At 72.6% G+C, this 111,901-nt stretch carries 105 protein-coding genes, 2 pseudogenes and 1 riboswitch (2 of these 108 only partly in view); of the genes and pseudogenes, 55 read left to right on the forward strand and 52 right to left on the reverse strand.

Annotated features, from left to right (window positions below):
- Positions 1–793: the 3' portion of a trehalose-phosphatase gene (otsB, locus tag ACZ51I_RS22210; protein ID WP_468878521.1), read on the forward strand. The gene continues 86 nt to the left of window position 1, outside the view; only the last 793 of its 879 coding nucleotides appear in the window; its start codon lies beyond the left edge, outside the window; it ends in the stop codon at positions 791–793.
- Positions 794–869: 76 nt separating this feature from the next.
- Here the strand turns inward: otsB and ACZ51I_RS22215 are convergent, their stop codons facing one another.
- The 4 genes from ACZ51I_RS22215 to ACZ51I_RS22230 all read right to left on the reverse strand — a co-directional run bounded on the left by ACZ51I_RS22215 (position 870) and on the right by ACZ51I_RS22230 (position 7,661).
- On the reverse strand, positions 870–3,176 hold the full coding sequence (locus ACZ51I_RS22215; RefSeq protein WP_468878523.1) for an immune inhibitor A domain-containing protein: 2,307 nt from the start codon (positions 3,174–3,176) through the stop codon (positions 870–872).
- A 226-nt stretch (positions 3,177–3,402) separates the two neighbouring features.
- Positions 3,403–4,758, reverse strand: a complete 1,356-nt coding sequence (locus tag ACZ51I_RS22220; protein ID WP_468878526.1) for an alpha,alpha-trehalose-phosphate synthase (UDP-forming) — start codon at positions 4,756–4,758, stop codon at positions 3,403–3,405.
- A 108-nt stretch (positions 4,759–4,866) separates the two neighbouring features.
- A complete protein-coding gene (locus tag ACZ51I_RS22225) occupies positions 4,867–6,681 on the reverse strand; it encodes a DUF7927 domain-containing protein (RefSeq protein WP_468878528.1) in 1,815 nt (604 codons plus the stop codon).
- Between the two features lie 38 nt (positions 6,682–6,719).
- Entirely contained in the window at positions 6,720–7,661 is a 942-nt protein-coding gene (locus ACZ51I_RS22230) for a glucosyl-3-phosphoglycerate synthase (RefSeq protein ID WP_468878531.1), read from the reverse strand.
- 149 nt (positions 7,662–7,810) lie between these two features.
- Positions 7,811–7,969, forward strand: a riboswitch (SAM riboswitch).
- A 17-nt stretch (positions 7,970–7,986) separates the two neighbouring features.
- Between ACZ51I_RS22230 and thrC the strand changes: the two genes are divergently transcribed.
- The 4 genes from thrC to groL all read left to right on the forward strand — a co-directional run bounded on the left by thrC (position 7,987) and on the right by groL (position 12,101).
- A complete protein-coding gene (gene thrC, locus ACZ51I_RS22235) occupies positions 7,987–9,273 on the forward strand; it encodes a threonine synthase (RefSeq protein ID WP_468878534.1) in 1,287 nt (428 codons plus the stop codon).
- 14 nt (positions 9,274–9,287) lie between these two features.
- Entirely contained in the window at positions 9,288–9,563 is a 276-nt protein-coding gene (locus ACZ51I_RS22240; RefSeq protein WP_468878537.1) for a MoaD/ThiS family protein, read from the forward strand.
- Between the two features lie 395 nt (positions 9,564–9,958).
- Complete coding sequence (locus ACZ51I_RS22245; RefSeq protein ID WP_015035246.1) at positions 9,959–10,162, forward strand: cold-shock protein; 204 nt, start codon at positions 9,959–9,961, stop codon at positions 10,160–10,162.
- Positions 10,163–10,472: 310 nt separating this feature from the next.
- A complete protein-coding gene (gene groL / locus ACZ51I_RS22250; protein WP_266967782.1) occupies positions 10,473–12,101 on the forward strand; it encodes a chaperonin GroEL in 1,629 nt (542 codons plus the stop codon).
- Between the two features lie 93 nt (positions 12,102–12,194).
- Here the strand turns inward: groL and ACZ51I_RS22255 are convergent, their stop codons facing one another.
- Both ACZ51I_RS22255 and ACZ51I_RS22260 read right to left on the reverse strand, forming a co-directional pair.
- Positions 12,195–13,877 carry a hypothetical protein gene (locus ACZ51I_RS22255; RefSeq protein ID WP_468878541.1) on the reverse strand — a complete coding sequence of 561 codons (1,683 nt, stop codon included), beginning with the start codon at positions 13,875–13,877 and terminating at the stop codon, positions 12,195–12,197.
- Entirely contained in the window at positions 13,867–15,531 is a 1,665-nt protein-coding gene (locus tag ACZ51I_RS22260; RefSeq protein ID WP_468878544.1) for a hypothetical protein, read from the reverse strand. The genes ACZ51I_RS22255 and ACZ51I_RS22260 overlap by 11 nt, the downstream gene beginning before the upstream one ends.
- Before the next feature lie 154 nt (positions 15,532–15,685).
- On the opposite strand from ACZ51I_RS22260, the gene ACZ51I_RS22265 reads away from it, so the two are divergent.
- Complete coding sequence (locus ACZ51I_RS22265; protein WP_468878547.1) at positions 15,686–16,156, forward strand: SRPBCC domain-containing protein; 471 nt, start codon at positions 15,686–15,688, stop codon at positions 16,154–16,156.
- A gap of 39 nt (positions 16,157–16,195) precedes the next feature.
- On the opposite strand, the gene ACZ51I_RS22270 is transcribed toward ACZ51I_RS22265, so the two are convergent.
- Positions 16,196–16,951, reverse strand: coding sequence for a class I SAM-dependent methyltransferase (locus ACZ51I_RS22270; RefSeq protein ID WP_468878549.1), 756 nt, complete (start codon positions 16,949–16,951; stop codon positions 16,196–16,198).
- A 362-nt stretch (positions 16,952–17,313) separates the two neighbouring features.
- On the opposite strand from ACZ51I_RS22270, the gene ACZ51I_RS22275 reads away from it, so the two are divergent.
- A complete protein-coding gene (locus tag ACZ51I_RS22275) occupies positions 17,314–20,409 on the forward strand; it encodes an FG-GAP repeat domain-containing protein (RefSeq protein WP_468878551.1) in 3,096 nt (1,031 codons plus the stop codon).
- A 63-nt stretch (positions 20,410–20,472) separates the two neighbouring features.
- Here the strand turns inward: ACZ51I_RS22275 and ACZ51I_RS22280 are convergent, their stop codons facing one another.
- Positions 20,473–21,423, reverse strand: coding sequence for an aldo/keto reductase (locus ACZ51I_RS22280; RefSeq protein WP_468878553.1), 951 nt, complete (start codon positions 21,421–21,423; stop codon positions 20,473–20,475).
- Positions 21,424–21,672: 249 nt separating this feature from the next.
- Here ACZ51I_RS22280 and ACZ51I_RS22285 point away from each other — a divergent pair, with 249 nt between their 5' ends.
- Positions 21,673–23,169, forward strand: coding sequence for an alpha/beta hydrolase (locus ACZ51I_RS22285; protein WP_468878556.1), 1,497 nt, complete (start codon positions 21,673–21,675; stop codon positions 23,167–23,169).
- A gap of 13 nt (positions 23,170–23,182) precedes the next feature.
- Here ACZ51I_RS22285 and murQ read toward each other — a convergent pair whose 3' ends face one another.
- Complete coding sequence (gene murQ / locus ACZ51I_RS22290; RefSeq protein ID WP_468878559.1) at positions 23,183–24,112, reverse strand: N-acetylmuramic acid 6-phosphate etherase; 930 nt, start codon at positions 24,110–24,112, stop codon at positions 23,183–23,185.
- 53 nt (positions 24,113–24,165) lie between these two features.
- Positions 24,166–25,083 (reverse strand): MurR/RpiR family transcriptional regulator, encoded by a 918-nt coding sequence (locus ACZ51I_RS22295; RefSeq protein WP_468878561.1) that lies wholly within the window; start codon positions 25,081–25,083, stop codon positions 24,166–24,168.
- Between the two features lie 134 nt (positions 25,084–25,217).
- On the opposite strand from ACZ51I_RS22295, the gene ACZ51I_RS22300 reads away from it, so the two are divergent.
- Positions 25,218–25,574: a hypothetical protein gene (locus tag ACZ51I_RS22300; protein WP_468878564.1), complete on the forward strand. Its 357-nt coding sequence runs from the start codon at positions 25,218–25,220 to the stop codon at positions 25,572–25,574.
- Between the two features lie 13 nt (positions 25,575–25,587).
- Complete coding sequence (locus tag ACZ51I_RS22305) at positions 25,588–25,857, forward strand: DUF4031 domain-containing protein (RefSeq protein ID WP_468878566.1); 270 nt, start codon at positions 25,588–25,590, stop codon at positions 25,855–25,857.
- A 118-nt stretch (positions 25,858–25,975) separates the two neighbouring features.
- On the opposite strand, the gene cpt is transcribed toward ACZ51I_RS22305, so the two are convergent.
- The 4 genes from cpt to ACZ51I_RS22325 form a co-directional block, all read right to left on the reverse strand.
- Complete coding sequence (gene cpt / locus ACZ51I_RS22310) at positions 25,976–26,497, reverse strand: chloramphenicol phosphotransferase CPT (RefSeq protein WP_468879622.1); 522 nt, start codon at positions 26,495–26,497, stop codon at positions 25,976–25,978.
- Positions 26,498–26,528: 31 nt separating this feature from the next.
- Positions 26,529–27,101, reverse strand: a complete 573-nt coding sequence (locus tag ACZ51I_RS22315) for a dihydrofolate reductase family protein (protein WP_468878568.1) — start codon at positions 27,099–27,101, stop codon at positions 26,529–26,531.
- 92 nt (positions 27,102–27,193) lie between these two features.
- The gene (locus ACZ51I_RS22320; RefSeq protein ID WP_468879624.1) at positions 27,194–28,411 is read right to left on the reverse strand and encodes a Cmx/CmrA family chloramphenicol efflux MFS transporter; all 1,218 of its coding nucleotides are present in this window, start codon (positions 28,409–28,411) and stop codon (positions 27,194–27,196) included.
- A gap of 205 nt (positions 28,412–28,616) precedes the next feature.
- Complete coding sequence (locus ACZ51I_RS22325) at positions 28,617–29,309, reverse strand: HD domain-containing protein (protein WP_468878571.1); 693 nt, start codon at positions 29,307–29,309, stop codon at positions 28,617–28,619.
- Between the two features lie 179 nt (positions 29,310–29,488).
- On the opposite strand from ACZ51I_RS22325, the gene ACZ51I_RS22330 reads away from it, so the two are divergent.
- From ACZ51I_RS22330 to ACZ51I_RS22405, 16 genes are all read left to right on the forward strand, one after another.
- Positions 29,489–30,925 carry an MFS transporter gene (locus ACZ51I_RS22330; protein ID WP_468878573.1) on the forward strand — a complete coding sequence of 479 codons (1,437 nt, stop codon included), beginning with the start codon at positions 29,489–29,491 and terminating at the stop codon, positions 30,923–30,925.
- An 85-nt stretch (positions 30,926–31,010) separates the two neighbouring features.
- The gene (locus tag ACZ51I_RS22335) at positions 31,011–32,180 is read left to right on the forward strand and encodes a trans-sulfuration enzyme family protein (protein ID WP_468878576.1); all 1,170 of its coding nucleotides are present in this window, start codon (positions 31,011–31,013) and stop codon (positions 32,178–32,180) included.
- Positions 32,181–32,269: 89 nt separating this feature from the next.
- Entirely contained in the window at positions 32,270–32,809 is a 540-nt protein-coding gene (locus ACZ51I_RS22340) for a MaoC family dehydratase (RefSeq protein WP_468878578.1), read from the forward strand.
- A gap of 72 nt (positions 32,810–32,881) precedes the next feature.
- Positions 32,882–33,724 (forward strand): class I SAM-dependent methyltransferase, encoded by an 843-nt coding sequence (locus ACZ51I_RS22345; protein ID WP_468878581.1) that lies wholly within the window; start codon positions 32,882–32,884, stop codon positions 33,722–33,724.
- Entirely contained in the window at positions 33,721–34,764 is a 1,044-nt protein-coding gene (locus tag ACZ51I_RS22350; RefSeq protein WP_468878584.1) for a methyltransferase domain-containing protein, read from the forward strand. The genes ACZ51I_RS22345 and ACZ51I_RS22350 overlap by 4 nt, the downstream gene beginning before the upstream one ends.
- 24 nt (positions 34,765–34,788) lie before the next feature.
- Positions 34,789–35,682 carry a diiron oxygenase gene (locus ACZ51I_RS22355; protein ID WP_468878586.1) on the forward strand — a complete coding sequence of 298 codons (894 nt, stop codon included), beginning with the start codon at positions 34,789–34,791 and terminating at the stop codon, positions 35,680–35,682.
- Between the two features lie 38 nt (positions 35,683–35,720).
- Positions 35,721–36,593 (forward strand): class-II aminoacyl-tRNA synthetase family protein, encoded by an 873-nt coding sequence (locus ACZ51I_RS22360; protein ID WP_468878589.1) that lies wholly within the window; start codon positions 35,721–35,723, stop codon positions 36,591–36,593.
- Between the two features lies 1 nt (position 36,594).
- Positions 36,595–37,038, forward strand: coding sequence for a holo-ACP synthase (gene acpS / locus ACZ51I_RS22365; protein WP_468878592.1), 444 nt, complete (start codon positions 36,595–36,597; stop codon positions 37,036–37,038).
- Positions 37,039–37,061: 23 nt separating this feature from the next.
- Positions 37,062–37,313 (forward strand): phosphopantetheine-binding protein, encoded by a 252-nt coding sequence (locus ACZ51I_RS22370; RefSeq protein WP_468878594.1) that lies wholly within the window; start codon positions 37,062–37,064, stop codon positions 37,311–37,313.
- Entirely contained in the window at positions 37,310–38,518 is a 1,209-nt protein-coding gene (metK, locus tag ACZ51I_RS22375; protein WP_468878596.1) for a methionine adenosyltransferase, read from the forward strand. Before ACZ51I_RS22370 ends, metK begins: the two co-directional genes overlap by 4 nt.
- A gap of 3 nt (positions 38,519–38,521) precedes the next feature.
- Positions 38,522–39,505, forward strand: a complete 984-nt coding sequence (locus ACZ51I_RS22380) for a carbohydrate kinase family protein (RefSeq protein ID WP_468878599.1) — start codon at positions 38,522–38,524, stop codon at positions 39,503–39,505.
- Complete coding sequence (metH, locus tag ACZ51I_RS22385) at positions 39,502–42,966, forward strand: methionine synthase (RefSeq protein WP_468878601.1); 3,465 nt, start codon at positions 39,502–39,504, stop codon at positions 42,964–42,966. Before ACZ51I_RS22380 ends, metH begins: the two co-directional genes overlap by 4 nt.
- A complete protein-coding gene (gene metF / locus ACZ51I_RS22390) occupies positions 42,963–43,826 on the forward strand; it encodes a methylenetetrahydrofolate reductase [NAD(P)H] (RefSeq protein WP_468878603.1) in 864 nt (287 codons plus the stop codon). The genes metH and metF overlap by 4 nt, the downstream gene beginning before the upstream one ends.
- Complete coding sequence (gene ahcY, locus ACZ51I_RS22395) at positions 43,819–45,213, forward strand: adenosylhomocysteinase (RefSeq protein WP_468878606.1); 1,395 nt, start codon at positions 43,819–43,821, stop codon at positions 45,211–45,213. Before metF ends, ahcY begins: the two co-directional genes overlap by 8 nt.
- A gap of 7 nt (positions 45,214–45,220) precedes the next feature.
- Positions 45,221–45,889: a maleylpyruvate isomerase family mycothiol-dependent enzyme gene (locus ACZ51I_RS22400; protein WP_468878609.1), complete on the forward strand. Its 669-nt coding sequence runs from the start codon at positions 45,221–45,223 to the stop codon at positions 45,887–45,889.
- A gap of 327 nt (positions 45,890–46,216) precedes the next feature.
- Positions 46,217–49,888 (forward strand): non-ribosomal peptide synthetase family protein, encoded by a 3,672-nt coding sequence (locus ACZ51I_RS22405; RefSeq protein WP_468878612.1) that lies wholly within the window; start codon positions 46,217–46,219, stop codon positions 49,886–49,888.
- Here ACZ51I_RS22405 and ACZ51I_RS22410 read toward each other — a convergent pair.
- On the reverse strand, positions 49,857–50,615 hold the full coding sequence (locus tag ACZ51I_RS22410) for a GbsR/MarR family transcriptional regulator (RefSeq protein ID WP_468878614.1): 759 nt from the start codon (positions 50,613–50,615) through the stop codon (positions 49,857–49,859). The genes ACZ51I_RS22405 and ACZ51I_RS22410 overlap by 32 nt on opposite strands.
- A gap of 243 nt (positions 50,616–50,858) precedes the next feature.
- On the opposite strand from ACZ51I_RS22410, the gene ACZ51I_RS22415 reads away from it, so the two are divergent.
- Positions 50,859–51,524, forward strand: a complete 666-nt coding sequence (locus ACZ51I_RS22415; protein WP_468878617.1) for a DUF4097 family beta strand repeat-containing protein — start codon at positions 50,859–50,861, stop codon at positions 51,522–51,524.
- A gap of 97 nt (positions 51,525–51,621) precedes the next feature.
- Here ACZ51I_RS22415 and ACZ51I_RS22420 read toward each other — a convergent pair whose 3' ends face one another.
- Both ACZ51I_RS22420 and ACZ51I_RS22425 read right to left on the reverse strand, forming a co-directional pair.
- The gene (locus ACZ51I_RS22420) at positions 51,622–52,068 is read right to left on the reverse strand and encodes a DUF6086 family protein (protein WP_468878620.1); all 447 of its coding nucleotides are present in this window, start codon (positions 52,066–52,068) and stop codon (positions 51,622–51,624) included.
- 53 nt (positions 52,069–52,121) lie between these two features.
- Positions 52,122–52,973, reverse strand: coding sequence for a hypothetical protein (locus ACZ51I_RS22425; protein WP_468878623.1), 852 nt, complete (start codon positions 52,971–52,973; stop codon positions 52,122–52,124).
- Positions 52,974–53,292: 319 nt separating this feature from the next.
- Here ACZ51I_RS22425 and ACZ51I_RS22430 point away from each other — a divergent pair, with 319 nt between their 5' ends.
- Together ACZ51I_RS22430 and ACZ51I_RS22435 are read left to right on the forward strand one after the other, a co-directional pair.
- The gene (locus ACZ51I_RS22430; protein ID WP_468878626.1) at positions 53,293–53,619 is read left to right on the forward strand and encodes a DUF2087 domain-containing protein; all 327 of its coding nucleotides are present in this window, start codon (positions 53,293–53,295) and stop codon (positions 53,617–53,619) included.
- The gene (locus ACZ51I_RS22435) at positions 53,616–54,245 is read left to right on the forward strand and encodes a LysE/ArgO family amino acid transporter (protein WP_468878629.1); all 630 of its coding nucleotides are present in this window, start codon (positions 53,616–53,618) and stop codon (positions 54,243–54,245) included. Before ACZ51I_RS22430 ends, ACZ51I_RS22435 begins: the two co-directional genes overlap by 4 nt.
- Before the next feature lie 30 nt (positions 54,246–54,275).
- Here ACZ51I_RS22435 and ACZ51I_RS22440 read toward each other — a convergent pair whose 3' ends face one another.
- The 3 genes from ACZ51I_RS22440 to ACZ51I_RS22450 form a co-directional block, all read right to left on the reverse strand.
- On the reverse strand, positions 54,276–54,404 hold the full coding sequence (locus ACZ51I_RS22440; RefSeq protein WP_468878630.1) for a hypothetical protein: 129 nt from the start codon (positions 54,402–54,404) through the stop codon (positions 54,276–54,278).
- A 92-nt stretch (positions 54,405–54,496) separates the two neighbouring features.
- A complete protein-coding gene (locus ACZ51I_RS22445) occupies positions 54,497–55,174 on the reverse strand; it encodes a TetR/AcrR family transcriptional regulator (protein ID WP_468878632.1) in 678 nt (225 codons plus the stop codon).
- Positions 55,175–55,428: 254 nt separating this feature from the next.
- Positions 55,429–55,722: a hypothetical protein gene (locus ACZ51I_RS22450; protein ID WP_468878635.1), complete on the reverse strand. Its 294-nt coding sequence runs from the start codon at positions 55,720–55,722 to the stop codon at positions 55,429–55,431.
- Positions 55,723–55,847: 125 nt separating this feature from the next.
- On the opposite strand from ACZ51I_RS22450, the gene ACZ51I_RS22455 reads away from it, so the two are divergent.
- Together ACZ51I_RS22455 and ACZ51I_RS22460 are read left to right on the forward strand one after the other, a co-directional pair.
- Positions 55,848–56,321 (forward strand): carboxymuconolactone decarboxylase family protein, encoded by a 474-nt coding sequence (locus ACZ51I_RS22455; RefSeq protein ID WP_468878637.1) that lies wholly within the window; start codon positions 55,848–55,850, stop codon positions 56,319–56,321.
- A 12-nt stretch (positions 56,322–56,333) separates the two neighbouring features.
- Positions 56,334–57,251, forward strand: coding sequence for an RNA polymerase sigma-70 factor (locus tag ACZ51I_RS22460; protein ID WP_468878639.1), 918 nt, complete (start codon positions 56,334–56,336; stop codon positions 57,249–57,251).
- A gap of 3 nt (positions 57,252–57,254) precedes the next feature.
- Here the strand turns inward: ACZ51I_RS22460 and ACZ51I_RS22465 are convergent, their stop codons facing one another.
- Both ACZ51I_RS22465 and ACZ51I_RS22470 read right to left on the reverse strand, forming a co-directional pair.
- On the reverse strand, positions 57,255–57,527 hold the full coding sequence (locus ACZ51I_RS22465) for a DUF397 domain-containing protein (protein ID WP_468878641.1): 273 nt from the start codon (positions 57,525–57,527) through the stop codon (positions 57,255–57,257).
- Positions 57,484–58,362 carry a helix-turn-helix domain-containing protein gene (locus tag ACZ51I_RS22470; protein WP_468878643.1) on the reverse strand — a complete coding sequence of 293 codons (879 nt, stop codon included), beginning with the start codon at positions 58,360–58,362 and terminating at the stop codon, positions 57,484–57,486. Before ACZ51I_RS22470 ends, ACZ51I_RS22465 begins: the two co-directional genes overlap by 44 nt.
- Positions 58,363–58,477: 115 nt before the next feature.
- On the opposite strand from ACZ51I_RS22470, the gene ACZ51I_RS22475 reads away from it, so the two are divergent.
- Entirely contained in the window at positions 58,478–58,678 is a 201-nt protein-coding gene (locus ACZ51I_RS22475) for a hypothetical protein (protein WP_468878645.1), read from the forward strand.
- Positions 58,678–59,037: an ATP-binding protein gene (locus ACZ51I_RS22480; protein WP_468878647.1), complete on the forward strand. Its 360-nt coding sequence runs from the start codon at positions 58,678–58,680 to the stop codon at positions 59,035–59,037. The genes ACZ51I_RS22475 and ACZ51I_RS22480 overlap by 1 nt, the downstream gene beginning before the upstream one ends.
- 130 nt (positions 59,038–59,167) lie before the next feature.
- On the opposite strand, the gene ACZ51I_RS22485 is transcribed toward ACZ51I_RS22480, so the two are convergent.
- From ACZ51I_RS22485 to ACZ51I_RS22500, 4 genes are all read right to left on the reverse strand, one after another.
- Positions 59,168–60,184 (reverse strand): NADPH:quinone oxidoreductase family protein, encoded by a 1,017-nt coding sequence (locus tag ACZ51I_RS22485; RefSeq protein ID WP_468878649.1) that lies wholly within the window; start codon positions 60,182–60,184, stop codon positions 59,168–59,170.
- A gap of 45 nt (positions 60,185–60,229) precedes the next feature.
- Positions 60,230–60,595 (reverse strand): MerR family transcriptional regulator, encoded by a 366-nt coding sequence (locus ACZ51I_RS22490; RefSeq protein ID WP_468878651.1) that lies wholly within the window; start codon positions 60,593–60,595, stop codon positions 60,230–60,232.
- Between the two features lie 172 nt (positions 60,596–60,767).
- Positions 60,768–60,926, reverse strand: a complete 159-nt coding sequence (locus ACZ51I_RS22495) for a hypothetical protein (protein WP_468878653.1) — start codon at positions 60,924–60,926, stop codon at positions 60,768–60,770.
- A complete protein-coding gene (locus tag ACZ51I_RS22500; protein WP_468878655.1) occupies positions 60,923–61,162 on the reverse strand; it encodes a hypothetical protein in 240 nt (79 codons plus the stop codon). Before ACZ51I_RS22500 ends, ACZ51I_RS22495 begins: the two co-directional genes overlap by 4 nt.
- A gap of 71 nt (positions 61,163–61,233) precedes the next feature.
- Here ACZ51I_RS22500 and ACZ51I_RS22505 point away from each other — a divergent pair, with 71 nt between their 5' ends.
- The 4 genes and pseudogenes from ACZ51I_RS22505 (at position 61,234) to ACZ51I_RS22520 (ending at position 64,072) form a co-directional block, all read left to right on the forward strand.
- Positions 61,234–61,878: a TetR/AcrR family transcriptional regulator gene (locus ACZ51I_RS22505; protein WP_468878658.1), complete on the forward strand. Its 645-nt coding sequence runs from the start codon at positions 61,234–61,236 to the stop codon at positions 61,876–61,878.
- A 144-nt stretch (positions 61,879–62,022) separates the two neighbouring features.
- Complete coding sequence (locus ACZ51I_RS22510; protein WP_468878660.1) at positions 62,023–62,961, forward strand: MerR family transcriptional regulator; 939 nt, start codon at positions 62,023–62,025, stop codon at positions 62,959–62,961.
- 12 nt (positions 62,962–62,973) lie between these two features.
- Positions 62,974–63,282 (forward strand): annotated as a pseudogene (locus tag ACZ51I_RS22515) (GNAT family N-acetyltransferase); the annotation flags it as partial.
- 193 nt (positions 63,283–63,475) lie between these two features.
- Positions 63,476–64,072, forward strand: coding sequence for a GNAT family N-acetyltransferase (locus tag ACZ51I_RS22520; RefSeq protein ID WP_468878663.1), 597 nt, complete (start codon positions 63,476–63,478; stop codon positions 64,070–64,072).
- Positions 64,073–64,077: 5 nt separating this feature from the next.
- Here the strand turns inward: ACZ51I_RS22520 and ACZ51I_RS22525 are convergent, their stop codons facing one another.
- Entirely contained in the window at positions 64,078–65,904 is a 1,827-nt protein-coding gene (locus ACZ51I_RS22525) for a serine/threonine-protein kinase (protein ID WP_468878666.1), read from the reverse strand.
- A 408-nt stretch (positions 65,905–66,312) separates the two neighbouring features.
- Here ACZ51I_RS22525 and ACZ51I_RS22530 point away from each other — a divergent pair, with 408 nt between their 5' ends.
- A complete protein-coding gene (locus ACZ51I_RS22530) occupies positions 66,313–67,836 on the forward strand; it encodes a chitinase (RefSeq protein ID WP_468878669.1) in 1,524 nt (507 codons plus the stop codon).
- Positions 67,837–67,858: 22 nt separating this feature from the next.
- On the opposite strand, the gene ACZ51I_RS22535 is transcribed toward ACZ51I_RS22530, so the two are convergent.
- Positions 67,859–68,584, reverse strand: coding sequence for a PIG-L deacetylase family protein (locus tag ACZ51I_RS22535; protein ID WP_468878671.1), 726 nt, complete (start codon positions 68,582–68,584; stop codon positions 67,859–67,861).
- 167 nt (positions 68,585–68,751) lie between these two features.
- Here ACZ51I_RS22535 and asnB point away from each other — a divergent pair, with 167 nt between their 5' ends.
- From asnB to ACZ51I_RS22565, 6 genes are all read left to right on the forward strand, one after another.
- A complete protein-coding gene (asnB, locus tag ACZ51I_RS22540; RefSeq protein WP_468878674.1) occupies positions 68,752–70,551 on the forward strand; it encodes an asparagine synthase (glutamine-hydrolyzing) in 1,800 nt (599 codons plus the stop codon).
- A 322-nt stretch (positions 70,552–70,873) separates the two neighbouring features.
- Positions 70,874–71,701, forward strand: coding sequence for a hypothetical protein (locus ACZ51I_RS22545; protein ID WP_468878676.1), 828 nt, complete (start codon positions 70,874–70,876; stop codon positions 71,699–71,701).
- A 99-nt stretch (positions 71,702–71,800) separates the two neighbouring features.
- The gene (locus tag ACZ51I_RS22550) at positions 71,801–72,547 is read left to right on the forward strand and encodes an SDR family oxidoreductase (protein WP_468878679.1); all 747 of its coding nucleotides are present in this window, start codon (positions 71,801–71,803) and stop codon (positions 72,545–72,547) included.
- 26 nt (positions 72,548–72,573) lie between these two features.
- Positions 72,574–74,139: a class I tRNA ligase family protein gene (locus ACZ51I_RS22555; protein WP_468878682.1), complete on the forward strand. Its 1,566-nt coding sequence runs from the start codon at positions 72,574–72,576 to the stop codon at positions 74,137–74,139.
- A gap of 143 nt (positions 74,140–74,282) precedes the next feature.
- Positions 74,283–75,563 carry a D-inositol-3-phosphate glycosyltransferase gene (mshA, locus tag ACZ51I_RS22560; protein WP_468879626.1) on the forward strand — a complete coding sequence of 427 codons (1,281 nt, stop codon included), beginning with the start codon at positions 74,283–74,285 and terminating at the stop codon, positions 75,561–75,563.
- Between the two features lie 217 nt (positions 75,564–75,780).
- Positions 75,781–75,987, forward strand: a complete 207-nt coding sequence (locus ACZ51I_RS22565; protein WP_468878684.1) for a hypothetical protein — start codon at positions 75,781–75,783, stop codon at positions 75,985–75,987.
- A 108-nt stretch (positions 75,988–76,095) separates the two neighbouring features.
- On the opposite strand, the gene ACZ51I_RS22570 is transcribed toward ACZ51I_RS22565, so the two are convergent.
- The 7 genes from ACZ51I_RS22570 to ACZ51I_RS22600 form a co-directional block, all read right to left on the reverse strand.
- The gene (locus tag ACZ51I_RS22570) at positions 76,096–77,148 is read right to left on the reverse strand and encodes a helix-turn-helix transcriptional regulator (protein ID WP_468878687.1); all 1,053 of its coding nucleotides are present in this window, start codon (positions 77,146–77,148) and stop codon (positions 76,096–76,098) included.
- 145 nt (positions 77,149–77,293) lie between these two features.
- A complete protein-coding gene (locus ACZ51I_RS22575) occupies positions 77,294–78,298 on the reverse strand; it encodes a LuxR C-terminal-related transcriptional regulator (protein ID WP_468878690.1) in 1,005 nt (334 codons plus the stop codon).
- Between the two features lie 170 nt (positions 78,299–78,468).
- Positions 78,469–78,909 carry a Fur family transcriptional regulator gene (locus ACZ51I_RS22580; RefSeq protein WP_468878692.1) on the reverse strand — a complete coding sequence of 147 codons (441 nt, stop codon included), beginning with the start codon at positions 78,907–78,909 and terminating at the stop codon, positions 78,469–78,471.
- Between the two features lie 102 nt (positions 78,910–79,011).
- The gene (locus ACZ51I_RS22585) at positions 79,012–79,905 is read right to left on the reverse strand and encodes an SAM-dependent methyltransferase (RefSeq protein ID WP_468878695.1); all 894 of its coding nucleotides are present in this window, start codon (positions 79,903–79,905) and stop codon (positions 79,012–79,014) included.
- A gap of 170 nt (positions 79,906–80,075) precedes the next feature.
- Entirely contained in the window at positions 80,076–80,444 is a 369-nt protein-coding gene (locus ACZ51I_RS22590; protein ID WP_468878698.1) for a GNAT family N-acetyltransferase, read from the reverse strand.
- A gap of 234 nt (positions 80,445–80,678) precedes the next feature.
- A complete protein-coding gene (locus ACZ51I_RS22595; protein WP_468878700.1) occupies positions 80,679–81,590 on the reverse strand; it encodes a M56 family metallopeptidase in 912 nt (303 codons plus the stop codon).
- On the reverse strand, positions 81,587–81,979 hold the full coding sequence (locus tag ACZ51I_RS22600) for a BlaI/MecI/CopY family transcriptional regulator (protein ID WP_468878703.1): 393 nt from the start codon (positions 81,977–81,979) through the stop codon (positions 81,587–81,589). Before ACZ51I_RS22600 ends, ACZ51I_RS22595 begins: the two co-directional genes overlap by 4 nt.
- Before the next feature lie 83 nt (positions 81,980–82,062).
- On the opposite strand from ACZ51I_RS22600, the gene ACZ51I_RS22605 reads away from it, so the two are divergent.
- Entirely contained in the window at positions 82,063–82,218 is a 156-nt protein-coding gene (locus ACZ51I_RS22605; RefSeq protein ID WP_468878705.1) for a hypothetical protein, read from the forward strand.
- A 19-nt stretch (positions 82,219–82,237) separates the two neighbouring features.
- Here the strand turns inward: ACZ51I_RS22605 and ACZ51I_RS22610 are convergent, their stop codons facing one another.
- The 3 genes from ACZ51I_RS22610 to ACZ51I_RS22620 all read right to left on the reverse strand — a co-directional run bounded on the left by ACZ51I_RS22610 (position 82,238) and on the right by ACZ51I_RS22620 (position 85,266).
- Positions 82,238–82,519: a metal-sensitive transcriptional regulator gene (locus ACZ51I_RS22610; protein WP_015035316.1), complete on the reverse strand. Its 282-nt coding sequence runs from the start codon at positions 82,517–82,519 to the stop codon at positions 82,238–82,240.
- Positions 82,520–82,556: 37 nt separating this feature from the next.
- Positions 82,557–84,818, reverse strand: a complete 2,262-nt coding sequence (locus ACZ51I_RS22615) for a heavy metal translocating P-type ATPase (RefSeq protein WP_468878709.1) — start codon at positions 84,816–84,818, stop codon at positions 82,557–82,559.
- A gap of 160 nt (positions 84,819–84,978) precedes the next feature.
- The gene (locus ACZ51I_RS22620) at positions 84,979–85,266 is read right to left on the reverse strand and encodes a heavy-metal-associated domain-containing protein (protein WP_468878711.1); all 288 of its coding nucleotides are present in this window, start codon (positions 85,264–85,266) and stop codon (positions 84,979–84,981) included.
- A 183-nt stretch (positions 85,267–85,449) separates the two neighbouring features.
- Between ACZ51I_RS22620 and ACZ51I_RS22625 the strand changes: the two genes are divergently transcribed.
- On the forward strand, positions 85,450–86,439 hold the full coding sequence (locus ACZ51I_RS22625; RefSeq protein ID WP_468878713.1) for a hypothetical protein: 990 nt from the start codon (positions 85,450–85,452) through the stop codon (positions 86,437–86,439).
- Between the two features lie 51 nt (positions 86,440–86,490).
- Positions 86,491–87,177: pseudogene (locus tag ACZ51I_RS22630) on the forward strand (copper homeostasis protein CutC); the annotation flags it as partial.
- A gap of 61 nt (positions 87,178–87,238) precedes the next feature.
- Here the strand turns inward: ACZ51I_RS22630 and ACZ51I_RS22635 are convergent.
- Positions 87,239–87,835, reverse strand: a complete 597-nt coding sequence (locus ACZ51I_RS22635) for a DUF2867 domain-containing protein (RefSeq protein WP_468878715.1) — start codon at positions 87,833–87,835, stop codon at positions 87,239–87,241.
- 102 nt (positions 87,836–87,937) lie between these two features.
- Between ACZ51I_RS22635 and ACZ51I_RS22640 the strand changes: the two genes are divergently transcribed.
- Positions 87,938–88,534 carry a TetR/AcrR family transcriptional regulator gene (locus ACZ51I_RS22640; protein ID WP_468878717.1) on the forward strand — a complete coding sequence of 199 codons (597 nt, stop codon included), beginning with the start codon at positions 87,938–87,940 and terminating at the stop codon, positions 88,532–88,534.
- A gap of 17 nt (positions 88,535–88,551) precedes the next feature.
- Positions 88,552–89,433 carry an aminoglycoside phosphotransferase family protein gene (locus tag ACZ51I_RS22645; protein WP_468878720.1) on the forward strand — a complete coding sequence of 294 codons (882 nt, stop codon included), beginning with the start codon at positions 88,552–88,554 and terminating at the stop codon, positions 89,431–89,433.
- Here ACZ51I_RS22645 and ACZ51I_RS22650 read toward each other — a convergent pair.
- On the reverse strand, positions 89,430–89,825 hold the full coding sequence (locus ACZ51I_RS22650; protein WP_468878723.1) for a VOC family protein: 396 nt from the start codon (positions 89,823–89,825) through the stop codon (positions 89,430–89,432). The two genes, ACZ51I_RS22645 and ACZ51I_RS22650, sit on opposite strands and share 4 nt — an antisense overlap.
- Positions 89,822–91,843: a HelD family protein gene (locus ACZ51I_RS22655; protein WP_468878726.1), complete on the reverse strand. Its 2,022-nt coding sequence runs from the start codon at positions 91,841–91,843 to the stop codon at positions 89,822–89,824. The genes ACZ51I_RS22650 and ACZ51I_RS22655 overlap by 4 nt, the downstream gene beginning before the upstream one ends.
- Before the next feature lie 391 nt (positions 91,844–92,234).
- Here ACZ51I_RS22655 and ACZ51I_RS22660 point away from each other — a divergent pair, with 391 nt between their 5' ends.
- Positions 92,235–92,414 (forward strand): hypothetical protein, encoded by a 180-nt coding sequence (locus ACZ51I_RS22660; protein ID WP_468878729.1) that lies wholly within the window; start codon positions 92,235–92,237, stop codon positions 92,412–92,414.
- On the opposite strand, the gene ACZ51I_RS22665 is transcribed toward ACZ51I_RS22660, so the two are convergent.
- Complete coding sequence (locus ACZ51I_RS22665; RefSeq protein WP_468878732.1) at positions 92,411–94,051, reverse strand: DNA repair helicase XPB; 1,641 nt, start codon at positions 94,049–94,051, stop codon at positions 92,411–92,413. The two genes, ACZ51I_RS22660 and ACZ51I_RS22665, sit on opposite strands and share 4 nt — an antisense overlap.
- Before the next feature lie 88 nt (positions 94,052–94,139).
- The gene (locus tag ACZ51I_RS22670; protein WP_468878734.1) at positions 94,140–96,797 is read right to left on the reverse strand and encodes a helicase-associated domain-containing protein; all 2,658 of its coding nucleotides are present in this window, start codon (positions 96,795–96,797) and stop codon (positions 94,140–94,142) included.
- A 72-nt stretch (positions 96,798–96,869) separates the two neighbouring features.
- Between ACZ51I_RS22670 and ACZ51I_RS22675 the strand changes: the two genes are divergently transcribed.
- Positions 96,870–97,892, forward strand: a complete 1,023-nt coding sequence (locus ACZ51I_RS22675; RefSeq protein ID WP_468878737.1) for a hypothetical protein — start codon at positions 96,870–96,872, stop codon at positions 97,890–97,892.
- A gap of 66 nt (positions 97,893–97,958) precedes the next feature.
- Here ACZ51I_RS22675 and ACZ51I_RS22680 read toward each other — a convergent pair whose 3' ends face one another.
- The 3 genes from ACZ51I_RS22680 to ACZ51I_RS22690 all read right to left on the reverse strand — a co-directional run bounded on the left by ACZ51I_RS22680 (position 97,959) and on the right by ACZ51I_RS22690 (position 100,889).
- Complete coding sequence (locus ACZ51I_RS22680; protein WP_468878739.1) at positions 97,959–98,765, reverse strand: ABC transporter ATP-binding protein; 807 nt, start codon at positions 98,763–98,765, stop codon at positions 97,959–97,961.
- Positions 98,762–99,823, reverse strand: a complete 1,062-nt coding sequence (locus ACZ51I_RS22685; protein WP_468878741.1) for a FecCD family ABC transporter permease — start codon at positions 99,821–99,823, stop codon at positions 98,762–98,764. Before ACZ51I_RS22685 ends, ACZ51I_RS22680 begins: the two co-directional genes overlap by 4 nt.
- A gap of 61 nt (positions 99,824–99,884) precedes the next feature.
- Positions 99,885–100,889 (reverse strand): FecCD family ABC transporter permease, encoded by a 1,005-nt coding sequence (locus tag ACZ51I_RS22690; protein WP_468878744.1) that lies wholly within the window; start codon positions 100,887–100,889, stop codon positions 99,885–99,887.
- A gap of 100 nt (positions 100,890–100,989) precedes the next feature.
- Between ACZ51I_RS22690 and ACZ51I_RS22695 the strand changes: the two genes are divergently transcribed.
- Positions 100,990–101,622: an HAD family hydrolase gene (locus ACZ51I_RS22695; protein WP_468878746.1), complete on the forward strand. Its 633-nt coding sequence runs from the start codon at positions 100,990–100,992 to the stop codon at positions 101,620–101,622.
- A 3-nt stretch (positions 101,623–101,625) separates the two neighbouring features.
- On the opposite strand, the gene ACZ51I_RS22700 is transcribed toward ACZ51I_RS22695, so the two are convergent.
- Positions 101,626–101,889 (reverse strand): hypothetical protein, encoded by a 264-nt coding sequence (locus tag ACZ51I_RS22700; protein WP_468878749.1) that lies wholly within the window; start codon positions 101,887–101,889, stop codon positions 101,626–101,628.
- Positions 101,890–102,032: 143 nt separating this feature from the next.
- Between ACZ51I_RS22700 and ACZ51I_RS22705 the strand changes: the two genes are divergently transcribed.
- Entirely contained in the window at positions 102,033–102,416 is a 384-nt protein-coding gene (locus ACZ51I_RS22705; protein WP_468878752.1) for a cold-shock protein, read from the forward strand.
- A 10-nt stretch (positions 102,417–102,426) separates the two neighbouring features.
- Here the strand turns inward: ACZ51I_RS22705 and ACZ51I_RS22710 are convergent, their stop codons facing one another.
- From ACZ51I_RS22710 to ACZ51I_RS22725, 4 genes are all read right to left on the reverse strand, one after another.
- Positions 102,427–103,278 (reverse strand): 1,4-dihydroxy-6-naphthoate synthase, encoded by an 852-nt coding sequence (locus ACZ51I_RS22710; RefSeq protein WP_468878754.1) that lies wholly within the window; start codon positions 103,276–103,278, stop codon positions 102,427–102,429.
- Positions 103,275–104,006: a futalosine hydrolase gene (locus ACZ51I_RS22715; RefSeq protein ID WP_468878757.1), complete on the reverse strand. Its 732-nt coding sequence runs from the start codon at positions 104,004–104,006 to the stop codon at positions 103,275–103,277. The genes ACZ51I_RS22710 and ACZ51I_RS22715 overlap by 4 nt, the downstream gene beginning before the upstream one ends.
- Before the next feature lie 7 nt (positions 104,007–104,013).
- The gene (locus tag ACZ51I_RS22720; RefSeq protein ID WP_468878760.1) at positions 104,014–104,493 is read right to left on the reverse strand and encodes a DUF2771 domain-containing protein; all 480 of its coding nucleotides are present in this window, start codon (positions 104,491–104,493) and stop codon (positions 104,014–104,016) included.
- 162 nt (positions 104,494–104,655) lie between these two features.
- Positions 104,656–106,029, reverse strand: coding sequence for an MFS transporter (locus tag ACZ51I_RS22725; protein ID WP_468878763.1), 1,374 nt, complete (start codon positions 106,027–106,029; stop codon positions 104,656–104,658).
- Positions 106,030–106,533: 504 nt separating this feature from the next.
- Between ACZ51I_RS22725 and ACZ51I_RS22730 the strand changes: the two genes are divergently transcribed.
- Both ACZ51I_RS22730 and ACZ51I_RS22735 read left to right on the forward strand, forming a co-directional pair.
- Positions 106,534–107,463 carry a DUF3027 domain-containing protein gene (locus ACZ51I_RS22730; protein WP_468878765.1) on the forward strand — a complete coding sequence of 310 codons (930 nt, stop codon included), beginning with the start codon at positions 106,534–106,536 and terminating at the stop codon, positions 107,461–107,463.
- Between the two features lie 665 nt (positions 107,464–108,128).
- Positions 108,129–111,272, forward strand: coding sequence for a sacsin N-terminal ATP-binding-like domain-containing protein (locus ACZ51I_RS22735; protein WP_468878767.1), 3,144 nt, complete (start codon positions 108,129–108,131; stop codon positions 111,270–111,272).
- A 149-nt stretch (positions 111,273–111,421) separates the two neighbouring features.
- Here the strand turns inward: ACZ51I_RS22735 and ACZ51I_RS22740 are convergent, their stop codons facing one another.
- Positions 111,422–111,901 carry the 3' portion of an HAD-IC family P-type ATPase gene (locus ACZ51I_RS22740; RefSeq protein WP_468878769.1) on the reverse strand. Its footprint extends 1,941 nt past the window's final position, so the window shows 480 of its 2,421 coding nt (coding positions 1,942–2,421); its start codon lies beyond the right edge, outside the window; it ends in the stop codon at positions 111,422–111,424.

Below are 111,901 nucleotides of genomic sequence, written 5' to 3' on the forward strand. Positions count from 1 at the left end.
GGCCGCGCTCCTCGCGCGCCCGGCTGACGCCGTCGTCGCCCTCGACTTCGACGGCACCCTCGCCGAGATCGTCCCCGACCCCGAATCGGCCCGCGCCCACGCCGGCGCCGTGGCCGCCCTCTCCGCCCTCGCCCCCCACGTCGGCTCGATCGCCGTCGTGACCGGCCGCCCCGCCGGGGTCGCCGTCCGCTACGGCGGATTCGCCGGGGTCCCGGGCCTGGAGCACCTCGTCGTCCTCGGCCACTACGGCGCCGAACGCTGGGACGCCGTCACCGGCACCGTCCAGGCCGCCGCCCCGCACCCGGGCGTGGCCTCCGTCCGCTCCGAGCTCCCCGGCTTCCTGGACCGGGCCGGTGCCTGGCCGGGTGTCTGGATCGAGGAGAAGGGCCGCGCGGTCGCCGTCCACACCCGCCGCGCCCAGGACCCGGAGGGCGCCTTCGAGGCCCTCAAGGGACCGCTGGGCGACCTGGCCGTCGCCCACGGCCTCGTCCTGGAGCCGGGCCGCATGGTCCTGGAGCTGCGGCCCCCGGGCATGGACAAGGGCGTGGCGCTGTCGGAGTACGTACGGGAGGTGGGCGCCGGGTCCGTGCTCTACGCGGGCGACGACCTGGGCGACCTGCCGGCCTTCGCCGCGGTCGAGAAGCTCCGCTCCGGCGGCACCCCGGGCGTCCTGGTGTGCAGCGGCTCCACCGAGGTCCCGGAACTGGCCGGCCGCGCCGACCTCGCCGTGCAGGGCCCGGCGGGTGTGGTCGAGTTCCTGACGGAACTGGCGAGAGCGGTACGGGAGGGCTGAGCCCCCGTGATGCCGCGAGGGCGGTGCGGAGAAGCTACGGCCCCTCCGCACCGCCCTCGCGCTCTTCCCGTACGGATCAGTGCGCGGCCGGGTTGGCGACGCTGATCGTCAGGTCGTCGCCGGCGTCACCGGTGACCGTGACGCGCACGCCGTGGCCCGCGACCTTCACGCTGGCCTGCGGGGCCGTCGTGTCGTAGTACGCGTTCGGGTCGGTGTCGTCGAAGACCGGGATGCCCGGGACGGAGGGGGCGCAGGCCGCCAGCGTCTGGACGGTCTGGTTCGGTCCCTTGCCGGCCAGGACCTCCTTGTGGAGGCAGGTGGCGTCCGTGGCCTCCAGGCCGAAGGTCGCGTCGAAGGGCTGGCGCCGGTTGCTGGGCGCGGTCCCGTCGGCGTACCGGAAGGGGGCCGGGCGGGCGTCGACCGCCATCGCCGAGCCGCCGCCGGGGTGGTTGCTGACGTTGTTGTCGTCGAAGGAGCGGTCGACGTACCAGACCAGCATGCCGTTCTGGAACGTGAACCACTCGACCCAGTCCGGGGCGGTGATGTTCTTGCTGAACTGGTAGGGGCCCTCGGCGAGGAGCGCGTCGGAGCCGACGTACTCGCGGTTCTCCAGGAGGTAGTACCGGGGGGAGGTCGCCGTCTCGGTGCCGGTCGAGATCTTCCAGCGGCCCTGCGCGGTCCAGCCGCCCGCGCCCTGCTCGACGTCGTCCGACGCCAGGGTCGTCCCGCCGGAGGTCAGCGAGACGTCGTCCAGGAACGCGCCGGCGAAGTGCACGCCGCCGTCGCTCTGGTAGCGGAAGCGGAAGAGGGACGGCTTGTCGGCGGAGTCGTACGAGTAGCGCAGCGTCGTCCACTTGCCACCCGAGGAGCCGGAGACGGACGCGCCCGCGCGGGCCCAGGTCGCCCCGCCGTCGAGGGAGTACTCGGCGAAGAGGTAGTCGAAGTCGGCCTCGATCTCGTACCAGGCGCTCGCCTTGACCGTCACGCGAGGGGCGGCCGGGACGGAGCGGGTGAGCGACTGGTTGAGGCCGTCGGCGGAGCCGGTCCACCAGGCGTGCGTGCCCGAGGTGGGCGTGGCGTAGGTGGTGCTGCTCGTCTTGTCGGGGAGCGCGACGCGGACGGCCTGTTCCTTGCCGGTGACCTGGAGCGCGGCCGGGTTCAGGGTGTACGTGCCGGTGGCGCCGAGCGGCGCGTCGGCGTGGTCCAGCCAGCCGAGGAAGAGCTTCTCCTCGGCGCCCATGAGGCCCGGGTGGGTGCCGATGCCCTCGTCGGCGGCGGCGCCGTGGCCGAGCCAGGAGCCGGAGCTCATCAGGGTCCAGAAGGCGGTGGAGTTCTCGCCGCCGTCGGTGTCGTAGTAGTCCGGCAGGCCGAGGTCGTGGCCGAACTCGTGGCAGAAGACGCCGAGTCCGCCGTTCTCGCCCTCGGTGGTGTAGTCGCCGAGCCAGTACCTGGACTGGCCGATGCGGGCGCCACCGGCCTTGTTCTGGGTGCCGGACACGTCGGGTCCGGTCAGCCCGTAGTCGTCCCCGTTGACGTACCAGCGGTGGGACCAGATGGCGTCCTCGCCCTGCGCGCCGCCGCCCGCGTCCTCACCCATGCCGGCGTGCACGGCCTGGAAGTGGTCGATGTAGCCGTCGGCCTCGTCGAAGTTGCCGTCGTGGTCCCAGTCGTTGCGGTCCCAGACGTCGAACTGGGCGAGGTACGCGTCGATCTCGGCCGGCGTCTTGCCGGCGGCGATCCGGGCGTTCCACCAGGCGTCGCCGGTGTCCTGGATGAAGGCCCAGGAGCCGCCGGTGTCCTCGACGGAGTTGTCGCCGTAGGTGGAGGCGTTGCCGGGGACCTTGACCCAGTCCTCGACGGTGTTGGAGACCGAGTAGCGGCCGCTGGACAGCTTCTCGTAGAAGGTCTTCATGGACTCGCCGGAGCCGTTGAAGTGGTTCTCGTAGTAGGCCTTCGAGAAGTCGGCGGTCCAGGCGTTGGAGTTGTCCTTGGTCCGGTCGGGCTGCGGTATCCGGTTGTGCAGCGGGCCGGGGACGGTTCCGAGCTTGCCGGAGCCCTGGTCGCCGAACTCGGAGAGGATCGTGAAGATCTTCTCCTGGCGGGTGGCGGTGGTGGTCTCGGTCTCGGCGAACTTGCCGGGCGCGACCTCGACGACGCCCTTGGCGTTCGCCGTGGCCTTGCCCTTGGCGATCAGGTCGATCGCCTGTTCGCGCAGCCTGGTGCGCTGCTTCGTGAGGGGGCCGGGGCGGTTGTCGGGCCGGTGCGCGTTCGCGCCCGCCGGTGCGGCGTCCCGGGCTTCCTGCGCGGCGGCGGGGGTGAGCCCCGCGGCGAGGAGTGCGGTGAGCGCCGACCCGATGGTCATGCCCACGACAATCTTCTTCACGTTTCTTGCGATCCTTCCGCTTGCCTCATGCGTCTCATGGGGAAAAACGGATCGCCTGGGGGAACGATCGCGGCGAGTGTGACACGGGACGACCCTCCAGGAGGAGGGGTCGTCACCGATTACCGGCAACGAGTTCTCGCTCACCGAGGCAACAGGTCCACCACGAGGCGTGGCTGCCCCGGCCCCTCCGCCGCGCGCCCTCGTCGGCCAGGAACGGGAGCAGTGCTCACCGCTCCCGCAACGCCTCCAGCTGGTCCAGGAACCAGCGCTGCGGGGGGAGGGACGTGGCCGCGGACGCCAGGCGTTTGGTGCGGTCCGCGCGGTCGGCCGGGGACATCGTGAGTGCCGTGTGGAGGGCCTCGGCCGTTTCCGAGACGTCGAAGGGGTTCACCGTCAGCGCGTCCTCGTGGAGTTCCTCGTACGCTCCGGCCTCGCGGGAGAGGACCAGGGCGCAGCCCGCCTCCGAGACGACCGGTATCTCCTTCGCGACCAGGTTCATGCCGTCGCGCACCGGGTTCACCAGGGCCACGTCCGCGAGGCGGTACGCGGCCAGGGAGCGGGTGAAGTCGTCCTTCACCGAGACCAGGACCGGCTGCCAGTCCGCCGTGCCGAACTCGGCGTTGATCTCGTCCGCCAGGGTCCTCACCGCGGCCGTGTACGTGCGGTACGACTCCAGGTCCTGGCGCGAGGGGTACGCGGAGGCCAGGTGGACCACCCGGTCGTGCCACTCGGGGTGGGCGGTGAGGAACTCGCGGTAGGCGAGGAGGCCGCGGAGGATGTTCTTCGAGAGCTCCGTGCGGTCCACCCGGACGATGGTCTTCCGGTCGCCGACCTCCGCGCGGAGTCCCGCCAGACGCTCCTCCACCTGTGGTCGGTGCGCCAGCGCCCGCAGCTCCTCGCCGTCCACGCCCAGGGGGTGCACGGCGAGCCGGGTGCGGCCGAGGTCGCCCGCGCCGTCCTCGAACGCCGAGGCCCAGGCCCGGGTGTGGAAGCCCAGCCGGTCCGCCCCGAGCATGCCTCTCAGGAGTTCCTCGCGGACGTCGTCCGGGAGCATCCTGAGGTAGGCGGGGGACGCCCACGGGGTGTGGGTGAAGTGGCCGATGCGCAGGTCCGGGCGGAGCTCGCGGAGCTGACCGGGGACGAGGGCCAGGTGGTAGTCCTGCACCAGGACCGCCGCGCCCTCCGCCGCCTCCGCCGCCAGCGTCTCGGCGAACGCGCGGTTGTAGGCGCGGTAGGCCTCCCAGCGCCGGCGGAACTCCGCGTCGAAGACCGGTTCGCGCGGGATGTCGTACAGATGGTGGTGGAGGAACCACAGCACCGAGTTCGCGATGCCGTTGTACGCGTCGGCGTACACCTCCGGGTCGATGTCCAGCATGCGGACGCCCGGCTCGCCGGTCCCGCGCCGGACCGCCTCCCGGTCTCCCGCGCCGAGCGCCGCGCACACCCAGAGGCTCTCCTGGGAGTCGATGGCGCTCAGGCCGGAGACCAGGCCGCCGCCGCCCCTCCGGGCGTCGAGTGAGCCGTCGTCGCCGAGCACGTACGAGACCGGTCCCCGGTTGGATGCCACGAGCACTGTTGCCATGTGGCGAACCTAGCCCGTCCCGTAAACGCTCAAACGTACGTATACGAGACGGGCTGATTCGGCCACGCTCCGTCGCGGCGGCTCACGCGGCCGGCCGGTGGGCGCCGGTCAGTCGCGTCGGCCGCGCATCGCCGCCTTCGCCACCACGCCCGTCCCCGCCAGGGCGATCGCGAGTGCCCCGAGCAGCCAGAGGCGTTCGCCGTTGCCGCCGGTCGCCGCCATGGAGCCGTGACCGGAGCCGGGGTCGCTGTCAGACCCGGGGCCGGGGCCGTGGCCGCCCTGCGGGCCCGGGGCCGGAGCCGGGGCCGGGGCGGCCGAGGCCGTGGCGGGCGGGGTCCGGGAGGGCTCGGCCGGCGGCGGTTCGGGCTGTGTCCGGCTCGGCGAGGGGGCCACCGGCGTCGGCCTCGGCTTCTCGATCTTCGGGGTCACCGTGCAGGACGGGTCTGCGCTGCCGGCTCCGCAGGTGGAGCGGGGGCTCTCCACCGTCACGCCGGTGCGGAGCCTGCCGTCGCCGGTCGCCGGGTCCTTGATCGTCACCGAGTAGGTGACGGTCGCCGTCTTCCCGGCCGGGATGGTCCCGGCGTACCCGATCCTCCCCTTCTCGTACGACACCTTCCCGAGGTCCGTCCGCACGTCCCCGTTGTAGTAGGCGTCGTCCAGGTTCCCGGTCAGGTCGTCGCCGAACGCGGCGTTCGGGTAGTCGACGCCGCTCACGTTCCGCGCGGTGATTTTGTACGTGAGGGTGTCGCCCGGCTTCACCGTGCGCGGGCTCGCCGTCTTGGTGACCTCCAGGTCGGGGACCGGCACCGAGAAGGCCAGCCCGGACGGCAGGTACGTGTCGCCGTTCGTGGAGAAGGTCAGATCGGCCGAGGTGGCGCCCGGCGGGACGGCGCCGGCCGGGACGTCGAAGGCCTTGGCGTCGATGCTCAGGTCGTCGGCCGGCGCGGGGGCGACCGCGCCGTCGCCCTCACCGACGAAGAAGTTGCCGGTGTTGCCCGTGTGGGGCTCGGTGACGTTCCTGCCGTCCACGAGGAACCTGTCGCCCGGCGTGTTCCGGTCGCCCTCGTACGCCGTCACACTCGCGCGCACCGTGCCGGGGCCCCGGTGGAAGCCGTCCACGGTGATCGTCGTGGCGGGAGAGGCCGGGCGCTGGTGGACATGGCCGCCGTAGACGTACACATGGCGTCGCTCGGGGGCCTTCACCGGGTCCGGGGCCGGGAACCTGTGGACGACCGTGAGGGACCAGCCCGCCACGCAGCCCTTGCCCTCCGGCGCCCAGAGGTTCCCCACCGCCACCCGCGCGTCCGTCCCCGAGACGCCCGCGAAGGCGGCGGTCACGTCGGACTCGCCCGTGTAGTAGTGCGGGCCGCCGGTGTCGGCCGGGTCGGCGACCATGCTGTCGATCGAGACCGGCGTCGCGGGACCCGCCCCCACCTTGATCAGCGGGCTCGTCGTGGCCGGGTCGCCGGGGGAGGGCCCGATGTCCGCGCCCGAGATGTCGCAGCGCTTCAGCTGCGCGCCGCCCGGGCTCTTGTGCGTGCCGTCGTTGCCGCCCCAGAAGAGGCGGGCGTACGCGACCTCGGCGCCGGCGGGGATCTTCACGTGGCCGGTGCTCGAGCCGAAGCCGTCGTCCCCGATGCCGCCCGCGTCGAGCCGCCGCATCACGAAGGTGTTGTTGTCGTCCGAGCCCTGCCCGGACGCCGCCGTCGCGCAGCGGGCGGCCAGGTCCGCCGGGGCGGTCGGGCAGCCCGTCACCGTGTTGCCGATCGTGGTGAAGTCGCCGTACAGCGACTCGTCGTACCGCTTGCCGAAGGGCTCGACCACGTCCGCGGCGGCCGGTCCCGCCGCCGTGAAGGCGAGCGAGCCGGCCGTGAGCCCGACGGCCGCGAGCACTCTGCCCAGGTGAGATGTTCTGAAGCGCATAAAAGGGCAATGTAGGCAAAACCGATCATCACGGGGCGTTACGCCACGCGGCGCCGCGCGTACTCCGCGATCTCGGCCATCGGCGGCCGCTCCTCCGTGTCCACCGCGTACGTCCGCGGCTCGAAGCCCCTCTCGCCCCGCTCGAACTGCGTCAGCCACGGCCGCACCAGATGGCCCCGCGAGAGCCGCAGCTGCGCCGTCCGGTAGATCGCCGCCGCCATCCGGCCGAGCGCCTGCCCGTCCTGGTGCCGGTGCTTGCGTACCCCCACGTCCACCTGTGCGAGCGCGTCCAGGCCCACCGTGTGCAGGGAGTCCACGAGCAGGCCCAGCTCCACCCCGTACCCGACGGGGAAGGGGAGGCGTTCGAGGAGTGAGCGCCGCGCCGCGTACTCGCCGCCCAGCGGCTGAACGAAGCCCGCCAGCCGCGGCCAGTGCAGGTTGAGCAGGGGGCGCGCCACCAGCTCCGTGACCCGGCCGCCCTGGCCGGGGGTGTCCCCGAAGGGGCGGTCGTACATGGCCTTCACGAAGTCCACGTCCGGGTCCGTGAGCAGCGGGCCCACGATCCCCGTCACGAAGTCCGCCGAGAAGTCCCGCAGATCCGCGTCCACGAAGCACACGACGTCCCCGCTCGTCACCATCAGCGAGCGCCAGAGGACCTCGCCCTTGCCGGGTACGGCCGGTATCCGGGGCAGTATCGCGTCCCGCGCGACCACCCGCGCGCCGGCCGCCGCCGCCACCTCCGCCGTGCGGTCCGTGGAACCCGAGTCGATCACTACCAGCTCGTCGACGAGCGGCACCGCCTCCGTCATCAGCTCGCGGCGGATCACGGCGACGATGTCCCCGACCGTCGCCTCCTCGTTCAGCGCCGGCAGGACGACGCTGACCTTCGTGTTCCGCTTGGCGGCGAGGATCCGCTCCAGCGGCCGGTCCGCCACGGACCAGGACCGCCGGCCCAGCCAGCGCTCCACCTCTTCCAGCACCTGATCTCCATCTCGCGGTTCGGACGGCCGGTCCAAGGGCCCGGGCCTTCGGTTACAGTCTTGAACAACGCGGATGCCCGATGCACGTCGGGGTGCCGCCCGCGCCGGAGCGCAGGAACGAAAGTCCACCGCGCTTCACAATCGAATACCGCTCATCCAGAGGGGCAGAGGGAAACGGCCCGTTGAAGCCCCGGCAACCCTCCAGTCGGTCTCGTCCGCAGTCGTCGCACTGCGCCCGCGAGGCTCCCGGCTAGGGAAGGTGCCAAATCCGTCTCATGGCGAAAAATTCGTCATGGGAAAGATGAGGAGAAAGGGCCTCGCCTCCATGGCTGTACAGACCGTCGCTTCCGCCACCACCGTCGACCTCGGTCCCGCGTCCGGGCTTTCCTGTCGTGAATGCGGTGAAATCTTCCCGCTCGGCCCGATCTTCGCCTGCGAACTCTGTTTCGGACCGCTCGAAGTCGCGTACGACCTCCCCACCGGTGACCCCGAGGCGCTGCGCAAGCAGATCGAGGCCGGCCCCGCCAACATCTGGCGTTACGCCCCGCTGCTGCCCGTCCCCGCCGACGTCGCCGAGAAGCCGAACCTGAACCCCGGCTGGACCAAGCTCGTCCAGGCCGACAACCTCGCCCGCGAGATCGGCGTCGCCCCCGGCAAGCTCTTCGTCAAGGACGACTCCGGCAACCCGACCCACTCCTTCAAGGACCGGGTCGTCGCCCAGGCGCTCGAAGCCGCCCGCGCCTTCGGCTTCACCACCCTCTCCTGCTCCTCCACCGGCAACCTGGCCGGTGCCGTCGGCGCCGCCGCCGCCCGCGCCGGCTTCCGCTCCTGCGTGTTCATCCCGCACGACCTGGAGCAGGGCAAGGTCGTCATGGCCGGTGTCTACGGCGGTGACCTCGTCGCCATCGAGGGCAACTACGACGACGTCAACCGCTTCTGCTCGGAGCTCATCGGCGACCCGCTCGGCGAGGGCTGGGGCTTCGTGAACGTCAACCTCCGTCCGTACTACGGCGAGGGCTCCAAGACGCTCGCGTACGAGATCTGCGAGCAGCTCGGCTGGGTCATCCCCGACCAGCTCGTCATCCCGATCGCCTCCGGCTCCCAGCTCACGAAGATCGACAAGGGCCTCCAGGAGCTCATCAAGCTGGGCCTCGTCGAGGACAAGCCGTACAAGATCTTCGGCGCGCAGGCCGAGGGCTGCTCCCCGGTCTCCGCCGCCTTCAAGGCAGGCCACGACGTCGTACGGCCCCAGAAGCCGAACACGATCGCCAAGTCGCTCGCCATCGGCAACCCGGCCGACGGCCCGTACGTCCTCGACATCGCCCGCCGGACCGGTGGCGCCGTGGAGGACGTGAACGACGAGCAGGTCGTGGACGCCATCAAGCTCCTCGCGCAGACCGAGGGCATCTTCGCCGAGACGGCGGGCGGCGTGACCGTCGGCGTGACGAGGAAGCTCGTCGAGGCCGGTGTCATCGACCCGGAGCTCACCACCGTCGTCCTCAACACCGGCGACGGACTCAAGACCCTGGACGCGGTGGCCGACACCTCTCAGGCGACCGTCACCATCCGCCCGAGCCTGGACGCGTTCCGCGACGCCGGCCTGGCGCTCTGAAAGGTTACGAAGACATGGCCGTGAACGTCCGCATCCCCACCATCCTCCGCACCTACACGGGCGGCCGGTCCGAGGTCCAGGCCGAGGGCGCGACCCTCGCCGAGGTCATCGCGGACCTGGAGAAGAACCACACGGGCATCGCCGCCCGGGTCCTGGACGACCAGGGCAGGCTCCGCCGCTTCGTCAACGTCTACGTCAACGACGACGACGTGCGCTTCGAGCAGGGCCTGGAGACGGCCACCCCGGCCGGCGCGGGCGTCTCGATCATCCCGGCCGTCGCCGGCGGCTGAGCCGTACAGCCTTACCAGTCAGTACGAATTGCCCCTTCCGCGCGATAAGCGGAGGGGGCAATTCTGCATGGTTGAGCGCGGTAGAGTTGGGGAAGTCCCCTCCGCTGCTCATGCCGGGCGCATATGAGAATGCGTCCCCGCGCGACAAGAAGCAGCCAAAGTGCCTGCGCGTTGTGTACGTTCTGCGCGCTTTGCCGGGCCCGACTTGCCCCGTCATCCAGGGGATCATCCCCAATTCCCCTTTCCGGGACGCCCAGAATTCTCGGTCGAATGACCTGTTGCAGAGGGCAGTTGGGCAGATACATTCAGCGGCGGTCGACGCGTTCCGGCGCAGGGTCTGACCCGGGTCCGCGAAGTGCGGTCCCGCGCAAGGGCCAGTAATAGGGGAGTTAGGCATGGCTCAGGGCACCGTCAAGTGGTTCAACGCGGAGAAGGGCTACGGCTTCATCGCGGTCGACGGTGGTGCGGATGTTTTCGTCCACTACAGCGCGATCCAGATGGATGGTTACCGCAGCCTCGAAGAGGGACAGCGAGTCGAGTTCGAGATCTCGCAGGGCCAGAAGGGTCCGCAGGCGGACATGGTCAAGCTCGCCGTCTGAGCGCGGCGCGATCGGCCACCGACGCAACGCCGTCGAGGGGCCCGCATCCCTGAGGGATGCGGGCCCCTCGTGCGTTCCCCCGCACCCCTCGTCCGACGTCCCGATCATCGAGAGTCGCTTGCACTCTCCTATGCCGAGTGCTAATCATTGGCGTTAGCACTCGGAAGGTGAGAGTGCTACGAGGATCGGGCAGACGAGGTCGCCGTCCGGGTGGGGCAAGGAACCACACGGAGTCGCGGAGGCCGTCCGTCGCGGGCGTCGGCGCGGTCCTGGAGCGTTATCCACCCCATGTCCGGGAGGACCACTTCACATGGCCAAGATCATCGCGTTCGACGAGGAGGCCCGGCGCGGTCTCGAGCGCGGCATGAACCAGCTCGCTGACGCCGTCAAGGTCACCCTTGGCCCCAAGGGCCGCAACGTCGTCCTCGAGAAGAAGTGGGGCGCCCCCACGATCACCAACGATGGTGTCTCCATCGCCAAGGAGATCGAGCTCGAGGACCCGTACGAGAAGATCGGCGCCGAGCTGGTCAAGGAAGTCGCCAAGAAGACGGACGACGTCGCCGGCGACGGTACGACCACCGCCACCGTCCTCGCCCAGGCGCTCGTCCGCGAGGGCCTCCGCAACGTCGCCGCCGGCGCCAACCCCATGGCCCTCAAGCGCGGCATCGAGAAGGCCGTCGAGGCCGTCTCCGGCGCCCTCCTCGAGCAGGCGAAGGATGTCGAGACCAAGGAGCAGATCGCTTCCACGGCCTCCATCTCCGCCGCCGACACCCAGATCGGCGAGCTCATCGCCGAGGCGATGGACAAGGTCGGCAAGGAAGGCGTCATCACCGTCGAGGAGTCCCAGACCTTCGGTCTGGAGCTGGAGCTCACCGAGGGTATGCGCTTCGACAAGGGCTACATCTCGGCGTACTTCGCCACCGACATGGAGCGCATGGAGGCGTCGCTCGACGACCCCTACCTCCTGATCGTCAACTCCAAGATCTCCTCCGTGAAGGACCTCCTTCCGCTCCTGGAGAAGGTCATGCAGTCGGGCAAGCCGCTGCTGATCATCGCCGAGGACGTCGAGGGCGAGGCCCTGTCGACCCTGGTCGTCAACAAGATCCGCGGCACCTTCAAGTCCGTCGCGGTCAAGGCCCCGGGCTTCGGCGACCGCCGCAAGGCCATGCTGAACGACATCGCCATCCTCACGGGCGGCACGGTCATCTCCGAGGAGGTCGGCCTCAAGCTCGAGAACGCGGGCCTCGACCTGCTGGGCCGCGCCCGCAAGGTCGTCATCACCAAGGACGAGACCACCATCGTCGACGGTGCCGGTGACAGCGAGCAGGTCGCCGGTCGTGTGAACCAGATCCGCGCCGAGATCGAGAACTCCGACTCGGACTACGACCGTGAGAAGCTCCAGGAGCGCCTCGCGAAGCTGGCCGGCGGCGTGGCCGTCATCAAGGCCGGTGCCGCGACCGAGGTCGAGCTCAAGGAGCGCAAGCACCGCATCGAGGACGCCGTTCGCAACGCGAAGGCGGCCGTCGAGGAGGGCATCGTCGCCGGCGGCGGCGTGGCCCTGCTCCAGGCGTCGAGCGTCTTCGAGAAGCTCGAGGCCGACCTGTCGGGCGACGAGGCCACGGGCGCGAACATCGTGAAGCTGGCCCTCGAGGCCCCGCTGAAGCAGATCGCGGTCAACGCCGGCCTCGAAGGCGGCGTCGTGGCGGAGAAGGTCCGCAACCTGCCCGTCGGCCACGGCCTGAACGCCGCGACCAACGAGTACGTCGACCTCATCGCCGAGGGCATCATCGACCCGGCGAAGGTCACGCGCTCCGCGCTGCAGAACGCCGCGTCGATCGCCGCGCTGTTCCTCACCACCGAGGCCGTCATCGCCGACAAGCCGGAGAAGGCGTCCGCGCCGGCCGGCGGCGGCATGCCGGGCGGTGACATGGACTTCTGATCCTCACGGATCGGCAGTTCATCGCTGAACGCGAACGAGGGCGGCACCCCCACCAGGGGGTGCCGCCCTCGGGCGTTTCGTCGGCAGTGGTGATCAGCGCACGTCGACGTAGTCCCCGCCGGCCGCCGCCGGGGAGTTGAAGTGCCGGTAGTCGCCGAAGCAGTGGATCCGCCAGGAGCCGTCGGCGCCCGCCTTCGCCCTCAGGGAGACCTTGCCGGTGGAGCCGGCGCGGCCGGAGGCCACGGTCTTCCAGGTCCTGGAGCCCTTCGGCTGGAACTGCAGGACCACGGGAGCGTTCCCGTACGCCCGCCAGGCCCCGTCCCAGTAGTGCTGGAGCCCGCCGGTGACGGTCACGTACCCGCCCTTGGCGACCGGCTCGGGACCGGCGTTCAGGGAGACGATCCGGGTGTCGTTGCGGACGAGCCGGAAGGACCCGCTGCCGGACTCGGCGAACTGGTCGGTGGTCAGGTGCCGGACGCGGTACCAGCCGCCGCGGCTCGCGGCGGAGAGCGTGAACGTGTTGTAGTACGCGGAGTTCACGCTCGCCGTGGCGATCTTCTTCCAGCCGCCGTCGACGGACTGCTCCAGCTGGAGGTACTGCGCCGTCGGGAAGGACGGTTCCCGCTCGTACGTGGCGCGGAAGGTGCCGGAGACCGTGACCTGGCCGTCGGCGGAGAGGCCGATGGACGTGAGGTCGGTGCGGGACTCCAGGGGGATGGCCAGCGCCCCGTAGATCGGGTCGAAGCTCAGGTACCGGTCCGGGGAGTCGACGGTCCAGCCGCCCGACTCCTTGCCCGAGGCGGCGACGAGCCGTGCGCTGAAGCGGCCGTCCGCCCCCGTGAAGACGGTCGCGGGCGTACCGATCCCGTACTGGGGGGCGCCGAGGCGCACGCGGACCGGCTCGTTCGCGACCGGCGCGTTCCCGGCCGCGGGGTCGGTCATCCGGCCGCTGATGGTGACGGTCGTGCCGTTGAGCGCCCGCTTCTTGTCGGAGGTGGCCGTGACGGTCACCTTGCGCGGCGTCCATTCGTAGACGCTGTGGTACGTCTCGACGGAGCCGTGGACCTCGGTGCTGTCCTCCGAGAAGGTCGCCCGGACGTGACTGTAGCCGTCGATGTCCGCGGTGGTGATCGGGTACGCCTCGCCGGTGAACCCGCCGGTCGCGTCGGTGACGGCCTGGGCCGTGGGGGCCTCCCTCGGGAACAGCCGGTAGGAGACCGAGCGGCCCGCCAGCGGCACCGCGTCCCCGGATCCGGGCTGGATCCCGACGAGGGTGCCGGCGGGGCGGGTGTTGCGGTCGGCGTAGGAGGGCTTGCTGAGGGTGAAGGCGGGTATCGCCGGGCGCAGCCGGAAGTCGAGCTGTCCGGCGTCGGTGCGGGTGAGCTTGTTGCCGAGCGAGTCGGTGGCGGTGACGTCGATGGCGTACGTCCCGAGGGACGGGATGGTGCCTCCGTCCTCGGTGAGCTTCAGGGTGGCCTCGGCCGGCAGCCGGAAGGTGTTGGCGTATCTCGGGTCCCAGGCGTAGTCCGCGGTGAGCGCCGGGATGGTGGCGACGACGGTGTCGCCCTGCCGGATCCGGGCCGAGACGGCGGTGATCTTGGCCTGCGGGGCGTCGGACCAGGCGGTCACCATGAAGGTGCCGCGCTGGGTCTCGTCGGTGACCGCCCGGCCGATGCCGACGGCCGGGGTGTCCTCGGCGAGGGCGGGGGCGGTCGACGCGGCCAGGGCCACGGCGGCGACGGCTGCCGTCAGGGTGAGGCGGAGGTCAGCGCGCATCGATGTACTTCGCATTCGTCTCGCTGTAGAAGTAGCTGCCCGTGGTGTTGAGGTAGAGCGCCCAGGAGCCGTCGCCGTAGGCGGTGGCGCGGTAGCTGAAGTTGCCGCTGGTGTTGGTGGTGATGCTCTTGGTCACCCAGTACCACTGGTTCTCGCCCTTGGGCTTGTAGACCAGGGTCAGCTTGGCCCCGCTGAGCGGCTTCCAGACGCCGCCGACCTTGCGCTGGACGGTGCCGGAGACGGTCATCTTGGCGTTCACCGCGGGCCGGGTGGGGCTGATGGTGAAGGCGGAGAAGCGGCTGAAGGTGCGGGCCCGCTTCAGGGCGGTGCCGGACTTGGCGACCAGCTCGTTCGTCTCCGGGTGGTGGACGCGGTACAGCGCGCTCTCGTAGCCCTGGGCGGCGAGGGTGTAGCCGCAGTAGTCGTCGGCTCCGCCGGACCGGAGGGTGCGCCAGGTGCGTCCGCCGTCCAGGGAGGCCTGGAGCTGCACGGGCTGGCCGTAGGAGCAGTAGCCGGTGCCGATCCTGCCCTTGGCGGTGACGGTCCGGTGCTCGTCGAGGGTGATCGTGTAGGAGGTGTACGAGAACTGCTGCGGGACGGCGATGTCGGCCTTGTCGTACACGTGGTTGGTGCCCTGGAAGTACACCGAGGGTCGCAGGGTCGTGTAGACGAAGTCGGTGCTGTACTGGGCCCGCGCGGCGAAGGTGAAGGTGCCGGTCGCGGAGGAGGCGACGCCGCCGAGCACGTTCACGGCCGACCGGTCGTAGTACCCCGGTTCCTTGCCGGTCGCGACGACCGGAGCGGCCGCGAAGGGCTTCCAGGTGCCGCCGGTGTACCGCTCCACGCGACCGGTGACCTGCACGTTCGTACCGGCGAGGACGCGGTACCGGTTCAGGTCGGAGCTGATGCGGTAGACGAGCTGCTCGATGCCCAGGTGCGGGACGGAGACCTGGTCGTCCGGGTCGTTTCCGGTGCCGGTGGTGACCACGGTCGCGGTGCCGCCGTTGACCTCGGCGTTCGGGGTCAACGGCAGGGAGAAGGTGCCGTCCGCGAGCGTCGTGGCCGTGGCGGTCGTGGTGCGGCTGGCGCCGTCGTACAGGTTCAGCGTGACCTGCACCTTGGTGCCCTCGGGGGCGGTGGTGCGGGCTCCTGTGGCCGGGTTCCAGAGGGTGGTCCTGCCGGAGAGCACGGCCTGTCGCCGGTCGTAGTCGGTGGTGTCGCGGTCCCAGGAGAGGCCGGTGACGCCGACGTGCGGACGGTAGGCGTAGGTGCCGCCGGTCCACTGCTTGGTGGTCTCGCCGGGCAGCCGGTACTCGACGCGGACCGGGTAGTCCCCGAGGGCCGTGCCCTCGGGGAGGACGACCGGCGCGTCGGTGGTCCAGCCGGAGGACTGCGAGGTGAGCGCCTCCGTGGAGGCGAGGACGGCGGCGTCCGGAGCGGTGGAGTCCAGCACGCTGACCTTGACCCAGAGTGCGTTGGAGGGCAGCACCAGGCGGTAGCGCCCGTCGTCCAGCGTGCTGCCGGTGGTGCCCGTCCAGTCCGCGTGCGCGGCCGGGGCGTGGACGACGGCGGGCGTGATGACGCCCGCCGAGAGAGCGAAGACGGCGGCCGCACGGACAAAGGCGTGCGGAAGCCTGCGCGTTGAGCGCGGCAAGGGGACCCCCCACAGGTCTGAGATCGCGGCCCTCGCCCTCAATCCGGGCGGGCGCGTGGCAGCACTTTAGCGCTCACCTGTTGAACAAGTTCATTCGCTTTACGGGAGTGCCGGGGTGATCCTGGAATGGGCCCTTCGTGAAGGGAACGGAGCCATGGTCACCCTGCTCACGACGCCGGCCGACCGCGAACTGGTCGTCACCCGCACCTTCGACGCCCCGCCGGCCCGCGTCTGGGAGGCGTGGACGCGGCCCGAGCACGTGCGGGAGTGGTACGGCGCGGCGGGGCTGACCACGTCCGTCGTCGACATCGACCTGCGGGCGGGCGGTGCCTGGCGCTGGGGCCAGACCGGGCCGGACGGCCAGGAGATCGTCTTCTCCGGCACGTACGAGGACGTCGTCCCGGCGGAGCGGCTTGACTACACGGAGGTCTTCGAGCAGATGCCGGACGCCGAGCCGGTCCGCGTGACCCTCACCTTCGACGCGACCCCCGACGGCGGCACGGCCCTGACCAGCACCTCCTTCTGGCCGTCGAACGAGGTCAGGGACCAGGCGCTGGCGGCGGGCATGGAGGCGGGGGTGAGGGAGCAGTACGACCGGCTGGCGGAGCACCTGGAGACGATGTGAGGTCTGGAGCCTGTCCCGCCTTGATCCGCCGGACAGGCCCTACGGGCGGCGGAAGAGGCCCGTCCAGAGGAAGGACTCGCCGAAGGCCGGGGAGTCGGCGGACCGGGCCCGCATGCGGCGGAGCTCGATCTCTGTCAGGTCGCCGAAGATCGCGCGGAGCGAGGTGTCCGTGTACGCGAGTCCGCCCTCGAGGCGACCCTTCCGGTAGAAGTCGGCGTCCGGGAGTTCGGAGCCCATGCCGCCCTCGCCGGCGGCGAACGCGGTGAGCGCGAAGTGGCCGCCGGGGGCGAGGGCGCGGTCGAGGAGGGCGAGGTGGCTGATCCGGTGGTGCGGGGGCAGGTGGTGGAAGCAGCCGGAGTCGTAGATCAGGTCGTACGGCCCGTCGAGGAGCGCGGTGAAGGCGTCACCGCACAGGAACCGGACGTTCTCGGCACCCGTCGCGGCGGCCCGCTCCTCCGCCCAGGCGACGGCGGTGGGCGAGAGGTCGACGGCGGTGACGTCGAAGCCGGCGGACGCGAGGTACAGGGCGTTCCGGCCGGGCCCGCAACCGAGGTCGAGGGCCTTGCCGCCGGCCGGGAGCAGGCCCTGCTCGACGTACGACACGAGGTTCTCGTCGGGCTTGGCGACGAAGAACGGCACGGGCTTGTCCCGGTCCGCGTAGAACCCGTCCCACCACCCGGCCCCGCTCTCCGTCCACCGGTCGGCACCGGGCAGGAACAGGCCGTCGAGCAGGGCGAGGACGTCGTCGACGGTGCGGACGGTGCGGGCGGGCGGGCTCGTGTCGGTCTGGCTCATGCGGATCTCCCCTCCGAGTCCCCCAAGAATACGGGGAGTTGGGGTGAAAGCCCAGTTCAGAGTGGGTGCGTTGACCTTCTGTGCGGGCCCGTGCGGGCCGCCGTCGAGGCCCCGGTCCTGAGATCCCCGGGGGTGCCTCAGGGCCCGTGAGGTCGCCTCCAGGGCCCGGGACGGGAGCTTTCAGAGGTCCTCCGAGCGGGGTTTCTGGCGCCTTCGATTCGCCTGAATGTACGATCCGGCTGCCGACAGGGGGGTCCCGCCGGCCCCCGGCCGTGCGGCCCGCACTGCGTCTGCCGCCCTGCCCGTCGCGCCCGCCCTCCCTCGTCGTACCCGTCTACACACCCGTACGAGGGGACACGTACTTGTCCGTCCGAAGAGCCGTCGCGCTCGCACTGAGCGCGGCCCTGGGCATCACCGGCCTGACGGCCACCGCACCTTCCGCACAGGCGGCCAGCGCCTCCGACGCGCCGTACGACGTGACGATCGCCGCGCCGGTGGACTCCGGCGGAACGGCCGACATGGTCCTCGTCGCGGCCGGAACCGGCGTCCAGATGATGCGTGGGGGAGAGGCGGCGTCCCCCATCTGGCAGAGCCTGACGGACGGGCGGGTCGACCACGGTCCACTCTGCGACACGGGGGACTCGTTCTCCCGCGGTGACAGGGTCGCCTGCGTCGGGTACGAAGAGGTTACCGTCCACGACTTCGCGACCGGCGCCGACTTCACCCGGCCCTTCGCCCACGAGCAGTGGTTCCCCGTCCTCGCGCCGGACCGACTGCTCGCCGCCGACGCCGGGGCCGACGGAACCGTCCTGCACCTCCTCGGCTACGGCCCGGACGCCCGCGAGGACCTGGAGGTGTCCCTGCCGGGGGACACGATGCCCTCTGTCCTGGGCTATGACGACGCCGGCGCGCTCATCCGCTACGGCGCCACCACCGCGCTCGTCAACTTCGCCACGGGCGCACTCACGCCGGTCCCCACCCTGCCGTTCGGCACGAACTCCCCTCGTGCCGTCCTCAGCGCCGACTGGATCGTCCAGTACGGCGAGTCGAACCCGGACAGGGCCTTCATCGTGTCCCGCACAGACCACGGCGACCCGGGCCGGACGGTGGAGCTGCCGAACGACGTCGCCGACGCCGACGGACAGATCGGCGTCGTCGGCGACTGGATCGTGGGGTGGTACGTCCGGTCGTCCGACGCCGAGAGCCCGTCGGCCGTCGCCACGCCGATCGGCGGGGGCGAGACGCGCGATCTGGGCTTCCTGGCGTACGGCGGGATCGAGACCGGTGCGGACGGCGCCCTCTACATGGTGGGCGGCACCGACGCCGCCCACTCGGGCGTGCGGCGGATCGCGCCGGGCGCCGACGGGGCCCCGGCGACCACCCGGGTCCTGGCCCTTCCCCCCACGCTTCCGTACACCGGCCTGACCATGTCCAACGGCCGGATCGTGACGGAGACGCGGTCGACCACCCACACGCTCCGGGGCTTCGACGTGTCCCTCTCCGGCGCGCGCAAGGCCGTGCCGACCTGGACCTGCGACGCGCTGGAAGCCCTCGGCCCGAACTGCCCGTCGCTCCTCGCGTCGGACGACGGGGGCATCGCGACGTGGTGGCGTGACACCGGGGACGGCCGTCTGGTCACCCTGGAGAACGGGCACCGCCCGGCGTCCGGCGGCCAGCCGGCGTGCTACGACTGCGCCGTGAAGGCGCGGGTCACCACGCCCGGAGCCGCGGGGACCACGCGCACGGTCACGCTCGCCTACCCGGGAACGCTCCAGGTGGCGCTGGTCCACGGCGTCTCCGGCCGGTACGTGCACTTCCGCGGCACCACGGCCGCGGGGAAGCGCTCCGTCGTCGCGGACATCGAGACGGGGAAGATCCTCCGGGACACCCCCGTGGCCGGGTACGCGCTGCAGGGCGGCCGGCTGTGGACCGCGTCCGCCACGGACGACACCGTCTCCGCGATCGACCTGCGGACGGGCGCGACCGTCGAGACGCACGACCTCGGGACCAACTGTGTCATGTACACAATCGAGGCGGTCGGCACGTGGCTCTACGGGAAGTGTCCGGGCGCGACGTCCGCGACCGTGTACGACCGTGAGAAGAAGGTGTCGACCAAGGTCACGGTCGACCGCGACACCGAGCCGCACCTGGGCGACGGCTTCCTCGTCTCCAGTGATGACGGCTCCATGGGCTACTCGCTGACGGTGAGCGACGTCCGGTCCGGTGCGCGGGTGGACCGGCTCTTCGGCCCCCTCGGGTACGACCAGATCGAGGAACCCCAGGCCTGGACGGTCGACCGCTTCGGCGGGGGCTTCGCGTACATCGACTCCTGGCGGGCGGTCCACGTTGTCGGTCTCGGCGGTGCCACGAGCCCGCTGACCGCCCTCGACTCCGACGCTCCCCCGTCCGCCGGCCTCAAGTCCGCTCCCTGGAAGCCCCGCTGGTGGCTCTCCAAGCCGGCCGCCTCCTGGTCCCTGACGCTCCGGCACAAGCTCACCGGCAAGGTCGTCCGTAGCCTCGCCGGCGGCGAGGCCCGTGGCATCGTCGCTCCCTCGTGGGACGGGAAGGACGCGGCCGGGCGGTTCGTCGCGAACGGCGCCTACACGTGGGCGCTGACCGTGAAGGCCGCCGACGGGCAGGGCGCCGATCTGGCCCTCTCCGGGGCCGTCTCCGTGACCGGCGGGGCCGCCGTGTGGCGGGACCTCGCCGGGGACGACGGTTTCGGGGATCTGCTGGTGATGGACAGCGCCGGGCTCGTGTCCATGTACCGGGGGACCGGGACGGGCGCGCTGTCCGCGCGGATCGCCGGTACGGGGACCACGTTCGCCACGACCTCCGTGTTCGTGCCGACGGGTGACCTGAACGGCGACCGGTGTGCGGACGTCTACGCCCGCGTGGGCGACCAGCTGCGCGCCTACCGCCCCGGGTGCGGGAAGGTCGTCTCGGCCTCCTCGCCGTACACGCTGGTCGGGTCCGGCTGGGGACAGTACGACGTGATCACGTCCTCCGGCGACGTGAACGGCGACGGGTACGCCGATCTGATCGCCCGGCAGGCGTCCACCGGTGACGTGTACTTCTACGGCGGCACCGCCGACCACCGGGTCAAGGCCCGCGTCCGGATCGGCGCCGACTGGAAGCTGTACAAGAAGCTGGTCGGCGCCGGGGACCTCAACGGCGACGGGCGCGGCGACCTGCTCGGCGTGGACGCCTCCGGGGTGCTCTGGCGGTACTACGGCACCGCGACCGGCGGCGTCAGCGCGCGCGTGAAGGTCGGCAGCGGCTGGGGCGGCTACTCCTCGCTCGTCGGCGTCGGCGACCTGTCCGGCGACGGGCGCGCCGACCTTGTGGCCCGCGACACCGCCGGAAAGCTGTGGCGCTACAGCGGCACCGGGACCGGCGTGTACGGCGCCCGGGTGGCCATCGGCAGCGGGTGGAGCACCTTCAAGAGCCTCTCCTGACCCGCACCCGAATCCGAGGGCCCGGCCGCACCGCGCGGCCGGGCCCTCGGGCTTTTCCCCCGGTCAGGCTTCCTGGGGCTCGGTGTCCCGGTGGACGCGGTCGAGGAGTTCCAGCTCCTCCGGGGTGAGACGCAGGGCGCCGGCGGCGACGTTCGCGGCGAGGTGGTCGGGGTTGCCGGTACCGGGGATGGCGAGGAGGTGGGGGCCCTGGTGGAGGGTCCAGGCGATGCGGATCTGGGCGGGGGTGGCGTCGTGGGCCGCCGCGACGGCGAGGAGCTCCTCGCGCTCCGGGGCGGTCGCCCCGCCCTCGCGTCCGGCCGCGGCGATCGCGTAGAAGGGGACGAAGGCGACGCCCTGTTCGCCGCAGTGGCGGACGAACTCGTCGTACTCGGCGCGGACCCCGATCCCGTACATGTTCTGCACGCAGACGACGGGGGCGATCTCCTGTGCCTCGGCGAGGTGCTCCGGGGTGATGTTGGAGAGGCCGAGGTGACGGATGAGACCCGCCTCGCGGAGCTCGGCGAGGGCGCCGAAGCGCTCGGCGACCGAATCGTGGCCGACGACACGGAGGTTGACGACGTCGAGGTGGTCGCGGCCGAGCTGCCGCAGGTTCTCCTCGACCTGCGCGCGCAGCGCGGCGGGGGTGCGGGCGTGCTCGCTCCAGGCGCCGGAGGCGTCACGGGCGGGGCCGACCTTGGTGGTGATGACCAGGTCGTCGGGGTAGGGGCCGCCGAGGGCGCTGTTGATCAGCTCGTTCGCGGAGCGGAGCGGCGAGAAGTAGAAGGCGGCGGTGTCGATGTGGTTCACGCCGAGCTCGACCGCCTTGCGCAGGACGGATATCGCGCGGTCGCGGTCCATCGGTACGGCGTTCGCGACGAGCGCCTCGCCGTGCTGGGGGAGCCGCATGGCGCCGAAGCCGACACGGTTGACGGCGAGATCCCCGCCGAGGGTCCAGGTGCCGGAGTGGGAGGCGTGAGGGGCGCGGGTCGGGGCGGTCGAGCCTGTGGTGGTCATGGCGGGGATGATCTCCCGCGGGCCGGGACGACGCCAGCGGATCGCCCTTCCGGGCGATGGCGCTGCGAGGGGGCGTGACCCGCGGCGGGCGGTGGTCCGCGGCCCGGCCCGACGGCGGGCCGCGATCCGGCGCGGGTCCGCGACGAGTCGCGCTCCCCAACCCGATTCTTCCGTCGGGGGGTTGGCCCCACCCCGGGGTCGCCAGCCTGCCGGATGGGGGCCCCGGCGCCCGTCCGCGAGGCTGTGCGCATGACAACGACTCGTGGACGCAAGGCCCTGCTGCTCGCTCTCTCCGCCGCCGTCGTGGCCGGGGCCGGAATCGTCGGTGGTGGGGTCGCCCCCGCCGCCGCTGCCGGGCTGGCCTGGGGTGACTGCGACCCCGGCGTGAAGCCGCTGCCCGGCCAGCAGTGCGCCACCCTCTCCGTCCCCCTCGACTACGCCCATCCCGACGGCGAGCAGATCGGTCTCGCCGTGGCCCGGCTGCCCAGCACCCGGCCCGAGGCGCGGCGCGGGACGCTCATGGTGATCCCCGGCGGCCCCGGGAGCTCCGGTGTGCAGCGGCTCGGGCAGAAGGGGGCCGCTCTGGCGAAGGAGATGAACGGCGCGTACGACCTGGTGGCCTTCGACCCGCGCGGGGTCGGCGGCTCCGCGAAGGCCCGGTGCGGCTTCGCCGAGGACGACCGGCGCCTGGTGACCCTGCGGTCCTGGCCCGCCGCCGACGGCGGCATCGGCGAGAACGTGGCCCGCTCGCGCCGGATGGCGGAGGCGTGTGCCCGGAACGGCGGTGCGATGCTGCGCGGGCTGACGACGGCGAACCAGGTGCGGGATCTGGACCGGCTGCGGCAGGCGCTCGGCGAGCGGAAGCTGTCGGCGTGGAGCGTGTCGTACGGGACGTACGTCGCCGCCGTGTACGCACAGAAGTTCCCGGAGCGCACCGACCGCTGGGTCCTCGACAGCAGCGCCGACCCCGACCCGAAGCGCGTGGCCCGGGGCTGGCTCGCGAGCATGGCGCGCGGCGCCGAGGACCGTTTCCCGGACTTCGCGGCCTGGGCCGCCCACCCGGACCGGGCGAAGGAGGGCCTGCGCCTCGCCGAACGCCCGGAGGACGTACGGCCCTTGTTCCTCGGCCTCGCCGCCCGGCTCGACCGCGCGCCGCGCGCCTCGGCGACCCCCGGCGTACCGCTGACGGGCACGGTGCTGCGGCAGGCGCTCCAGCAGGCGCTGTACTCCGACGCGGCCTTCCCGGCCTTCGCCCGATTGATGTCCCGGGCTCTCGACCCGGCGGGCGTGCCGGTGCTGCCGCCCGAGCTGGCCGGGCCGATGCCGGACGAGGCGGCGACGGTGAGCGTGGGCGTGATCTGCAACGACGTGGACTGGCCCCGTTCCGTACCGGCGTACGAGCGGGCCGTCGCGGCGGACCGCGAGCGGTACCCGCTGACGGCCGGGATGCCGGCGAACGTGACGCCGTGCGCCTTCTGGAAGGGCGGCGCGGTGGAGAAGCCGACCCGGATCACCGACCGGGGCCCGTCGAACGTACTCATGATCCAGAGCCTGCGCGACCCGGCGACCCCGCACTCCGTGGGGCTGCGGATGCGGGAGGCCTTCGGCGACCGGGCGCGCCTGGTCTCGGTGGACACGGGCGGCCACGCGGTCTACCTGGGTACCGGGAACGCGTGCGGCGACGCGGCGGTGACCCGGTTCCTCACGGAGGGCGTACGGCCCGACGCGGACGTTCTCTGCCGGTGACGCGGCGGAGGGATCACGCGGTGGGCGGGTGCAGTGCCGCGCGCAGGTGGCCCTGGGAGGCGGTCAGCCGCGCGGCGGCCGTGGGGGCGTCGATGTCGGCGAGGATCATGAGGATGGCGTTCTTCACCTCGCCGTCGGCGGCGGCGAGCGCGGTCTCGATCTGCTCGTCCGGGGCGCCGGTGGCCAGGGCGACGATCCGCCGCGAGCGGGCCTGGAGCTTGTCGTTGGAGGCGCGGACGTCGACCATCAGGTTTCCGTAGGTCTTGCCGAGGCGGATCATCGTGATGGTCGAGATCATGTTGAGGACCAGCTTCTGGGCGGTGCCGGCCTTGAGGCGGGTGGAGCCGGTGAGCAGCTCGGGCCCGGGGACGACCTCGATGCCGTGCTCGGCGGCGGCGGCGAGCGCGCTGTCCTCGTTGCAGGAGAGGCCGATGGTCAGCGCGCCGCGGGCGCGGGCGTGCTCGACGGCGCCGATGGCGTACGGGGTGCGGCCGGAGGCGGAGATGCCGACGACGGTGTCGTCGGCGGTGAGCCCGAGGGCGTCCAGGTCCTCGGCGGCGAGTTCACGCGAGTCCTCGGCGCCCTCGACGGCCGTGACCATGGCCGGCGGGCCGCCCGCGATGAGGCCCACGACCCGCGACGGGTCGGTGTTGAAGGTGGGCGGGCACTCGCTGGCGTCGAGGACGCCGAGGCGGCCGGCGGTGCCCGCGCCCATGTAGACGAGGCGTCCGCCGCGGGCCATCCGTTCGGCGGTGGCGTCGATGGCGGCGGCGATCGCGGGGAGCTGCCGGGCGACGGCCTCGGGGACGGTCCGGTCCTCGCCGTTCATGGTGCGGGCGATCTCCAGCGTCGGGAGCCGGTCGATCTCGGCGAGTTCGGGGCGGAAGGCCTCGGTGGTGAGGGTGGCGAGCTGGGCGCGGAGTGCGGAGTACGAGGTGGACACGGGAGCTCTTTCGGTACGGCGGCGGCGTCGGCGCCGGTTCTGGGCGGGTCCGGTCAGCGGCTGCGGGGGGAGTGGCGGTGGGCGAGGGCCTCGTAGGAGGCGGCGAGGGCGGGGGCGGCCGTCTCGTACGTGCGCTGGGTGACACAGGTGAACAGGCAGTCCACGACCAGGAGTTGACTGGTGCGGGAGGACATGGCGGCGGGGCGCAGTTCGCTCTCGCGGGCCGTGGAGGTGGTCAGGACGTGGTCGGCGTACTGGGTGACGGGGCCGTCCGGGCGGCCGGTGACGGCGACCGTGGTGGCGCCGTGGTCGAAGGCCGCCCGCAGCGGTTCTATGACGTCGCCGGTGGAGCCGGAATGTGTGATGGCGATGGCGACGTCCCCGGAGCGGAGCTGCACGGCGTTGGTGACGGCGAGGTGCGGGTCGCTGTGGGCGTGTGCGATCAGGCCGATCCGGAGCAGCTTCTGTTCGAGGTCCTGGGCGACGAGGCCGGAGGCGCCGATGCCGTAGATGTCGATGCGGCGGGCGGTGGCGAGGGCGGCGACGGCGGCGCCGAGCTGGACGGTGTCGAGTCCGGCGGCGGTGTCGGCGAGGGTCTGCTGCTCGTCGTAGGCCAGCTTGGCGACGACGTCGGCGATCGGGTCGTCGACGGCGATGTCGGCGGTGACGGCGGGGGCGCGGCCGGACTGCTGCTGGGCGGCGAGGCCGGCGAGGGCGAGGCGCAGGTCGCGGTAGCCGGGGTAGCCGAGGAGCCGGGCGGTGCGGACGACGGTCGCCTCGCTGGTGCCGGTGAGCTCGGCGAGGCCGGTGACCGTGAGGGCGGCGCAGCCGGCCGGGTCCCCGGCGACGGCCTCGGCGACCCGCTGCATGGAGCGCGTCATGGACGGGCCGAGGGTCCGCACCTTGGCCGCGAGCGCCGCGGGGGCGGGGGGCGCGTCGCTGGTGAAACTTTCCTTCACGTCATTGGTCACACCTGAAAGATACTTTCGGGCGGGGTGGGGCGACAAGACCCCGTCACCGGGCTCCGCCCGGCCTCGCCGGTCCTCCTGGCCCCGGACCCGGAGGGGACCTTCGTCCTTTCCCTCCGTCGGGGGACAATGAGCCCATGGACGACATCGACCCCGTGGAGCAGGCGCTGCACGCCGCTCGCGCGCTGGTTCTGGCCGACCTGGTGGCCCGGAAGGTGGCCGCCGCCGAGGTCGTGTCGATGGTGGAGGACGCGGTGACCCACCGGCGCTGGTGGGTCGAGCAGTGGCCCGAGGGGGTCTCGTACGTCGCCGGGCTCGTCGCCCAGGACGTGCAGGACGCCCTGCTGGAACGGTACGGACGCTGGCCGCTCTGCCCGGTCTGCGCCTCGGGCGACCCGCACGCCCTCGACGTGGAGCCCGAGCTCGGCCCCGACCCGCACTGGGTCTGCGGCAAGCAGGGCGTGGTGGTGGCCCCGGTGGGCGGCCTGACGTGACGGGAGCTCGCGCGTGACCCTCTACATCGACCCGCCGACCTGGCCGGGCCACGGCCGCATGTGGTCGCACCTGGTCAGCGACGTCTCCTTCGAGGAGCTGCACGCCTTCGCCGCCTCGATCGGCGCCCCGCCGCGCGCCTTCGAGCGGGACCACTACGACATCCCCTCCGACCGGTACGCGGACGCGGTGGCGGCGGGCGCGATCGAGGTCGGCTCGAAGGAACTGCTCCGGCACCTCACACGGGCGGGGCTGCGGCGGCCCAAGGGGCGGCCGGTCGCCTGACGCTCGTCCCGGGCTCCAGCGGCCGACGGGGCCGCTCGGTCGCTTGACCCCCGTCCCCGGTCTCCGCCGGCCGAGGGGCCGCCGCTCCGGCCGCCTGACGTTCCTCCCGGGCTCCGCGTCAGCCGAGCGCGGCGGCGATGGCGCGGGCGCACTCCAGGGACTCCGTGTGGGTCGTGTCGACCTCGATGTCGTACTCCACGCCCTCGTGCACGATCCGGGCCTGCTGTGCGGCCATTCCGGCGGTCCGGTCCCCGCGGGCGATCTCGCGCCCCTCGGCGACGGCGCTGTCGCACCGGACGCCGACCCACAGCACGGGCAGGTCGCCGAGGGCCTCGCGCCACCGTCGCTGGGAGGCGGCCCCGCCGAGGAAGACGTCGTCGACGACGATCCGGGCACCGGCCCGCGCCATCGCCACGAGCCCGCCCGCCCAGGCGGCCTCCAGGGCCCGGAAGTCGGCACCGACACTGACCCCGCCGTCGGCGTCGAAGACGATCCCCTCGTCGGATGCCCGCATCTTCGCGGGCAGGGCGTCGACGAACGAGTCGACGCCGAACGCCAGCCACGGGTCCGGCAGTACGGCCTGGAGGCATCGCACGATGCCGGTCTTCCCGGAGCTGGACCCGCCGTTGAGGATGATCATCCGTGTCGTCACCGGGTCACCCTAGGGGCGCTCAGCGGACGACGTCGAACACGTTTTTCTGCAGGCCGTTCGCGTAGACCTCGTGCTCGACCAGCTTCAGCTTCTGGGTGTCCTTGTCCGTGGTGCTGAAGAGCCGCTTGCCCGCGCCGAGCAGGAGCGGGAAGACGAGCAGGTGATACCGGTCGATCAGGCCGGCGTCCGACAGGGCCCGGTTCAGGGAGGCGCTGCCGTGGACGATGATCGGCCCGCCCTCGGTCTCCTTCAGGGCGGCGACCTCGTCGAGCGAGCGCAGGATCGTCGTCTCGCCCCAGTTCGGCACCAGGTCGTCCTCGGTGAGGGTGGTGGAGACGACGTACTTCGGCATCACCTTGTAGTCGGCGAAGTCCGCCATGTCGGGCCACACGGGGCTGAACGCCTCGTAGCTGGTCCGGCCGAGCAGCATCGCGGTGGCCTCCTTCTGCTCCCGGCCCTTGATCTCGAACGCCTCGGGGAGGAACTCGACGTCCTTGAACGTCCAGCCGGAGTTCCGGTAGCCGGGCTCGCCGCCCGGTGCCTCCACGACGCCGTCGAGCGAGACGAAAGCGGTGCTGATCAGGGTGCGCATCTGGGGTCCTCGGTGGCTCGTGTCGGGTGGGTGCTCATCATCTTCGACCGGCGGCCACGGGGAAACTCATCGCTCGGCGCGCGCCTTTTCCCTCAGCAGGGCGCCTCGGCCTCCTGCTTTTGCTCCCGCTTCTGCGGGGAGGCGCCCGAGGTCACCACGCGTGACGGGGACTTGTTGAGTCTGAGGGCGACCGCCGCCGTCGCCAGACCCAGGGCCGTCATCGCCGCGCCCGCCCAGGCGGTGGAGGCGTAGCCGAGGCCGGCGTCGATGACGGTGCCGCCGAGCCAGGGGCCGCCGGTGTTGCCGAGGTTGAACGCCGCGGTGGTGGTGGCGCCCGCGAGGGTGGGGGCGGCGCCGGCGACGTTGAACATACGGGCGTTGAGGGCGGGGGCGGTGTAGAAGGCGGAGACGCCGAGGAGGAAGGCGAGCAGGACCGTGGCGACGGGGCTGGACGCGAAGACGGCGAGGGCGACCAGGAAGACGGTCGAGGCGGCGATGCCGGTGAGCAGTACGCCGAAGAGGTGGGCGTCGGCGACACGGCCGCCGATCGTCGTACCGACCAGGGCGCCGATGCCGAAGAGTCCGAGGACGGCCGACACCCAGCCCGCGTCGAGCCCGGAGACGTCGGTGAGGAGCGGGGCGAGGTAGGAGAAGGCGCAGAAGACGCCGCCCGCCGCGAGCGCGGTGGTCGTGACGGCGAGGAGGACCTGGCGGTCGCGGTAGATGGCCAGTTCCCGCCTGAGGCGGGGCCTGGTCCGGGGGAGCGGGAGGTGCGGGATGCGGGTGACGACGCCGACGAGGGCGATCGCGGAGGCCGCGCCGACCGCCCAGAACGCCGAGCGCCAGCCCAGGTGCTCGCCGAGGAACGCGCCGGCCGGGACGCCGAGGACGTTGGCGATGGACAGGCCGCCGATCATGACCGCCATCGCCTTGGCGCGTGAGCCGACCGGGACCATCGCGATGGCGACGGCCGCGCCGACCGCCCAGAAGCCGGCGCAGGCGAGCGCGCTCACGACCCGGGAGGCGAAGAGGACGGCGTAGTTCGGGGCCAGCGCGCCGGCGACCTGCCCGAGGCCGAAGGCGGTGATGAGGGCGATCAGGGTGGTCTTGCGGGGCAGCCGGAGCGTCGCGACGGCGAGCAGCGGCGCCCCGACGACCATGCCGATCGCGAACGCGGAGATGAGCAGTCCGGCACGGGGGATGGAGACGTCCATGTCCTCGGCGATGGGCGGAAGGAGCCCGGAGAGCATGAACTCGCTGGTGCCGAGCGCGAAGACGGACAGGCCGAGGACGTAGACGGCCAGGGGCATACGGGCCGGGGGTATGTGGGGCGGGGCGGGCGCGGCGGTCGGGGAGTGCTCGGCTGAGGAAGACGGCATGACATGCGTCAACCTGCGGTTCGTGCCTGCCATTCCTCAACCGCTGGACGTCTCACGACGCGGGACCGCCTCAGGCCGGCCGTCGGAGGACCGGGAGCCTGGGGTCCGTCCGGCGGTGCCCGTCCGCCCGTTCCGTTCAGCCCTGGCCGGACATGTCCGTCAGCTCCGCCAGTTCCCGTTTCAGGTTCTCCCTGGCCCTGCCCTCCCAGGCCGCCGCCCCGTACGGGGTGCGGAAGAGGCGGGGGAGGTCGAGGAGCTGGCGGAGGATGGCGGCGCGGCCTTCGCGGAAGGCCGGTTCCGGGACGAAGGCGTACTCCTCGCGGACCGCCGCCGTATACCCCCCGTACGTATCGGGGTCGGTGGCCAGGATCGCCAGATCGGCGTCGCAGAGGGTCTCGCCGTTGAGGTCGCCCGGGGCCGGGTCGTGGGTGGTGGTGAGGCGGACCAGGCGGGCCACCTCGGCCACCTCGTGCGGGGTGAGACCGGCTTCGGCGAGGGCCTTCTCGGCGAGGATCGCCGAGCGTTCCTCGTTCTCCGAGCGGTCCGGTCGGTAGACGGCGTCGTGGAACCACGCGGCGAGGCGTACGAGCTCCAGCTCGCCCCCTTCCCCGCCCTGGTCGGCGAGCTCGTCGATGCGGTCGAGGACCGCCCGGAGGTGGTCGACCGTGTGGTAGCGGCGCTGCGGTTCGGCCCAGCGGGACAGCAGGTTCCGGCCGTACGGGGCGGGGTCGGGGCCCTCGTGGCCGGCGCGGGCGGCGAGCAGGGTGGAGTTCCAGCGCTGCAGTAGGTCCGGATCGGGATCCCGGCGGTGCTCTTCCTCGGCGGTCATGGGGGCATTCTGCCCGTCCGTGGGTGCGGAGGGAGTGCTTCCCGCGCGCGGAGGGAGTCCTTCCCCCGCACCCCGGTCCGCGCCCTCATCTCACCCTTACATACCCCCCATGGGTATGCTACGGTGCTGCCCACGGGTACCCCCTAGGGGTATGCAGCAGCGAGTGAAGGGTCAGGGCAATGTCAACCGTCAATCCCCGGCGCTGGTGGGCACTTGTCGTGCTCGCCGCCGCTCAGTTCATGGTCATCATGGACACCTCGATCATCGGGGTCGCGCTCCCCGAGATGCAGAAGGACCTGGGCTTCACGCAGGGCGAGCTCCAGTGGGTCTTCAACGCCTACGTGATCGTCTTCGGCGGTCTGCTGCTCCTGGGCGGACGCCTCTCCGACCTGGTCGGCGCCCGCAGGATCTTCGTCACCGGCTGGGCCGTCATGATCGCCGGCTCGGTCCTCGCCGCGGCCGCCCAGACCGCCTGGGTGGAGATCGCCGGCCGCGCCGTGCAGGGCGTCGGCGGCGCGCTCATCGCACCCTCCGCCATGACCCTGCTGATGATGCTCTTCATGCACGACCCGAAGGAGCTCGGCAAGGCGATGGCGCTCTACGGCGCCGCCGCCCCCGCAGGCGGCACCGCGGGCGTCTTCCTCGGCGGCGTCTTCACCGAGTGGGCCGCCTGGCAGTGGGTCTTCATCATCTACATCCCGATCGGCCTCGCGACCCTGGCCGCGGCCAAGCTCCTCCCGAACGTCGAGTCCCGCCGCGGCTCCGTCGACGTCCTCGGCGCCGTCGCCGTCACCGCCGGCCTGGCGCTCGCCGTCTTCGCCGTCGTCCGTGCCCCCGAGGTCGGCTGGGGCGCCACCGCCACCGTCCTGGAGCTGGCCGGCGCCGCGGTGCTCCTGGTCCTGTTCTTCGTGATCCAGAAGAGCATCCGCGAGCCGCTCATGCCGCTCAGCGTCTGGCGGGTCCCGCGCCTCGGCTCGGCCAACCTGGCGATGGCGCTGCTCGGCGCCGCGTGGATCCCGATGTGGTACTTCCTCAACCTGTACCTCCAGCAGGTCCTGGGCTACGGGGCCTTCGCCTCCGGAGCCGCGCTGCTCCCGATGACCGTGCTCCTCATGATCTTCATGACGGCCATCACCGCCCGGCTCATGATGAAGGTCGGCGCCAAGCCGCTCATCGGCACCGGTCTGCTGCTCCTCGCGGCCGGTCTGGTCTGGCTCTCCGCCGTCGAGCCCACCGGCTCCTTCGTCGTCGACGTCCTGCCGGCCTCGCTGGTCGCCGCGCTCGGCATGTCCCTCGCCTACATCCCGGCGATGATCGCGGCCATGTCCGGCGCCCCGCAGGAGCAGGCCGGTCTCGCCTCCGGCATCGTCAACACCACCTACAACGTCGGCTCCGCGCTCGGCCTCGCCGCGCTGACCGCCGTCGCCATGTCCCAGGGCGCCGACCAGCTCGGCAACCTGCCGAAGCTGACCGAGGGCTTCTCCTCCGCCTTCATCGGCGCCGCGATCGTCGCGGCCGTCGGCGGTGTCGTCACCCTCCTCGTCATGAAGGGCGACAAGGCGGTCGCGGCCGAGGCCGCCACCCCCGCCCCGGAGGCCGAGAAGGTCTCCGCCTGACCGAGAACAGCAGGGGCCGCCCGATGTCCGCCCGGACGTCGGGCGGCCCCTTTCCCGTCCCAGGAAAGCAGCAGGAAGGAACACCGTGGAGCTGAACACCCGTGCCGTGCACGTCGTCAACGAGCCTTTCACGAGCGGCAGCCGGCCTCTCTCCGTGCCCCTCGTGCAGTCCTCCGCCTTCGCCTTCGACTCCGCCGCCGAGCTCGCCGACGCGATGGCCGACCCCGACGGGCGGTACGTCTACAGCCGCCGCGGCAATCCGACCGTACGGGCCCTGGAGCAGACCCTCGCCGGGCTCGAAGGAGGAGAGGGAGCCCTCGCCTTCGCCTCCGGCATGGGCGCCCTCAGCGGCGTCCTGCTCGCCCTCCTGCGCCCCGGCGACCGGGTGGTCGCCCAGCGCTGCCTGTACGGCGGGACGCACGCCGTCCTGGCGGACCTCGCCGAGCGGTACGGGATCGAGGTCGTACGGATATCCGGCGACGACCCGGCCGAGCTGGAGGCCGCCGCCGTCCACCCCGCCACCCGGCTCCTCGTCCTGGAGACGATCGCCAACCCCACCGGGCAGGTCCCGGACCTGCCCGGACTGCTCGCCGCCGCCCGCGCCCTCGGGGTGACGAGCCTGGTCGACAACTCGCTCGCCTCGCCCGTGCTGTGCCGCCCCCTGGAGCTCGGCGCCGACATCGTCGTGCACTCCACCACCAAGTACCTCTCCGGCCACTCGGACGTCCTCGGCGGCGCCGCCGTCTTCGCGGACGACGCGTTGCGCCACCGCATATGGCCCCGCACGGTCGAACTCGGCGCCTGTGCCGATCCGTTCGCGGCCTGGCTCACCCTGCGCGGGATCCCCACCCTGCCGCTGCGGATGCGCGAGCACTGCGCCAACGCCGCCGCCCTCGCCGAGCTCCTCGCGGCCCGCGCCGGCGTCGCGGCCGTCCACTACCCGTGGCGCGCCGGCCACCCCTCGTACGACACCGCCCGGAAGGTCCTCGCCGCCGGCGGCGGGCTGCTCTCCTTCGAGCTGGCCGGGGGCCGGGAGGCGGGCCGTGCCTTCATCGAGCGCGTGCGGCTCGCGAAGCTCGCGCTCTCGCTCGGCGGGGTGGAGACGCTCGTGGCCCATCCGGCGTCCACGTCCCACCGCGAGCTGGACGAGGGCGAGCTGGCGGCCGCGGGGATCGCTCCCGGGCTCGTGCGGATGTCCGTCGGCATCGAGGACGTCGAGGACCTCTGGTCCGACGTCGAACAAGCCCTCGCCTGAGCCTTCTTTTGGGTTGACAAAATAAATGACTGATTCGTAGATTGGGGTGTGCCAGGGAAATCTCACTCCTAGGTCAAGGGGGGCGCGCGATGCGCTACTTCGAGGACTTCCGGCCCGGCGACGTCCACGAGCTGGGCACCGTCACCGTCACGGCGGAGGAGGTGCTGGAGTTCGGCAGGCGCTTCGACCCGCAGCCCTTCCACACGGACCCCGAGCTCGCGAAGGACTCCCCGTTCGGGGGGCTGATCGCGAGCGGGTTCCACACCCAGTCGATGTTCATGCGGCGCTACGTCGACGGACTGCTCGCCTACAGCGCCTGCACGGGCTCGCCCGGCATCGACGAGGTCCGCTATCTGCGGCCCGTCCGGCCGGGCGACGTCCTCACCGCGCGCGTCGAGATCCTCGGCGCCACCCCGTCGCCGTTCAACCCCGCCACCGGCACCGTCAAACCGCGGTGCACGCTCGTGGCCCCCGACGGGACGGCCGTGTTCAGCATGATCCTGCACAGCATCTTCCGCCGGCGCCCCGCCGGCTCCGAGGCCGGACATCTGTCGTCGATGCCCTCGGCCGAGGACCCCGTCGCCTGCGCGCGACCGGCCAAGACCTGCGCCCCGGCCATGACCGCCTGACGAACCGTCCTTCGTCGGGCCCCTGAACACGGCCGTCCGTACTTCCCGAACCCAACCGAAGGGGGACCTCCTGTGGAGGCCGTATCCCGCACCGCCCAGTGGACCGCCGCCGCGCGCGCCCTGGAGACCGAGCGCGAGGACCGGCTGTTCGCCGATCCCTACGCGCGCACCGTCGCCGACGAGATCGGCTTCGAGCTGCTGGAGCGCTACGCCGGGGGCGGCACCGTGCCGTTCCTCGCCATCCGCACCACCTACCTCGACCGGGCCGTCGTGAAGGCGGTGGAGGAGCGCGGCATCCGCCAGGTCGTCTTCCTCGCCGCCGGCATGGACACCCGCTTCTTCCGGCTGCCCTGGCCCGACGGCGTCACCGTCTACGAGCTCGACCGCCCGGCCCTCCTGGAGGCCAAGGCCGAGATGCTCAAGGACGAGCCGCTCCCCGCCGGCCGCACCCGGATCACCGTTCCCGTCGACCTCACCCAGGACTGGACCGGCCCCCTCAAGGAGGCCGGCTGGAAGAGCGAGGAGCCGGTCCTGTGGGTGGTCGAGGGCCTGCTGTTCTTCCTGCCCGAGCAGGCCGTGCGGACCCTCATCTCGACCCTCTCGGCGCACGCCGCGCCCGGCTCCGTGCTGCTCGGCGACGTGATCTCGAAGTCCGCCCTGGAGAACCCGCTCGCCCGTGGCTTCATGAAGGCCCTGGACGAGGACGGCAACCCGTGGCTCTTCGGCACCGAGGAGCCCGAGGCGCTGCTCGCCGACTGCGGCTGGGCCGTGCGCGAGGTCAAGCAGCCCGGTGAGGAGGGCGCCTCCTTCGACCGCTGGCCCTACCCGGTCCCGGCCCGCTCCGTCCCGCGCGTCCCCCGCTCCTTCCTCTTCACCTGTGACCTGCCGGCGTACGAGGAGGAGAAGGCCGCATGAGCGCCCACGACTTCCACCAGCGCGTCATCACCGACGCCGGCGCGGCCGTCCGCGGCCTGACCGTCGCCCTCGGCGAGCGCCTCGGCCTCTACAAGGCGCTGGCCGCCCACGGCCCGCTCACCGCCGCCGAGCTGGCCGCGCGGACCGGGACGAACGAGCGGTACGTCGAGGAGTGGCTGCACGCCCAGCTCTCCGCCGGGTACGTCGAGCGGCACCCCAGCTCCCGCACGTACACCCTCCCCGCCGACCACGTCGAGGTCCTCGCCGACCCGAAGGCCGTCACCTACGCCGCCGGGTTCTTCACCGCCCTCAAGGCGCTGTACGCCACCGAGGACCTGCTCGTCGAGGCGTACCGCACCGGTGACGGCGTCGGCTGGGCCGAGCACGACGCGGCCCTGGACACCGGCATGGGCTCCTTCTTCCAGCCCACGTACGAGCACAAGCTCGTCCCGGACTGGCTGCCCGCGCTTGACGCGGTCACCGACAAGCTGGCCGCCGGCGGCACCGTCGCCGACGTCGGCTGCGGCGTCGGCCACACCACCCTGCTCATCGCGAAGGCCTTCCCGAACGCCACCGTCCACGGCTTCGACTACTCCGAGGAGGCCATCTCGATCGCGCGGGAGCTCGCCGAGGAGGCGGGCCTCTCCGACCGGGTCGTCTTCGAGGTCGCCTCCGCCGACGACTACCCCGGCACCGGCTACGACCTGGTGTGCTTCTTCAACGCCCTGCACGACATGGGCGACCCCGTCGCCGCCGCCCAGCACGTCCACAAGTCGCTGGACGCGGACGGCACCTGGATGCTGGTCGAGTCCAACGTCTCCCCGCAGGACATCGACACCCAGACCCCCGCCGCCCGCATGTTCATGGCCCTGTCCGCCGTGATGTGCCTGCCGGTCGCGGTCGCGCAGCGCGGCCCGCACGCCCTCGGCAACCACTCCGGCGAGAAGGCCTTCCGGGCCATCGCCGAGGAGGCCGGCTTCACCCGCTGGCGGCGCGCCACCGAGACCCCGGTCAACGCGGTCTACGAAGTCCGCCCGTAGCCCCCTTTCCCAAGGAGTCGCATCATGGGCGTCACCGCCCCCCTGCCCGTCACCGACCGGTTCATGGAGGTCCTGGAGCGGCTCAGCGAGCGCTCGGTCGAGGACTACTACAACCCGTACCAGACCTTCCAGTGGCCCGAGACGCTGGAGGAGAACCGTTTCTGGATGACGCCGGAACTGCTCACCGTCTACGGCACCGAGCACTACGACACCCTCGGCGAGGAAACGCTTCAGCGCCTGTCGAAGTGGGAGTCCATCAACTTCTACAGCCTCAATGTGCACGGCATCCGCGAGCTCCTCATCGAGGTCGTCGGCCGCATCCACATGCCCGGCTTCGAGGTCCCCTCGGACTTCTTCCACCACTTCATCGGCGAGGAGAACGAACACATGTGGTTCTTCTCCGAGTTCTGCCGGCGCTACGGCCACAAGATCTACGGCTCCACGGCCATGCGCGCCGACGCGGCCTGGGAGCCGGAGGTCGAGAACTTCCTCGTCTTCACCCGCATCCTCTTCTTCGAGGAGCTCGTCGACCACTACAACTCCCGGATGGCGAAGGACACCTCGCTCTGCCACACCATCCGCGAGGTCAACCGCATCCACCACCAGGACGAGTCGCGCCACATCGCCTTCGGACGCGAGCTGGTCTCCCTGCTGCACCAGCGGATGTGCCAGGCCGTGAGCGCCGAGCGGGTCCGCGAGGTCGAGGCGTACCTCAAGCGGTACGTCGTCTACAGCATCAACTCCCTCTACAACCCGCACGTCTACCGCGACGCCGGCATCCCCGACCCGCTGGCCCTGCGCAACGCCCTGGTCGCCGACGAGAGCCGCCGCCCCCACGAGCGCAAGGCGATCCGCAAGCCGCTCTCCTTCTTCCTGAAGACGGGGATCTTCTCCGACGACACCCTGCCCGTCGTCTGAGTCCCCGAGGGACCTCCCAGCCGAGAGGTGCACCGATCATGACCACGACCACCCCCGAGCAGAACGCCGGGGCGACCAGGGGCCTGCCCACCCTGGGACCGGAGGGGACCCGCCTGCTGCGGATCCTCGACGAGACCTTCGAGGGCTGGGGAGTGGCGGCGGGCGCCCGCCCGATGACCATGCCCCCGCTGCTCCCGGCCGCCGACCTGGCCCGGCTCGACTACTACGACAACTTCCCGCACCAGGCCGTCGTCGCCGCCTCGCTCGACCTGGAGCAGCGCGCGACCACGCCCTTCGACACCGGCACCGGCCGTTTCCCGACCGCCGCGCTCGAACCCGCCGCACTCGGACTGCCCTCGGCGTCCTGCTACGCCGTCTACCTCACCCACCAGGGGACCCAGGTGGCCGACGACACCCTGGTGACCGTCTGCTCCTGGTGCTTCCGCAAGGAGACGCACTACGAGGGCATGCGCCGCCAGCTCGGCTTCCGCATGCGGGAGGTCGTCGCCATCGGCGGCCGCGCGCACGCCGAGAACCACCTCGCCGAGTTCACCACCCGCATCCAGTCCTTCGCCGCCGCCCTCGACCTGCCGCTGCGCAGGGAGGCCGCCTGCGACCCGTTCTTCGACAAGGGCAGTTCCAAGGCGGTCCTCCAGCGGCTCACGCCGGTGAAGTACGAGTTCCTGTACGAGGACCTGGCGATCGCCTCGGTCAACACGCACCGGAACTTCTTCGGCGACCGCTGCGACATCACCCTGGCGTCGACCGGCGGCCCGGCCTTCACCAGCTGTGTCGCCTTCGGTCTGGAGCGCTGGCTGTCGGCGCTGACCCGCCGCTACGGCGACTGGGAGTCCGCCACCCGCGCGGTCCTCGACGCCGGTGCGAGTCTCGCGGCCGGGCCGGTGATCTGACGTGCCGGCCCGTCCCGACGCCCCGCCGGCGGGCGGCCTGGGGTGGGCGAACCTCGGCATGGACATCGTGTCCGTCAACCGTGTCCGCCGGCTTCTCACCCAGTACGGGGAGAAGTTCTTCGAGCGGATGCTCACCCCCGGCGAACTCGCCGACTGCCGCACCTCGTCCGGGCTCGACGTACTGAGCCTGTGCGGACGGATCGCGGCCAAGGAGGCGGCCTTCAAGACGCTGCGCGTCCGCGGCAGGTTCCTGCCCTGGCCCGACATCGTCGTGAGGCGCTCCGAGGGCGGCTGGCCGCTCGTGGAGCTGCACGGTCCCGCGGCCGAGATGGCCGCCGAGTCCGGCATCACCGAGATCACGGTGTCCATCAGCCACGACGTCGACTACGCCGTCGCGGTCGCCGCGCCCATCATCGCCACCCCCCACGTGTCCAGCAGTAGCTAAGCAGCAGCTAAAGGAGAGCAACCATGGCCGACGGCCTGCAGACGGTGAAGAACTGGATCCTCGAGCGTCACCCCGAGCGCGACGACATCGCGTCCGACCTCGACCTGATCGAGAACCGGCTCATCGACTCGCTGTCCTTCGTCGAGTTCGTCTTCCTCCTGGAGCAGGAGAGCGGCACCGCCATCCAGATGGAGACCCTGGAGGTCGACTCCATCCGCACCCTCGCCGCCATCGAGCAGCACTTCTTCAAGGCCCCGGCGGAGGTCCAGGCATGAGCCGCCGCCTCTTCACCTCGGAGTCCGTGACCGAGGGCCACCCCGACAAGATCGCCGACCGGATCAGCGACACCATCCTCGACGCGCTCCTCGCCGAGGACCCGTCCTCGCGCGTGGCGGTGGAGACCCTCATCACCACCGGCCTCGTGCACATCGCCGGCGAGGTCACCACCACGGCGTACGCGCCGATAGCGAAGCTGGTGCGCGAGGCGGTCCTCGACATCGGTTACGACTCCTCCGCGAAGGGCTTCGACGGCGCCTCCTGCGGCGTGTCGGTGTCCATCGGCGCGCAGTCCCCGGACATCGCGCAGGGCGTCGACACGGCCCACGAGGTCCGGGTCGAGGGCGAGGCCGACGAGCTGGCCTCCCAGGGCGCCGGCGACCAGGGCCTGATGTTCGGCTACGCCTGCGACGACACGGCCGAGCTGATGCCGCTGCCGATCGCGCTCGCCCACCGCCTGTCGCGGCGGCTCACCGAGGTCCGCAAGGACGGCACCGTGCCGTACCTGCGGCCGGACGGCAAGACGCAGGTCACCATCGAGTACGACGGGGACCGCCCGGTCCGTCTCGACACGGTCGTCGTCTCCTCGCAGCACGCGGCGGACATCTCCGTCGAGGGCCTGCTCACCCCGGACGTCCGCGAGCACGTCGTCGAGCACGTCCTGAAGCAGCTCGTCGAGGAGGGCGTCAGCCTGGAGTCCGACGGCTACCGGCTCCTGGTCAACCCGACCGGGCGCTTCGAGGTCGGTGGCCCGATGGGCGACGCCGGACTCACCGGCCGGAAGATCATCATCGACACGTACGGCGGGATGGCCCGGCACGGCGGCGGCGCCTTCTCCGGCAAGGACCCGTCGAAGGTGGACCGCTCGGCGGCCTACGCGATGCGCTGGGTCGCGAAGAACGTCGTCGCGGCCGGTCTCGCCCGCCGCTGCGAGGTGCAGGTCGCGTACGCCATCGGCAAGGCGGAGCCGGTCGGCCTCTTCGTGGAGACCTTCGGCACCGGAACCCTGCCGGACGAGAGGATCCAGGAAGCCGTGTCGAGCGTCTTCGACCTGCGGCCGGCGGCGATCATCCGCGACCTGGACCTCAAGCGCCCCATCTACGCGGCGACGTCCGCCTACGGCCACTTCGGCCGCGAGCTCCCCGAGTTCACCTGGGAGCGCACCGACCGCGTGGAGGCCCTGAAGAAGGCAGCGGGGGCCTGAGACATGCGTATCGCTGTCACGGGATCCATCGCGACCGACCATCTGATGACCTTCCCCGGCCGGTTCAGCGAGCAGTTGCTCGCCGACCGGCTGGACCGGGTCTCCCTGTCGTTCCTCGCCGACAACCTGGAGGTCAGGCGCGGCGGAGTGGCAGCGAACATCGCCTTCGGACTCGGTGTCCTCGGCCTGCGGCCCGCCCTCGTCGGCGCGGTCGGCGCCGACTTCGAGCCGTACCGGGTCTGGCTCAAGGACCACGGTGTGGACACCGACTCGGTGCGCGTCAGCGCGTCGCTCCACACCGCCCGCTTCGTCTGTACCACCGACCGGGCGCAGAACCAGATCGCCACCTTCTACGCGGGGGCGATGGCCGAGGCGCGCGAGATCGACCTCCGCGAGGTGGTCGCGCGCACCGGCCGCCTGGAACTGGTCCTGGTCTCCCCGGACGACCCCGAGGCCATGCTCCGGCACACCCGCGCCTGCCGTGAGCTGGGGATCCCCTTCGCCGCCGACCCCTCGCAGCAGCTGGCGCGGCTCGACGGCGGGCAGGTGCGGGAGCTGGTGGACGGGGCGCGGTTCCTGTTCACCAACGAGTACGAGACGGCTCTCCTGCTGGAGAAGTCCGGCTGGCCGGAGGAGGAGGTGCTGCGCCGCGTCGGCACCTGGGTCACCACCCACGGCGAGGCCGGCGTCCGCATCCGCGGCGAGGGCCGGGAGCCCCTCTCCGTGCCGGCGGTGGAGGTCCCCGCCGTCGTCGACCCGACCGGCGTCGGGGACGCCTTCCGGTCCGGGTTCCTCGCCGGGTGGCTGTGGGGCGTGCCGGAGCGGTGCGCGGCGCAGCTGGGCTGCGCGGTCGCGGCGACCGTCCTCGACTACGTGGGGACGCAGGAGTACCGGCTGCACCGGGAATCCCTCCTGGACCGGATCAGGACGACGTACGGCGTGGGCTGCACGGCGACGCTCGTCACCCATCTGCGGGGGCTGTCGTGACCGGCGCACGGCGCTCGCTGCGCGAGGAGTTCGCGACGCGGGTCGTCGTCGCCGACGGGGCGATGGGCACGATGCTCCAGGCCGCCGACCCGTCGATGGACGACTTCACCGGTCTCGAAGGCTGCAACGAGATCCTCAACCTCACGCGCCCCGACATCGTCGCCTCCGTCCACGACGCCTACTTCTCGGTGGGTGTGGACTGCGTCGAGACGAACACCTTCGGGGCGAACCTGGCCGCGCTCGCCGAGTACGGCATCGAGCACCAGGTGTACGAGCTGTCCGAGGCCGGCGCCCGGATCGCCCGCGCCTCCGCCGACGCGCACACCGCCGCCGACGGCCGCCCCCGCTGGGTCCTCGGCTCCATGGGGCCCGGTACGAAACTGCCGACCCTCGGCCACGTCACGTACGAGCCCCTCCGGGACGCCTTCCAGCAGAACGCCGAGGGCCTGATCCGGGGCGGCGCCGACGCCCTGCTCATCGAGACCTCGCAGGACCTGCTCCAGACGAAGGCGGCCGTCATCGGCGCCCGCCGCGCCCTGGACTGGGTCGGCGTGGACCTGCCCGTGATCGTGCAGGTCACGGTGGAGACGACCGGCACGATGCTGCTCGGCTCGGAGATCGGGGCCGCGCTGACGGCCCTGGAGCCGCTCGGCATCGACATGATCGGCCTGAACTGCGCCACGGGCCCCGTGGAGATGGCCGAGCACCTGCGGCACCTCTCCCGGCACGCCCGCATCCCGATCTCGGTCATGCCGAACGCCGGCCTGCCGGTACTGACCTCCGACGGCGCCCATTACCCGCTGTCACCGGCTGAACTGGCCGACGCCCAGATGCAGTTCGTGCGCGAGTACGGGCCGGCGCTGGTCGGCGGCTGCTGCGGGACGACCCCGGAGCACCTGCGACGGATCGTGGAGCGGGTCCGGGGCGCGGCCGTGCCCGACCGGCAGCCGGTCGCGGAGCCGGGCGCGTCCTCCCTGTACAGCCATGTGCCGTTCCGGCAGGACACCTCGTACCTGGCGATCGGCGAGCGGACCAACGCCAACGGTTCGAAGAAGTTCCGCGAGGCCATGCTCGAAGGCCGCTGGGACGACTGCGTCGAGATGGCCCGCGACCAGATCCGCGAGGGCGCGCACATGCTCGACCTGTGCGTGGACTACGTGGGCCGCGACGGCGCCGCGGACATGGCGGAGCTCGCGGGCCGCTTCGCGACCGCCTCCACCCTGCCGATCGTGCTCGACTCCACCGAGGTCGACGTCCTGCGGGCCGGCCTGGAGAAGCTCGGTGGCCGGGCCGTCGTCAACTCGGTCAACTACGAGGACGGCGACGGACCCGAGTCGCGGTTCGCGAAGGTCACGGCCCTCGCGAAGGAGCACGGAGCGGCGCTGATGGCACTGACGATCGACGAGGAGGGCCAGGCCAGGACGGTCGAGGCGAAGCTCGCGATCGCCGAGCGGCTCATCGGCGACCTCACGGAGAACTGGGGGATCAGGGAGTCGGACATCCTCATCGACACCCTGACCTTCACGATCTGCACGGGCCAGGAGGAGTCGCGCAAGGACGGCATCGCCACCATCGAGGCGATCCGCGAGCTGAAGCGCCGCCACCCGGACGTCCAGACCACGCTGGGCCTCTCCAACATCTCCTTCGGGCTCAATCCGGCCGCCCGGATCGTCCTCAACTCGGTCTTCCTCGACGAGTGCGTGAAGGCGGGTCTGGACTCGGCGATCGTCCACGCGTCGAAGATCCTGCCCATCGCCCGCCTGGAACCGGAGCAGGTCGAGGTCGCCCTCGACCTGATCCACGACCGGCGCCGTGAGGGCTACGACCCGCTGCAGCGGCTCCTGGAGCTCTTCGAGGGCGCGACGGCGAAGTCCCTCAAGGCCGGAAAGACCGAGGAACTGCTCGCCCTGCCGCTCGACGAGCGCCTCAAGCGGCGGATCGTCGACGGCGAGAAGAACGGCCTGGAGGCCGATCTCGACGCCGCCCTCTCCGTACGCCCGGCCCTGGAGATCGTCAACGACGTCCTTCTCGACGGCATGAAGACGGTCGGCGAACTGTTCGGCTCCGGCCAGATGCAGCTGCCGTTCGTGCTCCAGTCCGCCGAGGTCATGAAGACGGCGGTGGCCTATCTGGAGCCGCACATGGAGAAGTCGGCCGACACGGAGGGCAAGGGCACGATCGTGCTCGCCACTGTCCGCGGCGACGTCCACGACATCGGCAAGAACCTCGTCGACATCATCCTCTCCAACAACGGCTACACCGTCGTCAACATCGGCATCAAGCAGCCGGTCTCCGCGATCCTGGAAGCAGCCGAGGAGCACGACGCCGACGTCATCGGCATGTCCGGCCTCCTCGTGAAGTCGACGGTCATCATGAAGGAGAACCTGGAGGAACTGAACGGCCGGGGACTGGCCGCCAAGTACCCCGTGATCCTCGGCGGAGCCGCCCTGACCAGGGCCTACGTCGAACAGGACCTCCACGAGATCTACCAGGGCGAGGTCCGCTACGCCCGCGACGCCTTCGAGGGCCTGCGCCTCATGGACGCGCTCATGGGCATCAAGCGCGGCGTCCCCGGAGCCGTACTGCCCCCGCTCAAGCAGCGCCGCGTGCCGCGGCGGCAGCCGGTCGTGGAGATACGGGAGCCGGAGCCGGCCGGCCGTTCCGACGTCGCCGCCGACAACCCCGTACCCGAGCCCCCCTTCCTCGGGACGAAGGTCGTCACCGGCATCCCGCTCGCGGAGTACGCCCCCTGGCTCGACGAGACCGCCCTCTTCAAGGGCCAGTGGGGCCTGAAGGACGCCGGCACCATCGAGACGGAGGGCAGGCCGCGCCTGCGGGCCCTGCTCGACCGTCTGGAGCGCGGCGACCTCCTCGAAGCAGCCGTCGTCTACGGCTGGTTCCCCTGTGTGTCCAAGGGCGACGACCTGATCGTCCTGGACGACGACGGAGGCGAGCGGACCCGCTTCTCCTTCCCCCGCCAGCAGCGGGGCCGCCGCCTCTGCCTGGCCGACTTCCACCGCGCCGAGGAATCCGGCGAGGTGGACGCGGTCGCCCTCCAGGTCGTCACCGTCGGATCGCGGATCGGGGAGGAGACGGCCCGGCTCTTCGCCGCCGACGCCTACCGCGACTACCTCGAACTCCACGGCCTCTCCGTCCAGTTGGCCGAGACCCTCGCCGAGTACTGGCACGCCCGGGTGCGCGCGGAGTGGGGCATCGGCGGGGAGGACCCGGAGTCGATGGCCGGCATGTTCCGTACGGAGTACCAGGGCTGCCGCTACTCCCTCGGCTACCCCGCCTGCCCCGACCTGGAGGACCGGGCGAAGATCGCCGCGCTGCTCCGGCCGGAGCGGATCGGGGTCGAGCTGTCGGAGGAGTACCAGCTGCACCCCGAGCAGTCGACGGACGCGATCATCGTCCACCACCCGGAGGCGAGCTACTTCAACGCGGGAGGCCGCAGGTGAGCCCCACGTACTCCTTCGAGTTCTTCCCGCCGAAGACCGACAGGGGCGAGCAGACCCTCTGGGACGCGATCCGGCGCGTGGAGGCCCTCAAGCCGGACTTCGTCTCCGTGACGTACGGGGCGGGCGGCTCGTCCCGGGACCGGACCGTCGACGTCACGAAACGGATCGTCTCCGGAACCACCCTGCGGCCCGTCGCCCACCTCACGGCCGTCGGGCACTCGGTCGCCGAGCTGCGCGCCATCATCGGCGCCTACGCGGACGCCGGCGTCCGGGACGTGCTCGTCCTGCGCGGCGACCCGCCGGGCGACCCGCGCGGCCCGTGGACCCGGCACCCGCAGGGCTTCACGTACGCGCGGGAGCTCGTCGAGCTGGTGCGCTCGCTGGGCGACTTCCGGATCGGTGTGGCGGCCTTCCCGGAGGGCCACCCGCGATCCGTCGACCCGTCCGCCGATCTCGCGCACTTCGTCGCCAAGTGCCGGGCGGGCGCGGACTACGCCATCACGCAGATGTTCTTCGACCCCGAGGACTACCTGCGGCTGCGGGACCGGGTCGCCGCCGCCGGCTGCGACATCCCGATCATCCCGGAGATCATGCCCGCCACCGACGTGCGCCAGATCCGGCGCTTCGCCGAGCTCAGCGACGCCGCCTTCCCCGAGGACCTGGCGCACCGCCTGGAGGCGGCGAAGGGCGACCCGGCGGCCGCCTACCGGATCGGGGTCGAGCACGCCACCGCGATGGGCCTGCGGCTGCTCGACGAGGGTGCGCCGGGCCTGCACTACATCACGCTCAACAAGTCGACGGCGGCCCTGGAAATCCACCGAACCATCCTGAGTGCAAGGAGAGTTGCAGCCCATGTCTGAGTTCACCGACTACAAGGTCGCGGACATCTCACTGGCGGAGTTCGGCCGCAAGGAGATCACGCTTGCCGAGCACGAGATGCCGGGCCTGATGGCGATCCGCCGCGAGTACGCGGCCACCCGGCCGCTGGCGGGGGCCCGGATCACCGGCTCCCTGCACATGACCGTGCAGACCGCCGTCCTCATCGAGACCCTGGTCGCGCTCGGCGCCGAGGTCCGCTGGGTGTCCTGCAACATCTACTCGACGCAGGACCACGCGGCCGCCGCGGTCGCCGCCGCCGGGATCCCGGTCTTCGCCTGGAAGGGCGAGACCCTGGAGGAGTACTGGTGGTGCACGGAACAGGCCCTGACCTGGCCGGACGCCGACGGCCCCAACATGATCCTCGACGACGGCGGTGACGCCACCCTCCTCGTCCACAAGGGTGTGGAGTACCAGAAGACGGGGGCTCTGCCGGAGGCGTCCAACGAGGAGATGGCGGTCGTCCGCACCCTCCTGGAGACCACCGCCCTGGACTGGTCGACGATCGCCGCGGGCATCCGCGGCGTGACGGAGGAGACCACCACGGGCGTCCACCGTCTGTACGAGATGCACCGCGAGGGGGAGCTGCTCTTCCCCGCGATCAACGTGAACGACGCCGTGACGAAGTCGAAGTTCGACAACAAGTACGGCTGCCGGCACTCCCTCATCGACGGCATCAACCGGGCGACGGACGTCCTCATCGGCGGCAAGACGGCCGTCGTCTGCGGCTACGGCGACGTCGGCAAGGGCTCGGCGGAGTCGCTGCGCGGCCAGGGCGCCCGCGTCATCGTCACCGAGATCGACCCGATCTGCGCGCTCCAGGCGGCGATGGACGGCTACCAGGTGGCCACCCTGGAGGACGTCGTCGAGACGGCCGACATCTTCATCACGACCACGGGCAACAAGGACATCATCATGGCGTCCGACATCGCCCGCATGAAGCACCAGGCGATCGTCGGCAACATCGGCCACTTCGACAACGAGATCGACATGGCCGGTCTCGCGCGGATCCCCGGCATCGTGAAGGACGAGGTCAAGCCGCAGGTCCACACCTGGACGTTCCCCGACGGCAAGGTCGTCATCGTCCTCTCCGAGGGCCGGCTCCTGAACCTCGGCAACGCGACGGGTCACCCGTCCTTCGTGATGTCGAACTCGTTCGCGGACCAGACGCTCGCGCAGATCGAGCTCTTCACGAAGGCGTCCGAGTACCCCGTGGGCGTCCACACCCTCCCCAAGCACCTGGACGAGAAGGTCGCCCGCCTCCACCTCGACGCGCTGGGCGTCCGCCTGACGACCCTCCGCCCGGAGCAGGCGTCGTACATCGGGGTCCCGGTGGAGGGCCCGTACAAGCCGGACCACTACCGCTACTGAGCCCGGAATGTGTACCGACGACACCCGCGACCCCTGGCTCCCCGACCGGCTCCTCCGCACCGAACGGGACCTGCTGATGCCGCTCCTGCGGCGCACACCGGAGGAGGCGTACGAGCTCCGCACCGCCTGCCCCGGCTGGACCGCGCGGCAGGTCCTCGCCCACTGCGGGGCGGCGCTCGTACGGATCGTCGAGGACCGCCTGGAGGAAGGCGTCTTCCTGCCGGAGGCCAACGCCTGCGACGTGGCCGAGCGGGAGGACTGGCCCATCGGCCGGATCCTCGACGAGCTGGAACGCGGCCTGACGGAGGCGGGCCCGGTCATCGCGGGCCGGGAGGACGGCAGGCTCGACGCGGTCGCGCTGGGCGAGTGGGTCCACGCCGGAGACGTACGGGAGGCCTTCGGCGAACCCGGCGCGTACTGCGGCGCGGCGCTCGACCTGGCGCTCCCCCTGCTCTCGGTCACCAGCCGCCGCCGGGACACCCCGAGGCTCGTCGGTGTCCTCGCGGACCGCGACGGCCGCGCGGTGGCCCTCGGCAACGAGATCGAGGGCCGGCCGGCGGCGCGCTTCCGGGGGGACGCGGCGACGCTGATCCGCATCTACTCGGGCCGCCCGCTGGTGAGGACGCGCTACGAACTGACGGGCGCGACGGAACGCGAACTCCTCATCTACCGCTGACCGGCGCCCGGGCGCGCCTGCGGGGGGCGGCGGCCGCGCCCGCGCCGGATGGTGCCGCGCCCGTGCGGGCCCGCGCCCCGCGCCGTACTGGGCGGTGCCCCCCGGGGGCACCGCCCACCGGAACGGCCGCCCGCAACGCTCACCGGAACGGCCGGGGCGGGGACGGGCGTCCACAACGGGCGGGGGCACCGCCCACCGGAACGGCTGCCCGCAACGGCGTGGGCCGGGGCGCCGCCCACCGCAACGGCCGCCCGCGCCGCCCGGCGGGCGCGCGGCCACAACGGGGGTCGCGGCTCGGCCGGGTGCCCCTCGACCGAAGGGACCCGCATGACCACGCTCGACCGGCTGCTCCACGCACACGTAGCCACACGCCCCGACACTCCCGCCGTGGTCTTCGGCAAGGAGACGCTCACCTACCGGGAGTTGTACGACGCGGCGGCGGCGACCGCCGCCCACCTCCATGCCCGAGGCGTCCGCCCCGAGACCCGCGTCGGCGTGTACGTCGAGCCGTCGCTCGACCTGATGACCGGCGTCTGGGGCGTCGTCCTGTCCGGCGGCGCCTACGTCCCGCTCTCCCCGGAGTACCCCGAGGAGCGCGTCCGGTACATGATCGAGGACAGCGGGGCCGGCATCGTCCTCACCCAGGACCGTTTCCGGGACCGCGTCGCCGAACTCGCCCCGCCCGGGACGGCGGTCGTCGCCCTCGGGGACGTAACGAGGAAGGCGGCGGCCCGACCCCCGGCCCCCGCCGCCCACCACCTCGCCTACGTCATCTACACCTCCGGCTCCACCGGCAGACCGAAGGGCGTCATGGTCGAGCACCGCTCGATCGTGTCCCAGATGCGGTGGATGGCGGCGGAGCACCGCCTCGGCCCGGACGCCGTCGTCCTCCAGAAGACCCCCATGAGTTTCGACGCCGCGCAGTGGGAGATCCTCGCGCCCGCGGTCGGCGCCCGGGTCGCCGTCGGCCCGCCCGGGGTCCACCGCGACCCCGAGGTCCTGATCGACACGGTCCGCGCGCACGGGGCGACCATGCTCCAGGGCGTGCCGACGCTGCTCCAGGCCCTCGTCGACACCGAGCGCCTGGGCACCTGCACCAGCCTCCAGCGGGTGTACTCGGGCGGCGAGATCCTCTCCCGCAACCTCGCCGCGCAGCTCCTCGCCGAGCTTCCGGCCGCCGAGCTGATCAACCTCTACGGCCCCACCGAGTGCACCATCAACGCGTCCTCGCACACCGTCGACCGGTCCACGCTCGCCGACGGCCCGGCCGCGATACCGATCGGCAGACCGGCCCACGGCACGACCTTCCACATACGCGACGGCGAGCTGTGCATCGGCGGGATCCAGGTGGCGCGGGGGTACCTGGACCGTCCCGAGCTCACCGCCGAGAAGTTCCTCACCACCGACACCGGCGAACGCCTCTACCGCACGGGCGATCTGGCCCACTGGAACGAGGACGGCACGGTCCAGTTCGCGGGCCGGGCGGACAACCAGATCAAGCTGCGCGGTTTCCGCGTCGAACTGGACGAGATCGCGCTCGCCGTCGAGAACCACGACTGGGTCAAGAACGCGGCGGTCATCGTCAAGGACGAACCCCGCACCGGCTTCCAGAACCTCGTCGCCTGCGTGGAGCTGTCGCCGAAGGAGGCGGCCCTGATGGACCAGGGCGACCACGGCGCCCACCATCAGTCGAAGGAGTCGAAGCTCCAGGTCAAGGCCCAGCTCTCCAACGCCGGCACCCGCGAGGACGCCGAGCTCGCGGGCTGCCCGGTGGTCCAGCTGCCGGGGGCGACGCCGACCGGCCGGATGCGCCGTACGGTCTTCGCCCGCAAGACGTACCGCTTCTACGAGGGCGGCGAGGTCACCCGCGCCGACGTCCTCGCGGCCCTGGCCCGCCGTCCCGAGGGCGTCGGCTCGAGGCCGGTGGGCAGCCTCACCACGGCCGACCTGGGTGAACTGCTGCGATGGTTTGGCCAGTTCACGAGCGAGGAGCGGCTCCTCCCGAAGTACGGCTACGCCTCACCGGGCGCGCTGTACGCGACGCAGCTGTACGTCGAGGCGCGCGGCGTCGCGGGCCTGGAACCGGGCACGTACTACTACCACCCGGTCCGCCACCGCCTGTATCTGACAGAGGCGCTCCCGGCGGTGGGCGAACCACGGCTCCGCTTCCGCTTCCGGGGGAAGCGGTCCGCGATCGAGCCGGTGTACCGGAACAACATCCAGGAGGTCCTGGAGATCGAGACGGGCCACATGGTGGGCCTCTTCGAGGAGGTCCTGCCGGGGTACGGCCTGGACGTCAGGCCGTGCGCGGGCGGGGCGTGGGAGGTCGTCCCGTACGACGCGGGGACGAGGACGGACCCGGAGGTGGACGTCTACGTCCAGGCGCACGAGGGCGGGGTACGGGATCTCCCACCGGCCCAGTACGCCTACGCGGACGGCGCCCTGACGCCGGTCTCCGCCTCCCTCGTCGAGAAGAAGCACGTCGTCGCCATCAACCAGGCGGTGTACGAGCGGGCGGCGCTCGGCGTCACCGTGGTGAGCCGGACGGCGGAGCCGGAGCGCGCGTACGTCGACCTCGGCCGGGCCCTCCAGCGCCTCCAACTGGGCTGTCACGGACTCGGTTTCATGTCGTCCGGCTACAGCTCCAAGTCCGGCCACCCCCTGCCGGCGGCCCGCCGCGTGGACGAGATCCTGGCGGCGGCGGGGCGGCCGACCGGCCCCTCGTACTTCTTCGTCGGCGGCCGGGTCAGCGAGGAGCAGCGGCTGAGCGAGGGGATGTACGAGGACACGGTCCACATGAAGGGCCCGGCGGAGATGATCCGCGACGACCTCGCGCACCACCTGCCGGACTACATGATCCCGAACCGGGTCGTGGTCCTGGACCGGCTGCCCCTGTCGGCGAACGGCAAGGTGGACACGAAGGCCCTCGCCGACCTCGCCGTGGTCAACGCGGGTCTGCACGGCCGCCCGCACGTCCCGCCCCGTACGCGTACGGAGAGCAGGCTCGCGGAGATCTGGGCGGCTGCCCTGAAGTACGAGGAGGTCGGTGCGGTCTCCGTCCTGGACGACTTCTTCGAGTCCGGCGGCAACTCACTGATCGCGGTCGCCCTGGTCACGCGCGTCAACCGGGAGTTCGGCGCGGGGCTCCCCCTCCAGGTCCTCTTCGAGCGCCCGACGATCGAGAAGCTCGCCCACCGGATGGACGGCGCGGCCGCGACCCCCGCCTCGCGTCTCGTACGGCTCCACGCGGCGGGTGCGCAGTCGCCCGTGTACTGCTGGCCGGGCCTCGGCGGCTACACGATGAACCTGCGGCACCTGGCCCAGGAGACCGGCATCGACCGGCCCTTCTACGGGGTGCAGGCGCACGGGATCAACCGGGGTGAGGAGCCGTACGCCACGATCCGTGAGATGGCCGCCGCCGACGTGGCCGCGATCCGCCGCCGCCAGCCCACCGGCCCGTACACCCTGTGGGGTTACTCCTTCGGCGCCCGCGTCGCCTTCGAGTCGGCGCACCTCCTGGAGACGGCGGGGGAGCAGGTGGAGCACCTGTTCCTGATCGCGCCGGGCTCCCCGAAGGTCCGCTCCTCAAAGACGGGCGGGGCGACGTACGACAACCCGGCGTTCGTGACGATCCTGTACTCGGTCTTCGCGGGCGCGATCGACCCGGCCGTGCGGGCCGGCGACCGGCGGAGCTTCGTCGCGTACGTGGCGGAGAGGTTCCCCGCCCTGGACCCGGAGCTGATCTCCCGGATCGTGGCGATCGTCGAGGAGACCTTCGAGTTCACGTACAGCTTCCGGGAGTTGACGGAGCGGCGGGTGAGCTGCCCGGTGACGCTCTTCAAGGCCGAGGGGGACGACTACTCGTTCCTGGAGAACGCCACGGGCTGGTCCACGCGCCCTCCGACGGTCTTGGAGCTCGACGCGGACCACTACAGCCTGCTCCGGCAGCCGGACCTGACGGAGCTGGTCAAGAAGATCCGCTACCGCCTGGGGCTGTAGGGGAGTCCCCCGTGGTGGGGGGGTTCGTGTGGAGGACGGCCCGGGCCTGTTCGGCGGCCCGGGCGATGCTCTCGGCGACGAAGTCGAGGAATCGGGCGACGTTCTCCAGACGGTTCCCGGCGGGGGTGCCGGAGCCGAGGACGGAGACGCCCTGTCGCGCGGTCTCGACGATCTGCGCGGTGGAGCGGGCCGAGGCCATCATCGACTGGTACCAGACGTCGTCGTCGACGCTGTAGCGCTCGCGGCGGCGGTCGTCGCGCTCCCGGCGGATGAGGTCCTGGCTGTCGAGGAACGCGACCGCCTTGGAGATGGACGCCGGGCTGACCTGGAGGTGGTCGGCGAGTTCGGCCGCGGTGAGGCTGCCCGCGTCGGCGAGGGTGAGACTGGCCATGACACGGGCCATCATCTTGGGCATGCCCGACGCCATCATCACGGTGGTGAAGGTCTCCTCGTACGCGCGCACCGCCTCGGCGTCCCGCCCATGGGCCTGCGGGGCGGCCGCCGTTCCTCGGGGGGCGGCCGGCTTGCGGCGGTGGGCGCGGTGCTCGGAGGCGCGGTGGGCGAGGTCGGCGCGGTAGCCGGCGGGGCCGCCGTTGCGCATGACCTCGCGGGTGACGGTCGAGGTCGGGCGGTCGAGGCGCCGGGCGATCTCCGCGTACGCGAGGCCGTCGGCCAGTCCCAGCGCGATCTGCTGACGTTCGGGCTGGGTGAGTCTGCCTCCCGGCATCGCGGTCTCCTTCGTGTCCGTGGTGCCGTGAGCATAGCGTTCGCTCTCATTCCATTGCAACGCAATGGAGAGGTGATGTTGCGTTAGCTTCAGGATCATTGCAATGAAATTCCGCAACTGACCTGCAATGAAAGGACTTTTGCGCAACGCAGTGCTTGCCGGAACTGCGAACGCAACGTAGCTTTTCCTTTATCGGAAACAGCGCGGCGAACAAGCGCCCGCTACGGACGAAGGAGCAGCACCATGCAGAAGTTCGACACCACCGCCCCGATCGCCGCCGTCCTCGCCGTCCCCGCGGGACGCGTCCGGCTCATCGCCGCCGACCGGGCCGACACCGTCGTCGAGATCCTGCCCGCCGACCCCTCCAAGAGCCGCGACGTGAAGACGGCCGAGCGGACCGAGGTCGCCTACGCCGACGGCATCCTGCGGATCGAGGTCCCGAAGGCGAAGAACGGGATCCTCGGCACCACCGGATCGATCGAGGTGACGATCCAGCTGCCCACCGGCTCCCGCGTGGAGGCCGAGGCGGCCGCCACCGAACTCCGCGGTGTCGGACGGCTCGGCGACATCACCTTCGACGGCGCGTACGGCCAGATCAAGATCGACGAGGCCGCGAGCGTCCGCCTCACCGCGACCGACGGGGACGTCGAGGTCGGCCGCCTCGCCGGTTCCGCCGAGATCAGCACCGCGAGGGGCGACATCCGCATCGCCGAGGCGCTGGGCGGCACGGTCACGCTGAGCGCCCAGAAGGGCGACATCTCGGTGGGCGCCGCCGCCGGTGTCTCCGCCTCCCTGGACGCCGGCACCGCCTACGGCCGGGTGAGCAACTCCCTCCGGAACGACGGCACTCCGGGCCTGGCCATCAAGGCCACCACCGCGTACGGCGACATCGCCGCCCGCAGCCTCTGACCCTCCCGCAGCCCTCGACCCGCAGCCCACGCCCCCCAGCAAGGCCCGTCGCGACTGCGACGGGCCTTCGCTGCTGGGTGGTGCGGCGGCCTCCGGCTCAGCGGGCCATCCAGCGGTCCATCTCCCGTGCCCGTGCGTCCAGCGCGGTGACGACCGCGGCTGACGTGGAGCGGGGGCTGCCGGGAACCTGCACGTCGTACTGGACGCCGCCCCAACCGTCACCGGACCCCGGCTCGGGAAGGTCCACGCCGATCCCGACGCGCCGCGCGAGCACGACCACCGTCGCCACGAACCCCTCGGAGAGCGCGAGGATCACGGAGTGCCCCGTCCGGCAGTGCCAGGCGACCAGTCCGCGGGTGAACTCCGCGTACGTGGTCGGATCGACCTCCAGCGTGTCCGGGTCGAACCGGTACCTGCCCTGGCCGATTCCCGAGGGCAGGTTGAGCTCCGCCTCGAAGACCTCGACCTGCCGCATGAAGAGGCGGCCGGCGCCGTTCGACGGGTTCCACAGCGTCTCGCCGCCGCTCTCGAAGTACATGCTCATCGCTGATTTCCCCTGCTCAACGGCCCCGGCCCAGGGTAGGAGCGTAAATGGCCCTATGGGGCGGGCGGTACGCAGGTGGCGCAGTGCGTCTCGTCCGCGACGGGCCGGAAGAGCGTCGTCTGCGTGTGGTGGCCGGAGCACTCGCGGGTTCCCCGGAGTCGTGGGGAGATCGACTCGCCGGGTGCGCGCGGGGACGGCAGCTCCCGGGGCGGTACGTCACGCAGCAGGTACCGGACGAGGCCACCGGGCCGCTGGACGGGCGTCCCGGCTCCGGGGAGACCGCGCAGGATGTGTTCGTGGACGTCGGTGGAGGTGTGCCCGGCGTCGAGCCAGCGGGCGGCGAGGCGGGCGAGCTCGTCGCGCATTCCGGGCGGGACGTGCCGGAGGGCGGGGGAGAGGACCGGCAGCGCGCCGACGAGCGCGCGAGCTTCATCGAGCCGAGGGGAGTCCTCGGCGGGAAGGTTGGAGGTGTTCTCCTCACGGTCTTTCTCTGGATGACCGTCGGTCGACGGGGCCGTCGGCCGGCCGACGGCCGGTTTCCGATGACCCGGTGCGACCTGCGAAGACACCACGGGCTCCCGCGCGAGGAGCTTGGCGGCCTGATCGGCCGTCAACGGCGCGCTGGAGACGAGCTGTTGGGTGGACCAGTGACCCCCGGCGCCCTGTACCCGCCGCTCGTGCAGGAACCCCTCTTCTTTGAGCTGTCGCTTGGCCCGCCCGAAGGCGCATGCCCCGATCCGGGCACGTTCGGCGGTACGGGAGAGCGTCTCGTGCGCGCCTCGGGGGAGGGAGAGCTGCCAGGTCAGAAGTCGAACGGCATCGGAGTTGAGGCGGGGATGCCGAATGATGTCGTGCGAGAACTGGCTGAAGCCGCGCGAGGGCGCGTTAAAGTGCCGATAGATCACGGTGGAGCTTGTGCCTTCCACGGGTGGTTGAGGCCCTCGTCGATGGCTTGCACCCCATCGACGGGGGCCGTTTTGCGTGAACGTACCGCCCAAACCCTGTCCAGACCGACACACCGTACGAAGACCCCCCGTACGAGTGACACTCAGTTACCGGGTTGTTCCCACCACCCGATACGCCGGGCGCAGGCCCGCGACCCGGCTCGCTCGAACGGGCCCCGTCGCCGTGCGGTCCGTGAACGTCTTGGTGCGGCCCGGGCCCAAGGAGGCCGTCGGGAAAACCCTTTGCGGGCTGACGGCGCCGGACGCCACGCTGACGGGCATGACCAGTCACCCCGCCCGCTCCGTCGCGGAGCCCCGCCCCCTCGCGGACCTGTTCTCCGCCGACGGGCGTCTCAAGGCGATCCCGCGCAAGCCCGCCCGCCGTGAGGCGCTTCTCGCGCATCTCGCGGCGACGCTCTTCGCGACGGACCGCACCTACCGTGAGCCCGAGGTCAACGAGGCGCTGCGTGCCGTGCACGACGACTTCCCGGCGCTCCGCCGCTTCCTCGTGACCGGCGGCTTCCTCTCCCGTACGAAGGACGGCGCGGCCTACCGCCGACAGCAGCAGCCCGGCTCCCCCGGAGGCGCGATCCCCGCCGTCGCGTGACGGCCGCGGTGGTGGCCGGCCTGCTGGCCGGCTACGGCATCGCGATCCCGGTCGGCGCCGTCGGCGCCTACCTCGTGGCCGTCACGGCCCGGACCGACTGGCGTACCGGAGCCGGCGCGGCCCTCGGCGTCGCCACGGCCGACGGGGTCTACGCCCTCCTCGCCGTGGCCGGCGGCTCCGCGCTCGTTCCCGTACTGGCTCCCGTGATGACCCCGCTGCGGTGGGCGTCCGCCTTCGTGCTCGCGGTGCTGGCCGTACGGGCCGGCAGGCTGGCGCTCGCCACCCACCGGTCGGGCGGGCTCGCCTCCAGGGACGACGGGACCGACCTCACTCCCGCCCGCGCGTACTTCACCTTCCTGGGGATCACGGTCCTCAACCCCATGACGGTGATCTACTTCGCCGCGCTCGTCCTCGCCACGGGCCCCTCGGCGCCCGCCACCCCGGCCGACCGTGGGGCCTTCGTCCTCGGCGCGCTCGTCGCCTCGGCCAGCTGGCAGCTCCTGCTCGCCCTGGGCGGCACCCTCCTCGGCCGGACCCTGACGAGCTCACGAGGCCGGCTGGCCACGGCCCTCGCGTCGAGCACCCTGATCGTCGTCCTCGCGGTCCGCCTCGTCGCCCAGGGCTGACACCCGGCCGCCCCCGCCAGGGGGCGGCCCTCAGGTGTCGGGCAGCAGCCGGACCATGACGATGCCGGGACGCACCTTCGCGATGGCCGCGTGGTCGTCGTCGACGTGCGGCAGGGTCAGGCCGTGCTGCTCGGCCGTGAGCGCGATCAGGATGTCCATCGCCGTATCGCTCCCTTCTGCAGGGCCCGGAAGCCGTACCCGGCTCCTCATCACCGGGGGCCGGGCCGTCGCCCTGCTGGTCGTCGCCCGGGTCAGGAGCGCGCGTACCGGGCCAGGAACAGATCCACTCCCGAGCTGATCACCCGCGTCAGCTCGGCGTCGTCGATCTCGGCGTCGGGGGAGAAGGTACGGACGAGCTGCGGCACGCCCACCGTCGCCGCCACCAGCTGCTGCACGGCGAGCACCGGGTCGGGCGCGTCGAGGGCGCCGCGCGCGTTCAGCTCGGAGAAGGCCTGGATCAGCGGGCCGTTGTTCATGTCGTAGCTGACCCGGTACCAGAGCCGGCCGAGCTGCGGAAAGCGGTCGATCTCGCCGATGACCAGGCGCCGCAGCGCCATGATGTCGGGGCGCAGCAGGATCCGGGCCCAGTCGGTGGTGAGCCGGACGAGCGCGGCCCGCAGGTCGGGGGCGTCGGCGATCGTGGAGTTGGATGGCTCCAGATCGGCGTACGTCTTCGGCAGGATGCCGCCGATGACGGCGAGGAACAGACGTTCCTTGCTGCCGAAGTGCTTGTAGATCGTCGCCTTCGAGACGCCGGAACCCCGGGTGATCGCGTCCATGGAGGCTGCCGAGTACCCCTCCGCGAGGAACTCCGCGAGGGCCGCCTCGATGATCGCCTGACGCTTGCGCGAGGCGGCGTCGGCGGGGTCCGGGATGATCGGGATGCCGTACTCGTCGATCGCGTCGGCGTCCCGGGTGTCGGCTCCCATGGGCGGTGTCCTTACGGCAGGGGCGAGCGGCGGAGTGGGTCAGTATATGAACTGAACGGTTTGGTCTGCAAAGGTCGCGGGAGCGGCCGGGCAGGCCGCCACCTGACACATTTCTCGGCGCACGATCCCGAGATCCGCGCCGTCAGCAGCCGCCTCGGCCTCTTCCTCCAGCTCGGCTGGGACTGGCCGCAGGCCCACCGAACCGTACGGTGGGGGCCGGCGCGACCAGCCCCGGCCGAGTCCCCGTACCGGCCTCAGCGCCCCCGGCGCGCCCCGGCCGTCATGGCGACGGCCCCCGCGACCGCGAGCAGCGCTCCCGCCGTCATGACGCCCCGCCCGGAGCGGTACGAGAGCACCGACCAGCACGATCGCGCCGACAACAGGGAGCCGACGCTCGCCCAGGACCCGACGGAGAGCGCCGAGGCGGCGGAGCCGACCGATCCGACCGACAGGAACGACCCGACCGAGCCGATCGACAGGGTCGAACCGACGGAACCGATGGACAGGAACGAGTCCCGGGACCAGAGCGAGAGGCGCGAGGAGGTCATGACCTGATCGTAGGCGCGTCCCGCCCGCCTGAGACCTGGATCACACGCGGGGTCGTGTCACAGGCCGGGGCGCTGTCTCGTCTCGGGGACGGAAGCACACCGACTCGCACCGAGGAGACACGACGATGGACGCGCGACTCGACTTCTTCGCCGCCCCCACCGCAGGCAAGGCCCTCAAGCACCTCATGGCCGCCGGCAGGATCCTCAAGGACTCCACCCTCCCGGCCGCCGTCCAGGAGCTCGTCTCCCTGCGCATCAGCCAGATCAACGGCTGCGGCGTCTGCCTCGACATGCACACCAAGGAGGCCATCGCGGCGGGCGAGAGCCCCGTCCGCCTCGGCCTCGTCGCCGGCTGGCGCGAGGCCACCGTCTACACCGAGGCCGAGCGCGCCGCCCTCGCCCTCGCCGAGCAGGGCACCCGCGTCGCCGACGCCGGCGAAGGCGTCAGCGACGAGGTCTGGGAGCGGGCCGCCCGGCACTTCGACCAGGAGCAGCTCACCGCCCTCGTCCTTCTGGTCTCCTTCATGAATGCCGCCACCCGCATGAACATCATCAGCAAGCAGCCGGCCGGCGGCTACGAGGTCGGCCAGTTCCACTGAACGGGGAGTGACATGGGCAAGGTCGAGGAGTTCGAGGATCTGCGAGCCCTGCTGTTCTCGATCGCGTACCGGATACTCGGCAGCGTCAGCGAGGCGGAGGACGCCGTCCAGGAGACCTGGCTGCGGTACGACGCCTCCCCGACCACGCCCACGTCCCCCAAGGCGTTCCTGTCCGCCACGGTCACCCGCGTCGCCATCGACGTACTCCGCTCCGCGCGCGTCCGCCGCGAGGAGTACGTCGGACCGTGGTTCCCCGAGCCGCTCCTGGACGATCCGTACGAGGACCCCGAGCGCGCGGCCGAACTCGCCGACTCCGTGTCCATGGCCGCGCTGCTGCTCCTCGAACGCCTCAGCCCCCTCGAACGCTCCGTGTTCGTGCTGCGCGAGGTCTTCGGCTTCGGCTTCGACGAGATCGCCTCCGCCGTCGGCCGTACGGAGGCGGCCTGCCGTCAACTCCTCGTACGGGCCCGCCGGCACATGCACGACGGCAGGCCCCGCTTCGAGGCGGACCGCGCCGAACGCCAGGAGCTGGCCGCCCGCTTCTTCGACGCCCTCAAGGGCGGCGACGTCGACGGCCTGCGGAGCGTCCTCGCCGCCGACGTCCAGATGGCCGGCGACGGCGGGGGCAAGGCTCCGCAGCTCGCCCGCGCGATCGTCGGCGCGGACAACGTGGCCAAGCTGCTCGCCGTGGTCTTCCCCCGGATGTCCCAGGTCGGCATCACCTTCGAGCCGCACGACGTCAACGGCCAGCCCGGCGCGGTCTTCCGCGACCGGGACGGCAAGGTCCTGCACACGCTGACCCTGGACATCGCCGACGGCCGCGTCCGGACGATCCGCTCGGTCATCAACCCCGACAAGCTCGCCCACCTGGGCCCGGTCGCCGACGCCTGGGCCCTCAACCGCGAGGTCAGAAAGGGCCTCCGGGGCTGACCCTCAGCCCGCCTTGACGGCCTCGACGAACGGCGCCCACGCGGCGGCGGGGACGAGGAGGACGGGGCCGTCGGGACGCTTGGAGTCGCGGACGGGGACGAGACCGGGGAGGCCGTCGGCCACTTCGACGCACTCGCCGCCGCTGCCGTTGCTGTGGCTGCTCTTACGCCAGTGGGCGAAGCCTTCGGCCACTTCGACGCAATTGCCGCCGGACGAGTTGCTGTAGCTGCTCTTACGCCAGGTCGCGGCGCTCAAGTCGATCCGGTTGCGTGCCATTTCGGTAGCCCTCTGCCGCATCCTCGATCAGTGCGAGGGACGCCTCCAGCGGCAAAGCGGCGGCCCTCAAGAGATCGTACGACCTCCGATACTGCTTCACGAGGGACGGATCGTCGACGGTATTTCCGTGGTGCTGCCCCTCTGTGTAGACGAGCGGCGGCGCGTCGGCGAAAGACAGAAACATGGCGTTGCCCTGCATGAAGGCGTGCGCGCCGGCGTTCCACGGAAGGATCTGCGTAAGGACCCGACCACGCCTGATGAGGGCGGTGACGTGGTCGAGCTGCTCCGCCATCTCGGTGGGCGGGAGGATCGGCAACCGTAGCAGGGACTCGTGCAGCACCACCCAGTACTCAGGCTTCTTCTGATCCTGCTCGAAGAGCTGGGCCCGCTTGAGACGGCCGGTGATCCTCTCCTCGACCTCCTCCGGCAGCTCCAACATGCGCTCGGCCCTGATCACCGCCCGCATGTACGGGGCTGTCTGCAACAGGCCCGGAATGACGGTGGGGGACCACTCTTCGATCACCGTCGCGCGCTTCTCCGCCTCCAGCACGCGCTCGAAGTAAGGCGCATGCCCCTTCCGCCGCGCTTTGCGAACGTCCTCGCAGCCGCGCTGGAAGAACCCGTCCGTCCCCAGCACACGGTCCACGTGCTGAGCCAAGTCCAGCGGCATCGTCCGCTTACCCCGCTCGATCTCGCTCAGATACGTCACTCCGTAGAAACTGCCCTCCACCAGCCCCTCCAGCGTCAGCCCCGCCTCCTCCCTCTTGAAGCGGAGCTCCTTCCCGTAGAACTGCGGGACGCTCGCCGAGCCGTCGATGTCCTTGCGCGCAGCCACCGTTGACCGCCTTTCGCACCTTGCTCCGTGGAGCGGGAAACGCTTCCCACGGTAGGGCGCGGGGCGGCAGCGTGTGAGGGGTTCGTCACGGCACGCAACGAAAGGTGGACGCTCCATGGACGACGACATCAGGCCCGACGTCGACGCACTCCGCACCGCTCTCGCAGCTCACGGCATCACGCTGCCCTCGCTCGGGGTGGACGTGGTGACGCTCGCGGGGTCCGGCATCCGGCCGCCGCTCGTCGCGCTCGGCGACTGCAACGTGGCGACGGCACGCCGACTGACCGACGTACTGCGGAAGGCGGCCGGCGGCTGATGCTCCCGCTCACCGTGGAGCTGCTCGCGCTGCCCAAGGAGGTCGCGCAGGTGCGGCGGATGGTGGAGGGGGACGACGTACGGCTCTGCGTGAGCGAACTCCTTACGAACGTCATCCGGCACGTGGGGGAGGGGACGCCGGTGACCGTGCGGGTCGTCGCCGCGCGGGGCGGGCGGACGCGGGTCGCCGTGACCGATCCCGACCCGCGCGTGTGGCCGGTCCTGCGGCACGCGGCGGAGGACGCCGAGTCGGGGCGCGGGCTGGCGCTGCTGGAGGCGGTGGCGGCGCGGTGGGGGGTGGACCAGGGGCCGTACGGGAAGACGGTCTGGTGCGAACTGGCGCCGGACGCCGAAGGCTGACGGCCTGGTGGAGTCGGCTCACCGGGCCGTCGAGGTGACTGCACCGTGGGGTGGGTGGCTGCGGGTGCAGGCAACCAGCCGCAGCCGCCCTCGGAGACAGCGGAGCAGGGCGATGAAGCACGGCCGATTCCTAGCGCCACGGATCGAGGGCGAGCTTCCCCCGCGTCCGGCCCGCTTCGAGTTGCCGCAGCACGGCCGGCCCCTCGGCCAGAGGACGAAGCCGGGGGGTGCCGGGCGGGTACACGCCGTGGGCGATGAGCGCCTCGATCTCGACGAGCAACGACTGGTAGAGAGCCGGGGCTTTGGTCGCCAGCGCACCGATGTGCAGACCCTTGACCTGGACCTGGTGGGTGAAGACCAGATCGTGTGTGGTCAGCGTGGCGTCGCCGGAAGCGGCACCGTACACGACGACGCGTCCGGTGAAGGGTTTCGTGGCCGACAGGCTCGCCTCGAACGTGGCCCGTCCCACCGATTCCAGGACCAGGTCGACCCCGCCGGTCAGGCGCGTGATCTCCTCGGCGAGATCGGGGCGTCGGCTGTCCAGGACCTCGTCGGCGCCGAGTGCTTTGACGGTGTCGTGCTTGGCCGGTGACGCCGTGGCGATCACGCGCGCACCGTAGTGGCGAGCGAGGCGGACCGCGGCCTGCCCCACACCTCCGGCCGCGGCATGGACGAGCACCACCTCACCCGTCTTGATCTCGCCCAACGGCTTCAGTGCCGCCAGCGCGGTGGCCCAGTTCAAGACGAGTCCGAGGGCCTGGGCGTCGCTCCATCCGGAAGGCACGGGAAGCACCCCCGCGGCCGGCATCGTCATGTACTGCGCGAAAGCGCCCGGACCGGCTCCGACGACGCGGGTGCCGAGCCGCAAGGGGCTCTCGACCTCCGGGCCGACAGCCACGATCTCGCCGGCGGCTTCGAAGCCCGCCACATAGGGCGCCTGCGGCCCGCCTCCGTACGTTCCATGGGTCTGCATGACGTCAGCGAAGTTGACGCCGGCGGCGCCCACGCGGATGAGGTACTCGCCGGGTCCCGGGGTGGGGCGGCGGTGGTCGGTCGCGAGATCCAGATCCTTCGGTCCTCTGCGCGACCGCTGGACCAGCGCTCGCATCGTCTGCTCGGCGGTGTCGTGCTGCTCTTTGATCTCCATGCGCTGAACGTAGGAGCCTGACACTTACGTCAAGGTCAAGTGGTGTCAGCGCTCCGTGCGACGGGCCTCGCGAAGGTAGGCGTCGAGTGCGGCCTGCTGATCACTGAGAATCGCGATGCGTGCAGCGAGCCGATCTCGATGGCTCTGCACCTCGTCCAGGAACTCCGCGCACACCACATCCGTGCCGATCCCGGCCTCCCCGGTGAGGCCGGGCAGAAACTCCCTGATCAACCGCACCGGCAACCCGGACTGCAGCAGCGAGCGGATGACGAACACCCGGTCGATGGTGGACTGGCAGTAGTCGCGGAACCCGTTGCCGAACCGGCCAGGGACGATCAAGCCCTCGTCCTCGTAGTGCCGCAACGACCTCGCACTCACACCGCTGACTCTGGAGGCTTCGCTGATCTTCATGCCCGGAGGCAACGCTCAGGAGCACCTTGGTCTTCCGCCGCTCCCCGCCACGACGGAGGGAAGACCTGCTCAGGCGTCTACCACCTCATGTCGAGGAATCGTCAGGACCTGTGGATCAGGAGTGGTTGCCGACGAATGGTCAATGGTCGTGGAACGGTTGGGCGCCATCAGCTCAATCGAGACGGCCCTTTGCACGCCCCGCCCTCCGCCAGAGCGCCGTCATCCCAAGCGTCAGGATGCCCAGGGCCGCGACCACGATGGCGACCTTGATCGCGCGGTCCAGCAACAGGTGGTGAAGGAGGTTGGACGACTCCGCCGCAAGGCTGGTCATCGCCCACCACCACCCTGTCGCCGCGACCAGGACGCACCGCTCCGCCTGTCCTCGAACCGTCGGGCGGCGGCACGCAGTCCGGCCCTCACCACGGGGTCCGCATAGCGGCGCACTTCGTCGAGTCTGCCCCTGCGCTTGAGGGTCAGGGCAATGGCGAAGACCAGCAGTGCCAGCACCGCGAGGCCGCCCGCGATCAGGCCGAACCTGATGAGCATGAGATTGAGGTACGTCTCCACGAAGAATCCTCCACCCGTTCTATCACGCCTGTGATACATCCTTTGTATCACAGGCGTGATAGAACGAGTGCATGCCCAAGTACGTAGACCCGGATGCTCGCCGCCGCCTCGTCGTCGACGCGTTGTTCCGAGTCGTCGTCCGCGATGGCCTGCAGCGCACCTCGCTGCGGGCCGTCGCCGACGAGGCCCAGCTCAACATCGGCTCCCTGCGCCACTACTTCGCCGGCCAGCAGGACCTGATGCGGTTCGCCATGCAGTCGATGCTCGACCGGGTCGGCGGTCGACTGCTCGCACACGTCGAGAACATCGGCGATCTGGGCAGCTACCCCCGCCCGGAACAGCTCCGGCTCGCAGCCGGCCTCCTGGCCGAGCTCCTGCCCCTCGACGAACGCCGCCGCGCCGAGGTCACCGTCTTCCTGGACTTCAACACGACCGCCCGCACCAACCCGGCCTTCGGTGACCTGTCCCGCCAGGCCGCCGAAGGCACGAGAAGTCTGGTGCGCCGCGTGCTCACCCGGCTCGACACGGCGGGCACCCTGCGCCCCGGCCTCGACGTCGACATCGAGACCGAGCGGTTGACCGCGCTCCTGGACGGACTCGGCCTCAACGCCGTCCTGCAGCCCCAGATCCTGAACCCGCGAACATGCATCGATGCGCTGCTCACACACCTGGACGATCTGTCACTGCCTGGTGAGACTCCCAGCCCGGCGCACTGACCTCGCGGGCGCCGGCCCGGACCACAGCGACGAGGTGGGGGGTGGTGCGTTCACGGCCCTCGCGCAGGTGAACGCCACCAGCCCAGACGTAGACGTAGTCCGTGGGCTTGCGTCTCCCGTAGGGGGAGACGCAAAGGTGGGGGCATGGACGGCGACACGCTCTACTCGATCGGCGAACTCGCGCGACGGACCGGCCTCACGGTCAAGACCGTCCGGTTCTACTCCGATCGCGGAATCGTGCCGCCGACGGACCGCAGCCCGGCCGGCTACCGCCTCTACGACATCGACGCCGTCGCGCGCCTGGACCTCGTGCGGACCCTGCGCGAGCTGGGACTGGACCTTCCCACGATCCGCAAGGTCGTGGACCGCGAGCTCTCGCTTCCCGAGGTCGCCGCGGCGCACGCCGAAGCACTGGCAGTGCAGATCGACGTCCTGCGCCTGCGGCGCGCGGTGCTGATGGCGGTGGCCGAGCGCGGGTCCACACCTGAGGAGACGGAACTCATGCACCGGCTGGCCCAGCTCTCCGAGGACGAACGCCGACGTCTGATCGGCGATTTCCTCAACGCCGTCTTCGGCGGTCTTGACGCCGCCCCCGCATTCGCGGGGGTCATGCGCTCGATGACCCCCGAACTGCCCGACAACCCTGAGGCGGAGCAGGTCCAGGCGTGGGTGGAGTTGGCCGAAATGTCCCTGGACCCGGATTTCCGCACCTTGGTGCGGCGGATGGTCGAGGACCTGGCGGCCGAGCAGACCCGAAGCGACACGGTGGGCCCGCGCCGCGACATCGCCGCAGTCGTCCGTGACCACGCAGGTCCGGCCCTGACCGCCGGCATCGACCCGGCCTCTCCCCGGGCCGATCCGATCGTCGCGGCGTTCACGGCGCACTACGCGCACCTCCTCGGCCGCCCCGACGACGCCGCGCTTCGCCGCCGGCTGGCGACTCGGCTGGAGCGCGTGAACGACCCCCGCAGGGAGCGGTACCTCCAGTTGCTCGCAGCGGTCAACGGCTGGCCACCCCCGGAGAGCCTGGCTCCAGCGCTCGACTGGTCCGTCCAGGCTCTGCACGTCCGGACTCGGCAATGAAGGGGCGGTCGCAGGGCGGCATGGCGGGGCTGGACAGCGGGGAACCGGTTCGGCTTCGCCGTGCTTGAGGCCCAACCCGGCTCAATGCGCTGCCAGTTGGTGGGCAACGTGGTCCTCAAGGAAGTCGCCACCGCCGAACCGGCGGCCGAAGTGGGCCACTGGACCGCGGCGCACGCTCGCGGGCGCGGAGTGGCCTCCCGCTCTCTGGAGGCACTCACCAGCTGGGCCTTCGACACCTTCGAAGCCGACGGGCTGGAGCGTCCCGAACTCCTGCACCAGCTGGACAACCTGGCATCGCGCCGGGTCGCACAGAAGAGCCGCGTACCTCCATCCGTCCGGGGTCCGGTACGGGACGAGGGCGCGCGCGTACGGCCGCCGTTTGGTCGCCGTGCCGGGGCGGTACTGCGGACTCACCGCCCATGCGGCGCGTCCGGCGTCACCGGGGACGTCTGCGCCCCGACCGTCCGGACAAACGGATGGTCGGGGGCGAGCGCGAGGCGGCAGGATGCTCCGCATGACATTGCCCACCCCCGAGCTGCACACCGCCCGCCTGCGACTGAGGCCGTTCACCGACGCCGACGCGGCGCCGCTCTACGCGCTGCACAGCAGCGCCGACGTGATGCGCTACTGGGACTCCCCGCCCTGGACCGAACCGGCCCGCGCCCAGCGCTTCATCGCGACCTGCCGGACGATCGAGGAGGAAGGCACGGGAGCGCGGGTGGCCGTCGACCGCGTCTCCGACGGCGCGTTCATCGGCTGGTGCGGCCTGACCGGCTGGAACCCGGACTTCCGCAGCGCGTCCCTGGGATACGTCTTCGACGCCGCCGCCTGGGGCCACGGCTACGCCACGGAGACGGCCCGCGCCGTCCTGCGGTGGGCGTTCGACGCCCTGGACCTGAACCGCGTCCAGGCCGAGACCGACACCCGCAACGTGGCGTCCGCCCAGGTCCTGGAGAAGCTCGGCTTCGTCCGCGAAGGCACCCTCCGCGAGGACTGCGTCGTCAACGGCGACGTCTCCGACTCCTGGGTCTTCGGCCTCCTCCGCCGCGAGTGGCACCCGACGGCCGGCGGGCGCGAGGACCGAGACCTGCCCGGACACGGCCTTCCGTAACTCGCTCAGTCCTGCTGCGCGTCCTCCGCATTGCGCCAGATCGTGAGGTCAAGCTTGATGTACGTGGTCGAATCCTTGTCGCCGGACTCGCCCCGGTAGGTCGCCACCGAGATGTGGCCGGCCTTGCTCAGCACGCAGATCTGCGAGCCGTCCGTGAGCTGGTCGAGCCCGATCTTCTCGGTGAACCGGGTCACCTCGCGACAGGTCTTGAGCGAACCCTTCTCCGAGTTCTTCAGCAGCACCAGCTTCCCGTTCGCGGAGCCCAGCTTCTCGTCCCCGAAGAGGGTGTCCCGGTAGTAGTAGAGGTCCGCGTGTCCGTACATCACGCCCGCGCCGGTCGGCTCCTCGGCCGGGCGCGGCGGGTTGTCGGCCAACTGCAGCTGGTGGTTCTGCGGCACGTCGATACCCCGGTAGGAAACCGGCTTCGGGTCGGCTTGGGTCTGGCTCGAGCCCGGTGAAGCGCTGCCGCCCGTCGCGCTGCTGCCGGAAGCCTTGGAGCCGTCGGCCTTGTCCTTGCTGCCATCCGGCAACAGGGAGCCGATGACCGCGAGTCCGATCACCGCGGCCACGATGGATCCGGCGACGATCAGCCCTGTCCGCTTGCGACGGGGCGGCTGGGGCGGCGCGAATCCCGGGGCGTAGAAGGCCGGCGGCGTCCTGTGGCCCGGCGCGTACGCGGGCTGCGGGTACGCATGCTGGGGGTGCGTGGGGTGCGCGTACGGCGGCGGCGTCGGGTAGGCGGGCGGCGGCGTCCCCCCACCGTGCCGCGACGGAGCGGCCTGCGTCGGCGCGGCGGCCAAGCCGGTCGGCGTGTACGCGGGCGCGGCTGCGGACGCCGGAGGCGTGCTCGGGGCCGGCGACTGCGGGGAGACCTCGGTCGGCGTCGGAGTCGCCGGGGCAGTCGGCGCCGGGGTGGGCGCCGGGGCGGGCAGCCTGAGCCGCTCGGTGATGGAACCCGCCACGGCCTGCGGCAGCCAGTCCTCGCCCTGGCGCAGCGGTTCGGCCGCGGCCTCGTGGCACAGCTCGATGATCTCGGTCAGGGAGGGGCGGTCGGCCGGGTCACGGCTGAGGCAGCGGGTCACCACGGGCCGCAGTTCCCCGGGCAGCCCGCTGAGGTCGGGGTCCTCGTGGACGATCCGGTAGAGCACGGCGTGCGAGGACCCGTCGCCGTACGCGGAGGCCCCGATGGCGGCGAAGGCCGCGATCTGGCCGAGGGCGAAGACGTCGGTGGCCGGCGTGACCGTACCGGCCGAGGCCTGCTCGGGCGCCATGAAGGCCGGGGTGCCGACGCTGACGCCGGTGTTGGTCAAGGCGGTGCTGTCGGCCGCCCGGGCGATGCCGAAGTCGATGACGCGCGGGCCGTCGGAGGCGAGGAGGACGTTGGCGGGCTTCAGGTCGCGGTGGACGATGCCCGCGCCGTGGATCACGTGGAGGGCCTCGGCGACACCGACCATCAGCAACAGCACGCTGCGTGTGGGCAGCCCGCCGTGCAGGGACACGGCGTGGGCGAGCGAGGGACCGGGCACGTACGCCGTGGCCAGCCAGGGCTGGGCGGCCTCCGTGTCCGAGTCGATGACCGGCGCCGTGTAAAGGCCCTGGACCCGCTGCGCGGCTCGCACTTCCTGCTGGAAGCGGCGCCGGAACTCGGGGTCCTCGCTGAACTCGGCCCGGATCACCTTGATGGCGATGGGCCGGCCGCCCGGCGTGTACGAGAGGTACACCTTGCCCATGCCGCCCGCGCCCAGGACGGCCGCCAGGCGGTAGCCGCCCACGACGGCCGGGTCGTCGGCCTTGAGCGGTTGGAAGAAGTCGGCCGAAGGTGCACTGCCCATAAGGAACCATCCCCCTGCTAACGGCGATTCAGCTCCTGCCGACGCCCGAAGTCACCCGCGAGGGTATCCAATCTCCGGCCCGCCTGGTGCGTCGTAGTCGGTGCGGCGCCCGGAGCCCGGTCCCTCCGGCACCGACGAGGCGGGGCCTGGTCGTCTGCGCGGTCGACGGCGGACGGTGGTCCCTGCCCTGGCTCCCTGGACCCATCGGGCCGCCCGGGCGCATCGGCCCAGGACCCGCCCGCACCGGCTGGACGCACCACGGAGCGAACGGGGGAATTGGTCTAGTCCAGGTTTGGTCCAGGCCATTGACGCGCCCATGGTCGGGGGGTTTCCTCGTGACCCGACAGCCGTGCGCGACAAGGACGTTGGCGCACCCCCGTACCCCCCCCCCACAGACATGGGACTGCCATGAGACGACGCGTACGCTCGCTCCGCTCGGCCCTCACCGCCGCCGTGACCGCCGTGGCCGGCCTCGGCCTCGCCACCGTCGCCACCGTCCCCGCGCAGGCGGCGACCCCGCTGCCCGCCCGGGTCTTCGCCCCCTACTTCGAGGCCTGGACCGGGGAGAGCCCGGCCGCCCTCAGCGCGCAGTCGGGGGCCAAGCACCTGACGATGGCCTTCCTGCAGACCGCGACGAAGGGCTCCTGCACCGCGTACTGGAACGGCGACACCGGCCTGCCGATCGCCCCCGCCTCCTTCGGTGCCGACATCAAGACGATCCAGTCCCGCGGCGGCGACGTCATCCCCTCCTTCGGCGGCTACACGGCCGACACCACCGGCACCGAGATCGCCGACAGCTGCACCGACGTCAACCAGATCGCCGCCGTGTACGAGAAGGTCGTCACGACCTACGACCTCACCCGGCTCGACATGGACATCGAGGTCGACTCCCTCGACAACGCCGCCGGAATCGACCGCCGCAACAAGGCCATCAAACTCGTCCAGGACCGCGCCGCCGCCAACGGCCGCCCGCTCCAGATCTCGTACACCCTGCCGACGACCACCCGCGGCCTCGGCGCGAGCGGGCTCGCGGTGCTCAGGAACGCCGTGGCCAACGGCGCGCGCGTCGACGTCGTCAACCTGATGACCTTCGACTACTACGACAACGCCGCCCACGACATGGCCGCGGACACCAAGACGGCCGCCCAGGGCCTCTACGACCAGCTCGCCGCGCTCTACCCGGCGAAGACGCCCGCCCAGCTCTGGGGCATGATCGGCATCACCGAGATGATCGGCGTCGACGACTTCGGCCCGGCCGAGACCTTCACCCTCGCCAACGCCCGCACGGTCTACGACTGGGCCGTCTCCAAGGGCATCAACACGCTGTCCTTCTGGGCGCTCCAGCGCGACAACGGCGGCTGCCCCGGCGGCGCGGCCGCCGACCACTGCTCGGGCATCCAGCAGAGCACCTGGGACTTCTCGCACGTCTTCGCGCCCTTCACCAGCGGCACGACCACCCCGGCCGACGACTTCTCGGTGACCGCCACCCCGGCCGCCGCCACCGTCACCGCCGGCGCGTCCACCTCCACCACGGTGAAGACCGCCGTCACCGCCGGCACGGCGCGGACGGTGGACCTCACGGTCAGCGGCCTGCCCGCGGGCGTCACCGCCTCCCTCAGCCCCTCCTCGGTGACCGCCGGCGGCTCCTCGACCCTCACCCTGCGCACCACGGCGGCCACGGTCTCCGGCACGTACCGGATCGTGGTCGACGCGGCGAGCCCCTCGGCCGGACACTCCGCGGTCTTCTCCCTGACCGTCACCGGCGGAACCACCGCGTGCACGGCGGAGCCGTGGGTCTCCTCCGCCGTGTACACCGGCGGCCGCCAGGTCTCGCACAAGGGCCACACCTGGAAGGCCAAGTGGTGGACGACCGGCGAGGAGCCCGGCACCACCGGCGAGTGGGGCGTCTGGCAGGACCTCGGCGCCTGCTGACCCCGCGAACAGCGGGGCGTGCTCAGTCGATGTGGACGATCTGGAAGGCCTCGGCCATGCGCCCCGGCGGAAGGCCGCCGGCCGTCGCGTGCTCGCCGAGCCAGTCGCGCAGGAGGCCGGCCAGGTCGTCGAAGTGGGCCGTCTGCGAGGTGTGGATGCGCAGGGCCTCGACCTTGCGGTCGAAGACGGAGGTGACGTCGACGTACTGGTTCGGGGTGGGGCCCGTCATCAGCCACAGCTCGTGGACGATCCACGGCTCCAGGCCCTCCTCCTTGAAGAGTTCCGGGTGGGCGAAGGGGTTGCGGGCCTCGGGGTAGACGGCGCGCAGACAGGCGTCGCCGACCGCGCGGTGGTCGGGGTGGAGGTCGGCGACGCGGGCCCAGTTGATCTCGGGGGAGGGGACGATGGCGCGCTGCGGCCGTACCTCCCGGATGACCCGGCACAGATCGCGGCGGAGCTCCACGGAGGCCTCCACGAAGCTGTCGGGGTAACCGAGGAAGCGCACGTCGGCGACGCCGCTGAGCTTGGCCGAGTGGACCTGTTCGGCGCGGCGCAGGTCCGCCATGGCCTGGCGGGGGAGCGCTTCGTCGTAACCGCCCGCGCCGCCGTCCGTGACGATGCAGTACGTGACGCGGGTGCCGCGCGCGACCCACTGCATGACGGTGCCGCTGACGCAGAACTCGATGTCGTCCGGGTGTGCGGCCACGACCAGCAGGGACTCGGGGGCCGTCCGGTTGAAGTCCTCCATGGGGCCAGCCTGTTGGGGCGGCGGGGGCGTCGCAAGGCCATGTCGTGGCGTGAACAGGACATGGCACTTACGCGCCATTCAAAAAGTTGGTAGATTCAAATCATTGGGTACGACCAGTACGTCGTCGGCGTACGGGGACGGAGCACGTCGATTCGGAGGCGACCGGTATGTGCAGGATCCTCGGCTCCTTCGCCGCCGGGGCGGACCGCCCCGAGCCGGCCCAGCTCGCGGCGGTCTCCGCCCGCCAGCGGCACGGCGGCCCCGACGAGCACCAGGTGCTCAGCGGGCCCGGCTGGTCGCTCGGCTGCGACCGGCTCGCCGTGACGGACCCCCGCGGCGGCCAACAGCCCTACCGGCTGCCCCACCTCCCGGGCATCCTCGCCGTGCTCAACGGCGAGATCTACAACCACGCCGAGCTCCGCCGCACCCTCGCCGCCCGCGGCCACCGCTTCCCCGACCGCTGCGACGGCACCGTACTCCCCGCGCTCTACGCCGAGTACGGCCCCGCCTTCGCCGAGCACCTCGACGGCATGTTCGCCGTCGCGCTCCTCGACCTGCGGCCCGGCAGCACCCGACTCGTCCTCGCCGTCGACGACATGGGCATGAAACCGCTCCACCTGCACCACGACCCTTACGACGGCTCCACCCGCTTCGCCTCCGAGATCCCCGCCCTCCTCGCCTTCGAAGGGGTACGGATCTCCCCGCGCGAGGACGCCCTCGACACCGTCCTCGCCACCCGCACCTCCTTCTCCACGCACACCGCGCTCGACGGCGTCGACGTCCTGCCGCCCGGCGCCACCGCCGTCGTCCGCCCCGGCGCCGCGCCCGTCGTCCGCCGCCGCGGCCCCTACCGCGCGCGGCCCCTCGGCGACACCCAGGACGTCCTGCGCCACGAGGTGCGCCGGCTCGCCCGGGCGGAGGTGCCCGTCTGCGCCGTCACCAGCGGCGGCCTCGACTCCGGGCTCGTCACCGCCCTCGCCGCCGAGCACGCCCGCGAGACCGACGCGCCGCCGCTGCACACCTTCCACCTCACCTACCGGGGCCGGTGGCCCGACTCCGAGGCCTCCTACGCCCGTTCCGTCGCCCGCCGCGCCCGGACCGTCCACCACGAGGTCGCCGTCGACCCCGGCGAACTCGGCTCCCTCCTCACCCGGACCGTCCGCCACCTCGGCCAGCCCAACGCCGACCCCATCACCCTCTCCACGTACGCCCTCTTCCGCGCCGTCCGCGAGAACGGCTTCACCGTCGCCCTCGCCGGGGACGGCGCCGACGAACTCTTCGGCGGGTACGACCGGATGCGGGCCGCGCTCGCGGCCGGCCCCGAATGGGCCGACGCCTACACGGACGCGCTCTCGGCGGCGCCCCGCCTGCTCCGCGAGCACCTCTACACGTCCCACTACCGCGCCTACATCGCCGACCGGGGCTCCGCCGCCGACCGCATCACCGCCGAGCTCCGCTCGGCCGAGGCCGTCGGCGCGGACCGGCTCACCGCGATGACGGCCTTCGAGACCCGGTGGCGGCTCCCCGCGTACCACCTGCGGCGCCTCGACCACCTCTCCATGGCCTGGGGCGTCGAGGCACGGCTGCCGTTCTGCCAGCCGTCGGTCGTCACCCACGCGAGGTCCCTGCCGGTGGCCGCGCGGACGGGCAAGCGGGCGCTGTACGAGGCGGGGGCGGAGCTGCTCCCGTCGTCGGTGCTCCGCCGCCCGAAGCAGCCCTTCACCCTTCCCGTCGCGGCCATGCTGGCCCCCGGGGGGCCCTTCCTCGACCTGGTCCGCGAGATGCTCTCGCCGGCGCGGCTGGTCCTCGGCGGGAAGATCCGCGCGGACCGCGCGGCGAAGCTCCTGGCACGCCACCTGGAGCGCCCTACGCCCCAAGCCGCGCTGACCCTCTGGTCCTTGGCGGTCCACGAACTGTGGACGGAGGTCGTCCAGGGCATGCGAATCCCGGCCGGCTGTGCGGCCTGACCCCCCGGGACCTCGGCGTCCCGAACCCGCCGCGCCCGAGGCAGCCTCGGCTTCCGCACCCCCGTGTGGGCCATCGTCCCGCAGGGCGATGGGGGTCCCCCCTGCTCGAGCGAAGCCGAGAGCTCGGGGGAGGGTGGGCACACGGGACGGCGCGCCCAGCGGCGCCTCCGCGTTCCGCGCCTCGACCCGCACCACGTGCGCGCCGCCGCAGGGGAGCGGGGCCGGGCCCACCGGTGTCGCCCGGGCGGAGACGGCCGCAACGGGCGGGCCCCGGTCCACCCGTGCCGTCCCGGCCGCGGCGCCCACGACGAAGGCTCTCGTCGTGCGGGCCCATGACGCTCCCGGGCCCACCCTCGTGCTCCGCGCCGACCAGCTGCCCCCCGGCGCGCTCGCCCTCGGTGACGAGCTGCGCCGCGCCCTCGCCGCCACCCCCTACCCCCGCCTCAACAAGATCGCGCTCTTCGACCCCCGCACCCTCCGCTACCGCTTCGTCCAGGCCCTCCCCGACGGGTCCTTCGACTTCCGGGCCGGGTGCGGGCACTCCCTCCTCGCCTGCGTCGTCGCCCACGGACGGCCGGGGCCCGTCACCGTCCGCGCCGTGACCACCGGCGACAGCGTCCTGTGCGAACGCGAGCCGAACGGAGACGCGTACACGCTCAGCTTCCTCCGCGCCCCCAGCGCCCCCGGCACCCTCCCCACCGGCCGGCCCGTCGACGTCCTCGACGGGGTCCCCGTCTCGCTCGTGCGGTACGGCAATCCGTACGTCTTCGTCGACGAACGGCACCTCCCGGGTGAGGACGCGTACGTGAGGCTCCTCGCGCTCCGGGCCGAGGCGGCCCGGCTCCTCGGGCACCCCCCGACGTCCGCCCTCCCCAAGATCGCCGCCTTCACCCACACCCCCGACGGGCTCTCCGTCCGCGCGCTCACCGTCGGCGGCTGGCACCCCCGCCTCGCCCTCACCGGCGCCGCCGCCCTCGCCGCCGCCGGGGCGATCGGCGGGACCGTCGTGCCCGCCGTACGAGGGCCCGTCCGCACCCCCACCGGCACCGTCACCGTCTCCGCCGCGCCGGACCGCGTCCGCGTCCACCACAAGCGCGCCGACGTCCTCGAAATCCTCGAACTGCCCTGGCGTGTCCACGCAACGGCGTGAACGCGCACCCCTTTCACCAGGCCCGTGACGCCATGACTCTGCCACGCTGCAAGGGACCGGACATCGGTATCCGTGGGGACGTGGGGAGAACTGACGCACATGAAATTCGAGAATCTGCGTGTCGTCGTGACCGGAGCGTCCCGCTATTTCGGTCGCGCGCTCGCCGTCGGATTCGCCCATCTCGGCGCCGAGGTCTACGTGTCGGCGCGGACCGTCGAGGCCGCCGAGCGGACCCGTACCGAGGTGATGGGCTCGGCCCGTGACCGTATCCACGCCTTCGGCTGCGACCTCAGCCGGCCCGCCGAGATCCGGGAGTTCGCCGCCCGGGTCGGCGAACGGACCGACCGGGTGGACCTGCTGGTCAACAACGGCGCCCGCTGGCTCGACGGGATGGACCTGGAGGCGGCGAGCGACGCCGAGATCGTGGAGACGATCGAGTCGACGGCCGGCGGAACGGTCCTCATGGTGAAGCACTTCCTGCCCCTGCTCCGCGGCTCGCTGCGGCCCGACATCGTGAACATGGTCGCCGTCCGCGACGCCGAGGGCGCCTCCGCCGCGACCGCGGGCGTCGCCCACGAGGCCTTCTGGGCGGCGAAGAGCGCCCAGGCCGGCTTCGCCGACATCCTGTCGCGCCGGCTGCGGCCCTCCGGGGTCCGCGTCTTCTCCCTCTTCCCGCCCGATTTCTCGACCTCGGACCCCCGCTTCGCGGAATGGGACGGCTCGAATCCGGACGGAATGGCGCCCGACGAGAAACTCACCACGCAGGCCCTTTTCGAGTGCATCGTCTACGCCGTCGAGCAGCCCCGCGACTGCTTCATCCGCTCCTTCCACTTCGAGCCCCGCTGAACGTCGAAAAACGTCAAGGAGGTCCCATGAGCACCCCTGTCTGGATCACCGCGACCCCTCCCGCCACCCACGGCGAGCTCCACATCGGCCACCTCGCCGGGCCGTACGTCGCCGCCGACGTCCTCAGCCGCTTCCTGCGCGCCGAGGGCGAGGAGGTCCGGTTCACCACCGGCACCGCCGACCACGCCAGCTCCGTCGAGGTCCGGGCGCTGCGCCACCACCGCAAGCCCGAGGAGGTCGCGGAGGGCTACCGCGCCGCGATCACCGCCGACTGGCTGCGTTCGGGCGTGGAGTTCGACCACATCGTGCGCCCGCGCCGCGACAAGGGGTACGGACGCTGGGTGCAGGACCTCTTCGCGAAGCTGTACGCACAGGGCGTCATCGCCCCCCGGACCCGGCTCCTCCCGTACTGCGAGCCGTGCGACCGCTGGCTGCACGGGGCGCACGCCACCGGTACCTGCCCGCACTGCGGCGCGGCCAGCGACGGCGGGATGTGCCACGAGTGCGCCCGCCCGAACGACGGCGGCGACCTCATCTCGGCGCGCTGCGCGCTCTGCGGCACCCCGGCCGTCGCCCGCCGCTGCCGCCGCCTTTACGTGCCCCTGGAGCCGTTCCGGGAGACGCTCGCCGAGTACTGGGCGACGGCCGGCCTGCCGCCGCGGCTCGCGGCGCTGTGCGAGTCGCTCGTCGAGGACGGGCTGCCGGACGTCGCGGTCGGCCACCCAGGCGAGTGGGGCCTGCCGGTGCCGGTCGAGGGCTTCCCCGAGCACCGTGTCGACGGCTGCTTCGAGGCCGCCGCGATGCACCTCTTCGGCTACGACGCCACGGGCCCGCTGCCGCGCCGCGCGATCCACTTCTGCGGCTTCGGGCACGCGTTCTGCCACGCCGTGCTGCTGCCGGTGCTGCTCCTCGCGCAGGACATCAAGCTGCCGCAGGACTTCAACGTCAACGAGTCGTACGTCATCGAGGAGGGCGCCCAGGAGGGCAACGTCTGGGCGCTCGACCTGCTCACCGAGTACGGCTCCGACACCCTGCGCCGCCATGTCCTCCAGGCCCGCCCGCTCGGCCGCCGCACGGTCTTCCGGCGGGAGCGGCTCGCCGCCGCCCGGCGCGAGCTGGACGAGAACTGGAACAGCTGGCTGTCCCGGCTCTTCTCGGCCGTACGGGAGGAGTGCGGCGGCCTCGCTCCGCAGGCGCTGCCCGGCGGCACCGGCTGGGACATCCTGGAGCGGCGGCTCCACCGGGGCGTGGACGATCTGCGCGAGGCGTACGGCCCCGACGCGTTCGACCCGCGCCGGGCGGTCGCCGTCCTGGACGAGATGGTCCGCTCGGTGGCCGACTTCGGTCACGTCAACGCCCACGAGCGGTGCCGTCCCAGCACGTCCTGCCGCCATCTCCCGGCCCTGGCCGCACAGTTGGCGGTGGCGTCGGCGCTGGCGGCCTGGTCGCGGCCGGTGATGCCGGAGGGAGCCGACCGGCTCGCGTCGGCGCTCCGGGTGGAGCCGGGGCGGCCGGTCGACTGGCAGGCGCTGATGCCGCCGCTGCCGGGGACCCGGCTCGCGCCGCCGTCGGGGCCGGTCTTCGGCTTCTGACCTGCCTCTTCCCGCCCCGTACTACTAAGCAACTAAGTACCTCCGTAGGAATGCCCTGCCGCGTGACCGTGCGCGCGACGCGCAGGGACACGCGGCCCCCCACCTCCCTCTCACAGGAGCCCCACGTGTCCCTGCGCGTCGCCATGCTCAGCGTCCACACCTCCCCGCTCCACCAGCCCGGGACGGGGGACGCCGGCGGCATGAACGTCTACATGGTCGAGCTCTCCCGCGCCCTCGCCGAACAGGGCGCGGAGGTCGACCTGTTCACCCGCTGCCGGGGCGAGGGCGCGCCCCCGCTCGTCGAGCTCGCCCCGGGCGTGCGGGTCCGCCATCTCCACGCCGGGCCGCGCCGGGCGCTGCCCAAGGAGGCCATGCCCGAGCTGGTGGTGCCGTTCTCGCTGGCCCTGCTCAAGGAGGAGCGGCGCTACGACCTGGTCCACTCGCACTACTGGCTCTCCGGGCAGGCGGGCCGGATCGCCTCGGTGGGCTGGCGGATACCGCTCGTGCACACCGCCCACACGCTGGCCCGGGTGAAGAACGCCTCGCTCGGCGAGGGCGACACCCCCGAGCCCGAGCTCCGGGTCCGGGGCGAGCGCCAGGTGGTGGGCAGCGCGGACCGGCTGATCGCCAACACGGCCGACGAGGCGGAGGCGCTGCGCTCGCTGTACGGGGCGGAGGGGGAGCGGACCGAGGTGGTGCGGCCCGGGGTGGACCTGCGGACCTTTCACCCGGGGGACGGGCGGGCGGCGGCGCGGGCCCGGCTCGGTCTGCCGGCCGAGGCGTTCGTCCCGCTCTACGCCGGGCGTATCCAGCCGCTGAAGGGCCCGGACGTGCTGGTCCGGGCGGTGGCCGAGCTGCTGCGGGAGGCGCCGGAGCTGCGCCGCCGGCTGCTCGTCCCGGTGGTGGGCGGGCACTCGGGCGCGACCGAGCGGGGCTCGGCCTGGCGGCTCGCGGAGGAGCTGGGGGTGACCGACGTGCTGCGGCCCTGCCCTCCCGTACCGCAGGAGCGGCTCGCGGACTGGTACCGGGCGGCGGACGTGCTGGTGGTCCCCTCGCGCAGCGAGTCCTTCGGTCTGGTGGCCGTGGAGGCGCAGGCGTGCGGGACGCCGGTGCTCGCGGCGGCGGTGGGCGGGCTGCCGACGGCGGTGTGGGACGGGGTGACGGGGCTGCTCGTGCGGGGCCACGACCCGGTGGAGTACGGGCGGCGGCTGCGCTGGTTCGCGGCGCACCCGGAGGCGGTGCGGACGATGGGGGCGGCGGCGGCGCGTCACGCGCGCGGGATGAGCTGGCGGGTGTCGGCAGGCCGGACCATCGAGGTGTACCGGGGGGCGCTGGAGCGGGAGGTGGGGCAGGGGCGGCGGCACGCCCCTGCCCCGCTGGCCTCTCTCTCCTGGAGGAACGAGAGGGCCGTGGCACAAGTCTAGCATCTCTTTTGGTTCGACCAAAGGTATGGCGGGCTCCGGATCCGTCAATTCCGTTATGTGGGCGGCGTATTGACGCATCCACGCCATGGCGAGTCCACGCAGAGAGAATCCCTGGATTCGATTCGGGGGCGGGGACAGAATGGAGATGTCTTCAGGGAACGCCCGGCGGCACGGGCCCCCGGAAGAAGAAATTTACTTACCAAGTCCTGGAGGAATCATGTCCGTTGCGCAGAACACCGGCATCCGCAAGGCCGTCCGCCAGCTCGTGGTCGCGGCGGTGGCCTGTACGGCGGTCGCGGCCGGCGCCGCCTTCGTCGTCGCCCCCGACAGCACCCCGGTCACCCCCCACACCATTGCCGGTGTCACGGAGGACAACGGCTGGCCGGTCCCCCCGACGAACCCGACCCCCAGCCCCACCAACTGACCTCGGCACCCGGGAAATCCACCCGGGAATTCCCCCACCGTGAGGCCCCGCGATCGCTGCCACGATTGTGGGGCCCCGGCATTTCCCGAAGACCCCGTCCCGGAATGCTCAGTCGAGCCAGCCGAGCCGCACCGCCCGCGCGCCCGCCTCGAAACGGCTCGTCGCCCCCAGCTCCTGCATCAGCTCCGAGATCATCCGGCTGACCGTCCGCAGCGACACCCCCAGCGTGCGCGCGATCCGCTCGTCCTTCATCCCCGAGGCCAGCATGAGCAGCGCGGCCCGCTGCTGCTCCGAGAGCCCGTCGCCGCCCGCCTCCGCCGTCGCCTCGTAGCCGTACGGCGTCGCCGTGTGCCAGCAGTGCTCGTACAGGCTCAGATAGGGCCGTACGAGCGCGCTGCCCCGCGCCAGGATCGCGCCCTCGCCCGGCTCCTCGGGCCGGATCGGGACCAGGGCGAACTGCTGGTCCGCGATGATCAGGTTCATGGGCACGACCGGCGCCAGCCGGATCTCCACCCCCAGCTCCGCCCGCTGCCCGAGGAACTTCTCCATCAGCGGGTCCGTGGCCTCCTGCCGGCCGTAGATGGCCCGCACCCGCACGCCGTTCGCCAGCTGCCGCCGGTCCCGGTCGAGCATCAGCTCCGGGTTCTGCCGCCCCGGCGTCCCCGGGTGCAGCGACGCCGAACTCTCCTGCATCACATCCGTGATGTCCTCGATGGCCTGCTGGATCCTGCGGTAGTCGGTCAGCGCCTCGACGTGCGCCTCCGCCCGGGTCAGCGCCTCGGCCCGCAGATAGGAGCCCGCCAGGGTCTCCAGCGTGCTGTACGCCTCGTCCGCCTCCGCCAGGTGCTCCCGCAGCCGCTCCCGCTCCCGCTCCAGGAGCCGCAGCAGCGCGATCTCCGGATCGATCGCCGCCACCGTGTCCGTCTCGGACCGCCAGCTGCCGTCCTGCACGGCGTCGACGGTGGCGTGCACCTGCCCCGTCGGCACGATGAGGCCCAGGGCGAGCAGTTCGCGGCGACATCGCTCGTACTCCTCCGGCGCGAGCCCGAGTTCCCTGCGGACCTCCTCGAAGTCCGAGACGCCCCGGTGGCGCAGCTCCTGGTACACGGCAAGCAGGACGTCCGTCGTGCCGCCCCCGATGCCGTCGCCCGCGGTGACCATGGCGAAGTGACCCCCCTCATCCTCCGAGTCGCCCCGCCCTCACCCTGTCATACGGCTCGGCGGGAGTCCGTCGTGCGTTCGTCCCGGCCCGCGCGGCCGTTGCCGGCCGTGCGCGTCGTCCTCCATGACATCCGAACTCCTCGTACTACGGCACGGGTTCCGGCCCCTCGCCGTCGAGCAGCCCGAGCCGGGCCGCCTTGACCCCGGCCTCGAAGCGGCTCGCCGCCCCCAGCTCCTGCATGACCTCGGACAGAAGACGGCTGACGGTCCGCAGCGAGACCCCGAGACTCCGCGCGATCTGCTCGTCCTTGATCCCCGACGCGAGCATGCGCAGCGCGGCCCGCTGCTGGTCCGAGAGGCCGTGGCCGCCGGAGTCCCCGGGCTCCTCGCCGTACCGGGCGGCCGCCTGCCAGCAGTACTCGTACAGCGCGAGGTACGAGCGGACCAGACCCGGCCCGCGGGCCAGGATGGTCGGCGAGTCCGGGTCGTGCGGGTCCGTCGGCAGCAGGGCGAAGTTCTCGTCGGCGAGGACCATGTTCATCGGGACGACGGGGGAGAGGCGCAGCTCCACCCCCAGCGCCGCCCGGTCCTCCAGGTGCTGGGTCATCTCGGGAACGGTGCCGACCCGGCGGCTGTACATGGCGCGGACCCGCACCCCGCGCGCGGCCCGTGAGCGGTCCCGCTCCAGCTCGGCGGCCATCTCCTCGCGCCGCACCGACCCGGTGTGCATGACGTGGACGGCGGTGCGGACGGAGTCCGTCAGCTCCGACAGCTCCCGCAACACCCGCTGCGGGTCGGTCACGATCTCGACCTCGACCTCGGAGCGGGGCGCGGCCCCGGCCCGCAGGAAGGGTCCGGCGAGGGCTTCGAGGGCGGTGTGCGCGCGGCTGGTCGCGGCGAGGCGCTCCTGGAGCCGGTCGCGCTCCCGGCGCAGCAGCCGCAGCAGGGCGACATCGGGGTCCAGGACGACGGGGCGGGGGTGCGGGTCCGCCGCCTCGGGGGCGGCGGTGAGCCCTAAGGAGGCGAGTTCGTCCCGGCAGCGCTCCCGCTCGTCGGCGGAGAGCTCCAGGCGGTCCGCGACCTCGTCGAAGCCGGCCTCGGGGCGGGCGCGCAGTTCCTGGTAGACGGCGAGAGCCTGATCGCTACCCACGCGGGTCACGGCGGCGTTTCTGGACACGGCGCAGCTGACTCCCCTCGGATCCAGCGGACCCTGTTGAATCGCCCCGCCAGACCCTGCCACAAAATCGAACGGCACGCACGGAATTGACCACCAAACAGACCGCCGGGCCGCCCCGGCCCAGGCGGCCGGTGCGCACGGGATCAGGTGGCGGCGCCGTCCGCCCGGCAGTCGGGGCACAGGCCCCGGAAGACGACCTCCGCGTCGTCCACCCGCCACTTCGGCAGGGCGCCGCGGGGCGGCTCGGGCGCGCTCGCGGAGACGTTCTCCACCCGGCCGCAGACCGTGCACAGGGCGTGCTGGTGGGCCGGCCCCGAGATCTCGAAGACCGCGGGCAGGCCGGGCCGGTCGAACTTGCTGACCAGGCCGGTCTCCTGGAAGTGCCGCAGCATCTCGTACACGGCCTGGCTGGTCAGCGTGCCGAGCCGCTCGCGGGCCGTCGTGGTGATCGCCTCGACGTCGAGATGGCCGCCCGCGGCGAGCACCGTGAGCACCTCCAGGCGCGGGCCCGTGACCCGCAGCCCGACATCGCGCAGGCGCTGGATCACCGCCTCGCGGCCCGTCAGCTCTTCCACGACTGCCATCTTCTCCGCCCGCCACCTGGTCGGCTCAAACTTTTGTAAGCATCGTACCTCTTGCTTCTCCACGTCGGCAGGCGCTCTTCGGCCGCCCGCGCCGCGGGCGCGTCAGTCGTCCGCCCTGCACACCAGGAGGACGGACTCGGTCCGGTCGTCGATCCGGTGGCGCCGCCGGCCCTCGATGTGCAGCCCGGCCGCGTGCAGCTCGGCGGCGAGCCGCTCGGGGTCGATGATCCACTTGTCGGTCGTCAGCACGACCCGCTCCGAGGACACCTTGCCGGTCCTGGCGGCGTAGTACGTGATGCGTTCGCTCATCGACGGCAGGTCGAACACCTGCCGGGCCACCACCCACTCGTCGATGCCGTCGAAGCGGGGCACCTGGAAGGCCCAGGTCCGCCGCGGCTCCGCGATCAGGCCCGGCAGCTGGTGCGCCGTGTAGTCGAGGGCCAGCGCCCCGCCCGCCTCCAGGTGGGCGGCGACCTCGCGCAGCAGCTCCGGCCGGGCGGCCGGCGGGACGGCGGTGACCATGGCGCCCGCGAGGAGCGCGAGCCGGTAGCTGCCGTCGAGGCGGAGCCCGGTGAGCTCCGCGCGGTGGGTGACGACGAGCCCGGCGACCTGCGGACCGATCCGGCGGGCCCAGCCTTCGAGGCGCTCCAGTGCCGAGGCGTCCCGGTCGACGGCCTCCACGGCGAAGCCGTGCCGGGCGAACGGGACGGCGAGCCGCCCGGCGCCGGAGCCGAGGTCCAGGACGGGTCCGCCGGTGGAGCGGGCGAGGCTGAGGTAGCGGACGATGTCCGCGCTGTGCGGGCCGAGCAGGGCGTCGTGCAGCCACACGGAGTTCTCGTCGGCGGGGGAGACCGATTCAAGCCCGGGGAGGGTGTCGGAGGTGACCCGGACGCCGGCGCCGGGGGCGGGCTCCGGGTCGAGGCCGTATCGGGACGGCAGGACCGGGGCGAGCGCTGCGGGCACGACGGACAGGGAAGTGCCGCTCGGTGTGTGCATCGCTCCTCCAGGGGCTCGCTCGGTCCATGCCGTCCGGACGAGGTACCCGTGCCGCCGGGCCCGCGCCGCTGAACCCATCCTGACCTGGGGAGCGAACCCCGATCCACCGGATCGGGCTGCGTGAACACGCGATGGCGTGGATCTGCCACGCCCCTGGTGCCGACTCCGCGTCAGAGCGGTCTGCTCCACCGCCTCGGGGAGAGCGCCGCGAAACCCAGGTGGCGGTAGAAGGGGAGCGCCGGATCGGCCTCGGCCGGGAGTTCCACGCGCTGCTCCCGGGCGCCGTAGTCGCGCATCCGGTCGGTCGCGGCGGCGAGCAGGGCCGTACCGACCCCGGCGCGCCGCGAGCCGGGCTCCACCGCGAGCGCGTACACCTCGCCCTCGCCCGGCACCGGGACGCCGCCCGCCGCAACGCCGACGACCGTGCCCTCCGCGTCAGCGGCGACCAGCCAGCCGAGCCAACCGGGCGCGCCCCCGGGAATTTCAATTTCCGCGCGTATGCGGGGGAGTGCGCATTGGGCCGAGACCAGCCGGCGCATCGGGATTTCGTCCAGTATTCCTGCGTAGCTGCTCCGGATGGCGTCGGCAAGCAGTCTGGATATCGTGGTCGCGTCGCCGGCCGCTGCCGTACGAACGCCGGCGAGCTGCATTGGTTGTGCACCCTTCGACGTGCCGAGTCCGAGCCTCAACGTACCCACAATAGCGGCGAATTCGGTGATCCGTGACCGATGCGAAATCTACGAATTCGCTTAGTAAATACCGGTGTTCACGGATTACCCGGGGAACGAGCAGCAGGCGACGATCAGGGGGGCCATGGCGAGACCCGCCGCCGCGATCGTCAGGAGACCGCGCAGCACGGGGTGCCCGGAGCTGTACGGGGTGAGGATGCGCCGCATCCGCAGCGCCGCCGACGGACCGCCCGCGGCGAACGCGGACCGCGGCGCCCGCCCCGAGGCCAGCGCGTACAGCGCCGTCGCCAGCGCGTCCCGCGTACATCGGCGCAACGCCCGGTCGTCCGCGGCCATTTCGAGCAGCAGGGGTACGGCGCTCCCGCCGTGGCGTGCGAGCGGGAGGCGGGGGAAGACGGCCGCGAAGGCCTCCGCGGCGGCGACGAGGAGATGGTGCCGTCCCGCGATGTGCGCCCGCTCGTGCGCGAGGGCCGCGGCGAGCTGCGCGGGGGTCAGGGTGTGCACCGCGCCCGAGGAGACGACGACCCGGCGCGAGCGGCCCGGCAGGCAGTAGACGGCGGGCCGGTCGTCGTCGAGGACGGTGGCCCGCAGCGCGGGGTCGTACCGGCCGACGAGCCGCAGTACGCCCGCGTGACGCGTCCGCACCCGCCGGGCCCGCAGCAGGCGGCGCACGAACGCCACGGCGGGCACCGAGAGGACGAGGAGCGAGAGGGACGCGGCTGAGCGCTCGCGGCCGTCGAGGTGCAGGAGCTGCTCGGGCGTGGGCGGCCGCAGCGTGAACAGCATGTCCGCCAGCCGGTGGCTGCTCTCGCCCGACAGGACCAGCTGGGCGGGCAGCAGCGCGGCCGCGGCCGCGAATCCGGCGCCGCACGCGGCCCACACGCCGAGCGCGAGGCGGGGCACCTGCTGGGCCCAGCGGGCCCGGACCACCAGCCAGGGAACGACGAAACCGGTGAGGACCACGAGCCCGAGCGGGACGAGGACGTGGTGGTTCACGCGCCGGCCCCGTCCCCGCCGTGCGGCCCCTGGTCGCCCCGGGCGGCGCGCAGGGCCGCGTCGAGTGCGGCCATGTCCTCGTCCGAGATGACCTCGACGAAGCGGAGGAGGGCGGCCGGACGGTCCTGGCTGTCGCCGAGGGCGTCCCGCATCAGGCCCGCCGTATACTCCTCGCGGCTGCGGACCGGCTCGTACAGCCAGGCGCGCCCGGACTTCTCGCGGCGGAGCCAGTCCTTGCGGTGCAGGATGTCCGCCACCGTCATCACCGTGGTGTAGGCGACCCGGCGTCCCCGATTGATGTCGTCGACGATCTCGCGGACCGTGGCGGGCCGCTGCCAGGCCCACAGCCGGTCCATGATCTCGGCCTCCAGCTCTCCCAGCCGGCGCACGTGCACCCCCTCCCCCGTAGGGCCTGTCATCGTACGGGCCGCTTCCCCGGCTCAGGTATACCCCCCGGGGGTACGATGGCGGGATGTCGACCCTCATGAGGAACCGCCCCTGCGCGACAGTCTGCGACTCCGGTCTCCCCGGATCGGCGGAGCTGGTGCTCCTCCGCCGGCTGCTCGGCCTCTGTCTCCGGCTGAGTCTCACGCTGTCCGCCGACTGCCCTTCACGCAAGGGCGGTTGACACTGCTCGGTCCCCTGTGTCACGTCCGGATCAGCCGGGCGATGGCCTTGGACGCCTCACCCACCTTCACCTTCGCCTGGTCCCCGCCCTGGGCGATGGCCTCCGTGACGCAGCAGCTCAGGTGCTCGTCCAGGAGGGCCACCGCGCAGGACTGGAGGGCCGCGTTGATGGCGGAGACCTGGGTGAGGACGTCGATGCAGTAGACGTCCTCGTCGACCATCCGCTGCACCCCCCTGACCTGGCCCTCGATGCGCCTCAACCGTCTGATGATGTCTTCCTTGTGCTGTCCGTAACCGGCCACGACGGGCTCCTCGGAGATCGGGGGTTCACAGGGGCTGTCAGCGGTCGGCGGCCTGGAAGCCGCGCAGGCGGAGGCTGTTGCCGACCACGAAGACCGAGGAGAAGGCCATGGCCGCGCCCGCGATCATCGGGTTGAGCAGTCCGGCCGCGGCGAGCGGCAGGGCGGCCACGTTGTAGGCGAAGGCCCAGAAGAGGTTGGAGCGGATGGTGCCGAGCGTCTTGCGGGAGAGCCGGATCGCGTCCGCCGCGGCCCGCAGGTCGCCCCGTACGAGGGTCAGGTCGCCGGCCTCGATGGCGGCGTCCGTGCCCGTGCCCATCGCCAGCCCCAGGTCGGCCTGGGCGAGCGCGGCGGCGTCGTTCACGCCGTCGCCGACCATGGCGACCGAACGCCCCTCGCCCTGAAGGCGCTTGACCACGTCGACCTTGTCCTGCGGCATGACCTCGGCGATGACCTCGTCGATGCCGACCTCGGCGGCGACGGCCTCGGCGACCGCCTTGTTGTCGCCGGTGAGCAGGATCGGGGTCAGGCCGAGTGCGCGGAGCCGCCGGATGGCCTCGGCGCTGGTCTCCTTGACGGCGTCGGCGACCTCCAGGACCGCGCGGGCCCGGCCGTCCCAGGCGACCGCGATGGCGGTCTTGCCGGCCTTCTCGGCGGCGTCCTTCGCGGCCTTGAGGGACGGGGTGAGCTCCATCGCCCACTCCTGGAGCAGCTTCTCGCGGCCGACGAGGACCGCGTGGCCGTCGACGACGCCCTGGACGCCGAGACCGGGGACGTTCGCGAAGTCCTCGGGGGTGGGCAGGGTGCCGATCCTGGCGGCGGCGCCGGTGGCGACGGCCTGGGCGATCGGGTGCTCGGAGGAGTGCTCCAGGGCGCCCGCGAGCCGCAGGACGTCGGTCTCCTCGGTGCCGGCGGCGGTGTGGACCTTGATGAGGGTCATCCGGCCGGTGGTGACGGTGCCGGTCTTGTCGAGGACGATCGTGTCGACCTTGCGGGTGGTCTCCAGGACCTCGGGCCCCTTGATCAGGATGCCGAGCTGCGCGCCGCGCCCGGTGCCGACCATGAGGGCGGTCGGGGTGGCGAGGCCCAGGGCGCAGGGGCAGGCGATGATCAGTACGGCGACGGCCGCGGTGAACGCGGCGGTCAGGCCCTGCCCGGTGCCCAGCCAGAAGCCGAGGGTGCCGAGCGCGAGGGCGATGACGACCGGCACGAACACGGCCGAGATCCTGTCGGCGAGGCGCTGGGCGGCGGCCTTGCCGTTCTGCGCGTCCTCGACGAGCTTGGCCATCCGGGCGAGCTGGGTGTCGGAGCCGACGCGGGTGGCCTCGACGACCAGGCGGCCGCCGGCGTTCAGGGTGGCGCCGGTGACGGAGTCGCCCACACCGACCTCGACGGGCACGGACTCACCGGTCAGCATCGACGCGTCGACGGCGGAGGAGCCCTCGACGACGGTGCCGTCGGTGGCGATCTTCTCTCCCGGCCGGACCAGGAAGCGGTCCCCGACCTGGAGTTCGGCGGTGGGTACGGTGACCTCGCGGCCGTTCCTGAGGACGGTCACCTCCTTCGCGCCCAGCTGCATCAGCGCCTTGAGCGCGGCGCCCGCCTTGCGCTTCGAGCGGGCCTCGAAGTAGCGGCCGGCCAGGATGAAGGCGGTGACGCCGGCGGCGGCCTCCAGGTAGATGTTCCCGGCGCCGTCGGTGCGGGCGATCGTGAACTCGAAGGGGTGCGTCATCCCCGGCGTGCCGGCCGTTCCGAAGAACAGCGCCCACAGCGACCAGAGGAACGCGGCGATCGTGCCGACCGAGATCAGGGTGTCCATGGTGGCCGCGCCGTGCTTGGCGTTGGTCCAGGCGGCCCTGTGGAAGGGCCAGGCGGCGTAGACGACGACCGGCGCGGCGAGCGTGAGGCTCAGCCACTGCCAGTACTCGATCTGCAGCGCCGGGACCATCGCCATCGCAATGACGGGCACGGCGAGCGCGGTGGCGGTGACGAGCCGCTGCCTGAGGGGCCGCAGCTCCGCGTCGGCCTTCTCCTCGTCGGTGGGGCCGGCGCTGTCCTCGTCGGTCTTGGGGGGAGCGGGCTCCTCGGCGGTGTAGCCGGTGGCCTCGACGGTGGCGATCAGGTCGGCGACGTCGATGTCGGCGTCGAAGGTGACCTTCGCCTTCTCGGTCGCGTAGTTGACGGTGGCCTCGACCCCGTCCATCCGGTTCAGCTTCTTCTCGATACGGGCCGCGCACGAGGCACAGGTCATGCCGCCGATGGCGAGCTCGACCTGGGCGGTGCCCGGAGTGGTCGTGGTCATTTCCTGCTCCTCGGTGTAGCGGGTTCGGGGGCCGGGGCCCGGGCGTGGTGGTCGGGCCCCGGCGGCCGGGGTGGTGCGGGCGGTGCGACCGCCTGCCGGGCCGACCGTCCGGCACCGGGACGGGGGACGCCGGTGCGGGGTCGGTCTGCCCGGCGGCGGATCAGGCCCGGCCGGTCAGCTCGTAGCCCGCGTCGTCGACGGCCGCGGTGATCGCGGCCTCGTCGGGCTCGCCGCCGGTGGTCACGGTCACCAGGCCGCCGGCGACGTCGACGTCGACGGAGATGACGCCGTCGAGGGCGCTGACGGACGTGGTGATCGCGGTCTTGCAGTGGCCGCACGTCATGCCGGAGACGGCGTAGACGGTGACGGTGCTGTCGGCGACCGCGGTGGTGGTCGCCTCGCCGGCGTTGGTCGAGCAGCTGTTGTCGGGGGTGCAGCAGGAGCCCATGGCTTCCTCCTCGGTCGGTCCTCCTGGATGGATACCCTCGGGGGGTATCGATTCGACGAGTCCATGTATACCCCCCGGCGGTATTGGACGCAAGCGTGGACCCGACTTGACTTGATACCCCCCAGGGGTATGGTGAGGTGCAGTGAAGGGTCAGCCACGCCACCCACGTACGGGAGAGCAGTCATGAACACCGGAGTGAAGATCACTGCCTTTGCCGCCGCGCTCGCCGCGACCTTCGGGACGGCGTACGGGGTCGGCAAGGGGGTCGGCCCGGTAGAGGAGCCGCGGGCGGCGGGCCACGCCGAGCATGCGGCGCGGGACCCGCAGCAGAAGGGGGAGGACGGCCACGCGGCCCACGAGAAGCCCGCGACGGACGGCCACGCGGGCCACGACGAAGGCGCCACGGCCTCCGCCGCGTCCCTCCCCGGCGGCCTCCAGATCTCGCAGGACGGCTACACCCTGGCCCTGGACACCCCTACCCCCGCCCGCGGCAGGACCACCCTGAGGTTCTCCATCAAGGACGCGACCGGCAAGAAGGTCACCGCCTTCACCACCGAGCACGGCAAGGAACTGCACTTCATCGTCGCCTCGCGCGACCTCACCACCTTCCGTCACCTGCACCCGGTGAGGGCCGCCGACGGCACCTGGTCGGTGGACGCGGACCTGCCGGCCGCCGGCGGCTACAAGGCCTTCGCCGACTTCAAGCCGGCCGCGCCCGGCGCGAAGGGGATCACGCTCGGCGCGGACCTGTCGGTCCCCGGCGCGTACACCCCGAAGCCGCTGCCCGCCGCCGCCCGGACGGCGAGCGTCGACGGCTATCAGGTGCGGCTCGGCGGCACGCTCGACCCGGGCAAGGCCGGTGAACTCCGCCTCACCGTCTCCAAGGCCGGAAAGCCGGTCACCGACCTGGAGCCGTACCTCGGCGCGTACGGACACCTCGTCGCCCTCCGCGACGGCGACCTCGCCTACCTCCACGTCCACCCGAACGAGGGCGGCCCCGGCCCGGACGTCTCCTTCACGGCGACGGCACCCAGCGCCGGGACGTACCGTCTCTTCCTCGACTTCCAGCACGAGGGGAAGGTCCGGACGGCGTCCTTCACGGTGACGGCGGGCCCGGCGGGCAAGCCTTCCGGTGCGGCCACGCACGATGCGGGGGGCCACGCGCACGGCTAGTCTGGTCATTGGACTAGACCTGTAGTCGTCATTCATGGAGGAATGGGTTCGATGAGCAACCGTGCAGTCCTTGAGGTGATCGCCCTCGACGAGGAGGACGCGGTCGCCGCCCAGGCCGGTGGGGCCGACCGGCTCGAACTCGTCACCGACATGGCGGCGGACGGACTCACCCCGTCCACGGCGTCCTTCACCGCCATCCGCCGCGCCGTGGACCTCCCGCTGCGCGTGATGCTCCGGCTCGCCGACGGCTTCGCGGCCGGCGACGTCGACGCCCTGGTCGCACGGGCCCAGGAACTGCGCGCGGCGGGCGCCGACGAGTTCGTCCTCGGCTTCCTCACGGCCGGCGGCGAGCCGGACCTGGTGGCCGTCGAGCGGCTGATCACCGTCCTGGACGGCTGCCGCTGGACCTTCCACCGCGCGATCGACCGCGCCGCCGACCGCGACGGCCTCCGCAAGAGCCTCGCCGACCTGCCGGGCCTCGACACCTACCTGACGGCCGGCGCCGCCACCGGCGTCGACGACGGCCTGCCGACCCTCCGCGCCGAAGCCGCCCGCACGGGCGAACCGGGTTACGAGCCCCGGATCCTCGTCGGCGGCGGCCTCCGCCTCGACCACCTCCCGACCCTCCGCGCGGCCGGCCTCACCGCCTTCCACATCGGCGGCGCGGCCCGCCCCCAGGGCTGGACGTCCCCGGCCTCGGCCGAGGCGGTCCGCACCTGGCGCGAGGCGCTCGACGCGGAGGCCCCGCCCCCGCCCCGGGCCGGGGCGGCCGGTCAAGGCCCGCGCGGGGGACGGTCGTTCACCGCTGCCCGAGCAGGCGCCCCCGCTCCCGCCAGGAGCGTTCGAACTGGCGGGTGAGTGACGGGTAGACGATCAGATGGCGGAACGGCGCGATCAGGGCCATGTAGAAGCGGCCGAGCCGCCCGTTGGGCTTCACCAGGACCGCCATCCGCAACTCGTGGCGGCCCGCGCCCGTCTCCACCCACCCCAGGTGCATGACCGCGTGCACGGTCTTGTTCACGACCTCGCGGGCGCACTCGTCGGGGAGCTCGTACAGCGAGGTGAACGGGCCGGGTCCGGGGGTGGGGTCCGCCGTCGCCGTCAGGTCCTCCGGCATGCGGTCGCGCAGGGACCGGGCCCGCGGCCCGGACCCCGCCTTCTCCTTGTCCCAGCCGAGCAGGGCGCCCAGCTTCCAGCGCACGGCGAACAGCAGGCGGGTCGGCAGGGACTGCCGGGCGAATCCGTCGCCCGCCGCGATCGCGGCGAGCATGACGGGGAAGTCGTCGGGTCCGGCGCCCGGGGTGCGGAAGGACCACACGTCCTGGGGCGCGAAGTCGGGGGTGAACTCGTGGATCCGCCACGGCCGGCCGGTGTGTTCGGTGACAGGAAGCCTCATGGGTGCGTCGCCTCTCCCGTTCTATACGCTGACGTACAACGACCATCCCAGACTCGATGTACGGCTGCGTATATTCGACGGAGGAGTGAGGGAGGACACACCGTGGGCGCCCCACGCACACCGCGCGAACGATGGGTGGAGGAGGGCCTGACCGTCCTCGCCGACGGCGGCCCCGACGCCGTCCGTGTCGAGGCGCTCGCCAAACGGCTCGGCGTCACCAAAGGCGGCTTCTACGGCTACTTCGCCGACCGTGACGCCCTCCTCGCCGCCATGCTCGACACCTGGGAGCGCGAGGCCACCGACCAGGTGATCGACCGCGTGCGCCAGGACGACGACGCCGACGGCGATCCGAGGACCCTCATCACGCTCGCCGGCATGCTCACCTTCTCCGGCGACCGGCTGCGCCCCATCGACCTCGCCGTCCGCGACTGGGCCCGCCGCGACGAGGCCGTCGCCGCCCGCCTGCGCCGCGTCGACAACCGGCGCATGGAGCTGCTCCGCGAGATGATCGGCAGGTTCTGCCCCGACCCCGACGAGGTCGAGGCCCGCTCCCTCCTCGCCTTCTGCGTGGCCATCGGCCACCACTTCCTCGCCGCCGACCACCAGGGCCGCACCCGCACCGAGGTCCTCGCCCGCGCCGGCGACCTCATCCTCGACCGGCCGGCGGAACCGAAACCCCTTGGCCCGCACGGCGGGTGACGGCTAGCGTCGCCCGCATGACCTCCCCCGCCATCGACACCGACCTCGTCGAGCGGCTCATCGCCGCCCAGTTCCCCGACTGGTCGGGGCTCCCCGTCCGCGAGCTGAACTCCGCCGGCACCGACAACGCGATGTTCCGGCTGGGGGACGAGTTCGCCGTACGGCTGCCGAAGGGCGACTGGGCGTCCGGGCAGGCCGAGAAGGAGCAGCGCTGGCTGCCGCACCTCGCGCCGCACCTGTCCCTGCCCGTCCCCGTGCCCGTCGGGCGGGGCGTGCCCGGCGAGGGGTACGACCAGTCCTGGTCGGTGCTCGCCTGGCTCGACGGCGACGACGCGTACAACGCCCCGATCGGCGATCTCGCCCACGCCGCCGTTGAGTTGGGGCGCTTCGGCGTCTCCCTGCGGGGCGTGGACACCGCCGGCGGACCCGCCTCCTGGCGGGGCGGGCCGGTCACCGACTGGGAGAAGGGCGCCATGCGCCCGGCCATTCGGGACCTCGGGGCGGACGGCACCATCGACGCGGAAGCCGTCACGGAGGCCTGGGAATCGGTCCTCCGCCTCCCGGCCTGGCAGGGCGAACCCGTCTGGGTCCACGGCGACCTGCTCCCCGGCAACCTGCTCACCCGCGACGGCCGCCTGCACGCCGTCATCGACTTCGGCGGCCTCGGTACGGGAGACCCCGCCGTCGACCTCGTGGCCGCCTGGTCCCTGTTCACCCCCGACACCCGCCCGCTCTTCCGCGAGGCGGCCCAGGTCGACGACGCGACCTGGGCGCGCGGGCGCGGCTGGGCCCTGTGCTGGGGCATCGTGACCGAGAACTATTACCGGGGGAAGAACCCGGTCCTGGCCTCCGTCGCCCACCGCACCTGGTCGCAGGCGCTCCCCGAGTACGGCGTCTAGCCCGCCACCAGCTCCACCTCGAACCCGTCCTCGTTCTCCAGGTACGCCGCGTAGACGCCCTCCCCGCCCGCGTGCGGATGCCGGTCGGCGAACATCAACCGCCAGCCGTGGGCCGGGGCCTCGGCGGCGAGGGCGTCGACGGCCGCTTGGTCGCCGGCGTGGAAGGCCAGGTGGTTGAGGCCCGGCCGGAAGCGGTCGTGCCGGTCCGACGTACGCGCCGGGGACTGCTCGACCACCAGGTAGCAGGAGCCGAGCGCCCAGCTGCGGCCGCCCTCCCAGGACTGGAAGGGCGCGTAGCCGAGTGCTCCGAGCAGCCAGCCGAGACTCCGCTCGGCCCGCTCCAGGTCACCGACCCACAGCTCGACGTGATGCAGTGACCCCACGGCGGTCACGGCGTGCCCAACTGAGCGGGCAGCGGCGCCGAGTGAACGACCGTCAGGCCAGACACGGCACGCGTCAGCGCCACGTACAGCCGCCGCAGGCCCGTCCGCTCGTCCGGTTCGCCGTCGACGACGGCCGCCGGCTCGTCAAGCACCACGTAGTCGTACTCCAGACCCTTCGCGAGCGAGGCCGGCACCAGCGTCAGTCGGGACTCCGCCGTCGTCTCCTCACCGGGGGAGAGGTACGCGAGACCGGCCGCCGCCAGCGCCTCCGCGAGCGGCGCGATCCGCGCGTCGGCGGCGATCAGGCCGATCGAGCCCTCGTGTGCGAGCGCCTCGACGCAGGCGGCGACGACGTCCGCGTCGAGCGCGTCGCTGGGACGGACCTCCAGGGAGCCCGGGTTCTCCCGGACCGACTCCACCGCCGCGAGCCCCGGCGACATGTGCGGAAGCAGCCGGGAGGCGTACGCGATCACCTCACGCGGCACACGGAAACCGGCGGTCAGCTCCTCCACCACCGCCTCCGGCTTCCCCAGATGCCCGAGCGCCTGCGCCCAGCTCTCCGTCGCCCACGGCGTCGTGCCCTGCGCCAGGTCGCCCAGGACCGTCGCCGAACCGGTCGTGCAGCGGCGGCCCACCGCCCGGTACTGCATGGGGGACAGGTCCTGCGCCTCGTCGAGGACCACGTGCCCGAGCGAGTGCGTCCGCTCCACCAGGTCCTTCGCCTCGTCGATGAGGACGGCGTCCGCCGCCGACCACTTCGCCGCCTTCACGCTCCGCGCCGGCTTCGCCCAGAGCAGCAGCTTCTGCTCGTCCCCGGTGAGCAGCCCCTCGGCGTGCTCGGCGAGGAAGCCGGGGTCGCTCAGCAGCCGCAGGACCAGCTTCGCGGGCTCGACGGGCGGCCAGCACTCCTTCACGACGGCCTTCACCGCCGCGTTCCGCGCGACCGCGTTCTGCACCCGGTCGTCGGGCGCCTCGCCGGCCTCCTCCATCCGGACCAGGACGGCGTGCGCGATCCGCTGCGGCAGGGCCTCGCGGGCGGCGCCGTACCGGATGTCGCGGTCCAGCAACTCCCTTACCATCTCCTCCAGTTCGTACGCCGGAACCCGCCAGCGCCGCGAACCGCGCACCACCATCAGCGGTTCCTTCGGCAGCGTCACGTGCGAGCGGACCGCCCGGCGCAACACCTCCGCCATCCGGGCGTCGCCCTTGACGACCGCCGTCGCCGCCTCGTCCGCGCCCCGCACCTCGACATGCGCGACGAGGTCGTCGACCGTCGCCTGCTGCACCTCCAGCTCGCCCAGCGCGGGCAGGACCTGCTCGATGTAGTGCAGGAAGGAACGGTTCGGTCCGATGACCAGGGTGCCGGTGCGGGCGAGCCGCTCGCGGTGCGCGTACAGCAGGTACGCGACACGGTGCAGACCCACGGCCGTCTTCCCCGTCCCCGGCCCGCCCTGCACGCACACCGTCCCCGACAGGCCGGAGCGGACGATCCCGTCCTGCTCCGGCTGGATCGTCGCCACGATGTCCCGCATGGGGCCGACGCGGGGCCGCTCGATCTCCGCCTGGAGCAGCCGGCTGGTGGTCTCCAGCTCCGCCGGGTCGGACAGGTGCTCGTCCTCGTACGCGGTGAGCTCACCGCCCGTGTACCCGAAGCGGCGCCGCAGGCCGACGTCCTGCGGGTCCTTCTTCGACGCCTGGTAGTACGGCTGCGAGACCGGCGCACGCCAGTCGATCACCATCGGGTCGCCGTCGGCGTCGTGGACGTGCCGCCGCCCGATGTAGAACCGCTGCCCCTCCTGCGTCGTGTGCAGGTAGTCGAGCCGCCCGAAGAACAGCGGGGTGTCCGCGAGGTCGGCCAGCGCCTTGATCCGGTCCTCGATCTGCCGCCCGAGCACCAGGGAGTTGACCCAGTTCGCGGTGACGTCCTTGATGTCGAGCGCCTCGACGTCCTCGCGCATCGCGCGCAGCGCGGCGCGCGACGAGGCCAGATGGGCGCGCTCGCGCGCGAGCGGGTCGGATTCGGACACGGTGAAGCCTCCGGGCAGGTGGATACGCGGACACGACGAGGTGGCCGCCGGTTTCCGACCGGACGGCGGCGCTCCACGAACGGGAGGCGGGGGAAGCCGGACAGTGTAACTCCGGCCGCACCACGCGGTGAACCACTTTCACCCCTAGGGGATGTCTCGTCGATCATGCCGGGCTCGCGGCGTCCGGCACCGCGCCTCGCCGCGTTGTCGTCGGTCGCCGACGCTCCGCGTCGACTCCCTCCTCCGCCTTGCGATGCACGGCACCAGACGCCGCTCCCTGATCCGGCCTGATCGACAAGACACCCCCTAGGGCCGGGATCCGACGCGAGACGGACCCCGAGTCCACCCCCAGGCCGATGTATCCGCAATGTCCGGATTCCATCATGGAGGCATGGCAGCGACGACCTTCACCCTCGTGACCACCGTCCCCCGCCCCCACCGCCTCGCCACGGCCCTCCGCGCGATCCGCGCCTTCGGCGGCGCGGCGGCCGCGGTAGCCCTCCTGGGCGACTACGGCCCGCCGGAGGCGGGGATCAAGGACCCCCGCCCCCGCCCGGTGCGCGCGGACTAGGGCGCCAGCAGCTCGTCCGCGTCCATGATCCGGTACGCGTACCCCTGCTCCGCCAGGAACCGCTGGCGGTGCGCCGCGAAGTCCTGGTCGATCGTGTCCCGTGCGACCACCGAGTAGAAGTGCGCCTGGTGCCCGTCCGCCTTCGGCCGCAGCACCCGGCCCAGGCGCTGCGCCTCCTCCTGCCTCGATCCGAAGGTGCCCGACACCTGGATCGCGACCGTCGCCTCCGGCAGGTCGATCGAGAAGTTCGCGACCTTCGACACCACCAGCACGTTGATCTCGCCGTTGCGGAAGGCGTCGAAGAGCTTCTCCCGCTGCGCGTTCGACGTCTCGCCCTTGATCACCGGCGCGTCCAGATGCTCGCCGAGCTCGTCCAGCTGGTCGATGTACTGCCCGATGACGAGGATCTGCTGACCCTCGAACTTCTTCACCAGCGCCTCGGCGACCTTCCGCTTCGTCGCCGTCGTCGCGCAGAAGCGGTACTTCTCCTCCGCCTCGGCCGTCGCGTACGCGAGCCGCTCCGCGTCGGTCAGGTTCACCCGTACCTCGACGCAGTCGGCGGGCGCGATGTACCCCTGCGCCTCGATCTCCTTCCACGGCGCGTCGAACCGCTTCGGCCCGATCAGCGAGAACACGTCGGACTCCCGCCCGTCCTCCCGCACGAGGGTCGCGGTCAGGCCGAGCCGCCGCCGCGCCTGGAGATCGGCGGTGAACTTGAAGACCGGCGCGGGCAGCAGGTGCACCTCGTCGTAGACGATGAGCCCCCAGTCCCGGGAGTCGAAGAGCTCCAGGTGGGGATAGATCCCCTTCCGCTTCGTCGTGAGCACCTGGTACGTGGCGATGGTGACCGGCCGGATCTCCTTGCGCGTGCCGCTGTACTCGCCGATCTCGTCCTCGGTCAGCGAGGTCCGCTTCACCAGCTCGTGCTTCCACTGCCGGGCCGAGACGGTGTTGGTCACGAGAATGAGGGTGGTCGCCTTCGCCTGGGCCATCGCCCCCGCCCCGACCAGCGTCTTCCCCGCGCCACAGGGCAGCACGACGACCCCGGAGCCGCCGTGCCAGAAGCCGTCGACCGCCTGCTTCTGGTACGGCCGCAGCGACCAGCCGTCCTCGGCGAGGTCGATCCGGTGCGCCTCCCCGTCGACGTACCCGGCGAGGTCCTCGGCCGGCCAGCCCAGCTTCAGCAGCGTCTGCTTGATCTGCCCGCGCTCGGAGGGGTGCACGGCGACGGTGTCCGCGTCGATCCGGTCCCCGACCAGCGGCTGCACCTTCTTCGACCGGAGGATCTCCTCCAGGACGGGCCGGTCGGTCGAGGTCAGCACCAGCCCGTGCGTGGGGTGCTTGGAGAGGGTGAGCCGCCCGTACCGGGCCATGGTCTCGGCGATGTCGACGAGCAGCGCGTGCGGCACGGGATACCGCGAGTACTCGACGAGCGCGTCGACGACCTGCTCGGCGTCGTGCCCGGCGGCCCGCGCGTTCCACAGCCCCAGCGGCGTCACCCGGTAGGTGTGGATGTGCTCCGGCGCCCGCTCCAGCTCCGCGAACGGCGCGATGGCCCGCCGACAGGCCTCGGCGAGCTCGTGGTCGACCTCCAGGAGCAGCGTCTTGTCGCTCTGGACGATGAGTGGCCCATTCACGTGCGTTCAGGTCCTTCCCGGGCCGCTACGGTGACGGCCAATCCTCCAGTCTGCCTGATCCGGGGCCCCGGCGGGTGGGGCCGCGTCCCTAGACCTGGTCGTCCGCCAGCTCCGCCACGCCCGTGATGCGGTGCAGGGGGTACGTGCGGACCTCGTCGGCCGTGTGGTCGTAGCCCGTCACGAAGCCGCCCTCCACGCGGACCGGGGCGATGACGCGCTGGCTCGCCGCGCCCTCCGCGTTGACGTAGCCGATCCAGACGGCCGAGCCGGTCATCACCGCCGCCTGGACCGTCGCCAGGGTCTCGGCGGCCGAGGTGCGGGGGAGGCCGCCCGCCGTCACCGGGGTCGCCGGCTCCTTGCGTACCGCCGTCGCCGCCCGGTCGCCCGCCCGGATCGCCTTCACCGCCGCGCCGAGGAGGGTCGAGTCGGGTGCCGGAGGGCCGTCGGGGACGGGCGCCGGGGCCGTACGGGCGGGGGTGCGGTACGCGTCGGCGCGGGTGACCAGGACGTCGCCCTCGGCGGACTCGGCGGCCGGCGCGTACCCCATCGACCGCAGCCCGTCCAGCAGCGACGCCGGGTCCGCCTGCGCGGCGAGCACCGTCGGCGCGAGGCGGCGCAGCCCCAGGGCGGCGGAGCGCCGGTCGGCCAGGATCTCGCCCAGGACGGTGTCGTCGTCGCAGCGCACGTACGCGGAGGCCGCCCCGATCCGCAGGTGGCCGTGTCTCCTGGCCACGTCGTCGATCAGGTACGCGAGCGGCTGCGGCACGGGCGTGCGCGAGTGCGTCGCCAGGAAGTCGTGCAGGTCGGACGCGGACCGTCCCGAGTCGAGCGCGCGCCGCACCGAACCGGGGGTGAACCGGTAGACCGTCGCGCCACCCTTCGATTCCACGTCCGCCAGGACCGCGAGCGCGTCGGCGAGCGGCCGCCGCAGCGGACCGGGCGCGACGGCCGTCAGGTCGGCCTGGAGGAGGACGTGGTCGACGGCCTCGGGGAGCAGGGGCGCGAGCAGGGTCGCCGCCCGCCCGGCGGCCACCGACAGTTCGACCCGGCCCCCGTGGTCGGTGGGCGTCGCCGCCTCGGCGAGTGGCAGGTTGAGCAGCGCCCGGGCGGGGGCGGCGAGCGCGCCCCTGCCGGTGAGCCCGAGCAGCTCGGCCTCGGCGAGCGTCCAGCGCGCGATCCGGGACCGGAGGTCGCCGGGCACGTCAGGTCCGTAACCGGTGCCGAAGCCGGAGCCGTATCCGACGCCCGCGCCCGTGTCCGTACCGGCTCCCGTGTCGTCGGCGGTCCCGGCGCCGCGCCCGGCCGCACCCGTGGCCGGGTGCGGCACGCGCTGCGGGGCAGTCTGCGCGGCGCCCCGCAGCGGCCGCTCCCAGCGGAGCCGCGCGTACAGCGTCTCGGGATCGGCGGCGGCGCCCGGCGGGAGGGTCGCGAGGAGTTCCAGGACCCGGTGCCGGACCTCGGGCGCGGCCGCGCGGTCCAGGTCCGGGCCGAGCACGGCGAGCGTGCGCCCCTTGGCGTCCTGGCCGCCGACGAGGCCCGCCGTGCGGGTGGCCGTGAGCCAGGGGGCGACGAGCCGGGCCCAGCGCTCGGCGGGCGGCAGATCGAGCCAGTCGTCGTACGCGGGCGTCGGCGCGTACCGCTCGTCCGCCTCGCCGTCCGAGGCCAGCAGCCCCGCCCCGAAGCACAGCTCCAGCCAGAAGGCGGCGAGCTGCTCCGACACGTCCAGGGTCGCGGCGGTCCGCTTGAGGTCCCGTACGGACATGCCGCCCGCCCGCAGGACCTGGGGGCCGCCCTGGTCCCAGGACTTCAGCAGCTCCTCGACCGTCGCGAGCGCCGCGTACGCCTGGCCGGCGGCGGCACTGTCCACAACCTGGGGACGGTAGTCGCGCGTCACGCCCACCGCCGGGGCCACCGGTTCCGGCGCCCGGTGCGCCCGACCGCCCCGCAGATGCAGCGCCACCTCGCGCGGCAGCACCATCGTCCGCTCCGACACCGGAAGGAGCAGACCCCGGTCGCGCAGCCAGCGGACGGGAGGCGTCGGGTTCGCCGTCACCTCGCCGTACGGCGGACCCCACACCAGCCGGTCCAGGACGGCGAGGGCCTCGGGGGGCGCCTCGTCGAGGAGCGCGCCCATCCGCGCCCGGTCGGTGAACAGCTCCGTGAGGACGGCCACCGCCGACACCGCGTCGTGCGTCGGGGTCAGTCCGGCCGTCGCGATGATCTCCTGCACCCGGCCCGGCGACATCCCCGCCGTGGCCTCCGCGACCGTCGGGCCGAGCCCGGTCGGCGAGGGATGCTGCGGCGAGGGGGCGAGCAGCTCCCGCGCGGTCCGTACGAGCCGCAGCCGGTCGTCCTCGCCCCAGACGAGGGCCTGCTCGCGCAGCAGCGCCACCGCGCCCGGCAGCGCCGCCTCGATCTCCGGATCGCCCTCGTCGCCGGTGAGCAGGGCGAGGAGTACGGGGTACGGGGCGGGGTCGGGGGCCACGGCCAGCGCTTCGGCCGTCTGGAGGGCGAACCGGTCGAGCCGCTCCAGTGCCCGCACCACCGAGCCGCGCGTGCCGGCGCGGGTCGCCAGTTGCGTCAGGTCGTTCGGTACGGGGCTCAGCAGGTCGGGCCGGGCGCGCAGCAGCGCGGCGAGTCCCTCGTCGCCGCGTGCGCGGAGCGCCTCCGCGAGCGTGCGGGGCGCCGTGGCGGCGCCAGTTACCTCGGGCACGTGCGCCTCCCGGTCGAGCTCACCGATCCCCATCCGCACCACGTTAGCCGCTGTCCAGGCGCTAACGTCGGGCCGTACCGGGCGAACCGGCCGTGGAGGGGCACCGTGGGGATCGAGAGCGACCAGTTGGTCTACGACTATCTGAGCCGGGTCGGCGATCTGGCACAGCAGCGGCAGCTGCCGGCGAGCGACCGGATGAAGCTGGTGTCCGGGCTGCGGAACGAGATCGACCGGCGGCGCGCCACGCGCGGCGAGGAGAGCCCGGCGGCGGTACGCGGCATCCTCGGCGCCCTGGGCACGCCGGACGAGGTCGTGGACCGGGCGGGACCGCTGGCCGGGCGGCCGGGCGGGCGGCCGGTGCCGGGGCCGCGTACGGAGGAGGGCGGCGGGGGTACGGGCGGGGGCGAGGACCGGGCGGGCGGCAGCCGCACCCGCGACACCTCCGACGCCTCGGACGCGCCTGACGCCTCGGGAAACCCGCGCCCGGCTCCCGGCGCGTCGGGGCCCGCGATCCCCGCCCAGGCCGCCGGCGGGGCCGGCGGGGCGGCGGACTGGTGGCGCACGTCCGACGACGCCGACGGTGCCGACGGTGAGTTCCTGGGGTTCGTCGGCGGCATCGAGCGCCCGGACCTCTTCGCCCCGCCCGCCCCGCCGGAGGAAGAGGAGGAGGCCGAGGAGCCCGCACCGGGGAAGAGCCGCCGCCTGGCGCGTGTCCTCCGGCTCCGCAAGGCGTCGGCTCAGGTCGTGGCGGTGGAGCCGGAGGCGCAACCGGCTGCTGCGCGGCGTGCCCGGCTCGGGAGCCCGTTCGTCCTGCTGGCCGCGCTGCTTCTGCTCGGCGGCGCCGTCTTCGGCTCGCTGGTCGCGCTCGCGGCGGGCTGGCTCCTCGCGTACGCGTCCCGCCGGCTGACCCGGGGCGAGGTCAGGGCCGCCGTCCTCGTGCTCCCCGGCCTCGCCGTGGCGAGCGGGATCGTCTGGCTGTGGGGCCGGGTCGAGGGCCGCTGGGGCGAGGCGGTGGGGGCGGGCGGCGAGGCGATGGGCGCGGCGGTCTCCGAGACCTGGCCCTGGGTCCTCCGAGGCGCGGCAACCGCCTCGGCCTTGTTCCTCGTCTGGCGCGCCCGCCGGCACTGAGACGCGCGGCGGGACGGTGGCCCCGTCGTGGGCTCGGTCTCAGCGGGCGGTGCCCCCGCCCACCCCTCAGCCCCGGGTGGGCTCCTCCGCGTGCCACGGCGCCCCGGGCACCACCAGGGGCGAGCCCGTCACCGGGTCCGGGACCACGACCGACGACAGGCCGAAGACGTCCCGTACGAGCTCCGCCGTGACGATCTCCGACGGCGGGCCCTCCGCGACCACCCGCCCCGCCTTCATCGCGACGAGGTGGTCGGCGTAGCGGGCGGCCTGGTTCAGGTCGTGGAGGACGAGGACGACCGTCCGGCCGCGCAGCCGGTTGAGGCGGCGGACCAGGTCGAGGACCTCCACCTGGTGGGCGATGTCCAGATAGGTCGTGGGCTCGTCGAGGAGGAGGAGGTCCGTCTCCTGGGCGAGGGCCATCGCGATCCACACCCGCTGCCGCTGCCCGCCCGACAGCGCGTCGACGGGCCGGTCGGCGAGGGCGGTCACGTCCGTGCGGGACATGGCGTCGGCGACGGCTCGCTCGTCCTCCTCCGACCACTGCTTCCACCAGGCCTGGTGCGGCTGGCGGCCCCGGGACACCAGGTCCGCGACGGTGATCGCCTCGGGCGCGACCGGCGTCTGCGGGAGCAGGCCGATGGAGCGGGCGATCCGCTTGGTCGGCAGCTTCGCCAGCGACTCCCCGTCGAGGAGGACGGCGCCGCCCGCCGGCTTGAGGAGCCGGCCGAGCGCCCGGAGGGTGGTGGACTTGCCGCAGGCGTTGGGGCCGACGATCACGGTCACCCGGCCGTCGGGGACCGCGAGGTCGAGCCCCTCGACGACGGTCCGGTCCTCGTAGGCGAGCGTCAGCTCGCGGGCCCGCAGTCTGCTCACGTCTTGCCTCCAACGGCTCGGCTCCGGACGATGAGCCAGATCAGGTACGGGGCGCCGACCGCCGCCGTGAGGACACCCACCGGCAGTTCGACGGGGGACAGGAGCCGCCGGCCGAGCAGATCGGCGACGACCACGATCACCGCGCCCGTCAGCGCGGAACAGAACAGCGGGATCTGCGCCGTCCGGGTCATCCGGCGGGCGATCTGCGGGGCGAGCAGCGCCACGAAGTCGACCGGACCCGCGACGCCCGTCGCCACGGAGGCGAGGACCACGCCGATGACCACGAGCCCGAGCCGGACCCCGCCGAGCCGTACGCCGAGCGCGGTCGCCGTGTCGTCGTCGAGGGAGACGGTCCGCTGGGCGCGGGCCGCCCACAGCACGGCGGGCAGCAGCAGGAGCAGCGTCCAGCGGATCGGCGCGGACTCGTCCCAGCCGCGCCCGTTGAGGGAGCCGGTCATCCAGATCTGGGCCTGCTGGGCGACGAGGTAGTCGCCCTTCGTCATGAAGAGCGTGATGAGGGACCGCAGCGCGATCGCGAAGCCGATGCCGATGAGCACGAAGCGGGTCGCGTGAAGCCCGCCGCGCCAGGCGAAGGCGTACACGAGGGCGGCGGCGAGGATGCCGCCGGCGATGGAGACGTACGGCAGGACGGTGTACGAGGTGAGGCCGAAGGTCATCGCGGCGACGGTGACGGCCCCGGCGCCCTGGCTGATGCCGATGATGTCGGGGCTGGCGAGCGGGTTGCGGGCCACGGTCTGGATGAGGCCGCCCGCGATGCCGAAGGCGGCGCCGACGGCGAGGGCGACGACGAGCCGCGGCTCGCGCAGCTCCTCGACGACGAAGGCGGAGGGGGACGCGTCGCCGAGCAGGATCCGTACGACCTCGCCGGGCGCGACGAACCGTTCGCCGACGCAGAGGTACGCGACGCAGGCCGCGGCCAGGAGCAGCAGGAGGCCGGTGGCGACGAGGGCGGAGCGGCGGTGGAGGAGGAAGGACGCGCGTCCGGCGCGCACGAGCCCGTACCCGGCGGCCCGGGCTCCGGTCAGGGAGGCGCTCACGCGGGGACCGCCTTCCGGCGTGCGGGCGGGACCGGGACCGACCGGCCCGTCAGGGAGGCGCTCACGCCGGGACCGCCTTCCGCCGCACCAGCGTCACCAGGAACGGGACCCCGATCAGGGCGGTCATCACCCCGGCCGGGACCTCGCCCGGCGGGAAGACGATCCGGCCGGCGACGTCGGCGACGAGCAGCATCACCGGACCGGTGATCGCGGCCATCGGCAGCACCCAGCGGTGGTCGGAGCCGACGATCGCCCGCGCGATGTGCGGCACGGCCAGGCCGACGAAGGCGACGGGACCGGCGGCGGCGACGGCCGCGCCGGTGAGGACCGTCGCGCCGAGTCCGCCCACGATCCGTACGGTCGCGACGCGCTGCCCGAGCCCCTTGGCGACGTCCTCGCCGAGCGCGAGCGCGTCGAGTCCGCGGGCCACGGAGACGACGAGGACCGCGCCGAGCAGCAGGAAGGGCCAGATCTGGCCGGCGATCGCGGTGTCGCGTCCGTCGAGGGAGCCGATCTGCCAGAACCGGAACTCGTCGAGCGCGGAGGCCCTGGTGGTGAGGACGCCGGTGGTGACGGAGAGCAGCAGCGCGTTGATCGCGGCCCCGCCGAGCGCCAGCTTCACGGGCGTGGCCCCGCCGCGCCCGCCCGCGGCGATCGCGTAGACGGCGACCGAGGCGAGGGCGGCGCCGACGAAGGCGAACCACACGTATCCGCTGAGCTCGTGGACCCCGAGGAAGGCGATGGCGAGGACGACCGCGACCGACGAGCCCTGGCTGATGCCGAGGATGCCGGGGTCGGCGATCGGATTGCGGGTGATGCCCTGGAGGGCGGTGCCGGCGAGCGCGAGGGCGGCGCCGACCATCAGCCCGATGAGGGTCCGGGGGACCCGGAGCTGCCGGACGACCTCGGCGTCGTCGCCCGTCGCGCCGTGCAGCAGGGCGTCGAGCACGGTGCCGGGCGCGATCGGGCGGGCGCCGACGGCGAGGCTGAGGAGGACGGCGAGGAGCAGGGCGACGAGGGCCGCCGAGGTCGCGAGGACCCGTCTGGTACGGAAAGCGGCTGGCATCGGGACCCATCGGCGGAGTACGGGTTTGGTAAGGCTCACCTCAGTCTAAGCAGCGCCGGTATTCGAACACCTGGGCCCCGGGTACCCCGACAATGGCCCCATGACCACCACGCCGCTCCCGCCCCGGAACCCGCTCACCGTCGGCTTCGACCTCGACCTGACCCTGCTCGACACCCGCCCCGGCATCAAGGCCGCCTTCGTCGCCTTCTCCGCCGAGGTCGGGGTCCCGATCGACGCCGACCTCGTCGTGAGCCGCCTCGGCCCGCCCCTGGAGCAGGAGATCGCGCACTGGTTCCCGGCGGAGCACGTCACGGAGATGACCGCCCGCTACCGGGCGCTCTACCCCTCGTACGCGATCGAGCCCACGGTCCCGATGCCGGGCGCCCGGGACGCGATCGAGGCCGTGCGCGGGGCGGGCGGCCGCACGATCGTCGTCACCGCGAAGAACGGCCCGCACGCCGAGCTGCACCTCGCCCACCTCGGCATCGAGCCCCACGCGGTCGTCGGCGGACTGTGGGCCGAGGGCAAGGCGGAGGCCCTGCGCGCGCACGGCGCCGGGGTGTACGTCGGGGACCACGTCGGCGACGTCAGGGGCGCCGCCACCGCGGGCGCGTACTCGGTGGCCGTCGCGACCGGCCCCTGCCCCGCCGAGGAGCTCCGGGCGGCCGGCGCGGACGTGGTCCTGACGGACCTGACGGACTTCCGCGCCTGGTGGGAGGGGTACCTGGCCTGAGCCTCAGGCGGTGTGGCCGGAACGGGCCTGCCGCCGCTGGGCCGCCACCGACCGCAGCACGCCGCCCGCGGCGACGAGGAATCCGACCCCCATCAGCATCGACACGAGGTACGCGACGGTGGGGAACGGGTCCGTCCCGAGGAACAGCGGAGCCACGGTGACCAGCGTCCCGACCGCGCCGACCGCGAACACGATCACACCGGCCTTGACGAGTCCGTCACCCGGGGCACTGTCGTCCACCGGCACGGCGGGGGTTTCACTACGCATCCGGCCAGGGTAGTTCCCAGGCCGGAGGAACACGTCGGCGGCGTCTTGCCACCGGCCTTCCGACCATTAGCCTGGTGCCGGCGGGTCGGTCGACGACCCGCTGTTCGCCATCCCCATCGACGAGTACGAGGACGAGGACAGACGTGCCTACCGGCAAGGTCAAATGGTTCAACAGTGAGAAGGGCTTCGGCTTTCTCTCCCGTGACGACGGCGGCGACGTCTTCGTCCACTCGTCGGTGCTCCCTGCCGGAGTCGACGCCCTGAAGCCGGGGCAGCGGGTGGAGTTCGGGGTCGTCGCCGGTCAGCGCGGCGACCAGGCGCTGTCCGTCACGATCCTCGACCCGACCCCGTCCGTCGCCGCGGCGCAGCGCCGCAAGCCCGACGAACTGGCGTCCATCGTGCAGGACCTGACGACGCTCCTGGAGAACATCACCCCGATACTGGAGCGCGGCCGCTACCCGGAGAAGTCGGCCGGCAAGAAGATCGCCGGCCTGCTGCGCGCGGTCGCCGACCAGCTCGACGTCTGACCGCTCCCGGTCACGGGAACCGCAGCGCGTCCGGGCCGAGGGGCGGTACGAGCCCCTCGGCCGCGGCGCGCGTGAGCAGCCCGCGGACCGCCGCGTAGCCGTGCTCGCCGAGGTCGGCCGTGAACTCGTTGACGTAGAGACCGATGTGCTGGTCGGCGACCTTCGGGTCCATCTCCTGGGCGTGCGCCAGGACGTAGGGCCGGGAGGCCGCGGGGTCGTCCCAGGCCATCCGTACCGACGTGCGGGCGGCCTCGGCGAGCCGCTCCAGCGTCTCGGCGCCCAGCGAGCGGCGGGCGACGATCGCGCCCAGCGGGATCGGGAGGCCGGTCGTGGACTCCCAGTGCTCGCCCATGTCGGCGAGACAGTGCAGCCCGTAGTTCCGGTACGTGAAGCGGGCCTCGTGGATGACGAGCCCCGCGTCGACCTTCCCGTCCCGCACCGCGGGCATGATCTCGTGGAACGGCATCACAACGACGTTCCCGACCCCGCCGGGCACCTCCTCGGCCGCCCACAGCCGGAACAGCAGGTACGCGGTGGAGCGCTCGCTCGGCACGGCGACCGTCTTCCCGGCGAGGTCGGCGCCGGTCGCCTCGTCCCGGGTGAGGACGAGCGGCCCGCAGCCCCGGCCGAGGGCGCCGCCGCAGGGCAGCAGGGCGTACTCGTCGAGGATCCACGGAAGGACGGCGTACGACACCTTCAGGACGTCGTGGCTGTCGGCGCCGCTCTCCGCCCAGCCGTTGGTGACGTCGATGTCCGCGAAGGTCACGTCGAGCCGGGGCGCGCCGGGGACCCGGCCGTGCGCCCAGGCGTCGAAGACGAAGGTGTCGTTCGGGCAGGGCGAGTAGGCGATCTTGAGTTTCACGCGTGCGCCTCCACGAAGACGGTTCTGCTGAGCAGCTCGAAGGTGTGCCGGAGGGCGCCCAGGGCCTCGCCGATGCGCCAGGCGGCGCGGTCGCGGGGTCCGACGGCGTTCGACACCGCCCGGATCTCGACGACCGGCACGCCGTGCGCGGCGGCGGCCTCGGCGACGCCGAAGCCCTCCATCGCCTCGGCGGCGGCCGTCGGGTGGCGCTCCGCGAGTTCGGCGGCGCGACGGGCGGTGCCGGTGACGGTGGAGACGGTGAGGACGGGCGCGAGGGTGTACGGCGGGCCCCCGGCGGTCTCCAGGGCGGCCGTGATCCGGCCGGTCAGGGCCTCGGGTACGGGGTGGACGGACCGCCCGAAGCCGAGTTCCTCGATGGCGAGGTACCCGTCCGGGGTCTCGGCCCCGAGGTCGGCGGCGACGATCGCCGAGGACACGACGACGGAGCCGAGCGGCGCCACGGGCTGGAACCCGCCGGCGATTCCGGCGGAGGCCACGAGGTCGTAGCCGCCCCCGGCCAGGGCCTCGCAGGCGAGCGCCGTCCCCGTCGCGGCGGCGACGGCGGCGGGCCCGACTCCACCCACGAGCACGTCGGCAGTGCCCTCGTGACGGCGCAGGGTGAGCCCCCCCGGCAGCGCGAGGAGTTCAGGACTGCCGGGGCCGAGGCCGGCGGAGACGGAGTCCGCCTCCGCCGCCACGGCCGTCACGATCAGGATCCGGTGGACCACCGGCGGATCAGGAGTCCTTCTTCAGCTGGAAGTGCCAGATCCCGGTCAGCTTCTTGCCGGTGTTCTCGACGATGGTCACCTGGGTCTTGTCGGTGGTCTCGCCGGTCTGGCTGGAGAAGAAGGCGCTGGCCGGAATGGTCCGGTACGTCTTCTTGTACGGCTCGGGCTCGGCCTGCTGGCCGCCGAGGAAGATCGTCCAGCCGTGGTCCGCGATCTCGGGGTCCACGCCGAAGCGGATCTTGTCGTCCGCGGAGACCGTGATGGTCTTCTCGGCCTTCTTGTTGAGGCACTGCTGGATCTGCGACTCCTTGATGGCGGCGCCGTCGTTGTAGCAGGCGGCCTCGGAGTTCACCGAGTCGGTCCCGACCGTCAGGGTCGCGAGCGGAGTCGGCTTGTCGCAGGCGGAGAGTACGAGGAGCCCGGCGGAGACGGCCCCGAGGGCGACGGCGGCCCGGCGACGCGAGCCGGAGAAGAACGCAACGGTCATGAGCCGAAGGCTATCGGGCCGCCGCGTCCGCGCCACGCGGGGGTACGGCGTGCCGCCACGGCGTACCGCTTCGTACGGAGTGTCCCGCCGGCCCGGCCGGGGCGCCGGACCGGATCGGGAGGGCCCGCCCAGGCCGCTGTCGCCTTCGGGCAGCCCCTCCTCTCAAGCCACTTTCGCCTTCGGACGGCCGCCCTTGGAACCGGGGCGGCTGCGGGCCGCCGCGAGGAGACCGCGGACCGAGAGGAGCGCGCCCAGGCCCAGGATCCCGGCGGCGACGGACATGCCGAGGGTGCCGTTCAGGGGCAGGGCGATGCCGATGCCGCCGCCCACCACCCACGCCATCTGCAGCGCCGTCTCGGAACGGGCGAACGCCGAGGTCCGCACCAGTTCCGGCACGTCCCGCTGGATGAGCGCGTCCAGGGACAGCTTCGACAGGGCCTGGGTGAGCCCCGCGACCGCGCCCAGGACGGCGACCATGACACCGCCGAAGAAGACGGCCGTGCAGATCGCCGTACCGAGCACCACGCTGACCATCGTGGCGATGATCACCTCGGGGCCGTGGCCCCGGTCCCGCAGCAGGGAGCCGACCGCCGTGCCGCAGGCGTTCCCCACGCCCGCCGCCACGCCCACGATTCCCAGCGACACGGCGGCGCTCTGCCCCGACAGCGGGTGCTCGCGCAGCAGGAACGCCAGGAAGAAGATCAGGAAACCGGACAGCATGCGCTGCGCCGCGTTCGCCTCCAGGCCGTGCAGCACCGACGGACCCACCGTCCGCAGACTCGGTTTCTTCTCGCCGTGGGTCAGCAGGTGCGCCCGCCGCTCACCCTTCGCGGAGTCCACCTTGGGCGGCATCCGCAGCGCCCAGAACGCGCCGAGCAGGAACAGGGCGCACGCCCCGTACAGGGGCCAGCCCGGCCCGACCATCTGGAGCCCCGCCCCGATGGGCGCGGCGATCCCGGTGGCGAGCAGCCCGGCCAGGGTCACCCGCGAGTTCGCCTTCACGAGCGAGAAGCCGGGTGGGAGCAGCCGGGGCACGACGGCGCTGCGCACCACCCCGTACGCCTTGGAGGCCACGAGGACGCCGAGGGCCGCCGGGTAGAGCTCGAGCCCGCCCGTCGCCACGGCCCCCGACATCATGATCGCGAGGACCGCGCGGGTCACCATCGCGCCCGCCATCGCCGCGCGCCGCCCGTGCGGGATCCGGTCGAGGAGCGGACCGATGACGGGGGCGAGGAGGGTGAAGGGGGCCATGGTGACGGCGAGGTAGAGCGCGACGCGGCCGCGGGCCTCGTCGGTGGGCACGGAGAAGAAGACGGTGGAGGCGAGGGCGACGGTGATCATGACGTCGCCGGCGCCGTTCACGGCGTGGAGTTCGATCAGCTTCCCGAGCCCCGACTCGCCCGCCCCGTGCGCGTGGGTGGCCTTCCGGATCCCCTTCGCGGTGCCGGTGAACGGCAGGTGCAGGGCACGCCCGACCTTCCGGCCCGCTCGGCGGAGCGGCCCGGCGGGATCATGCGATCGTACGGCGGCTGCCACTCCGTCATAGTGCCCCACGCCCCCGCCGGACGAACCGTGGCACGACGACGGACTGGGGGGTCGGCCGGAAACCGGTGGGTCGGACGGGGCGCGGCGCGGCATGGCGTGCGGGCCGACTTCCGTGGGGCCGGGTACGGCGCGCGGGCCCCGGCCGGGGCCTTGCCCCGGGCCTCTCACGGGCCGCTCGGCGCGTCGGGCGGCCGCCGTACGAGGGTCGATTCGGCCGGGCGCGTCGTCCGCGATCCGGGCCACTTGGGGCGGGCAGGTGGGCGGAGGCCCGCGAACGGGGTAGCGTGCGTAGCGCGTCACCGGCGGAAGCTCTCGGCCGCGCGCCTCTTCGGCATCCCGCAGAATGGATGACGTTAGGTGTGCCCGAGACGTGCGAGACAAGTCGGGTGCGGACGTCGATGCGGCCCTCAGGTCCGCTCCGCCCGCCGCCCGTGGCTTCGCTCCCGCCCCTCGGCCGGCGCACCCGTGAGACGGCGTAGGAGAGAAGCGAGACCTGTGAGTGCTGCGACGACGCGAAGCGGTACCCCGCGTACCCCGCGAGCCACGCGTACCCCCGACCGCCTGTGCGCGGAGGCCGTAGACCTCGCGCGGGAGGCCGCCGAGGAGGCGGCCGCGCCAGGGATCGTCGGCGCGCACGTCGAGGCGGTCGCGGAGGGCGACCGGGTCGTCACGCACTTCTTCGAGTGCAAGGAGCCCGGCTACCGGGGCTGGCGCTGGGCGGTGACCGTCACCCGCGCCTCCCGCGCGAAGAACGTCACGCTTGACGAAACCGTCCTGCTGCCCGGCGCCGACGCGCTCCTCGCCCCCGAGTGGGTGCCGTGGAGCGAGCGGCTGCGGCCCGGGGACATGGGGCCGGGGGACCTGCTCCCGACGGAGCAGGACGACCTGCGCCTCGAGCCGGGCTACACGGGTGAGGACGCCCCGCCGCCGAACTCCGTCGTCTCGGAGGAGATGGAGGAGCACCTCGACGAGGAGGACGCCGAGCTGACGTCGCGGACCCCGTCGCGCGGTGCGATCGCCTCGGTGGCCGAGGAACTCGGCATGCGCCGGGCGAGGGTCCTGTCCCGCTACGGCCTGCACGTGGCGGCGGACCGGTGGGACGAGGCGTTCGGCGCGAGGACGCCGATGGCGCAGGCGGCGCCGGCGTCGTGCGAGTCGTGTGCGTTCCTGGTGCCGCTGGCGGGGTCGCTGAAGCAGGCGTTCGGTGTCTGTGCCAACGAGTTCTCCCCGGCGGACGGCCGGGTCGTGTCCCTGGCGTACGGCTGCGGGGGCCACTCGGAGGCGGCGGTCATGCCGAAGCCGCCGCGGCCGGCGCCGCCGGTCCTGGACTCGATGGCGCCGGACGCGTTCCCGCTCCGCCCGGCGAAGGACTCCGGCTCCACCCTGGAGCCGGACGCGTCCTCGGAGGACCTGGGGCACTCGTAGCCCACCCCACGCGCCTGCGGGCGGCGCTCCCGCGCCCCCGCTGCGCGGGCCGCACCCGCGTACCCGCCGTGCGGGCAGCGCCCGCCAGGACGGCGCCCCCGCCCGTGTGAGCTGCGCCCACGAGGCCGGTGAACCCGCCCACCCTCCTTGCGGGACGCCTGCCGCCACCCCCCCGGGCGCGCGGCCGTCCATGGCCCCGCCCGGCGAGGCCCAACGCCCTCCACCCCGCGGGCGGCGCCCGCAAGCCGGCCCGGCGAGAGCGTACCCCGCACTGGCCAGCCGGTCGTCCATGACCGGGCCCTGCCTGGGGAGACCCGCCCCCACCCCGCGGGCGGCGCCCGCAAGCCGGCCCGGGGAGGGCGCAGACCCCGCACCGGTCAGCCGGCCGTCCATGACCGCGCCCTGCCTGGGGAGACCCGCCCCAACCCCGCGGGCGGCGCCCGCAAGCCGGCCCGGGGAGGGCGCAGACCCCGCACCGGGCGGGCGCCCACGACTCGGGCGGCCCCGGACCACAGCCCCTCCACGGCCCACCACCCCGCACCACCGGGACGCGCCACCACGGACGGTCTCCCGCCCCCCACCCCCGGACGTGCCCGGTCAACCCGCACCCCAGCCGCGCGGTACCTTCGGGCCCCGGCATCATCACCGCAGTACCGCCCCGCAGAGTGGAGTCAGACGTGAGCGTCAGCGTCCGGACGTCGACCGACGGAACCGATCCCTTCGGCACCGCCCGGCTGCGGCGGGGCGTCCTCGACGCCTGGGGCGCGAGCCCGGCCAGGTTCCGCGAGGACGCCAACGCCGAGGAGGACCTCGCCCTCGGCGGCTACCGCGACCGCCTCGTCGTCGAACTGGCCCAGAACGCCGCCGACGCCGCCCACCGCGCCGGCGTCACCGGCCGCCTCCGCCTGACCCTGCACCCCGCGGACCACGAGGGCCCCGCCGTCCTCGCCGCCGCGAACACCGGCGCCCCGCTGGACGCCGCCGGCGCCGAGTCGCTGTCCACCCTCCGCGCCTCCGCCAAGCGCGAGCACGCGCAGGGCGCCGTCGGCCGCTTCGGCGTCGGCTTCGCCGCCGTCCTCGCCGTCACCGACGAGCCCGCCGTCCTCGGCCGTCACGGCGGCGTCCGCTGGTCCCTCGCCGAGGCCCGCGAACTGGCCGCCGAAGCCGCCCGGTACAGCCCGGGCCTCGGCGACGAACTGCGCCGCCGCGACGGCCACGTACCCCTCCTGCGCCTCCCGCTGCCCGCCGAGGGCACCGCCCCCGAGGGGTACGACACCGTCGTCGTCCTCCCCCTCCGGGACACCGCCGCCCAGGACCTCGTCGAACGCCTCCTCGGCTCCGTGGACGACGCCCTGCTCCTCACTCTTCCGGGTCTCGCCGAGATCGTCGTGGAGACGGCCGAGGGCGTACGGACCCTGCGCCGCTCCGAGGACGACGGCTACATCCGTATCGACGACACGGCCACCGGCAGCCACCGCTGGCGCACCGTCAGCCACGGTGGCCCGCTCGACCCCGGCCTCCTCAAGGACCGCCCGGTCGAGGAGCGCCTGCGGCCCCACTGGTCCGTCACCTGGGCCGTACCGGTGGACACGGAAGGCGCCCCGCGCTACCCCCGTACGACCCCCGTCGTGCACGCCCCGACCCCCACCGACGAGCCCCTCGGCATCCCGGCGCTCCTCATCGCGTCGCTCCCCCTGGACACGGCCCGGCGGCACCCGGCGCCGGGGCTGCTCACCGACTTCCTGGTGCAGCGGGCGGCCGACGCGTACGCCGAACTGCTCGCCGAATGGCACCCGGTGACGACCGCGGCCCTCGACCTCGTACCGGGGCCGCTCGGCAAGGGCCCGCTCGACGGGGCGCTGCGTGAGGCGATCCTCGACCGGCTGCCGAGGGTGGCGTTCCTGGCGCCGGCCGCGCCGTCCGAGGAGCTGCCCGCGCTCCGTCCGATCGAGGCGGAGGTCGTGGAGGGCGCGGGCGCGGAGACGGTGGACGTGCTCGCGGAGGTGTTCCCGACCCTCCTTCCCGCCGGCCTGGAGCGCCGCCCCGAGCTCCGCACCCTCGGTGTCGGCCGCGTCCCGCTGACGGAGGCGATCGACCGTCTGGCCGGTGTGGACCGGGCGCCGACGTGGTGGTGGCGGCTGTACGACTCCCTCGCCGGCGTCGACCCGGACCGTCTGACGGGCCTCCCGGTGCCGCTCGCGGAGACCGTCGAGGGGGCGAGGATCCGTACGACGATCGGCCCCCGTCAGGTCCTCCTCCCGCAGGACCGGACCCCCGCCGAGCTGACCCGGCTCGGTCTGAAGGTCGCGCACCCGGAGGCGGCGCATCCGCTCCTGGAGAAGATGGGCGCGCTGCCGGCCACGCCCCGCGCGGTCCTGACGACCCCGCAGGTACGGGCGGCGGTGGCTGCCTCGCTCGACGCGGGGGAGATCTGGGACGAGGACGCGGACGCCCTGGACGCGGAGGAGCTGGCCGACACGGTCCTCGCCCTGGTCCGCGACGCGGAGCTCGACCCGGGTGAGGAGCCGTGGCTCGGCGCGCTCGCCCTGCCCGACGAGGACGGCGAGCTCTCCCCGGCGGGCGAACTGGTCCTGCCCGGTTCGCCCTTCGCGTCCGTCATGCGCGAGGGTGAACTGGCGTACGTCGACGCCGACCTGGCGGCCCGCTGGGGTGAACAGCCCCTCGCCGCCTGCGGGGTCCTGGCGAACTTCGCCCTGGTCCGCGCGACCGACCTGGTGCTCGACCCGGACGAGGTCGAGCCCCGTGAAAGCGACTACCCGGAGCCGGACGACGCGGGCCTGCTCGACGCGGTCGACGTGTGGTGCGAGGACGTCCTGGACCGCCTCCCGATGACCCCCGTACCGCCCGTGGCGACGGAGATCGTGGCCGTACGGGACCTGGACCTGGTGGACGACGAGGCCTGGCCGCAGGCGCTCGCGCTCCTCGCGCAGCCACCCCTCCGGGACGCCCTGACCCAGCCCGTACGGGTCCTCCTCCCGGACGGCACGACGGAGACCGTCCGCTCGTACACGGCGTGGTGGCTGCGCGACCACCCGGTCCTGGACGGGCGGCGCCCGGCGGGCCTGCGCGCGGCGGGCTCGGACCCGCTCCTCGCCGGTCTGTACGACTCCGCCGACGCGACCGGCTTTGAGGACGAGCAGGTCCTCCGCGCCCTGGGCGTCCGCACCTCGGTCGCGGCGCTCCTCGACGAACCGGGCGGTGCGGCGGAACTCCTGACCCGCCTCGCGGACCCGTCGAGGGAGGTGACGGCGGTTCAGCTCCACGCCTTGTACACGGCGCTGGCGGACCTGGATCCCGAGCAGGTGACGCTCCCCGACGACCTGCGGGCGGTCGTGGACGGCGCCCTGGTCGTGGTCGACGCGGCGGAGGCCCTGGTGGCGGACGCCCCCGACCTCCTGCCGCTGGCCGGCGGCCTTCCCCTCCTCCCGGTCTCCCCGTCCCGCGCGGCCGACCTGGCCGACCTCTTCCAGGTCCGCCGCCTGAGCGAGGCCGTCGAGGCCGAGGTCACGACGGACGGCGAGGAACACGAGGTCCCGCCCGCGGTCCACGCCCTGCTGGGCCCCGCCACCCCCTCCTCGTACGTCGAACACGAGGAACTCCACGCCGGCGGCACCGAACTCGACTGGCGCAGGACCCCCGACGGCGTCGTCCACGCCGCCACCCTGGAGGGCGTGGCGGCGGGCCTGGCCTGGGCGGCCGGCCAATGGCCCCGCCGCTTCGAGGTGGCAGCCCTCCTTGAGGACCCGTCGAGGACAGCGGAACTGGCCCGGGACCGCTGGTTCGACTGAGTGGCCCGGGTGCCGGGGAGGGCACCGGCGGCCACCCGTCATCAGACGGACCCCGCTCCAGAGGAGGAGCTAGGTGGACGCGGCCGCCGGCCCGTACCCACCCCGAACGTGTCAGCACCCGGGGTGGGGGGATCGTAGGTGGTAGAGGGCTACGCCGCGAACCTCCGGTCCACCCACCGCCACGCCAGTTCCAGCAGAGCGCAGCCCCCCGCCGCGACCGCCACCGCCGTCCAGGGCATCGTCACGCCCACCAGTCTCAGCGCGAAGAAGTCCTGGAGCCAGGGGACGGCGAGGACCAGGAGGAAGGCGGCTCCCATGGTCGCGACCAGGGTGACGCGCCACCAGGTGTAGGGGCGGGCGATGATCGCCAGGACCCACAGGGAGACCAGGAAGAGCGTGAGGGTGGCCGCGCTCGTCTCGGCGCTCAGCGCGTCCGCGCCCGTGTAGTGGTGGCGGGCCAGGAGGTACGTGGTGAAGGTGGCCGCCGCCGCGATGACGCCGCCGGGGATCGCGTACCGCATGACCCGGCGTACGAAGTGCGGCTTCGCGCGTTCCTTGTTGGGGGCCAGCGCGAGGAAGAACGCCGGGACGCCGATCGTGAGGGTGGAGAGCAGCGTCAGGTGGCGGGG

The sequence above is a fragment of the Streptomyces sp. NPDC034084 genome, from assembly GCF_055575535.1.

Coding starts and splice junctions, on each gene's coding strand:
- ACZ51I_RS22220 (WP_468878526.1), bottom strand. CDS start 4,758: ATGGCAACAGTGCTCGTGGCATCCAACCGGGGACCGGTCTCGTACGTG.
- ACZ51I_RS22225 (WP_468878528.1), bottom strand. CDS start 6,681: ATGCGCTTCAGAACATCTCACCTGGGCAGAGTGCTCGCGGCCGTCGGG.
- thrC (WP_468878534.1), top strand. CDS start 7,987: ATGGCTGTACAGACCGTCGCTTCCGCCACCACCGTCGACCTCGGTCCC.
- ACZ51I_RS22240 (WP_468878537.1), top strand. CDS start 9,288: ATGGCCGTGAACGTCCGCATCCCCACCATCCTCCGCACCTACACGGGC.
- ACZ51I_RS22245 (WP_015035246.1), top strand. CDS start 9,959: ATGGCTCAGGGCACCGTCAAGTGGTTCAACGCGGAGAAGGGCTACGGC.
- groL (WP_266967782.1), top strand. CDS start 10,473: ATGGCCAAGATCATCGCGTTCGACGAGGAGGCCCGGCGCGGTCTCGAG.
- ACZ51I_RS22255 (WP_468878541.1), bottom strand. CDS start 13,877: ATGCGCGCTGACCTCCGCCTCACCCTGACGGCAGCCGTCGCCGCCGTG.
- ACZ51I_RS22265 (WP_468878547.1), top strand. CDS start 15,686: ATGGTCACCCTGCTCACGACGCCGGCCGACCGCGAACTGGTCGTCACC.
- ACZ51I_RS22270 (WP_468878549.1), bottom strand. CDS start 16,951: ATGAGCCAGACCGACACGAGCCCGCCCGCCCGCACCGTCCGCACCGTC.
- ACZ51I_RS22280 (WP_468878553.1), bottom strand. CDS start 21,423: ATGACCACCACAGGCTCGACCGCCCCGACCCGCGCCCCTCACGCCTCC.
- ACZ51I_RS22285 (WP_468878556.1), top strand. CDS start 21,673: ATGACAACGACTCGTGGACGCAAGGCCCTGCTGCTCGCTCTCTCCGCC.
- ACZ51I_RS22300 (WP_468878564.1), top strand. CDS start 25,218: ATGGACGACATCGACCCCGTGGAGCAGGCGCTGCACGCCGCTCGCGCG.
- cpt (WP_468879622.1), bottom strand. CDS start 26,497: ATGATCATCCTCAACGGCGGGTCCAGCTCCGGGAAGACCGGCATCGTG.
- ACZ51I_RS22315 (WP_468878568.1), bottom strand. CDS start 27,101: ATGCGCACCCTGATCAGCACCGCTTTCGTCTCGCTCGACGGCGTCGTG.
- ACZ51I_RS22320 (WP_468879624.1), bottom strand. CDS start 28,411: ATGCCCCTGGCCGTCTACGTCCTCGGCCTGTCCGTCTTCGCGCTCGGC.
- ACZ51I_RS22325 (WP_468878571.1), bottom strand. CDS start 29,309: ATGACCGCCGAGGAAGAGCACCGCCGGGATCCCGATCCGGACCTACTG.
- ACZ51I_RS22330 (WP_468878573.1), top strand. CDS start 29,489: ATGTCAACCGTCAATCCCCGGCGCTGGTGGGCACTTGTCGTGCTCGCC.
- ACZ51I_RS22340 (WP_468878578.1), top strand. CDS start 32,270: ATGCGCTACTTCGAGGACTTCCGGCCCGGCGACGTCCACGAGCTGGGC.
- ACZ51I_RS22350 (WP_468878584.1), top strand. CDS start 33,721: ATGAGCGCCCACGACTTCCACCAGCGCGTCATCACCGACGCCGGCGCG.
- ACZ51I_RS22355 (WP_468878586.1), top strand. CDS start 34,789: ATGGGCGTCACCGCCCCCCTGCCCGTCACCGACCGGTTCATGGAGGTC.
- ACZ51I_RS22360 (WP_468878589.1), top strand. CDS start 35,721: ATGACCACGACCACCCCCGAGCAGAACGCCGGGGCGACCAGGGGCCTG.
- ACZ51I_RS22370 (WP_468878594.1), top strand. CDS start 37,062: ATGGCCGACGGCCTGCAGACGGTGAAGAACTGGATCCTCGAGCGTCAC.
- metK (WP_468878596.1), top strand. CDS start 37,310: ATGAGCCGCCGCCTCTTCACCTCGGAGTCCGTGACCGAGGGCCACCCC.
- ACZ51I_RS22380 (WP_468878599.1), top strand. CDS start 38,522: ATGCGTATCGCTGTCACGGGATCCATCGCGACCGACCATCTGATGACC.
- ahcY (WP_468878606.1), top strand. CDS start 43,819: ATGTCTGAGTTCACCGACTACAAGGTCGCGGACATCTCACTGGCGGAG.
- ACZ51I_RS22400 (WP_468878609.1), top strand. CDS start 45,221: ATGTGTACCGACGACACCCGCGACCCCTGGCTCCCCGACCGGCTCCTC.
- ACZ51I_RS22405 (WP_468878612.1), top strand. CDS start 46,217: ATGACCACGCTCGACCGGCTGCTCCACGCACACGTAGCCACACGCCCC.
- ACZ51I_RS22410 (WP_468878614.1), bottom strand. CDS start 50,615: ATGCCGGGAGGCAGACTCACCCAGCCCGAACGTCAGCAGATCGCGCTG.
- ACZ51I_RS22415 (WP_468878617.1), top strand. CDS start 50,859: ATGCAGAAGTTCGACACCACCGCCCCGATCGCCGCCGTCCTCGCCGTC.
- ACZ51I_RS22420 (WP_468878620.1), bottom strand. CDS start 52,068: ATGAGCATGTACTTCGAGAGCGGCGGCGAGACGCTGTGGAACCCGTCG.
- ACZ51I_RS22430 (WP_468878626.1), top strand. CDS start 53,293: ATGACCAGTCACCCCGCCCGCTCCGTCGCGGAGCCCCGCCCCCTCGCG.
- ACZ51I_RS22440 (WP_468878630.1), bottom strand. CDS start 54,404: ATGGACATCCTGATCGCGCTCACGGCCGAGCAGCACGGCCTGACCCTG.
- ACZ51I_RS22445 (WP_468878632.1), bottom strand. CDS start 55,174: ATGGGAGCCGACACCCGGGACGCCGACGCGATCGACGAGTACGGCATC.
- ACZ51I_RS22450 (WP_468878635.1), bottom strand. CDS start 55,722: ATGACCTCCTCGCGCCTCTCGCTCTGGTCCCGGGACTCGTTCCTGTCC.
- ACZ51I_RS22455 (WP_468878637.1), top strand. CDS start 55,848: ATGGACGCGCGACTCGACTTCTTCGCCGCCCCCACCGCAGGCAAGGCC.
- ACZ51I_RS22460 (WP_468878639.1), top strand. CDS start 56,334: ATGGGCAAGGTCGAGGAGTTCGAGGATCTGCGAGCCCTGCTGTTCTCG.
- ACZ51I_RS22465 (WP_468878641.1), bottom strand. CDS start 57,527: ATGGCACGCAACCGGATCGACTTGAGCGCCGCGACCTGGCGTAAGAGC.
- ACZ51I_RS22475 (WP_468878645.1), top strand. CDS start 58,478: ATGGACGACGACATCAGGCCCGACGTCGACGCACTCCGCACCGCTCTC.
- ACZ51I_RS22480 (WP_468878647.1), top strand. CDS start 58,678: ATGCTCCCGCTCACCGTGGAGCTGCTCGCGCTGCCCAAGGAGGTCGCG.
- ACZ51I_RS22485 (WP_468878649.1), bottom strand. CDS start 60,184: ATGGAGATCAAAGAGCAGCACGACACCGCCGAGCAGACGATGCGAGCG.
- ACZ51I_RS22490 (WP_468878651.1), bottom strand. CDS start 60,595: ATGAAGATCAGCGAAGCCTCCAGAGTCAGCGGTGTGAGTGCGAGGTCG.
- ACZ51I_RS22495 (WP_468878653.1), bottom strand. CDS start 60,926: ATGACCAGCCTTGCGGCGGAGTCGTCCAACCTCCTTCACCACCTGTTG.
- ACZ51I_RS22505 (WP_468878658.1), top strand. CDS start 61,234: ATGCCCAAGTACGTAGACCCGGATGCTCGCCGCCGCCTCGTCGTCGAC.
- ACZ51I_RS22510 (WP_468878660.1), top strand. CDS start 62,023: ATGGACGGCGACACGCTCTACTCGATCGGCGAACTCGCGCGACGGACC.
- ACZ51I_RS22520 (WP_468878663.1), top strand. CDS start 63,476: ATGACATTGCCCACCCCCGAGCTGCACACCGCCCGCCTGCGACTGAGG.
- ACZ51I_RS22525 (WP_468878666.1), bottom strand. CDS start 65,904: ATGGGCAGTGCACCTTCGGCCGACTTCTTCCAACCGCTCAAGGCCGAC.
- ACZ51I_RS22530 (WP_468878669.1), top strand. CDS start 66,313: ATGAGACGACGCGTACGCTCGCTCCGCTCGGCCCTCACCGCCGCCGTG.
- ACZ51I_RS22535 (WP_468878671.1), bottom strand. CDS start 68,584: ATGGAGGACTTCAACCGGACGGCCCCCGAGTCCCTGCTGGTCGTGGCC.
- asnB (WP_468878674.1), top strand. CDS start 68,752: ATGTGCAGGATCCTCGGCTCCTTCGCCGCCGGGGCGGACCGCCCCGAG.
- ACZ51I_RS22550 (WP_468878679.1), top strand. CDS start 71,801: ATGAAATTCGAGAATCTGCGTGTCGTCGTGACCGGAGCGTCCCGCTAT.
- ACZ51I_RS22555 (WP_468878682.1), top strand. CDS start 72,574: ATGAGCACCCCTGTCTGGATCACCGCGACCCCTCCCGCCACCCACGGC.
- mshA (WP_468879626.1), top strand. CDS start 74,283: ATGCTCAGCGTCCACACCTCCCCGCTCCACCAGCCCGGGACGGGGGAC.
- ACZ51I_RS22565 (WP_468878684.1), top strand. CDS start 75,781: ATGTCCGTTGCGCAGAACACCGGCATCCGCAAGGCCGTCCGCCAGCTC.
- ACZ51I_RS22570 (WP_468878687.1), bottom strand. CDS start 77,148: ATGGTCACCGCGGGCGACGGCATCGGGGGCGGCACGACGGACGTCCTG.
- ACZ51I_RS22580 (WP_468878692.1), bottom strand. CDS start 78,909: ATGGCAGTCGTGGAAGAGCTGACGGGCCGCGAGGCGGTGATCCAGCGC.
- ACZ51I_RS22585 (WP_468878695.1), bottom strand. CDS start 79,905: ATGCACACACCGAGCGGCACTTCCCTGTCCGTCGTGCCCGCAGCGCTC.
- ACZ51I_RS22590 (WP_468878698.1), bottom strand. CDS start 80,444: ATGCGCCGGCTGGTCTCGGCCCAATGCGCACTCCCCCGCATACGCGCG.
- ACZ51I_RS22605 (WP_468878705.1), top strand. CDS start 82,063: ATGTCGACCCTCATGAGGAACCGCCCCTGCGCGACAGTCTGCGACTCC.
- ACZ51I_RS22615 (WP_468878709.1), bottom strand. CDS start 84,818: ATGACCACGACCACTCCGGGCACCGCCCAGGTCGAGCTCGCCATCGGC.
- ACZ51I_RS22620 (WP_468878711.1), bottom strand. CDS start 85,266: ATGGGCTCCTGCTGCACCCCCGACAACAGCTGCTCGACCAACGCCGGC.
- ACZ51I_RS22625 (WP_468878713.1), top strand. CDS start 85,450: ATGAACACCGGAGTGAAGATCACTGCCTTTGCCGCCGCGCTCGCCGCG.
- ACZ51I_RS22635 (WP_468878715.1), bottom strand. CDS start 87,835: ATGAGGCTTCCTGTCACCGAACACACCGGCCGGCCGTGGCGGATCCAC.
- ACZ51I_RS22645 (WP_468878720.1), top strand. CDS start 88,552: ATGACCTCCCCCGCCATCGACACCGACCTCGTCGAGCGGCTCATCGCC.
- ACZ51I_RS22660 (WP_468878729.1), top strand. CDS start 92,235: ATGGCAGCGACGACCTTCACCCTCGTGACCACCGTCCCCCGCCCCCAC.
- ACZ51I_RS22670 (WP_468878734.1), bottom strand. CDS start 96,797: ATGGGGATCGGTGAGCTCGACCGGGAGGCGCACGTGCCCGAGGTAACT.
- ACZ51I_RS22690 (WP_468878744.1), bottom strand. CDS start 100,889: ATGCCAGCCGCTTTCCGTACCAGACGGGTCCTCGCGACCTCGGCGGCC.
- ACZ51I_RS22695 (WP_468878746.1), top strand. CDS start 100,990: ATGACCACCACGCCGCTCCCGCCCCGGAACCCGCTCACCGTCGGCTTC.
- ACZ51I_RS22700 (WP_468878749.1), bottom strand. CDS start 101,889: ATGCGTAGTGAAACCCCCGCCGTGCCGGTGGACGACAGTGCCCCGGGT.
- ACZ51I_RS22720 (WP_468878760.1), bottom strand. CDS start 104,493: ATGACCGTTGCGTTCTTCTCCGGCTCGCGTCGCCGGGCCGCCGTCGCC.